Consider the following 115,343-nt stretch of genomic DNA (forward strand, 5'->3'; position numbering starts at 1 on the left):
CGATCCGGACTGCATCCACCTGCCCGGCGTCTACGTCCAGCGCATCGTTTCAGGCGCTCCTTACGACAAGAAGATCGAGTTCCGCACCACGCGCGAGCGAACCGCGCAAGAGGCCGCGAACGCTTGAAGTGCGCGCCACGCCTTGGCCTGGCGGCGTCGGCTCTCGCCGCATTGCCCGCCTTGTCAGGGTGCGTCGCAGCGGCGCTGCCGGCGATTGCCGCCACCGGCGTCATCGGCATGCGGCCAAGCGTTCACGGCGATGAAGGGGGCGGGAGCCGAGCTGCGGAAGAGGGCGGTCAATCCGGCAGCGCGATGCAGGATTCGACGGCTGGCAAATCAGTCGGTGCGGACCGTGCGGCACACTCTACCCCTGGCGATGCGCTACAAGGCAGGACGATCGAGCAGCTTGTCGCCGCCTTGCCTCCGCCCCCGGTCACCCCACCCGCTCCGTCCGCGGAATCTGGCGGATATACCAGCTTCCTCGACTTCGCGGCCCAGCAGGGGGCACTCCCGCCGGCGGGCAACGAGCGCCGCTCGGCGCTGCTCGCTACAAGAGGGTCGCTGGAGCCGGTCACCAGCGAATGTTCAATCCATCCCGCTGCGGTGGTTATCGATCTCGATCCCGGCTCGGCCCTGCTCGACCCCTCGGTCGCCATACGCGGCGACCGGGCATTGGCTTCGGGGCTGGCAGCCCTCCGCGCGCAAGGCGTTACGATCGGCTGGATCACCGGAAACTCCGCCGACCGGGCGGGCGACGTCCGCCAGGCGCTCGCCGCCTCTGGCCTCGATCCCGCAGGTCACGACGAACTGGTGCTGTTGCGCTATCCGCGGGAGCGCAAGCAGACCCGTCGCGAGGATCTGGCAAAGGTCTTCTGCATCGTCGCCATCGCCGGAGACGAGCGCAGCGATTTCGACGAGTTGTTCCAGTACCTTAAAGACCCGGCGCTTGCCGCGCCGCTCGAAAAGTTGATCGGGGCCGGCTGGTTCCTGATCCCTCAACCGCTGACCTGAAGGATAGATTCCCATGCCCTGGACCCGTGACGAAATGGCCGCCCGCGCCGCGCGCGAACTGAGGGACGGCTACTACGTCAACCTCGGCATCGGCATTCCGACCCTGGTCGCCAACCACATCCCGGAAGGAATGCAGGTCACGCTGCAGAGCGAGAATGGAATGCTCGGCATCGGACCGTTCCCTTACGACGACGAGGTGGACCCCGATCTCATCAACGCAGGCAAGCAGACCATCAGCGAGCTGCCGCACAGCGCCTATTTCGACAGCGCGCAGAGCTTCGCGATGATCCGCGGCGGGCATATCGACCTTACGGTGCTCGGCGCGATGGAAGTGAGCGAGCGGGGCGATATCGCCAACTGGATGATCCCCGGCAAGATGATCAAGGGCATGGGCGGGGCGATGGACCTCGTCGCCGGGGTCAAGAAGATCATCGTGGTGATGGAGCACACCGCCAAGGATGGCAGCCCCAAGTTCATCCCCGAATGCACCCTTCCGCTGACGGGCAGGAACGTGATCGACATGATCGTCACGGATCTCGCCGTGTTCCAGCGCCCCGATCATTCCAGCCCGTTCCGGCTGGTCGAACTGGCGCCCGGAGTCTCCGCTGAAGAGATCGCCGCCAAGACAACCGCTCGTTACGAGGAGGCCGTGACCGCATGAACAACGCAGTCTGCCGGATGACCGGGGCGGAATTCCCGCTGTTCGCATTCAGCCACTGCCGCGACGTGGTCGCCGCGGTCAGCAAGGCGGGCGGTTTCGGCGTCCTCGGCGCGACGCGCTTCTCGCCCGAGCAGCTCGAGGAAGAGCTGGCCTGGATCGACGCGCATGTCGACGGCGCTCCTTACGGCGTTGATGTGATCGTGCCCGAAACCATCGATCCGCGCGTCGCCGGGATGACCGACAACGCCACCCGGGCCGCTGCGATCGACCCGAAGTATGCCGAATTCGCCGCCGACCTGCTGGCGCAATTCGGCGTAGAGGCCAATCGCTCGGTTGCGCCATTGCGGGAACGGATGGGCATCACGCCCGAAAACGGCCTAGCGCTGATGGAAGTGGCCTTCCGGCACCCGATCAAGCTGATCGCCAATGCGCTGGGCATCGCGCCCGCGGCGATGATCGCCGAAGGCAAGAAGCGCGGTGTCCCGGTCGCCGCGCTGGTCGGGGCAAAGGAACACGCGATCCGCCAGGCGGAGGCGGGGGTGGACATCATCGTCGCGCAAGGCGGCGAGGCCGGCGGGCACTGCGGTGAGGTCTCCACCTTGGTGCTGATCCCCGAAGTCGTTCGGGCGCTGCGCGGCGCGGGTTACGACACTCCTGTCCTGGCCGCTGGCGGGATCATGACCGGGAGCCAGATGGCGGCGATGATGGCGGCGGGCGCGGATGGCGCATGGACCGGCAGCGTCTGGCTTGCGACGCCCGAGAGCGAAACGAGCGAGGCCTTCCGTGAAAAGATGGTCAGCGCGCGCAGCCGCGATACGGTCCGTTCGCGGAGCCGCACCGGCAAGCCCGCGCGCCAGCTCAAGACCGCCTGGCACGAAGCGTGGGACGCGCCGGACGGCCCTGGCGCCCTGCCGATGCCATTGATGGGCATGGTTTCTGAACCGGCCTTTGCGCGGATCGAGCGGGCCGCGGAAACCGGAAATGCCGAGGCACGGGCGCTCGTCAGCTACTTCGTCGGCCAGGGTGTCGGCCTCGTCGAGGAAGTCCGCCCCGCGCGCGCGGTCGTCCAGGCTTTCAGGGAAGAGTATGTCGAGGCGATCGAGCGGCTCAACGGATCATTGAGCTGAACGAGCCGCGCCTGCCCGCAAGGTCCCCCGGATGAGCCGCCTCCGCCGCCATTCTCCCGCGCTGGCGCTGACTATCCTCACGATGATCGGCACGATCGGGTTCATCGACCGGATCGTCGTCAACGCGCTGGTCGAGCCTCTCAAGGCCGAATTCGGCCTGAGCGACGCGCAGATCGGTCTGCTCGGGCTGGCCTACTCGGCGCTCAACATCGTCATCGGTGTGGGCATAGCGCGGCTGGCGGAGCATCGGCGGCGGCTGACGCTGACCACCATCGGCACGCTGCTGTGGTCGGCGGCGGCAACTGCCAGCGGCTTCGTCCAGGGATGGCACCAGCTTCTCGCCGCGCGGATCGCGGTTGGGGTCGGCGAGGCGGTTGGCCTGCCTGCGAACCAGTCGGTCATCTCGGACTATTACCCGCCCCACCGCCGCGCGAGCGCGATGTCCATTCTCCTGCTCGCGGCCCCGCTTGGGGCTTTCATCGGGCTTGGCCTCGGCGGGTTCGTCGCCCAGACCTGGGGTTGGCGCTGGGCATTCATCGTGACCGGCCTGCCTGGGATCGTGCTGGCACTGTTGGTCTGGCTGTTCGTCAAGGAGCCGCCGCGCGGTGCGCACGACGGGGAGATCGATCACGCGGTGCCGCCCGTTCGCGCAGTTCTCGGCCGCCTGCTCGCGCTGCGCAGCGCACGGCACCTCATCATGGGTTCGGCTCTTGCCTCACTCGTGGGCTTCGGCCTGATCGCGTTTCTCTCTGCCCTGATGACCAGGCGGTTCGGATTGCCGGTAGGGGAGGCCGGGCTGGTCACCGCACTGATCGCGAGCTTCCCCGCGGCGCTTTCCGTCGGCCTTGGCGGGACGATCGCCGACCGGCTCGCTCCACGCCTGAAGTCCGCCCATGCGCTGTTTCCCGGCATATGCCTGCTGGTGGCCGCCCCGCTTTACGTGATCGCGATGACCCGCGGGGACCTGGCCGTGTTCGTCGTGTTCACTGCGCTTTCGACACTCATGCAGTTCACCTTCCTCGGCCCCACGGCCGGATCCTTGCAGAACATGCTTCATCCGCGGATGCGCGCCACCGGGCACGCCTTCACGAACATCTTCGGCGGACTGGTCGGCGGCCTGGGGCCGGTGCTGGTGGGCTGGCTGAGCGACGAGCTGGCGAGCGCGGGCTACCCAAGCGACATCGCGCTCGGTTACGCGATGGCGGGCGCAGGGCTGATTTCACTCTGGGCGGCGGCGCATTACCTGCTCGCCGCCCGTACGATCGATAAGGATCTGGCGCGGGCGCGCGAAGGCCCGGCCTGAGGAGGCCGGATCAGGCCGCGGCGGCCTTCAGCGCGTCGACCAGGTCGGTCTTCTCCCACGGGAAGTCGTCGCCCGAGGCGGTCCGGCCGAAATGGCCGTAGGCGGCCGTCTTGCGATAGATCGGCTTGTTGAGGCTAAGGCCCTCGCGGATGCCGCGCGGCGTCAGGCCGCCGAGCCGGTCGGCTGCGACCTTGGCGATCGCCGCTTCCAGCTTCTCGTCGGCAACCGTGCCGGTGCCGTGGGTATCGACATAGAGCGAGAGGGGCTGCGACACGCCGATCGCATAGGCGATCTGGATCGTGCAGCGCCGTGCGAGGCCCGCCGCGACCACGTTCTTGGCGAGATAGCGGGTGACGTATGCGGCAGAGCGATCGACCTTGGTCGGGTCCTTGCCCGAGAACGCGCCGCCGCCGTGCGGAGCCGCGCCGCCGTAGGTATCGACGATGATCTTGCGGCCCGTCAGCCCGGCGTCGCCATCGGGCCCGCCGATCTCGAAGCTGCCGGTGGGATTGATGTGGTAGACGGTCTCGTTGGTCAGCAGCTCGCGCGGGATCACGTCGGCGATCACGCCCTTAACGTAATTGTGCAGCTCGGCTTCCTTCGCGCCTTCATCATAGCCGGGAGCATGCTGGGTCGAGACGACGATGGCGGTCGCCGCGGCGGGCTTGCCGTCGCGGAAGCGCAGGGTGACCTGGCTCTTGGTGTCGGGCTCGAGAAACGGCGCCTTGCCGCTGTGGCGGTCGGCGGCCATCCGCTCGAGGATCTTGTGGCTGTAATACAGCGTCGCCGGCATCAGGTCGGGCGTCTCGTCGCAGGCGAAGCCGAACATGATGCCCTGGTCGCCTGCGCCTTCGTCCTTGCTCTCGCCGGCGTCCACGCCTTGCGCGATGTGGGCCGACTGCGGGTGGAGGTTGTTCTGGAAATCGAGCGTCTTCCAGTGGAAACCGTCCTGCTCGTAACCGATGTCGCGAACCACGCCGCGCACGGTGTCCTCGATCTCCTGTTCGACGCCGGGGGCCCAGTTGCCTTCGGTGTCCATAATCCCTTCGCCGCGGATCTCGCCCGCGATGACGACCTTCTGCGTCGTGGTCAGCGTTTCGCACGCCACGCGCGCCTGCGGGTCCTTCGAAAGGAACAGGTCGACGATCGCGTCGGAAATCTGGTCCGAAACTTTGTCGGGGTGACCTTCGGAAACGCTCTCGGAGGTGAACAGGTAATCAGCGCGCATGGACTGGATATCCCGATATAAGGAAAGCTTTATATGTGAATTCGCCCGAGCCCTAGCCGCCGCGCCGACGCCTGACAAGGCCCGCGACGGCGAGGACGGCGAGCGCCCAGGCCAGTGAAAGCAGGTTGCCTGCCATCGCAAACAGGGTCGGCGGAAGAGCGCGGGGAACGAAGCCGTCGATGCGCCCGGGAAGGTGGCTCTGGCCCAGGTGAGCGCGCACCACGCCGTGCGCATCGATTACCGCGCTGATGCCGTTCACCGTCGCGCGCAGGACCGGCAATCCTTCCTCGATGGCCCGCATCCGCGCCTGGCCCAGGTGCTGGGGCGGCCCGAACCGGCCGAACCAGCCGTCGTTTGATGGATTGAAGATGTAGTCCGGCCGGTTGGAGCGATCGACCACCTGCCCGGCAAAGGTTATTTCGTAGCAGATCTGCATGCCTGCCCGTCCGTAGGAGCCCAGATCGATCGTGCGCGGGCCCGGACCGGGGAGGAAATCGATGCTTCCCGCCACCAGCCGCGTGGCGCCCAGGGGCTCGAGCAGCCAGCGCAAAGCGAGGTATTCGCCGTACGGGACGAGGTGCGCCTTGCGGTAACTGCCGACGATTTCACCCTGCGCGTCGAGCGCGGTGACGACGTTGTACGCGCCGACCGCGCGTCCGTCCCCGATCTGCAAGTCGACGGCCCCGGTAAGCAGCAGGCTTCCCGTCCCGATCGTCTGTCCGATGCGGGTGCGCGCGAACTTCGGATCGGCCCCGGCGGTGGTAGAGAGATAGTACGAGCGGGGGTACCCGTCCCGCAGGTAGTCCGGCAGGCCGGATTCAGGCCACAGTACCAGCCGCTCCCCGCTGTCCCGCCGCGGCGCGGTGGCAGCGGCGAGCTCGAGGAAATGCGCTTCATAGAGATCCGGCCGGTCGAGCTCGTCCTGGAGAAAGCCGGGCTGGATCAGCGTCAGCGCCAGCGCGCCGCGCCGTTCGGCGGGGGCGGGCAGGTACATCCCGGCGCCTACCAGCGCCAGCACCGCCAGGGCACGCCACCAGGCCCCCACGCTGAGCAGGGCCGCAAGCCCGCCGGCGATCAACACGGCCAATCCCGACAGCGCGTAAGTCCCCAGCCAGGGCAGGAGTGCGGCGAGGCCGGGCCGGTCGAACGGCCCCAGCAGCGTGAGCCCGAAGGGATCCCACGCGTATCCGGTGAACACCCAGCTCCTCAGCCATTCCGAGAGCGTCCATGCCGCGCCGAGCGCCAAGGCCAGGGGGACCGCGCGGGTTCCCCCGACCGCCCGCGCCATCGCCGCGCCGAGGGCCGGATAGACCGCGAGGTATACCGCCAGCAAAGGCACCGCGGCCCACCCGAGCGCGGCGGGCATGTTCGCCTGGAACGTGAACGCAGTCGCGATCCAGTTGTTGGCGAAAGTGAAGTGGGCAATGCCGAACAGCCAACCGAGCCACGCGGCCTGCCGCCAGCCCGTCGTGCGGGCAAGCAGCACTGCAAGGCCCGCCATTCCAAGGAGGGCAAGCGGCCACAGGCCGAGCGGGGGAAAGCCCAGCGCGGCAACCAGCCCCGCGCCAAGCGCGCCAAGCCGTGGATGGGCTACGAAGGCCCGACCGGAAGAAGCCAGTACCGTGCGCACTCCGGTGCGCGCTCGCCTGCGATCAGCCGACCGCGGTCAGGCTGTCGCCTTCGCCGGCGTCATCGGCCGGCTTGCGGCGGCGGCGCGGAGGAAGCTTGCGAGTGGTCGGTGCGGCTTCCATCTCGGGCTGTGCGTCTCCCTGCTCGACGTGAGCGGAAAGCGAAGGAGGAAGCGCCGCGGCATCGATCTCGCCGGTGTTGCCGGTCATTTCCTCGGTCTCGCCCTCGTTGCGCGGCCGGCGGGCGCGACCACCGTCGCGGGTGCGCGGGCGGCTGGGGCGGACGAAAGGATTGTCGGCCGGTTCGTAGGCGTTGCCGCCTTCGCTGTCGGCGCCTGCCGGCTCCCGCTCGACCTGCGGTTCACTCTCGTTGCTGCGCGGCTGGCGCTGCCGATCCGAACGGTTGCGATCGTTGTTCCGCGGACGGTCCTCGCGGGGGCGATCCTCGCGGGGACGCTCGTCCCGCCCACGCTCCTGGGAACGGTCATCGCGCTGGCGATCGTTGCGCGGGCCCTCGTCACGCCGCCTGTCCTGGTTGCGATCCTCGCGGGCACCGCGCTGGCCCTCGAAGTCGTCCTCGTCACCATCTTCTTCCGATGAGAAATCGCGCTCGTCACGCCGCTGTCCGCGCGCCTCTTCCTGGCGCGGGCGGCTGTCGGCGATGACGCGGAAGTAATGGTCCGCGAACTGCAGGTAATATTCGGCCTGCACGCGGTCGCCATTGTGCTGCGCGTCCTGCGCGAGCTTGCGATACTTGTCGAGCATCTGCGGCGCGTTGCCCCGTGCCCGGCTATCGATCCGGTTCTGGTTGCCGCCGCCCTGCTGGCGATTGCCACGGCCACGCCGGCGGTTATTGCCGCGATTGCTGTTGCTGTTGTTGTTCAAGGAAAAATTCTTCCTTCTCAGTACCGTTCTGACGATCCCATCGCCGATACGGCCACATGACCCCTCATCGCGCTCGCGTGAACGCGGTTCCCTATTTGCCCTGCTAACCGGGCTGACCACCCGCGAGATCATGCAAATGTTGGAGCTTGGCCCGAAGCGGGTGGCGAACGCGCCGCAATCCGCAAGGGTTGGCAACAGAGTTAGCTATCGCGAAGGCGTTTGCCAAGTGCTTATCGTCAGGAGTTGCGACTGAGCACCAGCGCGCGGGGTCGTCCGGCCAGGTCGCGATGCAGCGCGGCGGTGAAGCCCGCTTCCCGCGCGATGGCGGAGACTGCCTCGTGCTGGCGATGCCCGATCTCCAGCACGGCCACGCCGTGGGGCTCCAAAAGATCGGGCAGCCGAGGGATAAGCACCCGGTAATCCTCGAGCCCTTCAGGCCCGGCGAACAGCGCCCCGTGCGGTTCGTGATCGCGCACCGAGCGATCGAGGGGGGCGGTGTCCTCGACGTAAGGCGGGTTGGCGATGACGAGGTCGAACTTGCCCAACGGGTCTGTCCATCCCGGCGCGGTCCAGTCCGCCACGCGCAGATCGGCGCGATCCGCGAGGCCCAGGTTGAGCGCGTTCTGCGAAGCGATCGCGAGCGCCCCGGCGGAGCGGTCGATGCCAACTCCGCGCGCTGCGGGGAGCTCGGCGAGGAGAGTGAGCAGCAACGCCCCCGATCCGGTCCCGCAATCCAGCACCCTGCGCGCCTCGCCACGTGCCTCCAGCGCAGCGATGACCGGCGTCTCGCTGTCGCCCCGGGGGATGAGCACGGCGGGGGAGACCCGGAAACGGCGCCCGTAGAACTCCTGCTCGCCGGTGATGTAGGCGACCGGCTCGTGGCTGATCCGCCGGGCTACCAGCGCCTCGAACCCGGCCGGTGCCGGATCGCGCATGTGGCGCAGCAGCACTTCAGAGCGAGAGCAGCCCAGCGCATGGGCCATCAGAAGCTCGACATCCAGCCGGGCGGTGTCCGAGGTGCCTGCAAGCCGCTCGCTCGCCGCGCGGATCGCTTCCGCGACTGTCATTCGCCCAGGGCGGCAAGCCGCTTGGCCTCGTCCTCGGTCGTCAGCGCGTCGATCAGTTCGCCCAGGCCTGGCCCGGCAAGCACTTCGTCGAGCTTGTGCAGGGTGAGGCCGATCCGGTGGTCGGTGACGCGCCCCTGCGGGAAGTTGTAGGTGCGAATGCGCTCGGACCGATCACCGGAGCCGACCATGGCTTTTCGCGCCTCGGCCTCTGCCCCATGCGCTTCGGCACGCTTCAGGTCGTAAAGGCGAGTGCGCAAGACTTGCATCGCCTTGTCCTTGTTCTTGTGCTGGCTGCGCTGGTCCTGCTGGATAACCACCAGGCCGGTTGGCAGGTGAGTGAGCCTGACAGCCGAATCGGTGGTGTTGACATGCTGGCCGCCCGCACCGCTCGCGCGGTAGATATCGGTCTTGATGTCGTTGGGATCGAGCTGAACGTCGACTTCGTCCGGTTCGGGCAGGACGGCGACGGTGGCCGCGCTGGTATGGATGCGCCCGCCGCTCTCGGTCACCGGCACGCGCTGGACGCGGTGAACCCCGCTCTCGAACTTCAGTTTCGCGAACACACCGTTGCCGGCGATATTGGCGACGATTTCCTTGAAGCCGCCGATGTCGCTGGCGTTCATGCTGACCGGCTCCACCCGCCAGCCCTGTTCGGCCGCGTAGCGCTCGTACATCCGGTACAGGTCGGCCGCGAACAGCGCCGCTTCATCGCCGCCCGTGCCGGCGCGGATTTCCAGCATCGCGGGCCGCGCATCGGCACTGTCGCGTGGCAGCATGGCGATCGACAGCGCGCGCTCGGCGGAGGGAAGTTCACTTCGCAGCCGCGTGATCTCTTCTTCGGCGAGCGCCTTCATCTCCGGATCGCCGTCGTTTAGCGATTCCAGCTCGGCCAGCTCGGCGCGCATCGTCTGCACGGTTTCGGCGGCCCGCGCGACGGGCTCGAGTTCGGAATAGTCGCGACTGGCGGCCACAAACTCAGCGCCTTCGAGAGTGCCCGATGCCAGCCGCGCCTCGAGCTCGGCAAAGCGATGCGCGATCTGGCCGAGGCGTTCGGCGGGGATGGTCATCAGCCGTCGGTCTCGACGCGGTCTTCAGGTACGCCCGGCCCGCCGGCATCGCGCAACCACTGGGCATTCTGCGCCTTGGCCGCGATGTCGGCCACTTCATGCGGCGAAACGCGCGCCTGCTCGCCGGTGAAGAGGTCGCGCACGGTCACCTCGCCGGCGGCCAGCTCGTCCTCCCCGATAATGACCGCCAGCAGAGCGCCACCTTCGTTGGCGCGCGCCATGCGCTTCTTGACCTTGCCGGTGGAGAAAATCTCGACCGAGTTCGACATGTCCCGCAGCGACCGGGCAAGGCCGTTGGCTTGCGGGAGGCCCGCTTCGTCCATCGGAATGATGGCGACATCGAACCGCTCGCGCGGGGCATTGTCACCCACCAGCATCGCCAGCCGCTCGATCCCCGCCGCCCAGCCCACCGCCGGGGTAGGGGAGCCGCCGAGGCTGTCGATCAACCCATCGTAGCGACCCCCGCCAAGCACGGTGCCCTGCGCGCCGAGACGGTCGGTAACGAATTCGAACGCGGTGTGGCGATAGTAATCGAGGCCGCGCACCAGCGCCGGATCGCGTTCCCATGCCACGCCCGCCCCATCGAGGCCGCTGGTGACCTGCTCGAAGAAACGAAGCGCTTGATCGGACAGATAACTGTCGATTTTGGGCGCTTCATTCACATGTGCGCGATCGCGCGGGTCCTTGCTGTCGAGTATCCGCAGGGGGTTCTTCTCGAGCCGTTCCTGCGAATCTTCGCTCAGCTCGTTCTTGACGGCGCGGAAGTGCTCGACCAGCGCGGCCCGCCATGCCTCCCGGCTATCGCCGTCGCCAAGCGTGTTGAGGCGAAGGGTTACCCCGTCGGCGATGCCCAATTCCTTGAGCAACTGGTCGGCCATCGCGAGCAGTTCTACATCGGCCTGCGGCTCGGCAACACCGATGATCTCCGCGTCGAGCTGGTGGAACTGGCGATAGCGGCCCTTCTGCGGCCTTTCGTAACGGAACAGCGGCCCGTGCGTCGCGACCTTCAAGGGCGCGTGCTGCTGCCAGCCGTCGGTGATGAAGGCGCGCGCGATTCCGGCGGTGAACTCCGGCCTTAGGGTGAGCGATTCCCCGCCGCGGTCCTCGAACGAGTACATCTCCTTCGAGACTATGTCCGTCGTCTCGCCGATCGATCGGGCGAACACCTCGGTACGCTCGAACACGGGCATCTCGATCCGCCGGAAGCGGTATAGCTTGCGAACGCGTTCGAACGTCTCGACGACGTGCGCGAACGCCTCGGCCTCTGCGCCGAAGATGTCCTGGGTGCCGCGAATTGCCTGAGGGGTCTTGCCGGTCATTTCGCGGCGCGCACTAGCCTGTTCGTGCCGTACGTGAAAGACGCTCGTCGAACCGACTGTTGCGTGCGGCGGACGGTTCGCCCAAGGAGCGCCGCATGGTCGTTCGTCTCACGCTCCCCTTCGCCCTCCTTCTCACCGCCGTTGCAGCTCCTGCCCAGGTGCCGGGCAAGTCGGCCCCCGTCGCGGTGGCCGTGCCAACGGCGACGCCCGTTCCCGTGGACGCGCCCTGGCCGGGTGGCACGATCGATCTCGCGATCGACGCAAGCGACACCCGCCGCGGCCTTTACCATGTGACCGAGACGATTCCTCTGCCTGCCGGTATTTCGGAGCTGACGCTGCTTTATCCCGAATGGCTCCCGGGCAACCACGCCGCCCGCGGGCCGATCTCGCAGATTTCCGACATCCGCTTCCTGGTCGATGGCAAGCCGGTGCCGTGGAAGCGGGACCCACTAGACGTTTTCGCGTTCAATGTCTCGGTGCCCAAAGGCGCGCGCGAGGTGGTCGCGCGCTTCGTGCACACTTCGCCGCTGCAGTCCTCCGAAGGACGGATCACGATGACGCAGGAGATGCTCAACCTGCAGTGGGAAAAGATGAGCCTCTATCCGGCGGGCCACTATACCCGCAAAATCGCCGTTCGCCCTAAGGCCACGTTCCCGAAAGACTGGAAGGTGTACACCGCGCTCGACGGGCAGAAGAGGGCCGGCGATACGGTCACCTGGACCGTGACGGATTACGAAACCCTCGTCGATTCCCCGATTTTCGCGGGGATCAATGCGCAGAGCTGGGACATCGGCAAGGATGTCCGGCTCGACGTAGTGGCTGACAAGCCCGCCCAGCTCGCACTGGCGCCGCAGAATCTCAACGCGTTCCGGAACCTCATCACCGAAGCCGACGCTCTGTTCGGCGCGCGGCACTTCGATCACTACGACATGCTGCTCGCCCTGACCGACCGGATGGGAGGCATCGGGCTGGAGCACCATCGCTCGGCCGAAAACCAGTTCGAGCCGACTGCGTTCACCGATTGGGACGCAATGGATTGGGATCACAACGTCGTCGCGCACGAACTGGTGCACAGCTGGAACGGCAAGTTCCGTCGGCCTGCCGACTTGTGGACCCCGGACTACCGCACCCCGATGCAGGGCAGCTTGCTGTGGGTGTACGAAGGTCAGACCCAGTTCTGGGGTTACGTCCTGGCGGCCCGGTCGGGTATCCAGAGCAAGGAGACGATCCTCGGCACGCTGGCCCGCAACGCGGCGACCTATTCGGAAGGGCAGCCCGGACGCGCCTGGCGCGACGTGGGTGATACGACGAATGATCCTATCCTCTCGGGGCGCCGGCCCTTGCCGTACGGCTCGCTCCAGCGCAGCGAGGACTACTACACCGAAGGCGCGCTGACCTGGCTCGAGGCCGACCAGATCATCCGCCAGGGCACGGGCGGTGCGAAGGGCCTGGACGATTTTGCCAAGGCCTTCTTCGGCATGCGCGATGGCGACTGGGGCGAACTGACCTACACGTTCGCGGATGTCGTGAGCACGCTCAATGGCGTCTATCCCTATGATTGGGCGAGCTTCCTGACCGACCGCCTGCTGACTCCCGGTCGACCCCCGGCCACGCGCGGCCTGGAGATGGCGGGATACAAGCTGGCCTGGCGCGATGTGCCCAATTCGTTCGACAAGGGGCGGATGGACGCGTCCAAGGGGCTCGATCTCACCTATTCGCTCGGTGTCTCGCTCGACAAGGAAGGGACCGTGACTTCCACCTTGTGGGATGGACCGGCGTTCGACGCGGGGATCGTCAACGGTGCGCAGATCGTCGCGGTGGACGGCGAGGCCTACTCGGCCGACGTGATCAAGGCGGCGATTACCGCGGCTGCCACAAAGAAGGCGCCCGTGTCCTTGCTGGTCAAGCGCGGCAGCACGTACTCGACCATTCCTGTCGACTATCACGCCGGCCTGCGCTGGCCGTGGTTGGTTCCGACCGGAGCGGGTGAACAACCGCTCGATCGGCTGCTCGCGCCGCGCGTCGTGAAATAGGCGGGGCAGCCAGCGGGGGTAACGCTGCGGTTGGTCGCATCGCGTGTTGCGATGCAGCATCCCCGCCGCTAGGTGCGCCGCCATGCAGATCGACAAGATTCCCGTGGGCGATGATCCGCCCGAGAGCCTCAACGTCATCATCGAAGTGCCTACCGGCGGCGAGCCGGTAAAGTACGAGTTCGACAAGGCGAGCGGCGCTCTTTTCGTCGATCGCATCCTTCACACCCCGATGCGCTATCCGGCGAACTATGGCTTCGTGCCGCACACCCTGTCCGATGATGGCGATCCTATTGACGCGCTGGTGATTTCGCGGACGCCGTTCATTCCAGGTTGCGTAGTGCGCGCCCGGCCGATCGGAGTGCTGCACCTGGAAGACGAGCATGGCGGGGACGAGAAACTGGTCTGCGTGCCGGTCGATACGACCTTCCCATACTACTCTGACGTAGGCGAGCGGCAGGATCTTCCCTCGATCGTGCTCCAGCAAATCGAACACTTCTTTACTCACTACAAGGACCTCGAAGCCGAGAAGTGGGTGCGGGTCGGCAAGTGGGGCGACGCGGCGGAGGCCCGCCGCCTGGTCGTGGAGGCGATCGAACGCCACCGCGCCGCCGGGTAATCAGGCGGCGGCCACCGTCATCCCGTCGATCCGCAAGGTAGGCGCGTTGATCGCACGCCAGGTCTCCAGATCGTTGGCCGCGCGCATCGCCCCGAACATTTCGATCAGGTTGCCCGCGACAGTGAAGCCGGCGACCGGTCCTTCGATCCGGCCGTTCACGATCCGCCTGCCCGCCGCGCCGCGGCTGTAATTGCCAGTCACCAGGTTCACGCCCTGGCCGATCAGGTAGTCGACCAGCACACCTTCACGGACATCGGCGATGAGCTCCTCGACCGTCTGATTTCCTGCGAGAAGATCGACGTTGCTCGGCGCGACACCGGGCGCACCTCCGATGCCGCGGGATGCATGGCCCGTCAGCGGCAGGCCGAGCTGCGCGGCGGAGGCCACATTGGTGAGCCAGCCTCCGATCCGTCCCCGCTCCACGAGCTTGCGGGGAGAGCAGGCGACGCCCTCGCCGTCGAACGGGCGAGACCGTAGTCCGCGCGGACGGAGCGGATCCTCGACAATCGTAATGTCGCTGGCGAACAGTTCCGCCGCTTCCCATCCGACAAGGAAGCTGGCGCGCCGCGCTATCGCGGGGGCTGCCATCGCGGCGAGCAGGTGCCCGATCAGCGAGGAGGACACGCGCGGATCGAAAACGACCGGGACCGGTCCCACTGCGGGCGTCGCGGGTGCGAGCCGGCCGGCTGCGCGCTCTCCGGCCAGGCGGCCGATCTCGCCAGGGTTGAGCAGGTCCGCGCGATGGCGGGCGCTGCGCGCAGCGTAATCCCGCTGCATCCCGCTGCCTTCACCGGCGATCACGCTTGCCGACAACGAGTGGGAGGCTCCTTCGTAAGCGCCAGCAAAGCCGGTGCTGGTGGCGAGTATCGTGCTCGCGCGCGTGAAGCTGGCGCTGCCCCCTTCGGTGTTGCTTACCCCACTCACGGCGCGCGCGGCATCCTCCGTTTCGCGGGCGCGATCGCGCAATTCCTCCGGCGAGGGCGATGCGGGATCGAGTAGATCGAGCTCGGGGCAAGGCGCGTGCGCGAGAGCTTCGACGGGTGCTAGCGCGGCGAACGGATCCTCCGGCGCGCGCTTGGCCATATCCACCGCCCGCTCCGCCAGTTCGCTCAGCCCCGCGCGCGAGAGGTCGCTGGTGGAAACGCTGGCGGATGCGCCCCCCACGAAGGCGCGCAGGCCAATCTCGATGGTTTCGGAACGCTCGATGTCCTCGATCACCCCCAGCCTGACGGTTATCCCTTCCGCCGAGCCAAAGTGAGCCACGGTGTCCGCGGCATCGGCTCCCAGGCGGCGGGCCTCTGTAAGAAGGATATCGGCGGCGGCGAGAAGCTGATCGGTTTGCATCGCGCCGCAGCTAGGGTGCCGCTCGCGAAGGAACAAGGCTGCCGCTAGATCACCGAGGCGAGCAGCCGGAAAATCCCGGTCAGGACAAACGGAAGCCCGATCGCCAACAGCCACAGCAGCGCCTGGTCGCGGCGGTAGGCGGGCGCATAGGCCCGATCGGCGGCGGCTTCGTCGGAAATGCCCATCCACCGGCCTTCGAACGCGCGGCAGGCCGGTATGATCGCCGCGACGAGCACCACCAGGGCAAGGTACGGCAGGACGCTCGAGGAGCCTGATTTCAACGCGTGGACGGTGACGACGATTTGCAGCGCGGTATAGACCAGCAGGGCATAGGCGATGTTGTCGCTCATCCGCCGGCGCCAGTCGAGCTTGCGCCGATCGACCCTGGCCGCATCATGCGCCGCTGCTTCGGTGCGATCGACCGCCTTGACCATCGCGTTTCTCTCCCAGTGCTCTCTCCGCCGAAGACTGTCTCAAATTCGGCGCGGCAGCACAAGGGGCCAACGGAAGCACGGACCGGCGCGTGCCATGCACGAATCCTGCCAACTCGCCGCGAACAGGGTTTTCACAGCCTGCGCGAGTGCTAATGCTGCGCGTATGAGCATGCTCGACACGCCCCGCGACGCAGATCCGCTGCCTTCCGTCCCCGCTCCTGTCGTCGACGCCAATGCCCCCATGCCCAATGGCGGGCTTGAAGTGATCTCGATCGCCAAGAGCTATGACAAGCGCAGCGTGTTGACAGACATCTCGCTGACCGTCGGCAAGGGTGAGGTGCTGGGGCTGCTCGGGCCCAACGGCGCCGGGAAGACGACCTGCTTCTACTCGATCATGGGCCTCGTGCGGCCCGATTCGGGCCGCATCCTGATGGATGGCGAGGACGTGACGCGGCTGCCGATGTACCGCCGCGCCATTCTCGGACTGGGATACCTGCCGCAGGAGACCAGCATCTTCCGTGGTATGACGGTCGAGCAGAACATCAACTGCGTGCTCGAACTGGTGGAGCCGGACAAGGAAACCCGCGCGCGCGAACTCGACCGGCTGCTTGACGAATTCGGCCTTCAGCGGTTGCGGTCGAGCGCGGCGATGGCGTTGTCGGGCGGCGAGCGCAGGCGCTGCGAGATAGCGCGGGCGCTAGCGGCCAAGCCGTCGATCATGCTGCTCGACGAACCTTTCGCCGGGATCGACCCCCTCTCGATCAGCGATATCCGCGACCTGGTGAAGGATCTCAAGAACCGCGGGATCGGCGTGCTGATCACGGACCATAACGTGCGCGAGACGCTGGAGATCGTGGACCGCGCCTGCATCATCTATGGCGGCCAGGTGTTGTTCGCCGGCACGCCGGAAGCGCTGGTGGCGGACGAGAACGTGCGCCGGCTTTACTTGGGCGAGAGCTTCACGCTGTGATCCGCCCCCCTTCCAGGATCTGATCATGGCGCTGGGGCCGCGTCTCGATCTGCGTCAGTCGCAATCGCTGGTGATGACCCCCCAGTTGCAGCAGGCCATTCGCCTGCTCGCGCTGTCGAACCTCGAACTCGAAATGTTTATCGGCGAGGCACTCGAGGCCAACCCGCTGCTCGAGCTGGGCGAAGTGCGGCAGGACGACGCGCCTGCCGAGCCTTTCGAGGCCATGCCCTCGGAGCCTGCCGCAGACGCGGGCGAGGGTGAGGCGGCGCTGGACATCGACCCTGAGCGGCTCGACCGCGATCGCGATACGGGCGACGGAGAGTGGGGCGCCGCGAGCCCGGCTGGTGCCGGCGAGGAAGGTCTTTCAATCGACGAACGGGGTGCGGGGGAGGGGCCGACGCTGGCCGAGCATCTTCATGCCCAGATCGGTACCGCCGCGCGTGACGGGCGCGAGGAATTCATTGCCCGCGCGCTGATCGATCAGCTCGACGAGGCGGGATATCTCACCGTCACGCTTCCGGAAGTGGCCGACGCGCTCGACGTGCCGCGTGCCGAGGTCGAGCGTGCGCTGCTGCTGGTCCAGTCGCTCGATCCCACCGGCGTCGGAGCACGGAGCCTTGCCGAATGTCTTGCGCTCCAGGCAAAGGAGGCTGACCGCTACGATCCCTGCATGGCGCGCCTGATCGACAATCTCGACCTCGTTGCGCGCGGAGATGTTTCGCGTCTTAAACGGATGTGCGAGGTCGATGACGGCGACTTCGCGGACATGATGGCTGAACTGCGCGGCTACGACCCCCGCCCGGGCCTGCGTTTTGGCGCGGGAAGCGAGGCGGCGGTTGTGCCCGACATCCTGCTGTCTCCCGCCGGGTCCGGCTGGGACATTGCGCTGAACGAGGCGACGCTCCCGCGGCTGATCGTCAATCGCACCTACTATCTCGAACTTCGCCAGGGCGGGGACAAGGCCGCGCAAGGCTGGCTGAGGGAGCAGCTCGCCGAGGCCAACTGGCTTCTGAAAGCGCTCGACCAGCGTGCGAAGACCATCCTCCGGGTCGCGGCCGAGATAGTGAAGCGGCAGGACGGCTTCTTCCGGCGTGGCGTGTCCGAGCTCAAACCGCTCACGCTGCGTGCTGTCGCGGAGGCGATCGAGCTGCATGAAAGCACGGTCAGCCGAGTCACCAGCAACAAGTATCTTGCTTGCCCTCGCGGGACCTTCGAACTGAAGTACTTCTTCACCAGCGGCGTTGCCACCTCGGATGGCGCCGGAGCGGCCAGCGCAGAGGCGGTCAAGGCCGCGATCCGCGCCCTGATCGAGGGTGAAGACCCGAAAGACATCCTCTCCGACGACACCTTGGTGGACCTGCTCCGCGACAAGGGGTTCGACCTCGCCCGCCGCACGGTTGCCAAGTATCGCGAGGCAATGGGCATTGGCAGCTCGGTCCAGCGGCGGCGTCAGAAGAAGCTGTCCGGGGTGGGTTGAAGGGCTTGCCGGCGGTGAGTCCGTTGGGTCACACCGAAAAGTCTTAACGCGCTTTACTCCCCGTTAACCTTTTTCCTTCAGATGTTTTGTGGTTAACCGAGGTCAACACCCGTTGACGGGGCGTTACCGGGGTTTTGGGATTTCAGGGGGGACCTGGCGATGCGCGTGCTGCTGATCGAAGACGAGCCTACCACGGCCAAGGCGATCGAGCTGATGCTCACGACCGAGGGATTCAACGTCTACCAGACCGATCTCGGCGAGGAAGGCTTGGACCTTGGTAAGCTGTATGATTACGACATCATCCTGCTCGACCTGAACCTGCCTGACATGCATGGTTACGACGTGCTGAAAAAGCTGCGCGTCGCCAAGGTGCAGACGCCGGTCCTCATCCTTTCCGGCATCGCCGAGATGGATTCGAAGATCCGCAGCTTCGGCTTCGGCGCCGACGATTACGTGACCAAGCCGTTCCACCGCGAAGAGCTGGTCGCCCGCATCCACGCGGTGGTGCGCCGCTCGAAGGGTCACAGCCAGTCGGTAATCCGCACCGGAAAGCTGGCGGTCAATCTCGACGCCAAGACGGTCGAGGTGGATGGGGCCCGCGTTCACCTGACCGGCAAGGAATACGCGATGCTGGAGCTGCTCTCGCTCCGCAAGAGCACCACGCTGACCAAGGAAATGTTCCTCAACCACCTTTATGGCGGCATGGACGAGCCCGAATTGAAGATCATCGACGTCTTCATCTGCAAGCTGCGCAAGAAGCTGAGCCACGCGTGCGGCGGCGAGAACTACATCGAGACCGTCTGGGGCCGCGGCTACGTGCTGCGCGATCCGCACGACGAAGCCGAAGCGGCCTGACCGCGCGGCTTTACGACAAGTTCCTTTTGGACGGGGAAGAGCCGCCCGGAGCGTTCGCGTTTCCGGGCGGTTTTCGTTTTTAGTTCCGCTATTGCCCACCGGGCTACTTGAGCGTGGGAGATCATCCGCTAAGCCGCGTGGCGACATGACCGCGCACAAACCCGGCGATCCGACCACGCTCAACCGGCTCTATGGCCGCAGCCAGGGGCGCCCCTTGCGCGCGGGCCAGCAGGCACTGGTCGACGACCTGCTCCCGCAGATCGCGGTGCCGGCAGAAGGTGAAGTGACCTCCCAGCGTCTCTTCGGCGACGACCGCCCCCTGCACTTCGAGATCGGTTTCGGCGGCGGCGAGCACCTTGCTTACCGCGCGGACCTGCTGCCCGATCACGGGTTCATCGGCGCCGAGCCCTTCGTCAACGGCGTCGCGCAGGCGCTGATGCACGTGCGTGACGGCAACCTAGCGAACGTGCGCATCCAGCACGGCGATGCGCTCGATGCGCTCGCCCGCGTGCCCGACGGCGCGCTGACGATGCTCTACCTGCTTCATCCCGATCCGTGGCCCAAGGCCAAGCACGCCAAACGCCGGATGATGAACGACGGCCCGGTGCAGATGATCGCCGACAAATTGAGGCCCGGCGGCGAATTCCGCTTCGGCACCGATCACGCGGTATACCTGCGCCACGCGCTGACGGTGATGCGGCGGTTCACGGACGATTTCGAGTGGGTGGTGGAAGGTCGCTCGAGCTGGGAAAACCGCCCCTCAGGCTGGCCCGAGACCCGCTACGAGCACAAGGCCCGGAACGTGTACGAGCACGAGGTGTGGTATTTCCGGTTTCGGCGGCGGTAGGTGGCCGCGCGCGGCCTCCGGCCTAGGGCTTTACTATGCTGGCTTGCCGAGCGAGAAAACGCCACTTCCCTTCCTGCCAGAGGAAGACGTTGGTGTAGCGGCGGTTCAACGTCTCACCCGGGTGTAGCCGACCGAGATTGCTCGTCGGGCTAGGCGTCACCACTTCACTGCCCATGACGATGCCGACGTCGCCGGTAATCGCGACACCTTCGACCTTCCGTTCGAACTTTTCGCTGGCGATGTCACCGCGCGCGAGCATCGCGACTAGCTCCGGCTTCCTTTTCACCGCGTTCGCAGGGCCGTTCAGCATATAGTTGGGATGCATGAACTCCTGCTGCGCCTTGGCGTCCTCGTCGACGATAATGCGCATCTGTTCGGCGTCAGCCGCCCGGAGACTTGCTTCGTCAGGCGCGGGCGGGGGCGCCGCACCAACCAACCCGACCAATGCCACCAGCGCGAAACCCGTCCGCATAGGCTTTCTCCATCGGCAAGAAAGATCATCTTGTTGCGACGCGCCCAGCCTAGCCCGATGCGCGCCGCAAGTCCCTCGATTTTGAATGTTCAGGTTGTTGTCGGAATGGAGGCGACCACCGGCTCGTGCCCCCAATGGCGCAGAAGGCGCAGCACATCCGCTCCAACCAGCCCGAGCGTGCCCGTATTCCTGAGCGGATGGACATTGATCCGCTCGGCCGCCGCCAGCCCCTCTTCCAGAACCACCGTCACCCTCCCCCGCGCGGCGTTGATCATCGCGAGCGGGGTGACCGAGCCCGGCGTGATGCCGAGCAGGCGCTCCATGTCCTCGGGCTTGGCGAAGCTCACGCGCTTGCAGCCGATCGCTTGGGGCAGCGCCTTGAGATCGACCCGCGCTTCGGCGGGCACGGTGACGAGCCACAACGCGCCGGCGGCGTCTTTCAAGAACAGGTTCTTGGTATGCGCGCCGGGGAAGCCGGCGTCGAGCTTGCGACTCTCGGCGACGGTGAACACCGCCGCGTGCTCGTGCGCTGCGTATGGAATTTCGAGCGCGGCGAGATCCGCCATGAGTCCGGACTCGCCGCGCACAGTGTTGCTTACTGTTGGATCCGGTGCAGCGCGCACAGCTTGTTGCCGTCGGGATCGCGCAGGTAGGCGAGGTACATGCCCGAGCCCGGACGCTCGCCCGGCGGATCCTCGATCGCGGTGCCGCCGTTGGCGACGCCCGCCGCGTGCCATGCATCGGCTTGCTCGGGCGTCATCGAAAGACCGATGGTGCAGCCATTGCCCGCAGTCGCCGGCTGGCCGTCGATCGGCTTGGTGACGAGGAACGCGCCGTTGTTGTAGAGGTACATCAGGCGCCCTTTTTCGTCCTGGATGCCCTCGCGCCCGCCGATCGCCTTGAACGTCGCGTCGTAGAACTTCCTGGACCGCTCGATATCGTTCGAGCCGACCATCATGTGGCTATACATGCCAATCCTCTCCTGTCGTGATTGCGTTGCGACTTGCTACTCGTATCGGCGGCGCGGGCCGCGTCAATAGACCACGACGCTTCGGATCGATTCCCCGGCCCGCATCAGGTCGAAACCCTTGTTGATCTCGTCGAGCGAGAGGACGTGGGTAATCATCGGGTCGATGGCGATTTGGCCGTCCATGTACATGTCGACGATCTTGGGCACGTCGGTTCGCCCTTTCGCCCCGCCGAACGCGGTGCCGCGCCAGTTGCGCCCGGTAACGAGCTGGAAGGGGCGGGTGGCGATCTCCTTGCCCGCCTCGGCCACGCCGATGATGATCGAGGTCCCCCAGCCGCGGTGGCAGCATTCCAATGCGGTGCGCATGACCTCGGTGTTGCCGGTCGCGTCGAAGGAGTAGTCCGCGCCGCCGTCGGTCAGCGCTGCGATTGCGGCGATAGTGTCTTCACGGCTCATGCCCGCCGTGTTGACGAAGTCGGTCATGCCGAACTTGCGGCCCCATTCCTCGCGCGCCGGGTTGATGTCGATGCCGACGATCTTGCCTGCGCCTGCGAGCTTGGCGCCCTGGATCACGTTGAGCCCGATCCCGCCGAGGCCAAACACGACGACGTTGTCGCCGGGCTGGACCTTGGCGGTGTTGAGCACCGCGCCGACGCCGGTGGTTACTCCGCAGCCGATGTAGCAACTGGTCTTGAACGGCGCGTCCTCGCGGATCTTCGCCACTGCGATCTCGGGCAGGACGGTGAAGTTCGAGAACGTCGAGCAGCCCATGTAGTGGTAGATCGTCTCCCCCTTGTAGGAGAAGCGCGAGGTGCCGTCGGGCATCACGCCCTTGCCCTGCGTGGCGCGGATCGCGGTGCACAGGTTGGTCTTGCCGCTGAGGCAGCTTTTGCACTGCCCGCATTCGGGCGTGTAGAGCGGGATCACGTGGTCGCCCGGTTTCACGCTCGTCACGCCATGGCCGACCTCGCGCACGATCCCGGCGCCTTCGTGGCCCAGCACGCTGGGGAACAGGCCCTCGCTGTCTAGCCCGTCGAGTGTGTAGGCGTCGGTGTGGCAGATGCCGGTCGCCATGATCTCGACCAGGACTTCACCCGCCTTTGGTCCTTCAAGATCGAGTTCGACGATCTCGAGCGGCTGGTTGGGCGCAAAGGCGACTGCTGCGCGCGTTTTCATCGGTGCCCGCTCCTCAGCCTTCGTGGACCGTCTTGGGGACCATGCAGGCCATGACGCCCTCGCGGCCGTCCTCGCTGCCGTAGCCCGACCACTTCACGCCCCCGAACGGCGCATCGGCGGCCGAAACGCTGCCGGTGTCGAGGGCGAGCATCCCCGCTTCGACTTCGGCCGCCAGCCGGCGCTTGCGCGCAGAATCCTTGGTCCATGCGTAGGCGGCGAGGCCGTAGGGCAGGCGGTTCGCTTCTTCGATCATCGCGTCCTCGCCTGCCATCGGGTTCAAGAGCGCGATCGGACCGAAGGGCTCCTCGTTCATGATGGTGGCGTCGGTCGGCACTTCGGCCAGCACGGTCGGCTGGTGGAAGAACCCCTGGTTGCCGATCCGCTCTCCCCCGGCGAGCAGCTTCGCTCCGCGTTCCTTAGCGTCGCCAATCATCTGCTCCATCCGCTCGAGCCCGCGCGCCGAAGCCATCGGGCCCATCTGCGTGTCCTTGTCGAATCCGCTGCCCACCTTTATCGCCTTCGCGCGCTCGACGAACCCGTCGCGGAAGCGTTCGAACACCGGTTCCTCGATCAGGAAGCGCGTCGGGCTAACGCAGACCTGGCCCGCGTTGCGGTAGGCATTGGCGGTCATTGTATCGAGCGCGGCGTCGATGTCGGCATCGGCAAAGATCATCACCGGCGCATGGCCACCGAGTTCCATCGTCGCGATCTTGAGGTCTTCGGCCGCGAGCTTGGCGAGGTGCTTGCCGACCGCGGTCGAGCCGGTGAAGGTCACCTTGCGGATGATCGGCGAGGCCAGCAGGTGGCGGCTCACTTCGTCCGGCACGCCAAAGACGCATTGCACCGCATCACCCGGCACGCCCGCGTCTATGCACGCTTGTACCAGTGCAATGCCGGCAGAAGGGGTTTCCTCCGACGGCTTGACGATAGTCGAGCACCCGGCGGCGAGCGCGCCGCCGATCTTGCGCATGACGTTGAGCGAGGGGAAGTTCCACGCCGCGAAGCCTGCCACCGGGCCGACCGGATGGTACTGCACCTCGACCCGCTGGCCGACGGGGCGCACCAGCGTGCGGCCATAGATGCGCTTGATTTCCTGCGCGTAGAATTCGAGCAGCATCGCGCAATAGATCGTTTCTCCGATCGCTTCCTTGATCGGCTTGCCCTGTTCACGGGTCAGCGCCTCGCCGATCGACGCGGCGCGGTCCCGGATCAGCGCGGCGGCCTTGAGCAGGATTGCGGTCCGCTGGTCGGCGGAGGTGTTTCGCCAGGTCTTGAACCCGCGCTCCGCAGCTTCAAGTGCCCGATCGAGGTCGGCGGCGGTGGCGTGAGGGACGCTGCCGATCGTCTCGCCGGTGGCCGGATCGATCACCTCGTGGCTGTCACGTCCGCCTCCGGACAGCGCCTCGCCGGCGATGAGCAGGTTGAGTGCGGGGTGGTCGGCCATCGGTTATCTCCATGTATCTGCGGCTGCCGCGCTAAAGGGTGAGTGGGGCTTGGGCAATGTCTTGCGATTCACCGGAGAGTTTGTCGTTCATGCTGGCGACCGCGAGGGTGAACCGTGGACCACATGGACCACTGTCCTGAGAGAGGAGCCCCGTTCGCTTGAGGAGGCTGAAAGGGCGGGAGGAAACGGTACGAGTGAAAGGCATGTCACCTGCCTTGGCACGGCCGAGGCGAGTAGGAAAAAGGAACCACGAGGTGCGCGGCGATGGTGCGGTTCAGGTAGACCGCGCTAAGGATGGAGAATGATCATTCGCCTCGCGCCTTTCGCCCTTCTGCTGGCCGGTCCCGCCCTTGCGCAGGATGCCCCTCCCGAGCCCGCTCCGCTGACACTGCAACAGGCCGGCGCGCTGCGCTGCTCGGCCGCGTTCGCGCTCGGCGCCGCTGCGCAAGCGCGCGGGGAGGCGACCGGCTGGCCTCCTCTGGCCTCTCGCGGGCGCGAGTTCATGGTCCGCGCATCGGCGGCGGTGATGGACGAAACCGGACGCAGCCGGGACGCGGTCGCCAACACGATCACGCAAAATGCGCGTGCCCTGTCGGATGATCGGACGGCGCTCGCTGCGGCAATGCCGGCTTGCCTTGTGCTGCTCGACGCGTCGGGGCTTTAGCGCGGCGGGCTGCCGGCAACGTTCAGCGCCGGTCAAGCGCCCTCGACTACGTTTCCCGTAGGTTTCGCCGTCCAGGAGTGTGCTTTCATGCGTCCGATAATCGCCGGTATCGTCCTTGCCGCGCTGTTCGCGCCGCTGCCCTTGGCCGCGCAGGACGATCCCGAAGCGGCCGCGGCGCGCACCGCCGAGGCGCTCCGCGACCCGGTCTTGCAGCAGCAAATGGCCGACGGCATGGCCGCCGCTTCGGAGGCGCTTCTCGACTTGCCGCTCGCCCCGCTGGCGCGCGCGGTTGCCGAAGCGGCGGGCGAGGATCCGCGCGCGGTCGATCCCGACCTGACTTTGCGCAGGGCCTCTCCGGAAGCCCGGGACGTGCCGGCCGAGATCCATGACAAGCTGCCCCGCGCGATGGGCGCGATGGCAGGCATGGCGGGGGGCTTCTCGGCCATGATGCCTGCCTTGCGCGAGATGGCCGAAAGAATGCGCGACGCGGTCGAGCAGGCCGGTCTTCCCGACTGACTTTTCCGTCGTTTAATTGAAGCGCGAACGGTGGATTCCACCGCGTCGCTGGTGCATGACAGCGGGCGATGTGGCGCCTTTACCAGTTCCCGCTCTGCCCGTTCAGCCGCAAGGTGCGTCTGCTCATGTCCGAAAAGGGCATCGGCTACGAACTGTGGCGCGAGAACCCGTGGGAACCGTCGGAGGGGTTCTGGCGCCTCAACGCGGCGGGACGCACCCCGGTGCTGGAGGATAAGGCGAAGGGCGTGGTGCTCGCCGATAGCCGCGCGATCTGCGAATACTTCGAGGAAACGGTCGACCGCGCGGCGATGATCAACGGCACCGCCGCCAATCGCGCTGAGATACGCCGGCTGGTCGCCCTGTTCGACGAGAACTTCTATGGCGACGTCACCGCGCCGCTGCTTCACGAGCGAATGAAGAAGCGCCTTGTTCTGCGCCAGCCGCCCGACAGCCGCACCTTGCGCGAGGCGATGAAGCTGGCGCACGAGCACCTCGAATACATCGACTGGCTGGTCGATACGCGGGCCTGGCTGGCGGGCGCGACGATGAGCCTGGCCGATCTCGCCGCCGCCGCGCAGATCTCGGTCGCCGACTACCTCGGCGGGATCGACTGGACAGGCCATGAGCAGTCGCGCGCCTGGTACGCCGTGTTCAAGAGCCGCCCGAGCTTCCGGCCGTTGCTTACCGAGCGGATGGAAGTGATCCAGCCGCCAGTCCATTACGCGCAAGTCGACGGTTGAGAGCGCTCCGCCACCTTCCCATATCCGTCGCGAAGGAGCCTTCTGCGATGACCATCGATCTCAAGAACCTGTCCGCCGCCGAGTGGCGCGAAAAGCTCAGCCCCGAGCAGTTTCACATCCTGCGCGAGAAAGGCACCGAGCGCGCTTTCACCGGCAAGTACGACAAGAACAAGGCCGCGGGCGAGTACCGCTGCGCCGGTTGCGGCGAAACCCTGTTTGTCAGCGATGCCAAGTACGACAGCGGCTGCGGCTGGCCGGCCTTTACGGCGCCCGCAGACGGTTCGAAAATCGACGAGCATCGCGATCTCAGCCACGGCATGATCCGCACCGAAGTGACGTGCGCCAAATGCGCCGGACACCTCGGCCACGTGTTTCCGGACGGCCCGCGCGAAGCCGGCGGGCTGCGTTACTGCATCAATTCCGCCGCGCTCGAATTCGAACCTCGCGGCGAGGGCGCGGAATAATCGTTCACCGCCGGTTTCATCTCGCCTATGCACCTCGCGCCAGGAACATGAGGGTAGCGGGACGATAGATGGCGAAGCGGGGAAGCCGACGGGCTGCTGCCGAGGCGCAGCGCAGGCGGCAGTCGGCCAAGCCGCGCCGGCAAGATGCCGGATGGCGTCTCTGGCTCCGGCGGCTTCTGATCTGGGGCGGCGCGGTCGCGCTGCTGGGCGCGCTGTTTCTCGGCCTCGCGGTGGCCTTCGCGGCGCGGTCGCTGCCGAGTTACTCCGCGCTCAAGGCGACCCAACCGGGCCAGACCATCGTGGTTCGTGCCCGGGACGGCAGCGAGATCGTCGAACTTGGGCCGAGTTACGGCAGGTGGCTCGACAGCAGCCAAATACCCGAAGTGATGAAGGACGCGATGGTCTCGGTCGAGGACCGGCGCTTCTTCTCCCATTTCGGGGTCGATCCGATCGGCCTGACGCGCGCGGTCTACATCTGGATCACGGGTGACAGCCGGCTGCAGGCGACCTCGACGATTACCCAGCAGCTCGCGCGCAACCTGTTCCTGAACTCAAACCGCTCGGTGGACCGCAAGGCGCGCGAGGCGATCCTGGCGATGGCGTTGGAGGCCAAGTTCTCCAAGCAGCAGATCCTCGAGCTCTACCTCAACAAGGTCTACTTCGGCGGCGGCGCCTATGGCGTCGATTCCGCCAGCCGCAAGTTCTTCAGCCACCCGGCTACCCACCTGTCGACCGCCGAGGCGGCAATCATAGCGGGCCTCGTCAAGGCGCCGAGCCGTTTCTCGCCGACCGCGGACGTCGATGCGGCGGTCAACCGCGCCAACGTGGTGCTCGACCTGATGCGCCAACAGGGACGCATTTCCGCCAGCGAGGCGGCGGTCGATCCTTCGGCGGTGAAGTTGAAGAAGGACACCAGCCAGAACTCGGTGCGCTACTTCACCGACTGGGCGCTGCCGCAACTCGATATCCTGTTGCCCGAGACGTTCGAGCCGATCGAGGTATGGACGACGCTCGACGTCGGCATGCAGCAGGCCGCTGCGGCGGCGATAAAGTCCAACGTGCCGCGCGGCGCCCAGGGCGCGCTGGTCAGCCTCGACCGCGACGGCGCCGTGCTGGCGATGGTAGGGGGCACCGATTACGTCGCGACCAACTACAATCGGGCGACCGAGGCGCTGCGCCAACCGGGATCGGCGTGGAAGCTGTTCGTCTATCTTTCCGCACTGGAGGCCGGGTACACGCCGGAGGACCGGGTGAAGGACGTGCCGGTGACGATCGACGGATGGAGCCCGCGCAACTCCGGCGGGTCATATGCCGGCGAAATCGACCTGCGCACCGCCTTCGCCTACTCCAAGAACACCGTCGCGGCGCAACTCGGCAACGAGGTCGGGTTCGGTACCGTCGCGTCGATGGCGCGGCGGTTCGGCATCTCGACACCGATTTCGACTTACCCGGCGATGGTCCTGGGATCGAGCGAAGTCCGCGTGCTCGACATGACTCGCGCCTTCGCGGAAGTCGGGGCTGGCGGAAACAGCCTCGAACCCTTCGGCATCGTGAAGGTCACCACCAACGAAGGCGAAGTGCTCTATCGCCACGAAAAGAAAGAGCCGACGCGGCTGGTGCCCGACTACGTGGCCGCAGGCATGACGGACCTGCTGCAGACCGCGGTCAGCACCGGCACCGGACGCGCGGCACAGATCGGGCGCCCGGTTGCCGGCAAGACCGGGACCACGTCATCGAACAAGGATGGCTGGTTCCTCGGCTTCTCCAGCGGCATTACCACCGGCGTCTGGATGGGCCGCGACGATGCCAAGGCGGTCGCCGGACTGCAGGGCGGCACCGCGCCGGCTCGCGCCTTTGCCTCGTACATGCGGTACGCGGTGAAAGATCGTCCGGTGGAGCAGTTCAACACCGAACTGAAGCTTCCCGAATGGCAGCTCGAGCCTGACGACGAGTATTACCTCCAGGGCGACCCGGACGAATATTACTACGTCGATGAATCGGGCAACCTCGTCGAACCGCAGCGTTCGGGTGAGGGCCCCGGGCCGCCCCCGTTCCCGGTCGAAGGTGAGCAGGCCCTCCCCGGGCCCGCCGCCCCCCAGCCTCGCCGCCCGGCAGACGAGGGCACGCAGGCGGCGACCGACGATTTCCTTGACCGGGCGACCGGCAACACCCCTCCGCCCGCCGCACAGCCTGTCATCAGGCCGCGCACGCCCGCGCCGCAGCCGACCCCTGCCCAGCGTCCCCAGTTCTAGGGCAGGGTTCCAGGGCGGAGCGTGTGGCTCCGTTCCATTTCGGGGAGGGACAGAAAAAGCCCCGCCGCGGCCGGGCCGGGCGGGGCTTGATACCAGATAATCGGCGCGATCAGCGCAGGCGGATCGGCACGTAAGTCAGAGGCCGGCCGCGGCGCTGGATGCGCAGCAGGACGGTAGTGCGGTTGTCGGCCTTGGCCGAGGACACGATCGACTGGAGCTCCGCCGTCGTCTCCACGGCCTTGTAGTTGGCCGAGACCACGATATCGCCGGGCTGGATGCCTTTCTGTCCCGCGTCCGAGCCGGGATCGACTCCGAGGATCACCAAACCGCCCGTATCGGGCGAAACGCCCAGTTGCTGGGCGAAGCGCGGCGACATCGGCGCCACCTGCAGGCCGAGGTTCTGCGCCAGTGCGTCGTCGCCTGCGGCTCCCGGCGCCGCATCGTCGTCGGCCTGGGCATCGTTATTGAACATCTGCGACTGGGCGAGCTCTTCGTCGGTGGGACGCTTGCCGACCGTCAGCGTGACGGTTCGGCGCTGGCCTTCGCGATAAAGCTCGACCGGCACGCGCGTGCCCGGCGCAATGTTGGCCACCAGGAACGACAGCGTCTGGTCGCTCGTCACGTCCTTGCCGTTGACCTTGGTGACTACGTCGCCCGGTCTGATGCCCGCCTTGTCGGCCGGCTGGCCTGGCTCGACAGACTGGACGAACTCGCCCCGGTTCTGAGGAAGGTTGAGCGAATCCGCGAGATCGCCGGCGACCGGCTGGATCTGCACGCCGAGGTAGCCGCGTTCGATTTCCTGGCCGGACTTGAGCTTCTCGACGATCGGCGCGGCGATCTCGGCGGGAATGGCGAAGCCGATGCCCACGCTGCCACCCGAAGGCGAGAAGATCGCATTGTTGATGCCGATCACGTTGCCCTGCATGTCGAACAGCGGACCGCCCGAGTTGCCGCGGTTGATGCTCGCGTCGGTCTGGATGTAGCGATCGTATGCGCCGCCCGAGCCGGTGTTACGGTAGACCGCCGAGACGATCCCGCTGGTGACAGTGCCGCCCAGCGCGAAGGGATTACCGATTGCGATCACCCAGTCGCCCACCCGCGCCTGGCGGGAATCGCCGAACTTCACGAAAGGGAACGGCTTGGGGGCGGTGATCTTGAGCACCGCGAGGTCGGACGAGGAATCGTTGCCGATCAGCTTGGCGGGGTATTCGGTGCCATCGGCGGTGGTGACGGTGATTTCCTCAACCTCGCCGCGGCCTTGCGGAGCGATCACGTGGTTGTTGGTGACCACGTACCCGTCCGCCGAAATCAGGAAGCCCGAGCCGAGCGACTGCGCCTCGCGCGTCGTCGGTTGCCCGTTGCCGCCACGATTGCCGAACAGCCCTTCGAAAGGAGTGCCGGCGAAGGGGTTCTGCTGCGCCTGCACCTGGATGCGCTGGCGCGTCGAGATGTTGACCACCGCCGGCTGGAGCTGGGCGGTGAGATCGGCAAACCCTTCCGGCGCCCCGGCGCGGGGCACCACGCGCGCCATCTGGCTATCATCGTTCTGTGCCACCTGGGCGCCCGCCGGATTGCCGGTGATGAGCGAAACGGCTGCCCCTCCGACGAGGAGGGCCGAAGTCAGTCCATACGAATATCGCACGCGCATAACGTCCTTTGCTCTTGTATCCTGGCCTTGGCGCTCGTGCCGCTGGCCGAGTGTCCGCCGCGAGGGCGATTCACGCCTGTGGGGCTTAACCGCAATTGAATATCCGGCGTATCGATCACCGGTTTCCGCGGAACTGCTTCAGGTATTCGTTCTCGGGCGAAAGAATGATCGTGGTGGACGATTTGGAATCCGCCGCGAAGGTGGTGTCGTAGCTCTGCATGGCTCGGTAGAAATCGTAGAACTGCGGGTCCTTGCCATAGGCGGCGGCGTAGATCTTGGCTGCCTGGGCCTCGGCCTCGGCACGGATGATCTGGCCGTTCTTCTGCCCTTGCGCGCGCAAGGTGGCAGCTTCCTGCTGCCGCGCGCTCTGCATTCGCCGGAACGCGGATTCGAGCGGAGTGCCGTCAGGCAGGTCGGCGCGCTTGATCCGCACGTCGATCACCTGGGCTCCGTACTTGCGCGCCTGCGCATCAAGCTTGGTGCGGATATTGGCCATCGTGCTCCCCCGCTCGGCCGCGAGCAGGGCGGAGAAGCTACGCCGCCCGAGCTCCTGCCGGACGACCGATGACAGGATCTGCGCAAGCTGACTGTCGACCGTGGCGAGGGTGCCCGCGGTCTGCACCATCTTCACCGGGTCGATGATCCGGTAGCGCGCATAGGCATCGACGTTGAGGCGCAGCTGGTCGGTCGAGAGCACCGTCTGCGGTTCCATGTCCACGCTGAGCACGCGCTTGTCGATTCGCTCGACCCGCTCGTAAAACGGAACGCGGAAGACGATGCCCGCGCCGGTCTCGCCATAGGGGCGGTCCGGTGCGAAGCGGTTGGCGACCCGGTCGGGCCGGCCCGCCTGGATGATCACCGCCTGTTCGGTTTCCGGCACGACGACGATGCTCGACAGCACCGCGACGACCGCGACTGCGGCAGCGATCAGCGAGGTCTTGTGAGTTTCCCAGAAGGTTTCCATCACTGGCCCCCTGCCGGAGCAGCCTCGGCGCGCTTCTTGATCTCGGGCAACGGCAGGTATGTCTGCAAGCCTTGGGTCTCAACCACTGTCTTGTCGTTCTGACGCAATACCCGCTCCATGGTCTCGTAATAGAGGCGCCGCTTGGTCACCTCCGGCGCAAGCTTGTACTGCGCATAGATCTTGTCGAACGACGCCGCATCGCCTTGTGCGCGGGCTAGGATCTGCTGCGCATAGGCTTCGGCTCGGTTTATCTCGGCGTCGGCGTCCTGCTGCGCGGCGGATACGTCCTTGAAGGCTTCTTCCACTTCCTTGGGCGGGTCGGTCTTGCGGATCTGCACGCCCTGGATCGCGATGCCCGACTCATAGGCGTCGAGGATGGCCTGCATCCGGCTCATCACGCTCTGCTCGATGTCGGCGCGGCCCGATCCCGACAGGACTTGGTTGAGGCTCTTCTGGGCGACCGAGGCGCGCATCGCGGCTTCGGCCACTTCGCGCACGGTTTCGTCCGGCTGGGCGAGCTGGAAACGGTATTGCTTCAGGTCCTTGATGGTCCACCGCACGATGTAGCTCAGATCGACCAGGTTCTGGTCGCCCGTCAGCATCAGCTTTTGCGCCGATCCTTCGGGGATTTGCTCGATCCGGAATTCGCTGACCTGCTCGACGTCCACTTGCTGGATCGGCCAGGGCAGAGTGACGCTCAGGCCGGGCGTCAGAGTGCGCGAGTACTTGCCGAAGGTGGTGACGACGCCTTCTTCCTTGGGGCCGATCTGGTGCACCATCGAAAACGCCAGCCAGACCAGGAGGATTGCGCCGATGGCGAGCGGAAACCAGCTCCGGCCCCCGGGCAATTCCGGCAGCCGGAAACCGGGCCCATCGCCGCCCCCGCCGCTCCGGCGCGGTCCCTCAGGCCCACGGTGCTTGAAGATATCCTCGATACTGGCGGACCGGCGCGGTTCGTCAGTAGGCGGCAGCCACGGGTTGCGTGGGCCTTTCGGCTTGTCGGCAGAGGGCTCGTCAGCAGAAGGCGACGGTTCGTTACCGCTCGGTCCGTCGCCGGTCGGCTGTTTTCCGCTGCCCGCGCCCCACGGGCTCTTGCCCCCTGCCATGGGATGCGAGCTTCCCGTCCCGTCATTGATCTCCATGCGGGTCTTTATAGGTGGCCTATTGCCGAAAAACAGGGGCCGAACATCGGGGTGCCCGGAAAACAGGGATTGCCTCCCCGATTTTCCTGCTAGTGGCGCGAACGACATGGACCTGGAAGACCTGAAGGCGCGCCTGCCGCGCGAAGCCGCAGCGCGGGTGCGCTCGCTCAAGCAGTCGGGCGAAACGCTCACCGCGATACTGGACGCCTCGGGCCTCGATGCCGCTGCACGAAACGCTCTCGAGCGCGAGGCGCACTCCGCGCTCGCCGGCGCGCCGGGAGTGGGCGAGGTGCGGGTGGCGCTGATGGCTGACAAGGCGGAGCAGCCGGCGCGGACCGGTCCGGTCATCGTTGCCGTGGGATCGGGCAAGGGCGGCGTCGGCAAGTCCACGCTGACCGCCAACCTCGCGGTCGCCCTGGCGCGTGCCGGGCGCAAGGTCGGTCTCGTCGATGCCGACGTATATGGCCCGAGCCAGCCCACGTTGCTCGACACCGAAGGCCAGCGTCCCAGGGCCGAGGGCGACAAGCTGGTCCCGGTCATGAGCCGCTTTGGCGTGCCCATGCTGTCGATGGGTCACCTCGTCGAGCCGGGGAAGGCTCTCGCCTGGCGCGGGCCGATGGCGAGCGGGGCATTCGGCCAACTGGTCGATGCGATATGGGGCGATGTCGAGGTCATCCTGCTCGACCTTCCGCCGGGCACCGGGGACGTCCAGATCACCATGCTCCAGAAGCACAAGCCGGCAGGCGCGGTGATCGTGTCGACCCCGCAGGACCTGGCGCTGATCGACGCCCAGCGCGCGGCGCAGCTGTTTGAACAGGGCAAGGTGCCGATTATCGGCCTCGTCGAGAACATGGCCGGTTACGTCTGCCCGCACTGCGGCGAAACGAGCGATCCGTTCGGTCGCGGCGGCGCGCAGGCGGCAGCCGAGCAGGCGGGAATCCCGTTCCTCGGCCGCATTCCGCTGAGCCTTTCGGTCCGGCAGGCCAGCGATGCCGGTACGCCGCCAGCCGCCGGCGAAGGAGAGGATGCCGCCCCGTTCAGCGCGATTGCCGCGAGGGTTGGCGAATGGCTGGATCGAAGGACGGGCTAGCAGTGCAGATCAGCCGCCGGGGCCTGCTTGCGGGAGCCGCGGTCGGCGGCGGCCTGCTCGTCGCGTGGAGTCTCTGGCCGCGCGATTACGGCGTTCCATTGACACCGGGGCGCGGTGAGTGGGCATTCGGGGCCTGGCTCAAGCTTGGCCGCGATGGAGTGCTGACGGTAGCGGTGCCCCAACTGGAAATGGGGCAGGGGATTTCGACCCTTTTACCGCAGGTGGTCGCAGCCGAGATGGGTGCCGACTGGCGGCAGGTCGCGGTCGAGCCGGCGCCGGTTTCGGGTGCCTATCCGAACCTGCCGCTCGCGGCAAAATGGGCTCCCTTGTGGATGCCCCTCGCCTCCGGCCTCGCCGACCGGCCTGACGATCTGGTCGCGCGCCGTTGGGCGGGAGAGAAGGGCTTCATGGCGACTGCAGATGGCACTTCGCTAGCCGCCTACGAGCGGCCGGCACGCGAGGCGGCGGCCGCCGCACGGGCAATGCTGTGCATGGCGGCGGGGCAGCGTTGGGGAGTCGATTACGAGCAGTGCGAAGCGCAGGGCGGCCTCGTCATGCACGGAAGCAAACAACTCGCGTTCGCAGCCCTGGCGGAGGAAGCGGCGCGCTTCGATCCGCCAGATCCCCCGCCGTTGAGGTCGAATCCCTACCAAGAGACGGCCACTGTCGGCAATCCATCCCAGCCAGTCGCGTACCCGCGGCTCGATCTGCCCGCGAAGGTGGACGGTAGCTTCCTGTTCGGGGGCGATGTGCGGCTCCCCGGCATGCTCTACGCCGCGATCCGGCACGGCCCGGCGGGCGACACCGAACTGGCCGGCTACGACATCCGGGCAGGGGCCCGCGCGCTCGGACTGAAACAGGTGGTCAAGGCCAGGGGCTGGATCGCGGCGGTGGCTGACACCTGGTGGGCCGCCGAGCGCGCTCTCGATGCCCTGGCCCCCCGTTGGCGCACCGAGGGCCGCGCGGATAGCGGCACCATCGACCGGCAGCTCGAAGAAGCGCTGACCAAAGGAGAAGCGCGCCGTATCCTGACCCGCGGCGACGGCGACAGCAATCTGGGCGCTCCGACGGTTACCTATCGCTACGACCTTGCGCCTGCGACCCACGCGATGATCGAGACTGCCAGCGCGACCGCCCGGATGGCCGATGGACGGCTCGAACTGTGGTTGGCGAGCCAGGCTCCCGCGCAGGCTAGGGAAGCGGCCGCCAAGGCCGTGGGCCTCTCGCCGAACGATGTCGTCCTTTACCCGCTGGCAGCCGGCGGCAGCTTCGACCGGCGGCTGGAACACGACCATGCGATCGAAGCGGCGGTGATCGCGGCCGAAGTCGGCGCCCCCGTGCAACTCGTGTGGTCACGCTGGCAGGAGATGATCGCCGGCCGCCCGCGTGCGCCCCTTGCCTGTCTTGCCAGTGCCTGGACCGCGCGCGAGGACGGGACGCCGCAAGCCTTGCGCCTGCGGGTCGCCATGCCCGCCACGACGAAGGAGTTCGGCGCGCGGCTGTTCGGCAACAAGACTGCGGTCGCCGCGCGTGAAGTGGCGGCAACAGGACCGGACCCGCTCGCTTTCGAAGGGGCCGGAACGCCATATGGCATTCCCGCGCTGGCCATCGACCATGTGGCGGTGGACGTTGGCCTGTCCAGCGGCCGCTTTCGGGGAAACTCGCATGGCTATCTCGCTTTCATCGTCGAGAGCTTCATGGACGAGCTTGCCGGCCGCGTCGGGCGCGAGCCGCTCTCGTTCCGCATGGCGCTTCTCGGACATGATCCACGGCTGGCCGAATGCCTCCAGCGAGCGGCGAGGCTCGCCGAATGGGACGGCGGCGCCGGTCAGAGCGGACAGGGAATTGCCTGCTGGCGAATAGGAGATCCTGAGGGCGAAGGCCCGGTGGCGCGGATCGCGTGCGTCGCCACCGCGCGTGCCGGCGAGGGCGGGGTGCGGGTCGGAAAGCTGTCTGCCGCGGTCGACCTTGGCCGGGTCGTCAACCTCGGCATCGCGCGCCAGCAGATCGAGGGCGGGCTGATCTTCGGGACCAGCCTTGCCACGGGTTCGGCGGTGACATTCGCGGATGGCCTGCCGGCCGAGGCCGGCCTGGGCGCGCTGGCGCTGCCCCGGCTCGACGATTGCCCCGAAGTCGTCGTAGAGGTCATGCGTGGCGATGGACCACCGGCCGACCCCGGGGAAATCGGCGCGGTGGTGGCCGCCCCGGCCATCGCAAATGCTCTTAATTCAGCCGCCGGCCTGCGTCTGCGCCGCCTGCCTCTTCTGTCGGAGGGAATATGACCCGGCCCGCGTCCCCGACCCCGGAAAACCATCCGCCGGTCCGCACCGGCAGGATCGGCGTCCTGCTGGTCAACCTCGGCACGCCCGACGCACCCGATGCCCGTTCGGTGCGGCGTTATCTCGCGGAGTTCCTCTCCGATCGCCGCGTGGTGGAAATTCCGCCGCTGATCTGGCAGCCGATCCTGCGCGGCGCGATCCTCACCACCCGCCCGAAGAAAAGCGCGCACGCCTATTCGCAGGTCTGGACCGAGGCCGGCTCACCGCTCGCCGCGATCACTGCCGAGCAGGCTGCGCGCCTCCAGGAACGGCTGGGCGACGACGTGATGGTGGCGCATGCGATGCGCTATGGCCGGCCGAAGATCGGGGCGGCGATGCAGGAGCTGATGGACGCTGGCTGCGACCGTATCCTGCTGGCGCCGCTCTATCCCCAATATAGCGCAGCAACGACCGCAACCGTTGTGGACAAGGCTGCGGACAAGCTGCGAACGATGCGTTGGCAACCTGCCTTGCGTACCCTGCCGCCTTATCACGACGATCCGCACTATATCGAAGCGCTCGCGCGAGACATCGGCAGCCAGCTCGACGCGCTTCACTTCGCCCCGGAAGTGCTCCTTTTGAGCTTTCACGGAATGCCCGAGCGCACGCTTCACCTTGGCGATCCCTACCACTGCCATTCGCGCAAGACCGCGCGTTTGCTCGAAGGCGCGCTCGGCAGGCCGGACCTGCGCGTCGTGACCACGTTTCAGTCGCGCTTCGGCCGGGCCAAATGGCTGGAGCCGGCGACCGATGCGGTGCTGGCCGAAGAAGCGCGCCGGGGCACGCGGCGGCTGGCTGTCGCGGCGCCCGGATTCTCGGCTGATTGCCTGGAGACGCTGGAGGAACTGGCGATCCGCGGGCGCGAGCAATTCATCGGAGCGGGCGGCGAGGAGTTCGCGGCGCTTGCCTGCCTCAATGCCCGCCATCCCGGGATGGACATGCTCGAGGCGCTGGTGCGGCGCGAGCTTGCCGGCTGGCTCTAGCGCACTTACAACCGGCTCAACTTACACTGGGGTAAGTTGCCTGGAGCTACCGATGGCCACGCTCGCCGAACCCGCTTTCGCCCCTCATGTGCCCGCCGAGACACCGCCACGGCACTGGTCCGAAGGCTGGCTCACAGATGCCGACGTGGCGCACATTCCCGGCGAGGCGGGGCCGCCGGTGATCGGCAACCTGTTCAAGATGCTCGGGGATCCGCACGGTTTCGCATGGCGGATGTTTCGCGAGTATGGACCGGTCTACAAGAGCAAGGCCATGGGCCGGTGGCATGTCTCGCTGATCGGGGCCGAGGCGAACGAACTGCTGCTGTTCGATCGGGACAAGATTTTCTCCTCCGAACAGGGCTGGGGCCCGGCACTCCACCGCCTGTTCCCGCGCGGGCTGATGCTGCTCGATTTCGAGAAGCACCGGGCGGACCGGCGCGCGCTGTCGATCGCCTTCAAGCCCGAGCCGATGCGCCACTATGCCGACGCGCTCGATCGCGGGATCGCTGCGGAAGTCGGAAAGTGGCGCGGAGAGATGCTGTTCTACCCGGCGATCAAGCAGCTCACGCTGGCACTGGCGGCTGACAGCTTCATCGGCGTGCCATGGGGGCCGGAATCGAAGAAGATCAACCAGGCTTTCGTCGACATGGTGCAGGCCTCGATTACTCCGGTGAGGAAGCCGCTGCCGTTCACCCAGATGCGCAAGGGTGTGAAGGGCCGCGAATTTCTCATCGATTACTTCACGAAGCTCACGCTGCGCCGCCGGGCCGGGGAGGGCAACGGACAGGATATGTTCAGCCAGTTCGCCACCGCGACCAACGAGGACGGCAGCCTGCTCCCGGTCGACGAGGTCGTCGATCACATGAACTTCCTGATGATGGCCGCCCACGACACCATCACCTCCAGCGCCACCAGTCTCGTCTGGCTGCTGGCCAAGCATCCGGAATGGCAGGAAAAGGTCCGGCAGGAAGTGTTCGCGATCACCGGCGGGCCGGATGCGAAGGGCGCGCCCCGCGGCGCGACCTACGATGACCTGGGCAAGTTCGAACTGCTCGAGATGGCGTTCAAGGAATCGCTGCGGCTGATCGCGCCGGTTCCCTCGATCCCGCGCCGCGCGCTGAGGAGCTTCGAGTTCAAGGGCGTCCGCATCCCGGCGGGCGCGGCGTGCGGGTTCAACACCCATCTGACGCACCACATGGAGGAATACTGGGTCAGCCCCGAAACGTTCGATCCGATGCGCTTCACGCCAGACAAGGTAAAGGCGCGCCACAAGTATGCCTGGGTGCCCTTCGGCGGCGGCGCCCACATGTGCCTAGGCCTGCACTTCGCCTACATGCAGGTGAAGATACTGACGGCGCAGCTTCTCCAGCGCTACCGGATCGAGATCGCGGACGGGTACGAGCCCGCCTGGCAGCCGTGGCCGATTCCCAAGCCCAAGGACGGGCTGAAGGTAACGTTCGCGCCGCTCTAGAAATCGATGGCGATGCCGTCCTTTACCCAGTCGCCGTAGCGGGTCGGGCTGAGCGGTTCGTTCACTGCGCCTTCGCTCGGCTTGGGCGGCGGCGCACTCGTCCAGTGGGCGGGCTTCACGAATTCCCGCGGGCGTTTGGTCGCGCGTTCCATGCCCCCGAGATGGGCACGCTGGCGCCGCGATGCAATCGGCTTTAGGGGCATTGCGATGGCAAAAATCCAGGGATTGGCCGCGCGCACCGCGGCACTGCGCATGCTCGATGCCGTCTTGCGCCGCGGCGAGACGCTTGACCTGGCGGAAGGGCAGTTCGCCAAGGGGCTGACGCCGAGCGACCGCGGGCTGGCCCGTGCAATTGCCGGCGAGACTTTGCGCTGGCTGGTCGACCTTGATGCCCTCATCGACTCCGCGACGAAGGACGTGCTGCCCGACGATGCCAAGCCGCGCATGGTGCTGCGGATGATGCTCGCCCAGGTCTTCCGCCTGGCAACGCCGCCGCATGCAGTGATCGCGACCGGGCTGGAGCTGCTTTCGGGCGGCCCCCGCCGCCTCGCTCACGGGGTGTTCTCGACCCTGGTGAAGCGCGGGGCCGCGCTGCCGCCGGTGCCGACCTTGCCTGCCGCGGTCGCCTCGCGGTGGGGCGAGCGGGCCGGGCCGATCGCCGCCGCGCTGGCCGAGCCGCCGCCCCTCGACCTAGCGCTCAAGAACTGGAAAGAGACCCAGCGGTGGGTGGCAGAACTGGGCGGCGTCTCCCTCGCGCCCGGTCATGTCAGGCTTGCGCGCGGCACGGCGGTCGAACGCCTCGCCGGGTTCCAGCAAGGCGAATGGTGGGTGCAGGATTTCGCCGCCTCGCTGCCTGCGCGGCTGCTCGGGGAAGGCAATGGACGGCGCGTGCTCGACCTGTGCGCCGCGCCCGGCGGCAAGATGCTCCAACTCGCTGCAGCGGGCTGGCAGGTGACCGCGCTCGACAAGAGCGTCAAGCGGCTCGACCGGCTGGTGGAAAACCTGGACCGCACCGGCCTCGCTGCCGAAGTGGTGGCCGCAGACGCCCTCGCGTGGGAGCCAACGCGTCAATTCGAAGCGATCCTGCTCGACGCCCCGTGCACGGCGACCGGCACCTGCCGCCGTAATCCCGACGTGCTCCACCGCGTTCACGCGAGGCAGATCGCCGAGATGGCCGAGCTTCAGGAGCGACTGCTGGAGCGCGCCGCGCGCTGGCTCGCCCCCGGCGGGACGCTGGTTTACGCGGTCTGCTCGCTCGAGCCCGAGGAAGGCGAGCGGCATCCGAAGCCCGAAGGGCTGCTGCCGGCGCCCATTCGCGCTGAGGAGTTACCGGCCGGGCTGCTGCCAGATAGCGAAGGAGGCCTGCGCACCGACCCCGGCATGCTGCCGGATGCCGGCGGGCTCGACGGGTTCTTCGTCGCCCGCTGGCGTGCGCCCCCCGCTTAGCTCCCGGCCTTCACCTTGTTCTGGAAGCTCTTCCTGAGCTTCATCAATTTGGGCGGAATCGTCGCCAGGCAGTACGGATTTCGTTGGCCTTCACCTTCCCAGTATTCCTGATGATAGTCCTCGGCCGGATACCATTCTGCGGGACCCTCGATGGTCGTGACGGCAGACTGCCCGGCATGGTCGGCGTTCCAGCGATCGATCGCGGCCTTCGCCTCGGCCCGCTGCTTTCCGTCGAGTGGGAAGATTGCGCTGCGGTACTGTGTCCCGATGTCGTTGCCCTGTCGGTTTAGCTGGGTCGGGTCATGCGTCCCAAGGAACACGTCCAGTATTTCGGGCAGCGAGATGACTTCCGGATCGAACGTCACGCGGATCGCCTCGGCATGGCCGGTATCGCCGCTGCATACTTGCTTGTATGTCGGATGAGCGGTGGTGCCGCCGATATACCCGCTTTCTACCTCGCTTACCCCCACCACGTCGCGGAATACCGCCTCGGTGCACCAGAAGCACCCGCCTGCCAGGATCGCCTGCTCGCTCATGAAAGTCTCCTTCGCGCCGCCAGATAGGAAGCGGGGGCAGGGTTGTCATCTGCGGCCGGCGGCCTAGTTGTCGCGCATGACCGAAGTGACAGTCGCCGCGCTGCAGCTCGATCTTTCCTCGCACGACGAGCGAGAGAACATCGCTGCCGTCTCCGCCCTCGTGGAAGAAGCGGCGGGGGAGGGCGCAAAGATCGTCTGCCCGCCCGAGCTCTTCTCCGGGCGCTATTTCTGCCAGGTCGAGGACGAGGCGCTGTTCTCGCTCGCGCGGCCGGTGGCCGAGCATCCCTCGGTGATCGCCATGCGCGCGCTGGCGGCGAAGCTGAAGGTTGTCATCCCGACCAGCTTCTTTGAGCGCGACGGGCACCACTACTACAACACCTTGGCAATGGTGGACGAAGGCGGCGAGATCCTAGGCACCTATCGCAAGAGCCATATCCCCGATGGGCCGGGCTACGAGGAAAAGTACTATTTCCGCCCCGGCAACGACGGGTTCAAGGTTTGGGACGTTGCCGGCACGCGCATTGGCGTCGGCATCTGCTGGGACCAGTGGTACCCGGAATGCGCGCGGGTGATGGCGCTGATGGGGGCAGAAATGCTGTTCTACCCAACCGCGATCGGTTCCGAACCTTACGACGAGGGACTCGACACCAGTCGCATGTGGCGCCGCGCGATGCTGGGCCATGCGGTATCCAACTGCATGCCCGTGGTCGCGGCCAACCGCATCGGGGACGAGGACGGACAACAGTTCTACGGCCACAGTTTCATCAGCGACGAATGGGGCGATTACGTCCGCGAGATGGGCGCTGGCGAGAGCGGCGTGCTGCTCGCGAAGCTCGATCTGGCTCGAGCGGCGAAGCATCGCGCTGGGATGGGATTTTTCAGGGACCGCCGCCCGCAGCTTTACGGGCGGATTTGCCAGGATATCTGACCCCTTGGGGGAGTCTTCCCGGTACCTGATCGCGCTGGGGTCGAACATGCGCCACCCCCGCCATGGCGATCCGCGGCGGGTGCTCGCGGCCGCGCTTGAGGCGCTGGGAGCCGTCGGTCACGAGGTGCTTGCCGCTTCACCGGTCGTGTCGAGCGAGCCGCTCGGCCCATCGCGACGGCGCTACGCAAATGCCGCGGCAATCATTTCGAGCGCAATGGGACCCGATGCGCTGCTTGACAGCCTCCAGACGATCGAGCGAAGCTTTGGCCGCCGTCGGCGAGGGCAGCAATGGGGCGCCCGCGTGCTCGACCTCGATATCGTGCTGTGGAGTCAGGGCGCGTGGTCGAGCGGTCGTCTGTTGGTCCCTCATCCGCAGTTCCGCCGCAGGAGGTTCGTCCTTGGTCCTGCGGCGGCTATCGCCCCCTCGTGGATCGATCCCGTGACCGCGCTGACGGTGCGTCAATTCCACGCCCGCTTGACCCGCGCCAATCCAGTGCACTAGGGCGGCACCCGGTCGGGCCCTTAGCTCAGTCGGTAGAGCAACTGACTTTTAATCAGTAGGTCGCTGGTTCGAACCCAGCAGGGCTCACCACGCATCCGGTCGACCGGAAACTCTAGGGCGCATGCGCGCATTCCTGTGCAGCGTGCATTGCGTCGATCACCTCTGCGTCGGTGGTCTGGGTAAAGTCGACGTAGTGCGCCCCCACCGCGTGGAAGGGGGAGGGTGTTTCCAGACAGACCACGTGATCGCACAGGGGTGCCAGAGCCTCGATCGCATCGCGCGGTGAAACCGGCACGGCGAGGACGATCCTGCGAGCTTCCGACCGGTGAAGCGCTTCGAGCGCCGCGCGCACGGTTCCCCCGGTCGCGATACCGTCATCGACCACGATCACCGTTCGTCCGGCCAGGGCGACAGCGGGGCCAGTCCGGTAAAGGCTGCGGTGACGGGCGATTTCCTGCACCTCCCGGTCGACCTGGTGCCGTATATACTCGGACGATGCGCCGACTGAATGCGCAAGAGCTTCATTGATGACGACTTGTGGCGGGGTGCCATCGACGACTGCGCCGATGCCGTATTCGGCATGCCCGGGCGCCCCGATCTTGCGGACGAACAGCAGGTCCATCGGCGCGTGCAACAGTCTTGCGACTTCGAGCCCGACGGGCACGCCTCCCCGGGGCAGGGCGAGCACGACAGGTTCGGTCAGCCGGAGAGCGAGCAACTCCTCCGCGAGCAGGCGGCCGGCCTCCGCCCGATTGGCGAAGCGCCTGCTCATCCTGCGTCTCCCTCGCCCAGGTGGCCGAGGAACCAGTCACGCGCGTGCTCGACGACTTCGTCCAGCGTGCCTGGCTCCTCGAACAGGTGGCCCGCTCCGGGCACAATCGTCAGCTTGTGCTCGCACCCCATCGTGTCGGCCGCGGCCCGGTTGAGGCCGATGACCGGCCCGTCCAGGCTGCCCACGAGCAGCAGAGTGGGTGCGCGGACACGGGCAAGTGCCTGGCTTCCGGCGAGGTCCGGACGCCCACCGCGCGAAACCACCGCGGCGATCCGCCGATCTTCGGCCGCCGCCAGCAGAGCCGCGCCGCCGCCGGTGCTGGCGCCAAAGTAGCAGGGACGCAGCATCGCTGTCGGCGCGAAATCACCCGCCCAGTCGGTCGCGACCCGCAGGCGCGAGGCGAGCAGGCCGATGTCGAACACATTGGCGCGGTCCAGCTCCTCGCGTTCGGTTAGCAAGTCGAGCAGGAGGGTCGCCAGACCGGCCTCGCGCAGTTTGGTGGCGACGTAGTTATTGCGCGGGCTCATCCGGCCGCTGCCGCTGCCATGCGCGAAAATGACCAGGCCCTTGGCCTGGGCCGGTATTCCGAGAATGGCCTCGAGGCCCGGGCGCTGCCCGATGCGTACATGCTCGAGCCCCTCGATCGGCGAAGTACGCGGCGGGCGCTCGCTGGTGAATGTGACCATGACCGGTCTCCTCGTGCAAACCGGGGAAGTGGACACTTTGGGTTCCTGGTCCGCAATCGGGAAAGCTACGGAGAAGGCCGTTCCGCAAGTTCCCCGATTCCGCGAGCGAGGGTCCGCGGTCAGACTCGCGACCGCTCCGCCTCTCGTATGAAAGGCGTTGCAGACGAGGAGAGCTTGATCATGAACGAACAGACAACCCTGCCTGCGCGCACCCAGTCCGAAGCGCCGCTGCCCGCCATGTTCGGCCGGTTGCGGGATGAGATCGACCACTTGTTCGACGACTTCAGTTTCGCGCGACCGGCGCGGTCCTTCTTCAGCCTGCCCGCGGCCATGCGCTTTACCCCGGCAATGGACATTCACGATCGCGGCAACCGTTACGACGTCGCGCTCGAACTGCCGGGCATGGAAGAAAAGGACATCGACGTCGAAGTGGCCGACGGTGTGCTGACCGTTTCCGGTGAGAAGCGCAGCGACCGGGAAGAGAAGACCGACGGCTGCCTGGTGAGCGAGCGTTCCTATGGTTCCTTCCGGCGTCAATTCACGTTGCCGCGCGATGTCGATCCCGATGCGATCGAGGCCAAGTACAAAAGCGGCGTGCTTCACCTGAAGCTGGGCAAGGACAAGGCGGCGCAAAGCCGGACGCGCAAGATCGCGGTCGGTACCTGAGAGGCCTGACGGCGAGCGGCGGCAAGGGCACTCCGCTCGCCGGCCAGCCGGACAACCGGCAGCCCCCGTTTGAATAACGCGCGATCCGTTGTTAGGCGGCCCGACAAACGCAACGACCGATCGGGCAGGGCAACGACATGGCGAAGACGCAGGCGGCTGGCGGCTGCATGACCGGTGGACAGATACTCGTCCGCGAGCTGATCGCGCGGGGAGTGGACACCGTGTTCTGCGTGCCGGGGGAGAGCTATCTCGCTGCGCTCGACGCAATCTACGAGGCGGGAGACGCGATCCGGCTGGTGGTCTGTCGGCATGAGGCCGGGGCGGCCAACATGGCGGAGGCCTGGGGCAAGCTTACCGGTCGGCCGGGCATCTGCTTCGTGACGCGCGGGCCTGGCGCCTGCCACGCAAGTATCGGAATTCACACCGCAAAACACGATAGCACGCCGATGATCCTGTTCGTCGGCCAGGTTCCGCGCGACCAGATCGGACGGGGGGCATTCCAGGAAGTCGATTATCCCGCGACTTTCGGCGATCTTGCCAAGTGGGCCTGCCAGATCGACGACGCGGCCCGCATTCCGGAATTCGTTTCAAGGGCTTACGCGACCGCTCTGGGTGGGCGGCCAGGACCGGTCGTGATTGCCCTGCCGGAAGACATGCTGAGCGAGGAGGTCCAGGCGCCGGCCGCCGGGCGCGAAGCCGAGCACTGGACCGCCATACCCGATGACGCGTCAATGAAGCGCTTGATCGAGCTGCTGAACACCGCCGAACGCCCGCTGCTGGTGCTCGGCGGTTCGCAGTGGAGCGAGGCGGGGCTGGCCGACCTCACCCGCTTCGTCGAAGCGACCGGCCTGCCGGTCACCTGCGGCTTCCGCCGGCAGGACCTGTTCGACAACCGCCACCCGAACTACGTCGGCGAGTCGGCGCTCGGCATTAATCCGAAGCTCAAGGCGCGCTGGCGTGAAGCGGACCTGATCATCGCGGTCGGCACGCGACTGGGCGAGATCGTCACCGACGGTTACACCAACCTCGATGCGCCGGCGCCGGGGCCGAAGCTGGTGCACGTCCACCCCGAGGCGAGCGAGCTGGGCCGGGTCTATCAACCGACGCTGGCAATCGCGTGCGATCCCAAGGCCTTCGCGCGGGCAGCCGCTTCCGCCGTTGCCGGTGCCTCGCCCCGATGGGACCAGTGGCGCAAGTCCGCGCGTGGCGATTACGAGGCGTGGCAGCAGCCGCCCGCAAGCGTCGGGCCGGTCGACATGGCGAGCATTGTCGGCTGGCTAAGCGACAATCTCCCCGAAAACGCGATTCTCACCAACGGCGCGGGCAACTACGCGATCTGGCTGCACCGGTTCTTCCGCTACAAGCGCGCCGGAACGCAGCTCGCTCCGACCAGCGGGGCGATGGGCTATGGCCTGCCGGCGGCCATCGCCGCCGGGATCGCGCATCCCGACCGCCCGGTGGTATGCTTCGCCGGCGACGGCTGCTTCATGATGGCGAGCACCGAGCTTGCCACGATCGTCCGCCACCGGGTGCCGGTGATCGTGGTGGTAGTGAACAACGGCGCCTACGGCACCATCCGCATGCACCAGGAGCGGCGCTATCCCGGCCACGTGGTCGGCACCGAGCTGGTCAATCCGGACTTCGCCGCGCTGGCGCAGAGCTACGGCATCGCCGGCTGGCGGGTTGAGCAGACCGAGGACTTCACGCCGGCGTTCGAAGCGGCGCGGGCATCGGGCGAGGCGGCGCTGATCGAGATCGTGCTGCCGACCGCCGAGCTTTCGCCGACGATGAAGCTCAAGACCTAGAACGCCAGCGCGGACACCATCGTCCGCGCCGCCAGCGCGGGCTGGTGGGCGGGGCAGCGGATCAGCCAGTCGGCTTGGGTAAGCGGACTTTGCGCGCCGCTGTCCTGATTGCCGAGCGGAACTAGCCCCGCATCGTCCCACCGCGCCCGGACAAAGGTCTCGCGCTCGTCGGCCGCCGGCAGCGAGGCGGCGAGCGGAAGGGTGCGCCATTGGTGCGCGGCATCACCACCCTGCAGCCGCGCGAGCAGCGGGCGCAGGAACAGCGCGGCGGTGACCAGCGCCGAAGTCGGGTTGCCCGGCAGGCCGAGCACAAGGGCGTCTGCGCAGCGGCCGAACCACACCGGCCTGCCCGGCTTGATCGCGACCTTCTCGAACGCCAGCGCCAGCGCGTGCGCGGCGAAGCTGGCCTTGGCGAAATCGCGCTCGCCGACCGAGGCACCGCCGGTCACCACCACCAGGTTGCTTCTTTCCAGCAGCTCGCCCGCCAGCGCGGTCAGGCGCGCGAGGTCGTCGGGGCAGATCGCCCGCACGACGATTTCGGCCCCCGCGCTCTGCGCCAGCGCGGCCACGCCGAGGCCGATGGTCTCCGGGATCGCATCGGGCCAGGCATGCGCCTCGCCGGGCGCGGCGAGTTCGTCGCCGGTCGCAAGGATCGCGACGCGGGGAATCCGGCCGACGGTCACCTCCGCCCGGTCGGCCGCCCCCGCTGCGACCAGGATGCGCGGGGTCAGCCGCGTACCGGCGGGCAGCACCATCGCCTCGGCGGCGAAGTCGCTGCCCGCCGCGCGGATGTAGGTCGCCGGGCCGTAGGCGGGCGTGAAGCGCACCCGTGCGCCGTCCCGCTCCGCATGCTCCTGGATGATCACCCGCGTCGCGCCCTCCGGAACGCCCGCGCCGGTGAACACGCGCACCGCCTGTCCCGGCCCGACGGTACCGCGCCACCAGGCGCCGGCGCGCGATTCGCCGATCACTTCGAGCCATTCGCCCGGCTCGGTCGCGGCGTCGACCACGGCATATCCGTCCATCGTCGAAACTGCCGAGCGGGGCGCTTGGCCGCGTGCGATCAGGTCGGCAGCGAGCGTGCGCCCGGCAGCGTCGGCGAGCGGAACGGTCTCGCAGCCAAGCGGCGCGACTTCGCCGATCAGTGCCAGCGCCGCGTCGAAGGAAATCGGCGCGGCCAAGGCGGTCAGCTCAGGAGGGCGCGCGGTCGAGCCGGCGGGCGATGGCCACGCCAAGCGCGATCAGCGGCGGGACCAGCACGATCGACAGCGTCACCTTGGCCAGCATCTGTCCCACCAGCAGGTCGCGAATAGGGAACTCGCCATAGAACGCCAGCGTGATGAAGATCAGCGTATCGACCACCTGGCTCAGCGCCGAGGCAACCGCGCCGCGCACCAGCATGAACGCGCCGCCGCTATCCTCGCTCTTGCCGCGCAAGGCGGAGAACAGCCACACGTTGAGGAACAGCGACACGCCGTATGCCACCGGGCCCGCCGCCATGATCCGCGGGGTGCTGCCCATCATCAGCTGGAAGGCATTCAGCCGGTCGGGCGGCATGTCGGGCGAAGCGGGCAGTTGCAGCACGACGAAGATCAGTGCGATTGACAGCGCGAGGGGCAAGAAGCCCCAGAACACCAGCCGGTCGGCGGCCTTGCGCCCGTGGACCTGCGCCACCGTGCTCGACAGCACGACCAGCATCAGGAACGCGAAGATTCCCGCCTCCACCGCCAGCGGGCCGAGCGCGACCTGCTTGTTGCCGAGCATCCCGGCGAGCACGGTCATGCCGCCGTAGATAATCGCATAGACGAACAGGGAGCGGGGGACGGCCGGCGCGGCGGCGGTGATGGGGTCGTTCATGCGCGGGAGGATTGGCACCGCCGTGCGCAAAAGAAAAGCGGGCCTGTGAGCTTCACTGTTCTCATCACCGGCGGGGAAACCACTGTGCGGGGTCGGCCACCTTGTAATGAGCCTTGTAACACCCCACTTCAGGTGCATCGATGCGGCAACCCAGTTCGTGAGCGCCCTCGACTGAGAGACAAGAGAGCTCCCGCTTGCAGCAAGGGAGCAGTGCGATGTCTCAGGTTCAGCCGCGCCAAGGCGCAACCGGACTCACTTCCGAATCCTGGGAGAACGAAGGCGGCAGCCTCGTGGCGGAGACGCTTGCGGGGTCGCTCGGCGTCGTTCGCCATCTGACCGAAACCTATTCGGTCGGTGGGTTCCAATACACGAACTTGACCGATGCCATCGCGCAAGCTCGGCGAATGACGAAGCTCGAGCGCGAGGTCCTGTGAACCCGCGCCAGAACGCCGGTCCAAATTACGTCGGCCTGTTTGTTCCTCTCATCGCCATGGTGGTGATGATTTACTGGCTGGTCAGTTGAGCGGGCCCGCAAACTTTGAAGAAGGTTATCCCGCATGACTGAGGAAAAGATCAGTTCCCCCGCTTCGCATTGGCGCCGGCGCAAGTGGTCGTCACCCATTCCGAGCGATCAGGCAGCCCGACAGGGCAACATCACCCGTATGGCGTTCGAGCTGTTGGGCAAGGATGGCGCGATTTCGTTCTTGAACAGCGAGTTTGCCGATCTCGGCGGCCGCCCGCTGGCGATCGCGACCGCGAGCACAGCCGGCCAAGCCAGGGTGCTGACCGCAATGCAGGATCTGGCGTCCGGTGGCGCTCGGATCGACGATGTGGTCGCTGCGCAATGACGCATCTCGGGACCGTCATTTCGTACGATCGCGGCCGCCGTGCAGGGATGCTGAGGCCCGATCAAGGCGGCGAGGCCGTGGTTTTCAAATCCGCGGATCAGCCGGAGTTCTTTCCCGATCCGCGGCCATTTCAACGATACAGTTTCGGACTGCTGGTTGCCGTCGACGGGGGCCAGCCTAGAGCGATCAATCTCCGTCGCCAGCTCAGCCACCGCGAACAGGCCGAGGCGCAGGCAGGCTAGCGTGCCGCGGCGGGCCATCGAGCCCGCGCTAATGCAAATCAATGGAATCGAAGATGGACCTCAACGAACTGCTGTACGCTCATCAACTTGAAGTGATGAAGGCAAACGCGTCGAGCGACGACGATCACTTCGGCCGGATCGCGGAATACGCCGATAGAATCAGGCAGCTGCGAACGGTCTCGTATGCAGAGTCGATCGCCCAGAACCCTTCTGCACCACCAACAATCATTTACGGCAGCTATGCGGGAAGTTCGGCGTCCGAAGCCGGTGTCGGCCACGCCACTGACAATCTCAACGGGGTGGACAATGAAAATCCGGACCGCGGACACGCAGACGCCTGACCTGCGGCGTTGAGCCGCCGCCGCTCTTTTCAGCGGCGCCGCCTTTGTGACAGGAGAACGGACATGGCCAAGGGCCAGAAGAAATCCAATCGCGAGATTCGCAAGACGAAGGCGGAGAAGCCGAAAACGAACGCCTCGCAACCCACGCAGAAGTCGGGGTCGATCAAGGGCCTTGAAAGTTTGAAGAACTCCTGATCGGTCGCTTTTGATTGGCCGCAGGGTCCAATGTGATGCGCCTCAACTGGGAATTGTGATGATCCGCACTACGCGCTCCCAGGTAACTTTCTCCGGACCGCTCATGCTTCCGGAACTGGACGCTCCGCTTCCTCCCGGCACCTATGACGTCGACACCGACGAAGAGGTCATCGAAGGGAACGAGAGGACTGTCTATCTCAGGATCGCAACCGTGATTTACGTGCGCGGAGTAGGCAGCACACGCACGGTCACGATAAATCCATCCGTCCTCGCCGCCGCCTTACAACGGGACGCAGGCCACCGCGGGTAAGCAGTGGAGTTCACTTGCCCGCCGGAAGCGATGTGAATCCAGTTTCCTACAAAACCACATCCCGCTAACGGGGGGCGCGATGCCTCCAGTCCTCACCAGCCTCATCGGGATTGTAGCGATCCTCGGAATCGCCTTCGTCCTCTCGAACGCCAAGCGGCGCATCCGCCTGCGGGTGGTCGGCGCGGCGTTCGCGTTACAGGCGCTGATCGCGTTCATCGTCCTGCGCACGCCGTGGGGCGTGGCGGCGATCCATGGGATGTCGAATGGGGTCGCCGCGCTTCTGAGCTATGCCAACGAGGGCACCGCATTCCTGTTCGGGGCGGACAATCCGCTCAAGAACACCTTCGCGCTTGGCGCGCTGCCGGTGATCGTGTTCTTCGCCGCGCTGGTTTCGATCCTCTATCACCTCGGCATCATGCAGCGCGTGGTGCGCTGGGTGGGCGGGGCGATCGGCTGGGTGACCGGCATCAGCCGCGTCGAATCGCTGGGCGCGGCGGCCAACATCTTCGTCGGCCAGAGCGAAAGCCCGCTGGTCGTGCGGCCTTACCTCGCGAGCCTCAATCCGAGTCAGGTCTTCACCCTGATGACTGTCGGCATGGCGGGTGTCGCGGGAACCATCCTTGCCGCCTATGCCGGGCTGCTCGGGGAAAGGTATCTGCCGTTCCTGCTCGCCGCGGCGTTCATGTCGGCGCCGGGCGGCATCCTGATGGCCAAGATCATCATGCCCAATGTGGTGGAGCCCGTTCCCGACGCGGATGGGCGGATCGAGCTGCCGGACGCGCGGATCAGCGCCGAAGGGCCGGCCGCGCTGGTCGAGGGCGGCAAGCCGCACGAAGTCGAGCTCGCCGAGACCTTCGAGGAAGGGCAGAAGCCCGCCAACGTGATCGAGGCCGCGGCGCAGGGCGCGCAGACCGGGGTCAAGCTGGCGGTCGCGGTGGGCGCGATGGTGCTGGCGTTCGTCGCGCTGGTGGCGCTCGCCAACGGTATCCTCGGTTGGGTCGGCGGCCTGTTCGGATTCGAAAACTGGAGCTTCCAGGCCGCGCTCGGCGCGCTGTTCGCGCCGGTCATGTTCCTGATCGGCGTTCCGTGGGAGCAGGCGCCGGTCGCCGGGGGGCTGTTCGGCACCAAGATGGTGCTCAATGAATTCGTCGCTTTCATCGACCTTGGCCAGATGGACGCCGCGCACCTTTCCGACCGCAGCCGCGCGATCGTGACCTTTGCATTGTGCGGGTTCGCCAATTTCTCGTCGATCGCGATCCAGATGGCGGTGACGGGCGGGCTTGCGCCCAACCAGCGCCCGGTGATCGCCCGGCTGGGCATCAAGGCGCTGGCCGCCGGGTCGCTGTCCAACCTGATGAGCGCCGCGCTGGCCGGCCTGTTCCTTCCCTTCTGAGAGTCGCACCTCCCATGTCCGAGATCGCATCCGTTTCGATTGCCCGTCCGCTCGATGAAGTCGCCGACGAGCTGGGCCGCAGCTTCCGCGAATACGGCTTCGCCGTCATCCGCGACCACGGCATCCCGGCGGACCTGATCGCGCAGGCCGAGGCGCTGTCGAAGCGGTTCTTCGCGCTGCCGGAAGAAACCAAGAAGGCCTACAAGATCCAAGGCGGCGGGGGTGCGCGCGGCTACACCCCGTTCGGGGTCGAGCGGGCCAAGGACGCCGAGGTCCATGACCTGAAGGAATTCTGGCACGTCGGGCGAGAGCTGCCCGCCGGTCACCCGTTGGCCGAGTACATGGCCGACAACGTCTGGCCGACCGAAGTCCAAGGCTTCCGCGAGACCTTCACCGCTCTCTACGCCGCGTTCGAGAAGGCGGGCGAGCGGGTGCTGGAGGCGATCGCGCTGCACCTCGGGCTGGAGCGCGACTACTTCAAGGCGACGGTTGAGGACGGCAACTCGGTGATGCGGCTGCTGCATTACCCGCCGCTCGACGGGCCGCACGCCGAGGGCGCGATCCGCGCCGCCGCGCATGGCGATATCAACACGATCACGCTGCTGCTGGGAGCCGAAGAGGCGGGGCTCGAGCTGCTCAACGCGCAGGGGCAATGGCAGGCGATCGACGTGCCGGAAGGCGCGCTGGTGGTGAACATCGGCGACATGCTCGACCGGCTGACCAATCACCGGCTGCGCTCGACCCAGCACCGCGTGGTCAACCCGCGCGGGGAGGCGGCATACCGTTCACGCTATTCGATGCCGTTCTTCCTCCACTTCCGGCCCGACTTCATGATCGAGACGCTGCCGGGCTGCATCGACCCCGCGCATCCGGAAGATCACCCCGCTCCGATCTCAAGCCACGAGTTCCTCCAGCAGCGCCTGCGCGAGATCAATCTGGCCTGATTCGTTCCCGCTAAAGCGTCGCCCGGAGGGGCGAACAACACTTTTTGAAATAATGTTGCAATGCGGCAACATAAAAATACACTGGCAAATCAGTGCGTTAGCTCCGCCAAGCGTTGATTGGCCGCCTCGAGCGCGCGTTTGTCACAGCCGCCTAACAGAAGGCGCTTTTGGCGCAGCGGGGAAGTTCCTATCGGGCCCCCGCCTCCTTCGTCACGTCGAATCCAAGGGATCGCCATAACATGAAGATCAAGTATCTGCTGGCTGCCAGCGTCGTCAGCCTGTCCGCCGCCGCCATCTTGCCGGCACCCGCCGCCGCGCAGCAGATCACCACCGGTATCGAAGGCACGGTCACCGATGCCGACGGCAACCCGCTGCCCGGCGCGACGGTGACGATCACCGATACCCGCACCGGCGCGACCCGCACCATCACCACCGGCGCGAACGGCACGTTCTCGGCCACCGGCCTCGTCACCGGTGGTCCTTACACCGTGTCGGCCAACGCGGCGGGCTTCGAAGGCCAGACGGTCAGCGACATCCAGACGACCCTCCAGGGCAACACCGGCCTCACCTTCGCGCTGTCGTCGGGCGCGGGCGAGATCGTCGTCACCGGCAGCCGCGTGCAGGTCACCCAGCTGGCGGTCGGCCCCGGCACCAGCTTCACCACCGAAGTCCTGCAGAACGCACCGAGCTTCAACCGCGACGTGCGCGACATCATCCGCATCGACCCGCGCGTCAGCCTCGACCGCGACGATGGCGGCTCGGGCCAGGACCGCATCTCGTGCCTCGGCGGCAACGACCGCGGCAACGCCTTCACCGTCGACGGCATCGCCCAGGGCGACGTCTACGGCCTCAACGACACCGGCTTCTCGTCGCGTTCGTCGACCCCCATTCCCTACGACGCGGTGCGCGAGACACAGGTGCAGTTCGCGCCGTTCGACGTCGATTACGGCAACTTCACCGGCTGCGCGATCAACGTGGTGACCCGCTCGGGCACCAACGAGTACCACTTCGGCGGCTTCTTCGAATACTCCGACAACGGGATGCGCTCGAAGACCTTCCAGGGCGAGCCGGTCGCTCCGATCGAGCCCGAGAAGCGCTGGGGCGTGTGGGCCGGCGGGCCGGTCATCAAGGACCGCCTGTTCCTGTTCGGCGCCTACGAGCACCAGGAAGCGGGCCAGTCGCAGGACGACGGTCCGGTCGGCGCCGGTTACCCGAACGAGCAGACGGGCATCACTGTCCAGCAGTTCAACGAGATCAGCGAAGTCCTGAAGTCGGTCTACGGCATCGACACCGGCCCGCTGGTCACCAGCCGTCCGTTCTCGAACGATCGCTACTTCGCCCGTGCGGACCTGCAGATCACCGACAACCACCGCTTCGAGGCGACCTATCAGCGGCTCGAGGAAGGCTCGACCCGTCCGGACGATCTGTTCACCGGCACTTCGCCGCAGGCCGTGGGACGCAATACGTTCCTGACCAGCGGCACCAAGTCGGACTACTACTCGGGTCGTCTGTACTCGAACTGGACCGACAACTTCTCGACCGAGCTGCGTTACTCGCGCTCGAAGGTGCAGGACCTGCAGGACCCGATCGGCGGCGGTGAAGCGCAGTCGGACAACCCGATCCCGCGCATCATCGTCGGCATCGACAACCCGTCCGGCATCGACGGCACCGTGCTTGCCGGCCCGGGTAACTCGCGCTCGGCCAACGACCTGCGCTCGACCATCGACCAGTATCGTGCGGCCGCCACGCTTAACGCGGGCAACCACACCTTCAAGTTCGGCGGCGAGATGAACACCGCCGACCTGTTCAACCTGTTCGTCCAGAACGCGACTGGCACGCTGGTGTTCGAGAACGTCAATGACCTGCGCAACGGCCTGCTGTCGCGCGGGACGGGCAACAATCAGACCGACACGCGCCCGAACCGCGTCGTGAGTGGCGAAACCGAAGGCGCGTTCGGCAACTTCTCCGCCACCGGCGACGTCAACGACGCAGCCGCTGCGTTCACCCGCACGATTTACTCGGTGTTCGCTCAGGACGACTGGCAGGTCACCGACCAGCTCAGCGCCGTCATGGGCGTGCGCGTCGACTGGTACGACGGCGGCCACCCGGCGCATAACCCCGAGTTCGCGCGCCGGTACGGCTTCACCAATTCGATCGGCTTCAGCAATCTCGACCCGCTGGTCATGCCGCGTCTTGCGCTGACCTACGACGCAGACGACTTCGCGGTGTTCACCCGTCCCAAGCTGCGCGCCGGCGTGGGTGTGTTCTCGGGCGGCGACCCCGTTGTGTGGTTCGGCAACGCGTTCCAGAACGACGGCCGCGGCTTCGCGCAGGGGACGACGCAGGATGCCGCCTGCGGCACCGGCCGGATCGACGTGGTCGTGAACGGCCAGTTCACCGGCGTGCCAACCTGCTTCCAGCAGTCGGCCTCGGCTTCGGCCGCGCGCGGCCTGGGTGACACGCAGTCGGTCAGCCCGAACATCAAGCAACCGTCGGTGCTCCGCGCCAACGTCGGCTTCCAGTCGGGGCTCGATTTCGCGCCGAGCGGGTTCTTCAGCAACTGGAACCTCAACCTCGACTACATCTACAGCCGCTATCGCAACCCGCTGACGCTGGTCGACCTGGCGCAGATCCCCGATCCTACCAAGGGCGTGGGCGGCTACACCATCGACGGGCGGCCGATCTACCGCTCGATCGATCCGACCGCCGCGGGCTGCACGGCGACCCTGGTCGACCTGAATCCGGCACCGGTGTACCAGAACGTGACCGCGGCCTGCTTCAACACCAGCCGTGACGACGAACTGCAGTTGACCAATGCGAGGGGCTTCGACAGCCACGTCGCTTCGGTGATCCTGTCGAAGACGTTCGACGGCGGTGTATTCACCCAAGGCGGTAACGTCGATTTCAACATCGGCTATTCGTACACCGACGCCCATGACCGGCGGAACATGTACAACTCCACCGCGGGCTCGAACTACGACTACACGGCCGCATTCGACCGCCAGAACCCTGCTGAATCGCGTGGCTTCTACTCGACCAAGCACAACATCGCGGCGCGCCTGGCTTTCCGCGAGGAGTTCATCAGCGATCTGTCGACCCGTCTTGGCATCACGTTTGTGGCGCGTTCGGGCCGGCCGTACAGCCTGACCTTCGCCGGCGGCGGCGTGTTCAACGACAGCGTTTCGGGCAACGACAACGCGCTGGCCTACATCCCCACCGGCGTTGACGACGCGAACATCTCGCCGAGCTCGAACATGAACGCGGTGCGCGACCTGGCTGCGTGGGCTGCGTCCTACGGCTGTGCCAAGGATTTTGCGGGCCAGACGATCGCGCGCAACACCTGCTCGAACGACTGGTACTACGACATGGACCTGTCGTTCTCGCAGGAAATCCCGGGCCCGGGCCGGTTCTTCGGGCGCGAGGACAAGATCAAGCTCTACGCCACGATGGACAACTTCCTGAACTTCCTCGACGACGACTGGAACATCCAGCACCGCCGCAACTTCGCCGGCCTGCAGGATGTCGCCAGCACCAGCGGCGTGGACGCACAGGGCCGTTACATCATCACCGGTTTCAACGGAGCCGACAGCATCGCGGCGGACAACGGCATCAACGCCAGCTCGTCGATCTGGCGCCTGAAGGTCGGGATCAGCTACGACTTCTGATTCTTCCGACCGAAATAACAAACGGCGGCGGCGCTCCAACCGGAGTGCCGCCGTTCGTTTGTCTGGCGCCGGAACGCGTACCTGCCGCTCCTCGTTTCTGGGCGGCATGACGACGCAGGCCACATTCACCACCGCATCGCGCCGGCCGCGTCCGCTGGCGCTGGCGGCGATCGTCCTGCTGCACGCGATCGCCATCTACGCGCTCGCCAGGGCCTTTGCCCCGCAGGCGACCGCTTCGGTCGAACGCGCGGTCCTCTCCACTTTCACCGTCACGGTCGAGACGAAGCAGTTCACGCCGCCTCCCGAGCCCGAACCGGAGCCCGATAGCGGCGCGGCAGGGGAGGAAGGGCGCAAGGCCGTGCCCAGGGCGGTGGTCGCTCCCAAGCCCAAGGTCGTCGTCAAGCCCGCGCCGCCGGCCCCGCGGGCGAGCTCCACCGGCTCGGCCGACAATTCGGGCGCGAAGGACAGCGGCACTGGGACCGGGGCTGGCGGAACCGGCAGCGGCACCGGCAGCGGGAACGGCGGCAGCGGACAGGGAGGTGGGATCGCGACCCGGCCCGAGTGGATCGGCGGAGCCATCAACAACGCGCGCGACTACCCCACCCCTCCGGGCGGTCGAGAGGCGCGCATCGGCACGGAAGTGGTGGTCAAGGTAACCGTGGGCGTCGATGGACGGGCTTCGAACTGCATCGTGTTTCGCCCGAGCCCCGATCCCGAAGCGGACGCGATCACCTGCCGGCTGGTCGAACAGCGCCTGCGGTTCAAGCCCGCGACGGATTCGGCGGGCAACCCTGTCCCCGCGCCATTTTACTGGCGGCAGCGCTGGTTCTGAGCTTCGCAAGTGCAGCATAACTCTCGCACTGCGGAAAATACGTATATGTTAAGAACGGTTTGAGTCGTTCTATCCGGCCGACAATCCGCGCCGGTGTTGTGCGCCGCAGCGGAACTACATGCCTGCCCGGTCGTTAACCCCGCGTCTCATTCCAGTTTCATCAAGGGGATCGCCTCAGTGGACGCCAGACGTGCCGATGCCTTCGCTTTCTCCCAGGAACGGACGGCAGCCGAAAGCGAACTGATCAGTTTTGCTTCGACCCGCCCCGCGCGGCGGGTAGCGCTGGTGGGCAACTATGTCCCGCGCAAGTGCGGCATCGCGACCTTCACTGCCGACCTGACCGAGCAGCTTGCCCGGTTTCGCCCGGAAATCGGGGTGGAAGTTTGGGCGCTCGACGACGCTGACGACCGGTTGGACTACGAGGGCGTAACAGGCACGATCGACCGGGCGGACCCGGGCGACTACGCACGTGCCGCCGACGCGATCAATGCGAGCGCGGTCGATGCCGTATGGCTGCAGCACGAATTCGGCATCTTCGGGGGCGACGACGGCGCGATGGTGTGCGATTTCATAGACCGCATCGCCGCGCCGCTCATCGTCACGTGCCACACGGTTCTGACCGAACCGTCGGCCAACCAGCGCCGCATCCTCGAACACCTGGTCGAGCGTGCCTCGCGCATCATGGTCATGTCGCGCCGCTCGCGCGATTTGCTGATCGCCAACTACAATGCGCCCGCGCCGTCGGTCGAGGTGATCGAGCACGGCGCTCCGGACCGTCCGTTCGGGCGCGAGGAAGAATTCAAGGCGCGTCGCGGCCTGTCGGGGCGTGCCGTGCTGACGACGTTTGGCCTCCTTGGCCCCGGCAAGGGCATCGAGCGCGTGATCGAGGCGCTGCCGGCGATCCGCGAACGGCATCCGGAAGTGTTGTACCGCATCGTCGGCGCGACTCACCCCAAGCTCGTCGCCCGCGACGGTGAAAGCTACCGTGAAGGGCTCAAGGCCTGCGCCGAGCGCCTCGGGGTGGCGGATGCCATCGAGTGGGACGAAAGTTTCGTCGAGACGGACGAGCTGCTCGACCAGCTCGAAGCGTGCGATATCTATCTCACCCCGTATCCCGGCCTACAGCAATCGACCAGCGGCACGCTCAGCTACGCCGTGGCGTTGGGCAAGGCGGTCATCTCGACACCCTACGTCCATGCGCGCGAGTTGCTGGCGGACGGTGTCGGCATCCTGATCGAACCCGGCTCGACCGAGGCGATCGCCAATGCGGTGTGCCGCCTGCTCGACGACCCGATCGAACTCGCCGCGATGAAGGCCCGGGCCTATGCACGGGGGCGGGAGACGATCTGGCCCCGCTTCGCCGCGGCGTCGGCATCGCTGATAGATCACGCGGTCGCCCGCTCCGCCCAGCCCGCGCCGCGGGTACGCCCTTCGTTCCACGCGGTGCGAACGATGAGCGACCGGACCGGCATGTTCCAGCACTCGATCGGGATCGTTCCCGACCGCCAGCACGGCTATTGCCTGGACGACAACGTGCGCGCCCTGATGCTGGTCAACCTGGCCGAGGGACTCGACCCGCGGGAGCGCCAGTCCCTGTCGATGACCTACGCCTCGTTCATCCAGGACGCCTGGAACCCGGACGTGCAGGCGTTCCGCAATTTCATGCGGTTCGATCGCGGGTGGTGCGAGGAGCAAGGGTCGGAAGATTCCAACGGCCGCGCGATCTGGGCGCTGGGGCGCACGGCGCTGGACAGCCCCGATGCCGACATTCGGGCGTGGGCTAACCGGCTTTACGATACTGCACTGCCCTCGATCGCCCGTTCGGGAAGCCCGCGCACGATAGCTTTCGTCATGCTCGGCGCGGCGGCCATGCTCCGTGCCCGTCCGCATTCGCCTTCGGCCGATGCCCTGGCAGCCGGCGCCGACGTGCTGGAGCGGCTGCTGGGCGGGGCGCGACGCCCCGACTGGGCATGGTTCGAGGCGGTGCTGGGCTACGACAACCCGCGCTTGCCGCAGGCGCTGATCGAAGCGGGGCAAACGCTCGGCCGGCCGGAGTGGACCGCGCTCGGTCTTGAAACGCTGGCCTGGATCGCGGAACGCCAGACGGCCGCGCCCGGGCATTTCCGCCCGATCGGATCGGAAACCTTCGGACGAGAGTACGCGCAGATGCCGTTCGACCAGCAGCCGCTGGAGGCGCAGGCGGCAATCGAAGCGGCGCTCAGCGCGTGGCGAGCGACGGGTGACGAGCAGTGGCGCGTGCACGGAACCGCGGCCTGGCGCTGGTTCTTCGGCGCCAACGATCGCGGCGTGGTGCTGGCCGACCTTGCGACGGGGCGGTGCCGCGACGGGATCACTCCGCGCGGAGCCAACGAGAATTGCGGTGCAGAATCGATTCTGGCGTTTCAGTTGGGCCATTATTCCATGCTAGCGCTCGCGCCCGATATCGCCGCGGATTCGGCGAAGACACCTTCGGGGATGCGGGTTGAAGATCGAAACAGGGACGGCCAACGGCCCCTTGCATATACTTGATACGCGGCTGCACGCCGATCCTTCGCGGGTCGTGCTGCGTCCCTTCCACCTCGGCTGGCAAGCATCGCACGCGCAGAGCAGCCGCGCGGCGCGGCTGGTCGAGGACGTCGCCGCGATGAGCGAGAACCGCGTTCGCGAGGAGTACCGCAAGGTGCTCGCCGACTTCAAGGAACGCCACTGGCAGACCGAGGCGATGTTCAAGGAGCGCTACAGCGAGCTCGAGCATTCGCTGGGCCTGGGCGACCGCGATTTCTCGTCCACGCGGCGCAAGCTCATCGGCGCTTATTTTTGCCACGAGTATACCTACTCGGCGGCGGCGCTGATGAACCCGTCGATCGTGCCGCACCCGGACCAGTCGGGTTGCACCGGGGGCGCGGTCCGCTTCGTGATGAGCCTGCGCGCGGTGGGCGAAGGGCACATCAGCTCGATCGTCTTCCGCGAGGGCATCGCCCATCCCGAGGGACAGTTCGAATTGTGGCCCCAGAGCGCATTCGCCACCTCGGTCGAACTCGACGATGCCAGCATGTCGGATTCCGACAGCTCGGTAACGGTGCACCGGCACCACGAATCGTCGCTGTCGAACACGGTCATCTTCCCGATCACCGAACAGCAGCGCAACGGGCTGGAGGACTTGCGGCTGGTGCGTTTCGAGCACGGCCAGAACGGCCAGCGCGAATACGAATGGATCGGTACCTACACCGCTTATTCCGGCCAAACGATCCGGTCCGAATTGTTGCGCACGAAGGACTTCAGCCGCTTCCTGCTCGAACCGATCGAGGGGCGCGCCGCGCGCAACAAGGGGATGGCGCTGTTCCCGCGCAAGTGCGGCGGTTACTACACGATGGTCGGGCGGCAGGACGGGAAGAACCTCTACCTCCTGCGCTCGCGCCGGATCGACCGGTGGGACAGCGAGGGCGTCCTGCTGATGGAGCCCAAGTTCCCGTGGGAATTCATCCAGATCGGCAATTGCGGCAGCCCGATCCTGACCGAGCACGGGTGGCTGCTGATCACCCACGGGGTCGGCGCGATGCGCAAGTACGCGCTTGGCTGCGCGCTGCTCGACCTCGATGATCCGTCGAAGGTGATCGGCCGCACGAAGGAACCGATCCTCACCGCCGAGAACGCCGACCGGTCGGGATACGTCCCCAACGTGGTCTATACTTGCGGGGGACTGAAGGTGGAGGACCGGTTGTTCATCCCGTACGGCATCTCCGACAGCTCGGTCGGTTTCGCGACTGTAAAAATCGACGATCTGCTGCAACTGATGGTATGACACGCGCGTTGGAGGGGCAGTCATGACCGAACCCACCATTCACCCCGTCATCCTCTGCGGCGGCAGCGGTACGCGCCTGTGGCCGCGCAGCCGCAAGGCCAAGCCCAAGCCCTTCCTGCCGCTGGTCGGCGAGCGCACCCTGTTCGAGGCAACGCTCGACCGCTGGCTCGACCGCGAGGACTTCGCGGAGCCGGTGATCGTCGCCGGCGCCGTGCACCTGCCGCACATCGCCGAGCAGGCGGGGGAAACCGCCACCATCATCGTCGAGCCCGAAGCAAAGAACACCGCGCCCGCGATCGGCCTTGCCGCCGCGCTGCTGCCGGTGGACTCGATCATGCTGGTGTGCCCGAGCGATCATCATATCGCCGATCCGGGCAGCTTCACCGCCGCCGCGCGTGCCGCGGCGAAGCTCGCCGCGCAGGACTGGATGGTCGCTTTCGGCATTGCCGCCGACCGGCCCGAGACGGGCTACGGCTATATCCGCATCGGTGACGAGATACCCGGCGGCCATCGCGTCGCCCGCTTCGTCGAGAAGCCCGACCGCGCAACGGCGGAGCGCTTCCTCTCCGAAGGCGGCCACGCCTGGAACGGCGGGATCTTCGCCTTCCGGGCCGGCGCGTTCATGGACGAGCTCGAACGGCACCGGCCCGCGATGGCCGAAGCCGTGCGCAAGGCCGTCGCGGGCGGCCGCTACGTGGGCCAGGAGTTTCACCCGGCGGCGGAGCCTTTCTCCCGCATCGCGGGCGAGTCGGTCGATTACGCGGTGATGGAGAACACCGACCGCGCGGCGGTCGTGCCCGCAGACATGGGCTGGTCCGACATCGGCAACTGGGAAGCGCTGCGCGACGCGCGCCCCGCGGACGAGAACGGCAATCGCGTCTCCGGTCCCGCCGAACTGGTGGAATGCCGCAACGTCCTGGTCGAAACCGATGGCAAGCGCGTGTCGGTGATCGGGCTGGACGACGTGATCGTCGTGGTCGACGGCGATGACGTGCTCGTCACCAGTGCCGCCGGCGCGCAACTCGTCGGCAAGCTCTCGGCGGCAGCAAACCAATGAGCATCGCCCGGTGAGCCGCCTGCTGACCACGAAATCGGTCGCCAAGCCGTGGGGGCAGGATCGGCTCCCGCCGCCATTCACCGCGCCAGCGGGCGAGCGCATCGGTGAGATCTGGTTCGAGCCGCCTCCGGAACTGCCGCAGCTGCTCGTGAAATACCTTTTCACCAGCGAGAAGCTCTCGGTCCAGGTTCACCCGTCGGATGCGCAGGCGCCTGCCGGAAGCAGGGGCAAGGAGGAGTGCTGGCTGGTCCTCACCGCCGAACCCGGCGCACAGCTTGGGGTGGGCTTCCGGCACGAGGTTTCGCCCGGAGAAATGCGCAAGGCGGCGCTCGATGGGACGATCGAGCAGATGCTCGAATGGCGCGATGTGCAGCCGGGCGATTTCGTATACCTGACCGCCGGCACCGTCCACGCAATCGGAGCGGGGTTGTCGCTGATCGAAGTGCAGCAGAACTCCGACATCACTTATCGCCTCTACGATTACGGCCGCCCGCGTGAGCTGCACCTCGACGAGGCGGTGGCGGTCGCACACGGGCGCCCGCACGATGCCTCGCTGCGCCGGCACCTGCCGAAGCGGGGAGAGGTCTCGTTGGTGGAAGGACCACATTTCCGGCTCGATCGGCTCGACGGCGCGCCCGGCGATGCGGCCATGGCGCGCTACGATGACCGGCCATTGCTGGTGATCCCGGTCGATGCGCCGGTCACGCTTGGCGGCGAGACGGTTCCTCCCGGCGGCTGCGCGCTCGCCGATAATCTCGCGGCGGTCCGCTTCGGTGAAGGGGGCACCCTGATCGCCCAACCTGTCGAGCAGGCAGCTTGACGAAGCGCCCCTAGCAGGAGAGGTTGCCTATCGGTCGCGGCAAAGGGGAGGGAGGGCCCGCTTGCGATCCTATTGGAAATTGCTCGGCGCGGCAGCGCTGCTGACAAGCCTGTCGTCCTGCGACATGACCGTGAGCACCGGCGGCTCGAGCCCCGCGGCGAGCGGAGACGGTACCGGCACGGTCCCGGTCGCCGCTTACCCCGAACGAGTGTTCTGGGGCGACACGCACCTCCACACCGACAACTCCATCGACGCATTCGGTTTCGGAACCCGGCTCGGCCCCGAGGAAGCGCTGCGGTTCGCGCGTGGCGAGAGAGTCACCGCGACCACCGGCATCCCAGCGCAGCTCGACCGGCCGCTCGATTTCCTCGTCATCGCAGACCACTCGGACGGGATGGGCGCGACGCGGCGGCTCTACGACGCGCCACGCATGCTGATCCGCGACGAGACTCTGCGGCGCTGGCACGACATGATGCACGAGGGCCCGCGCGGATCGCAGCGCGCGGTCGCAGAGCTGATCACCGCCGCCGCCAATGGCAAGCTGCCTGCCGCGCTGCGCGATCCCCAGCGCCAGGCCGAAGCCACCGAGGAGATCTGGCAGAAGCACCTGCGCACGATCGACCGGTTCAACGAGCCGGGCAAGTTCACCGCTCTCGCCGGGTTCGAGTATACGCTCATGCCCGATGGCAACAACCTCCACCGGGTTGTCGTATTCCGCGATGGCAGCGCGAAGACCGGCAAGGTGCGCCCATTCCCCGGCCTCGGCGGCGAAGTCGACGAGCTATGGGACTACATGGACGCCTACGAGAAGAAGACTGGCGGACATGTGCTGGCGATCCCGCACAATTCGAACCTGTCGAACGGGCTGATGTTCGAGCTGACGATGCCGGGCGGAGGCCCGATGACCGCCGAGTACGCCCGTCGCCGCGCGAAGCACGAACCCGTGGTCGAGGCCACGCAAATCAAGGGCGACAGCGAGGCGCACAAATTCCTCTCGCCCAACGACGAGTTCGCCAGCTTCGGCGTGGCGGGGTGGGAAGTGGGCAACCTGCCGCTCACCCGCCGCACGACGCCCGACATGCTTGGCGGCAATTACGTGCGCGAGGCACTGAAGCGCGGACTGACGATCGAGGCGCGCACCGGGGCCAATCCCTATCGCTTCGGCCTGGTCGGCGGCACCGACAGCCACACCGGCCTGGCAACGGCCGACGAGAACAACTTCTTCGGCAAGCACACCGGCAACGAGCCGAGCCCGACCCGCGCCGCCAGCCCGCAGAACCTCGGCACCGACCAGGGCCGGTTCGGATACCACTACCTGGCCGGAGGTTACGCCGGGGTGTGGGCGAAGGCGAACACTCGCGCCGAGATCTTCGACGCGCTGCGCCGGCGCGAGGTCTATGCCACCACGGGCCCGCGGATGACGGTGCGGATGTTCGGAGGGTTCGACTTCACGTCCCAGGACTTCGCCGGACAAGGTTGGGTGAAAGCCGGCTACACCCGCGGCGTGCCGATGGGCGGCGAACTGGCCGATAGCGGGAAGGCCCCAGTGTTCATGATCGAGGCCCTGAAGGACCCGGTGGGCGCGAACCTCGACCGCGTGCAGGTGGTCAAGGGCTGGGTCGATGCTTCCGGAGCGGCGCGCGAGAAAGTATTCGATGTCGCCTGGTCCGATCCGGAAACCCGCCGCATGACAGGGGGACGCCTGCCGCTGGTGGGCAACACGGTCGATCGCGCGCGGGCGAGCTACACCAACACCATCGGCGCGCGGCAGCTGCGCACCTTGTGGCGCGATCCCGAATACGCGGCGGGCCAGTCGGCATTCTATTATGCGCGGGTAATCGAGATACCCACGCCGCGCTGGGTGCTGTTCGATGCGCTGCGTTATCGCATCAAGCTGCCGCCAGAGGCGATGAAGGATGCAGTGGCGCAGGAACGCGCCTATTCTTCGCCGATATGGCTGATCCCGCAGAAGCGCCCCGCGACGACGTGACCACGGACCACTCGCGCTCGAGCAGCGCGAAGCGCGCTAGCGCCCTGAGGTCGCTCCTGCGCGAGCCGCTGGTGCATTTCCTCTTCTTCGGGCTGGCGATTTTCGCGGTGCTCGCGTGGCGGGTGCCGCCCGATGATCCGGCAAGCCGCACGATCCATCTGACGCGGGAGGACCAGGCGCGCCTGTCGGTCAATTTCGCCGAAGTGATGGGCCGCCCGCCGACCGCCGCCGAGCTCGATGCGCTGGTGGCGCGGTGGGTGCGAGAGGAAGTTCTCTACCGCGAGGCGCTGCGCCTGGGCCTCGACGAAGGCGACGCTGTGATCCGCAAGCGGCTGGCGCAGAAGATGGACGTGATCGCCGCCAGCGCGGCGGATGCGCAGACGCCCGATGATGCCACGCTAGCCCGCTGGCTGCGGGCCCACCCCGACCGCTTCGCGCAGGACATGAAGCTCACCTTCGACCAGCTTTATTTCACCGGCCGCTCGCGCGCCGTGGTTGGGCGGACCCTGATCGATGGCGGAGCGGACTGGAAAAAAGTCGGCGATCCGGTGTCGTTGCCGGTGCACTTCGAAGAGGCGAGCCACACCACCGTGTCTTCCGAAATGGGCGAGGAATTCACGCGCGCGCTGGAGCGCCTGCGACCCGGAAAGGAATGGCAGGGTCCGGTGGAGAGCGCCCTTGGCTGGCACCTCGTTCGCCTGACGGCGCGGGAACCGGGTGTGGTGCCGCCGCTGTCCGCCATACGGGCCCGCGTGGAAGACGACTGGCGCGCCGAAACCGCCCGTCAGCGCGAGGATGTCGCTTACAAGACCCTTCGCGATGCCTACAAGGTGCGGATCGACAAGTGAGGCTGCTCGCCGCGCTGCTGTTCCTGCTGCTCGCCGCACCCGCATCGGCGGACGAACTGCGTCCCGGCTTCGTCGAGTTGCGCCAGCGGAACGCGGCAGAGTGGACGCTGGAGTGGAAGCAGCCTCTGACTACTCCGGGCGAGCCACGGCTGGTGGTCCCGCTGTTTCCCGGCAATTGCCGGATCGCGAGTGGCCCGCACCGGCGGGTGGCTGCCCTGGCGCTGGTGGGCAGCGCGGACCTCATCTGCCGGGGACCTCTCGCCGGGGGCCGCGCGGGATATGCCGAGATACTTGGGGGCGGCGATGTGGTCCTGCGCGTCGTCCCGCTGAACGCGCGGGTGCAGAGCTATCGCCTGACGCCGCAGGAGCCCGCGGTGGAGCTGGCGAGCAAGCCATCCGCGTGGCAGGTCTGGCGCACTTACGGAGTGCTGGGCTTCACCCACATCCTTGGCGGGTGGGATCACCTGCTGTTCGTCATCGCGCTCGTCCTGCTGGTGCGGCGCGGCTGGGCGGTGGCAAGGGCGGTGACGGCGTTTACCGTGGCCCACTCGCTGACCCTTGCGGGAGTGACCCTGGGACTGGTCGGCCTGCCCCAGGCGCCGGTGGAGGCGCTGATCGCGCTGTCGATCGTGTTCCTCGCCGCGGAACTTACGCGCGATGGCAAGGGCCTGACCCTGCGTTATCCGTGGGCGATCGCCTTCGCGTTCGGCCTCGTCCACGGCTTCGGCTTTGCCGGTGCGCTGCGCGAGATCGGCCTGCCCGATGGCGAAGTGCCCGCCGCGCTGCTGGCGTTCAATCTCGGCGTGGAGGCGGGACAGATCGGAGTCGTACTTGTCGTGCTGGGCCTCCTCGCTCTTCTCGAGCGAGCAAGGCGCCCGGCGGTCGCCCCCGCGGTGAGAATGGCGGCATACGGGATCGGGATCACCGCCTCGTACTGGCTGGTCGACCGGCTGTTCGCTTAACCGCACCGGACGAAGGGCGGTTATCTTGCCATTCACCCCCGCGCGCCTACATTCGCAGGCGAAAGGCGGATTGCGGCACATGAACGACGAAAAGGATCCCCAGGGACAAGGTCCGGGCGGACCCAACCCCTGGATCAAGAGCCTGATGGTGTGGGGCGGGATATTCCTCGCCCTCCTGCTGGTGGTCTCGATGTTCGGGCAGGCCGGACAGGCGCCGGGCGCCGGCATCGGCTATTCCGAGTTCAAGGACCGCGTGGCGGCCGGCACCGTCAAGAGCGTGTCGATCGCGCCGGACCGGATCACCGGCACGATGAAGAACGGCGACACGTTCTCGACGGTGCCCGTCTTTGGCGACACCGAGCTGACCAAGGTACTCGATGCGGGCGGCGTGTCCTATTCGGGCAAGGAAGCCGACCAGCCCAACGTATTCCTCTACCTGCTGATCCAGTCGCTGCCGTTCATCCTCATCCTCGGGATTGCATTCTTCGCGCTGCGCCAGGTGCAGAAGGGCGGCGGTGCGGGCGGCGCGATGGGCTTCGGTAAATCCAAGGCAAAGATGCTGACCGAAAAGCAGGGCCGCGTGACCTTTGCCGATGTCGCGGGCATCGACGAGGCGCGCGAGGAGCTTGAGGAAATCGTCGAGTTCCTGCGCGATCCGAGCCGCTTCTCCAAGCTCGGCGGGCAGATTCCGAAAGGCGCGCTGCTGGTCGGATCGCCCGGTACCGGCAAGACCCTGCTGGCCCGCGCCATCGCGGGTGAGGCCGGCGTGCCGTTCTTCACCATCTCGGGCTCCGACTTCGTCGAGATGTTCGTCGGCGTCGGCGCGAGCCGCGTGCGCGACATGTTCGAGCAGGCGAAGAAGAATGCGCCGTGCATCGTCTTCATCGACGAGATCGACGCGGTCGGCCGCCACCGCGGCCACGGCCTCGGCAACTCGAACGACGAGCGCGAGCAGACGCTGAACCAACTCCTCGTCGAGATGGACGGGTTCGAGGCGAACGAGGGCATCATCATCATCGCCGCGACCAACCGGCCCGACGTGCTCGACCCGGCGCTGCTGCGCCCGGGCCGCTTCGACCGCCAGGTCGTGGTGCCGATCCCCGACATCGAGGGCCGCGAGAAGATCCTCTCGGTTCACATGAAGAAGGTGCCGTTGGCGCCTGACGTCAACCCGCGCACGATCGCGCGCGGAACGCCGGGCTTCTCGGGCGCGGACCTTGCCAACCTCGTCAACGAGGCGGCGCTGCTGGCCGCGCGCCGCAACAAGCGCCTCGTCGCGATGCAGGAGTTCGAGGACGCCAAGGACAAGGTCATGATGGGCTCCGAGCGCCGGAGCATGGTCATGACCGACGACGAGAAGAAGATGACCGCCTATCACGAGGCGGGCCACGCGCTCGTGTCGATGCACGAACCGGCGTCCGATCCGATCCACAAGGCGACGATCATTCCGCGCGGCCGGGCGCTGGGCATGGTCATGCGCCTGCCCGAACGCGACAACTATTCGTACCACCGGGACAAGATGCATGCCGACCTCGCCGTCAGCATGGGCGGACGCGTCGCGGAAGAAATCATCTTCGGGCACGACAAGGTGTCGAGCGGCGCGAGCTCGGACATCCAGTACGCGACCAAGCTGGCGCGCAACATGGTCACCAAGTGGGGCATGAGCGACAAGCTCGGTCCGCTGCAGTACGAGGAAAGCCAGGAAGGCTATCTCGGCATGGGCCAGACGGCGCGCACGATGGGTTCGGCCGAGACCAACAAGCTGATCGATTCCGAGATCAAGGCGCTGGTCGAAGGCGCGCACGCCCGCGCGACGGAAATCCTAAAGACTCAGGAGGACAAGCTCCACCTGCTCGCCCAGGCGATGCTCGAGTACGAGACGCTCAATGGCGACGAGATCAAGCAGCTGCTGGAAACCGGTTCAATCGACCGGCCGGACCAGCCAGCCGCGCCCACGGTCAAGCCGGTGCGCGGTTCGGCGATCCCGAAGGCCGGACGTCGTTTCGGGGGCGAGGCTCCCCAGGGAGCCTGACGCCCGGATGGGCTAGCGCCGCACGCCCAGTTGGCTGGCGGCCTGCTCCAGCTCAGCCTTGCGCGCGGGGTTGGCGGCAACCGCTTTCTCGAGCGCGGCACTTGCTGCCGCGTCCTGGCCGAGCGTCTTGCGGCTGCGCATCAGCATTATCCAGCCATCGACGTTCGCCGGATCGGCGGCGAGCTTTGCGTCGAGCTTGGCGACCATGCCTTCGGCCATCGCCCGCTGCTCACCCGGCGGAATGCTGCCAGCCGCGGCAAGCTGCTCCTGGCTCGGGCCGGGAATTGCGTCGAAAGCGGGATGAGTCACAGCGGCGGGCCGCTTGGCGGTCGCTGCCGCGATGCGGTCCGCGACCTCGATATCGTTGATTTTGCCGACTTGTTCGATCGTGCGCTTGAGGTCGGCCTCCCACGGGGCGCCGGCAGGAGTGTCGGCCATCAGCGCGAGCCAGTCGGCGATCGCGCCCTGGTGGTCGCCGCCGATGTCACGGTTCACCGCGAGGAAGTAGCGCGCGCGCGGATCCTTCGGATCAAGCTCGGCAGCCTTGCGGAAGGCGGCCAGGGCCCGCGGCGGCATCGGGTTGTCCTCGCTTGCCATGACCAGCGCCTCGCCCAGGCTCGACCACAGCACGGCGTTCTTGGGTGCGGCCTGGGCGGCTTTGGAATAGGCCTCCGCCGCCTCGGCGAAGCGGCCCGCGTCGAAATAGGCGAAGCCGAGCCGCTGCCACCCGGCCGAACTGCGCGGATTCGCCTTCGCATCCGCTTCGAGCGCTGCCAGCGGATCGTTCGCCCCCTGTGCGGCGGGTTCGCTTGCATCGGGATCGTAAACCAGCCGCCAGCCGATCGTGCCGACCGCCAGCACCACCGCCGCGATCGCCACCCATGCACCCTTGCCCGCCGGTCTATTCACTGCCGTGCCCCTCTTCTGGCGAGATGAAGTAGCAGGGCTCACATCCGTGGCAAACCGCTGGATATCTGCGGCTGCCGGATTAATATGCCGCTAACCTGAGGGGGTGGGCGTGGCCGGTTCGGACGGCGCAGTTGTCGATGTCGCGATCGTGGGGTCCGGTCCCGCCGGGCTGAGCGCAGCCGCGCATGCAGCGGCCAGGGGCATGAGCCACGTGCTGCTGGAGAAGACCGACCACCTCTCGGACACGATCTACAAATATCAGAAGGGCAAGCATGTGATGGCCACCCCGGCCCATCTCGTGCTTCGTTCGGACCTCGATTTCGACGCCGGCAAGCGCGAGGCGATCCTGGAAACCTGGAACCGCCAGATCGCCGAAGGCAAGATCAGCGTCCTGTTGAACGCTGAGGTTACCGCCATCGACGGGGTGGCGGGCGATTTCACCGTCACGATCAAGGACGGCCAGCCGGTGCGGGCGAAGGCGGTGGTGCTGGCGATCGGCACGCAGGGCAATCCCAACCTCCTGCGCCTTCCAGGAGCGGACCTGCCGCACGTCCAGTATCAGCTCGACGATCCCACCGAGTATGTCGACGAGCATATCGTCGTCATCGGATCGGGCGACGCGGGGATCGAAAACGCGCTCGGCCTTGCCGCCGATGCGGCGCAGGGCAACGTTGTAACGCTGCTCAACCGCGGGACGGATTTCGCGCGCGCCAAGGCGGCCAACGTGAAGCTGCTGATGGAGGCCGAGAGCGAAGGCCGGCTGTTCATCCGCCGCGAGACATCCCCGGCGGAAGTACGCCCCGGCGAGATCGTGCTCGATACCCGTGACGGGCAGGAAACGATCCGTTGCGACCGGATCATCGCCCGGACAGGATCGAAGCCGCCGCGCGGATTCATCGAGAGTTGCGGAGTGAACTTCAGCGGGCCCGACCAGGGCGCGTTCCCCAGCCTGTCGCAGACTTTCGAATCGACCAAGCCGGGCCTTTACGTGATCGGCGCGCTCGCCGGTTACCCGCTGATCAAGCACTGCATGAACCAGGGCTACGACGTGATCGAGTTCCTGTCCGGGAACACCGATCTCAAGCCGGCCGACGAGCCCATTCTCGAGGAGAAGTTTGCCGACCTGCCCGGCAGGCGCTCGGTCGACGAATGGCTGCAATTGTTCGGCCGTAACGTCATCATCCTGCAGGAGCTGTCGGTGCTCCAGCTTCGCGAGCTGATGCTGGAAAGCGAAGCGCGCTACTTCAAGGCTGGCGAGGTGATCTTCACCCGCAACGACCCCGGTTCCTCGATGTTCGCGATTGCGCAGGGTTCGGTCGCGGTCGAGGTTGATCCGAACGACCCATCGATAACGGTGCCGATCGGCGAGGGCTCGATCTTCGGCGAGGTCGGCCTCATTTCCGGGCGCCGGCGCGGCGCCACCATCCGTGCGGCTGAGCCGACGATCGCTCTCGAATTCTCGCGCAACGCGGCGCTCAAGTTGCTCGCCACCACCCCAAGCGCTGCGCGCGCGGTCAACCGCATCTCGATAGAGCGCCAGCTGCTCCAGATGTTCGGATCGGGGCTGACCTCCGAAGACCTTGCACAGATCACCGAGGTGGCGGTCGTGGAGGACAAGCGGGCGGGCGAAGTGGTCGTGCAGGAAGGCGCTGACGACAAGGACGTGTTCCTCATCCGCCGCGGATCGATGGTGGTGGAAAAGGACATCGGCGGGCACCCGGTGTTCCTCTCCTACCTGCCGGCGGGTTCGTATTTCGGCGAGATGGCGGTGATCGACGGCTCGAGTCGGACCGCGACGGTGAAGGCGGCCATCAAGAGCCAGGTCGTCCGCTTCCCGGGCGAAGCGTTCATGGCGCTGCTCGATCGCAAGCCTGCGCTGCGCGAGAAGGCGCTGGCCGACATGGCAAACCGGCGCGAGGTCAATGCTTTCGTCGAAAGCCGCAAGGACAGCTTCGGCGACGCGGCGGACTATTACTCGCAGACCGCGCAGTTCCTGGTCGATAACGGCATCGGCGAAGCGACCGACGTGCTGCTGATCGACGAGACGCTCTGCATCGGCTGCGACAATTGCGAAAAAGCCTGCGCCGACAGCCACGACGGCCTCAGCCGGCTCGACCGCGAGGCGGGGCGTACGTACGCCCACCTGCACGTGCCCACTTCCTGCCGGCACTGCGAGCACCCGCACTGCATGGCCGACTGCCCGCCCAACGCGATCAAGCGCGGGACCGACGGAGAGGTCTTCATCGACGAGACCTGCATCGGTTGCGGCAATTGCCAGCGCAATTGCCCATATGGCGTGATCCGGATGGATGCGAAGCCGCCGAAGAAGCCGGGGCTGCTCTCATGGATGTTCCTCGGCCTCGGACCAGGCCCCGGTGAGGCGAGCTATTCCTGGCGCAAGAAGAAAGCGGAGAGCCAGGGCAAGGAAGTGCCCAAGGTCGCCATCAAATGCGACATGTGCTCGGGAATAGAAGGCGGCCCGGCCTGCGTGCGGGCCTGCCCGACCGGCGCGGCGATCCGCGTCGGACCCGAGAAGTTCCTCGCCGTGTCGCAACTGGACCGCGCCGGCTGATGGCAACGCTGGCGCCTGAAAAAGCGGGGCGGCCCACCGACCACGAAAGCTTTCTCGTCCACAAGCGTTTTCGCTGGCTGTGGATCGCGCTGCTCCTGTCGATCGCGGCGGCGGTCGGCTACGCTTATGCCGACGTAAAGCCGCGGCCCAACGGTGGATCGTGGTACGGCTACACTCTCGGCACGATCGGCGTGCTGCTCATTCTGTGGCTGTCGCTGCTGGGTGTGCGCAAACGGGCGATGACCGAAGGGCGCTGGTCGCTCAAGGCGTGGACCTCGGCCCACGTCTATCTCGGACTGTCGCTGATCGTCATCGCGACGCTGCACACGGGCTTCCAGCTCGGCTGGAACGTCCACACGCTGGCCTATGCGCTGATGATGCTGGTCATCACGTCGGGCATCTACGGCATCACCGTCTACGCCCGGCTTCCGGAGAAGCTCAGCAACAACCGCGGGGAGATGTCGAAGCGCCAGATGGTCGAGAGCCTGGCGGCCATCGACCGCCAGCTCGACGCCGCTGCACAGCCGCTCGCGCGCGGGGCATCGGACCTCGTCATCGCCGCGCTGGAGCAGGACGCATTTCGCGCCGGAGTGTTCGCGCGCCTCGCCAACAGCTATCCCGGCTGCCGGACCCGGCGGGCACTCAGGGCCTTCGCGCACGAGGGCAACCAAGACGCGGCAGAGGAGCGAGTGGTCGGCCTGCTCGAGCGGCGCGCCGCCCAGCTGGCCCAGATCCGGCGTCAGATGCAGCTGCGCGCGCAGCTCGATATCTGGCTTTACCTGCACATCCCGGCGACCGTGGCCTTGCTCGGGGCGCTGACCGCGCACGTCGTCAGCGTGTTTTTCTACTGGTAGCGCCGGACTTGGGCTTCCGCATCCGCCAGATCGACACCACCGCGACGGGGCGGGAGATCGTGCGCGAAAGGCGGGTCGAGGGCGATACGCTTACCATAGGCCGGTCGGCCGAGAACGACATCGCCATCCCCGATCTTGCGGTGGAGCAACATCACGTCAGGGTCGCGGCGGGAGAGGGCGACAGGTGGACGTTCGAGGCAGCCGGCACGCTCGGCTTCACGCTCGACGGTCGCACACGCGAGTCGGAGACGGTCGAGGATGGCGGGGCCGAGCTGGTGCTCGGCGCCTATCGGCTCGACTTCGCAGCGGGAGCGGATGGCGAGGTCGACGTCACCGTCCGCAAGCGGGAGGAGCGAGAGGGGGGGCGGAGCGAGGGTGTCCACGGCTTCACGCTTGCCAGTGTGTTGCCGGGCAAGCGACCGGTGGCGTGGGTCTTGCTGGCGGCCATCTTCCTCGCCTTCCTGGCCATCCCGATCTGGTCGTTCACGCATCGCGAGCGGGTAAAGCCCGATCCCGACAAGCCGGGCCAGGTTATCATGGACGCGAGCTGGACGAGCGGCGCTCTGAGCACCGCGCACCACAAGATGGAGAACAACTGCGAGGCCTGCCACGTCGATGCGTTCGTGGCGGTGCGCGACGAGACTTGCCTCACCTGTCATGAGGCTATCGGCGATCACGCTGCCCGACCCCGGCTCACTCTCGCGCGCGGTCCGATGTCGTGGGGCGACCGGATCCAGCGCGACGTGGCCGACGTGTTCCACAAGCCGGGCGCCGGAGCATGCACCGATTGTCACACCGAGCACGAGGGCGAGGGGCGGATGAAGCCGCCGGCCCAGAAGTTCTGCGCCGACTGTCATGGCTCGATGGACAAGCGCCTTGAGGATACGAAGCTGGCCAACGCATCGGATTTCGGGACCGAGCACCCTGGCTTCCAGGCGGCAGTGCTTACCGCTCCGGGCCAAACCGAGCCGCGACGCCTTCCGCTCGCCGCGCATCCAAAGACCTTCAACGGGATCAAATTTCCCCACGCGCTCCACCTGCGACCTGGCGGTGGACCGGCGCAGATGGCGATGCGCCTGGGCAAGGGGGCGGGTTACGGCGCGCGGCTCGAGTGCGCGTCCTGTCATAAGCCGAGCAGGGACGGGGTGCGTTTCCAGCCGGTGAAGATGGAATCGAGCTGCGGATCGTGTCACAGCCTCGTCTACGACCGGTCGGGCGGCAACTTCCGCACCCTGCCGCACGGCAACGTAGGCAAGATGCGCGCCGCGCTCGCGAGTGCCGACCGGGCACCGCGCCGCCCGATCGCCAGCGGACGACGCCGGCCCGGGGAATACGCGCCAGGGGGCATCTACTATGGCAACTTCGCTCCGCCGCAGCGCGCGTCTGTTCCCCTGGCTTCGCGGATGTTGTCGATCGGCGGGGTATGCAGCGAATGCCACTATCCGGGCGGCAAGGACGGCGTCCTACCTGTTATCCAGCCGGCGCGCTACATGGCTCATGGCTGGTTCGACCACGCGGACCACAAGAAGGAGAAGTGCGCGACCTGCCACGCCGCGACACAGTCGAACTCCGCTTCCGACTTGCTGCTGCCAGACATCAAGACGTGCCGCACCTGCCATCTCGGCGAGGACGCCGCCAAGCCCAAGGTCGCCTCGAGCTGTGCAATGTGTCACAGCTATCACCCGCGCGGCAGCCAGCCGCCGGTGCGGGTGCAGGATACGCAGCGCAAGGTCGCCATGCGCCAGACGGCAGGGGAACCGTAAGCGATGCTGATCGCCCAAATGACCGACATCCACATCGGGTTCGATCCCGAGGAGGAGCCCGAGGAACTCAACTTGCGCCGGTTCCGGGCTACCCTCGCGCGATTGCTGGGCGGGCCGAACAAGCCCGACATGCTCGTCCTCTCGGGCGACATCACTGACAATGGCGACATCGAAAGTTTCGAGGATGTCGCCGCGCTGCTTGAAGGCACGCCATTCGCCGTCTGGCCGATGGTGGGCAATCACGACAGCCGCGAAGGACTGTTTCGCGCCTTTCCGGCAATCAAGGGCGAGGCCGGGTTCGTCCAGTACACGGTCGACGTGGACGGGCTGCGGCTGATCATGCTCGATACGATGGAGCCGGGACGGCACGGCGGTGCGTTCTGCGAAGTGCGAGCCGGGTGGCTGGCGGCGCAGCTTGCGTCTAACCCCGAAACGCCGACCCTCATATTCATGCATCACCCTCCGGTCGTCAGCGGGATCGACTGGATGGATCCGGCCCCGGAAGAGGACTGGATCAGGCGGTTTGGTTCGGTGGTCGAGGGTCACCAGCAGATCATCGGCATCCATTGCGGTCACCTGCACCGGCCGATCACCACCATGTTCCGGGGCATCCCGCTCAGCGTCACCGGCTCGGTCGCGCCGCTGGTGGCGATGGACCTGCGGCCCGTGGACCTCGATCATCCCGACGGGCGTGATCTCATCACCACCGAGCCGCCAAGCTATGCGCTTCACCGGTGGGACGGAAAGGCCCTGGTCAGCCATTACGAGGACGTCAGCGGCTGGCACGCGCTGGCGCACTACACCGACAAGCTGCAGCCGATGATCCACGACATGTTCGGCGAGCGCGGCCCCCGCGACTAGCCCCGTTACTGCGCGGCGATCAGCGGTCCGCCTCCGGGCACCCAGCGGTCCATGTCGGGCGTGTCGGAAACTTTCCACGGCACGCCCTTGCTGGTGAGAAACAGCTTTTCCATCTCGGACCGGTTGAACGGGCGCGATCCCATGCGGCCGAATACCGCGATCTGGCCCCCGGTCTCGTCCACCGCGCGATCGCGGTCGAGCCCCTTGCTCATTGCGAGCGCCGGTGAAGGCGTCTTCGCCCACGCGATCAGTTCGGGCTTCGGGGCCGGGCTGAAACCGTAGAAGTTGGGCTGGCTTTCCGGGCTGGTGAGCTGGAGCACCTTCATGCCGTTACGTCCGTCAGCGACGTAAGCGAACAGCGATGCGTTGGTGGAGCCGACCACCACATCCTCTACGTCGTTCATGCGTCCATCGAAGGTTTCCTTGCGGTAGATGCCGGGTGCGCGAGGGTTGGTGATGTCCAGGATCACCAAGCCATCCGCCTTGGCGGCGACGTAGGCGTAAGTGCGGGCGAGATAGAGCCGGCGCGCGTTCGCCAGCGGCACGGTCGCCTCCGGCACCGCGACGGGGTTGCGAAGGTCTGTCACGTCGAGCAACTCCACACCGTTGCGTGTCGTCACCCACAGGTAGCGGAACTGGAGCGCGCTCGCCCGCGCATCGTCCAGGGGCACTACAGAGGCAAGCTGCGGGTGCAGCGGGTCCCTGAGGTCGACCGTAACCAGCCCCCTGGCCGCCGCGATATAGGCGACTTCGCCCGCCAGCACGATGTGCCGGGCCCCGTCTAGCACCCCGTCGGGGTTCCAGGTTACGGCGCGCTTGAGCTTGTTGTTGCGGAATTCGCCATCGGCCATCGTCGTAACATCGACGAGGATGAGACCCTCTTCCGCATCGGTCACCGCGGCGTAATTGTAGATCGGCAGGAAAGCCTGCTCCTGGTTCATCGCGCGCATCTCGGGCGTATTGCGCAAGGGATTGATCGGTTGGTTGGTGGGGAGCGCCATGCAGGTGGCGTTCTTCGATTTCACGCGCGTGTTATGGCCGAGCGGCGAGAATGGACCGGTGGTGATCCGTTCGGAGAAGCCCTTGTTGGCGATCGATGCCACGTCATAGACGCGGAAGCCGCCCTTTCCTTCGGCGACGTACATGTATTCGCCGCGCAATTGCAGGCAACCGACCTTGTCGCCCGTACCCTCGACTACGTTGGCGAAGCGTTCGAAACTTTGGGTTTCACCCGAAAGATTGGCATCGAACGTCTTGCCGCGCGTCCAGTCTTTCAGCTCGCGGCCCTGTCCATCGACAAACTCGCGGTAGAAATCGGGGTAGGCGTACTTGTGGAGGTATGAGCCGAGGACGGCCTGCGGCTCCTCCCATTCGGTCACCCGGGTGGCCTGGAAGCCGCCTTCCAGGCCTGTCCAGGCATTGAGGCCGACGAAGTTCACGTAGTTGGTCCCCAGCAGCATGAGCTGGGCCATGATCGCGTTGTTGTCGTCCTTGTCCGACAGGTGACAGTCGGAGCAGGTCTTCGTCTCGGTCGTGCGAACCGTGTGCGGGAAGTGGGGCGCGAATGCCTGGCTCGAGAACCCGATCGCGCTGATCGGCGGCTGCTGGATGTAGATCCGCTCGCGGTTGATGTTGGTGGAGGACAGCACCAGGGCCGAACTCGAGCGGACCGGAGCCACTTCGTTGCCCTTGGTCGTCATGTGCTTGCCGAGCTGGAACATGTCGTCGCGCGCGACCTGCGGGTTGTAGGTCGCGAAGTTGCGCGTCGTCTCGCCTTCGTAGTGATGGTTCTCGGTCTTCCAGTTGGCCTCGATCGGAAGGTGGCAGCCGCCGCAACTGGTGGTCCACGACAGGTGGCATGTGAAGCAGGCCATCTCGCCGTCCCGGTGCGCGCGGTTTTCCGGCGCAATGCCGGGACCGAAGGCGAATTGGCCGTCCTCCGCGCCGGTCTTGCTCATCAGCTTGGCGCGCGCCGCCTTGGCGTTGAAGTGCGGGTTGCCCGGATCGACGCTGTCCTTGACGAGGCTCACCCGCCATTCGAGCTTTGGGTCCACGATCGAGCGCTGGATCAGTTGCTGGCGGCCTAAGCTGTCGTAGGTCCACTCGAACCGCCGCTGACCGTCCGGATTGCGCAACAGCGAAAGGTTGTTGCCGCGCGGCGGCGCGGCGGGTCCGCTGGTGAACAGCGTCGGATAGGCATCGGCAGTGCCATGACAGTCCTTGCAGCCGATTTCGACCGCGTTCGCGACTTCGCCGTAGATCAGGCCGTTGCCGTGGCTGTCCTGCGCGAAGTGGCAGTCGGCGCACTGCATTCCCTTCTCGGCGTGAATGTCCATCAGGTGGACCGTCTTGCCCGGGTTGGTGCCCGGCGGGACGAACTTGCCTTCACCCTCCTTGCGCCACTTCTCCGGATCGTCCGGACTGACGATCCTGCCCTCGGCATCGAGCAGGTTGCCCGCCCGGTCGCGCTTGAAGACCCCGCGGAAGTTCCAGCCGTGGCCATGGTAGTCGGCGAACTGGGTGTCCTTGAGCGTCGGATTGAGGTCGTAGACGTTGCGCAGGAAATCGACGTCGGCCCACTTGCCGCGCGGGCTCGCTCCTTCGGGATTGCGCTTCTCGGTTTCGCGGATTTCGGCGGCGGTGGGATACTTCTGCTGCTCGGGCCACATCGAAGGCGCATCGGCCTCGTAGTCCCACATCGTGTAGCCGAGGTACGAATTCAGGAAGACGTTCGGCTGGTGCATGTGACAGCTCATGCACTGCGCCGTCGGGATCGACCGGGTGAACACGTGCTGCAGCGGGTGGCCTTTCTCGCGGTCGTCCTCGGCGTCTTCGTCCGGTTCGTCCTCGTCGCCTTCGTGCCCGGTCTTGAGCATCCCGTGCTCGCGCTTTTCGGCGATGGTCGGGTCGGCGGTGATCGATTGCCCGTCGCGGCCATAGGGTGCGTAAGTCAGCGAATGGCGCGGTTCGCGGTCGTTGGCATAAACCACGTGACAGGTGGAGCAGCCCGAATGGCGGTAATCGCCCGGCTGGTCGTTGGTGCCCATGAACCACGTCAGGGGATCGTTCAGCCGGGTCTTGTGGATGTTGAGGATCGGGATGGCGACGCGCAGGCCGGTGCCGGGACCGCGGTTCGACTGCTTGAGATCGGGCCGGCCAGGTTCGTCGAGCCGCTGGATCGATCCCGTCGGGTTGGGCAGACCGGTTTCGGCGAAGGTCGGATTGATGACCCGTCCGCCGCGCTCGAAAACGCGGAAGATATCGCCCGGCGGCGTCACCTGCCAGGTCGGAAGTGGATAGAGTTTGGCAAGCGCGCCGCGCTTCTTCTGCCGCTCGGTCAGCGTGCCGGGCGGATCCCCGGCGGAAACGATCTTCGCCGGCTCGCCCTCGCGGGTGTACGCTTCGCCGAAGATGTAGTTCTTATAGGGCACGATGCCGTTGTTGTAGGCCGCGCCGCCGAACAGCATCGCGCCGGTGCCCATGATCGAACGTTCGGCTGCCTCGATCACCGGCATATGGCACGCCCCGCACGCCTCACGGGCGACACGGTAGTCGCTCGGGTTGACGAAGCGGACGAACTCGGGCGCCTCCCGGTTCAGCAGCGCATAGCTCTGCTTGGGATTGGCGGATGAGGGGTAGTGCCAGCTCTCCGGATAGCGGGGCAGCACGTGGGCCTTTTCGCGCGCGGCGACATAGGCGGGGTCATCGCGTGCAAGTTGCGGGTTGCCGATTACCGCCGCATCGCCCCCATGGCAATCCACACAGCCGAGCCGTACCGCGCTCGAAACATGCATCGTCGGCGCGTCGCTCGCCACATGGCAGGAAGTGCATCCATCGGACTTGGCCGCCATGTCATCGATCGACTGGCTGGCCGGCGCCGGAGCGAACACAGGATAAATGCGCGTGACGGGCTTTTCACCCTCTGAAGCCTGCGTCGACCAGGCCATTCCCAGCGCGAGGAAAAGCGCCGCCAGCACCACGAGAAGGCGGTCGAGGCGCATCAGTAGCTCACGATCACGTTGGCCAGCACCGAGAAGTAATTCCGGTGGCGCTCCAGGTTGTCGAACAGGTCGCGGAAGCCCTCGCCGGGCAGCAACGCGGCGGCCGACAGACGGGCAACGATGTTCTGCGTCGCCTTGGGGCGCCAGATCGCCGCCAGCGACAGGTCCCACCCGATCGGGCGCGGGATCGAGCCTTCGTTCCGCAGTGCTTGCAACGTGGCCGTGTTCTCGAACCAGAGGTGATTTGCATTTGCCGACAGCCTGAACTCGGGGGTCAGGTCGAAATCGCCGCCAGCTCCCGCGAGCATCAGGCCCGGGTTGTTGAAGTTCGACTGGCCCTGTTCTTTCGAGGAGCGCAGCGAATTGAGGATCCCGTTGCGACCGTTCAGGAACACTGCGCGCCCACCGCCGGCGAACGGGATCGACTGACGGATCCAGTAGCTGGTGTCCGCTCCGGCGAAGACCGGGTTCTCGAACACCGCGTCGTAGCCGGTTTCGGTGTCGTCGTAGGGATCATTGTCGCCGCTCGCCCACGCACCCGACAGGCGCAGGCGCATCCAGTCATGATCGTAGCTCGCCTCCAGGGCAGCGAAGAATGCGCGGATTTCTGCCGTGCGGCTGGTGAAGAAGCTATAGCGGTCCTGACCGAACGCGCCGTAGGCGCTGCCGGTCAGGTTTATGCGCCCAATCCGCCCGTCGGCATTGTAGCCGACATAGACCACGTCGTAATTGCGCGGGCGCAGATCGCCGAGCAGCGCGGGCCGCGCGGGAAAGCCGTTATCGTCGATTTTGAACTCGTCGCCCTCGCGGTTCATGTTGTAGGCGACGGTCACCTGGCTCGTCAGCGCTGGGATCAGGAAATCCTGGCGATACACGTTCGCGATCAACAGGAAATCGTCCCGCGGGCGCTGAAGCACCGCATTGAGGCCCGAATTGGTATCCTTCTCCAGCCGCCAGAACGCCGCAAGGTTGTACTGGAACCGGTTGCCGTCGCGGTTGCCGAACAGCCGGATGCCGAGCTGCTGGTCGTTGAACAGGAAGCCGCGAAAATCGGCCTGGAATGGTTGGATGCCGACGCGGATGGAGTCGAAATCGTAGCGGTCGGAAACGTTGCGGATGTGATAGTCGATGAAGGCTTCCTGCACCCCGACAAAGTGATCGAACCGGTGGCTCGGTGCGCTCGGCTCCACCAGAAGTATGCGACGTTCGGGCACGTTGGCGTAGTTGAGGTTGAACGCCAGCGTGACGCGGTATTCGATCTCGGGCGGCTTGAACGCGGTCGACCCCTTGGTCAGCGCCGCGCCGAGCAGGAATGTCTGGGACAGGACGTAGCTTGCGTCCTTGCCGAATATATCGAGGCTGTCGGGACGCTCGGTGGTCTGGACGCCGACGGGAATGGGGAAGGTGCGCGGCTCAATCACCGTGTCGCTGACGAGGCTGCCCGAGAAGAACCAGTCGTCGCCAGTGATCAAGGGCCATTTGTCGGCCTTCAGTGGCCGGTCGCCCTTGAGCGTGTTCTGGTTGTAAGGATCGAACCACCGCTCCTTCACGACGCCCAGGGTTTCGATCAGGCGCCAGCGATCCGGCAGTGGGATCTGGTCGGTTGGAAAAGCCTCGGGCGGGGGCGCACGGACCGCGCCCGGATTGTTCTGCGTGACCCGGCCGGGCAGCGGACCCTCGTAGCCGGGGCGCCTGCGCCCTTCGATGGAATCGTTGTCGACCGGAGGTGGCCCCTGGTCGTCATCGTCAGCCGCTGGCGGGACGGATTGCGCGGGGCCAGGCTCGACCTGGGTGGCTGGCGGGTTCGCCTGCATCGCGAACGCCAGGGCGGGCAGAAACGTCAACGCTGCAGCCATGCCCGTTCTCCCCTCCCGATACGAAAAATGCGGAAGAATGGCGCCGAAAGCAATTGCCAACTTGCGTATTCCTCCGGTTGCGCAAGAATAGCCGAAAAGCAGGTCGCAGGTCGCAGGTCGGAGTCGTCGGGGGAGGCGATTGCATGCGAACTTTGATCGGTTGGTTGGTCGGAGCAGGCGTCCTTGCGATGCTCGCGGCGCTTGGACTGCTCGTGAGCGGGGCAGCGAACCATGCCGCCGACCACCTCGATCCACCGGGCCGCACCGATCCTGCGATAGATAGCACTCCCGACGTTCCAGCCGATATCGCCGACGTGTTCGCGTGGTACGGGCCTGACACTGTCAAACTGGCGCTGACCTTTGCCGGTCCCAGTGTGGGGAGCCAGCCGGCGGTTTACGATCGCGACGTGCTTTACAAGGTTCTGGTTTCCACCGCGCCGCCCGATGACACGCCGGAAATCGTCATCCGCACGCGCTTCGGTGCCGGCACCCGTCCCAACGAGTACGGAGTCCGCTTCGAAGGCGTTCCGGGAGTGACCGGATCGATCGAAGGGCCGGTCGAAACGACGCTGGAGAAAGACGGGGTCAAGGCACGCGCAGGGCTGTTCGACGACCCATTCTACTTCGATCTGCGCGGGTTTCGGGAGACCCGGTCGACCGGGTCCATCCGTTTCAACAACCAGCGCGATTTCTTCGCCGGGCAGAACGATACCGGATTCATCCTGGAGATCCCGCGCAGTCGTTTCGCTGGGGGCAATGGCACGATCAACGTCTGGGCCACTACCGCCCGGTTCGGGGGGCAGAAGTGATGCGCATGCTTCATCCCATGGCCGCCATCTCGGCTCTCTCGCTGCTCGCCTCCTGCGGAGGTGGCGGCAGTCCCGCTCCCACCGCGACCCCTTCGCCGACGCCCAGTCCGGGAAGCACCGGCGGGGGAGGGCAGACCGCCTTCAGCTACGACGTCGAGCCGTGCTACACCCAGGTCGTCCCGAACACGGGCGGGAAGACGGTGCGCCAGATGATCGTGCCCGATACTTTGAAGCTCAACATGGCGCTTCCATCCGGCTTTCCCAACGGCCGCGATCTGGATGATGCAGTGATCGACATCAGTCTGGCATTCCTTTTCCTCGACCTGACCGAAAGCGGACAAAGCCTGAGGACTTTCGCCAACCTGCCTCTCAATCCGGGCGGAAACGACAGGCCGCTCCTGGCCGATTTCCCATATTTCGCGCCTGCCAACGGCTCGCCTGTGCTCGCCGCGACCACTGGCACCAGCTTCAACTTCCGAAGCGATCCCGATACCGCTTACGTGCAGGTGGATCGCATGGGGATGCCGGCGATCGCCACTGCGCTGATCGGCTCTTCACTCAAAGATCCCTATAACGACGCGAACCCGACGGCCGATGTCGCTGGCACTTTCCGGGCCGACGAAACGGCCCAGCTCACCAACCTGATGAACGCCATCGGTGATGACCTGACCAGCATTCAGCTCGATATTTGCGCGAAGCGAATATGACCGGCGTCGCGCTGGAGCGGAGCACGGAGGCGCGTCGAACGACGGGCGCGGCGAGCGTTGTCCTGGCAGCTGTGCTTGCGGTCGGGGCGGTCGCCCTCGCCGACAGGCAGCAACGTTTTGCGACGGACCCCGTGGCTAGCGCGCTCAACCCGGCGACGCTGGTACCCGGCTATGGCCCAGCCAATTTTGACGCCGCGCTCGCCGCCGCCGAGCGCAAGGTCGCGGCCAAGCGCGAGTTGCTCGCACAAGAGCCCGATGACTGGCTGCGGATTGAAGGCGTCGCCCGCGCCCTGCTGCAGCGGGCCCGCCTGACCGCCAGCGCGCCGGACATGGCGGAGGCGAACCGCCTGCTCGAGCGGGGGATGGAGCTTGCGCCCTGGCCCGCGGGTCCCGTGCTGTCGCGCGCCGGCGCCGCGCTGACGGTGCACGATCTTGCCGAGGCGGAGCAAACGCTCGACCGTTTCGACGCGGCGGTGGTCCTCGCTGCGGCAAGCGAGGCGGCCGAGGAGCGGGGAATCCGGTGCGAGATCGCCTATGAACGAGGAGCTTTCGCGCAGGCGCGGGAGTTGTGTGGAACAGGGGGCGATCTCAGCGTCGGTCTTCGCCGTGCAAACCTGGCACTTGGCTCCGGCGATCCCGCGACGGCGGCGGCGATCGTCGAGGCCGCGTTGCGCCAGCCGCGGCAAACCCCGCTGCAGCTCGCCAACTTGATGCTCCAGCGCACGGCCATCGCGCTCGCGGCAGGTGAGTGGGAAAATGCGGGCCGCTGGGCGAGGGCGGCCGAACAGGTTTTTCCCGGCTATTGGCTGGCGCAAGCATATGTCGCGCAGAGCCGTGCGCTGGAGGGCGACACGGCCGGTGCGGAAGCCGCCTACCGCCAAATCGCCGGGCGCACCGGCAATCCCGATGTGCACGGAGCCCTGGTGGTGCTCGCCGAGGCACGCGGGGACGGGGCCGCCGCGCGGCATTATCTCCAGCAGGCGGGGAAGGGTTGGGCGGAGCGGGTCAGCCTCCTGCCGCAGACTTACGCCAACCACTACGCCGAGTACCAGGCGCTGACCGGAAATGTCGCGGGGGCACTGCGCACCGCTGAGGCCGACTATGCGCGGCGCCCGTTCCTGCCGGTGATGACCGACTACGTTTTCGTCCTCGGCAAGGCGGAGCAGTGGGGGCGGATTGTCGAGGTGGTCCGCCGGGGGGAGCTTGCCGGGTACCGTTCCGCTACCCTCAAGCTGGCCGCAGCGCATGCGCTGGCGCAGCTTGGGAGGCCCGGCGACGCCGCCCGGATGCGCGCGGCAGGGCTGCGGATGAACCCGCGGGTCGAGGACCCGCGACAGGCGTTCGTTCATTTTCGTCAGGATTGAGCGCTTAGTTGCCCTGACAGACGTTTTGCTCCCCGGAATCGAGGAACGGCGCGAACGGACAATTGACGTATCGCAGACGCACGCCAGCGCCGACCGGAATCACTATCCTGTCCGCCCGGATATCGACCGGGGCATTGCCGTTTGATCCGGCGCGTTCGCCGCCGTTGTGCGCGCCCAGGAAGCTGATCATGTCGTCCTGGTCGATCCCGTCGCCGGATACCCCGATTGCTCCGACGAGCGTGTTGCCCCGATAGATCGGCACCGCGCCGGAGAAGATCTGCATCCCGTTGGCCAGTCGCTTCTGTCCGTTCGGCGCAGCCGGGATCTGGGTGCATTGCTGCGGGGTGTCCGTGAAAGGCGCGCCCTGCACGAACAAGGCGTGCTGCAGAAGGTTCGACTTCACCAGTGCGATCTGCAGGCCGGTCGCAAACGGATTGAAGTCTTCGATGGGACGGGAGAACGGTCCTTCCGGCTGCGCCGCCTCGCCATCGGGGAAGTGCGGACGGGATATATTGCCGATCGAGCGGGCCGCAAACGCGGTCTTGCCCGTGAACGCCGCGGGATCGTTGAAGAACACCCGCGCGCGCTGGAGGAACTGCGGCACCTCCGCATCGGGATCGTCGAGCAGTTGCTGAGCCGCGACCGGATTGGAGAAGAACGCTACCGTGCGCGCCTTTTGCAGAGAGACGTCGGTGCCGAAGATCGGTGCATCGGGCGCGCGGACGATGCCGAGCACGGTGCCGTAAGTATCGACCATGCTGATGGTCACTTCCGCCCGGCTGTCGAGCGGACGGCGGATCTGCGCGCGCGCGCGGCTCATCACGCGGTAGGCTTCCTCCAGCACCGCGCGGGACTCGGCCGCAGAAAGGGCCTGGCCGACCGCGGCGCCGTCGGTTCCTCCGCGGATCGGGTAGCGGTTGGCGCCGCTTCCGTTGGAAAGAACGAATGCATCGGGGAACGGGAATTCTGTGCCGAGCGCCCGTCGATAACCGCTCGCCTCGCTGCCGTAGGGCGTGCCCGGAATGATCGATCCATTGGAGTAGCCGGTAACCGCCACCAGCAGGCCGATCGAACCGTTGATGGCGCCGAAATCGTTCTTCAGCGGCGACAGGTCCGCCGGGCGCATGTCGGAAAAGCGCAGGCTCGTGCCGTCGACGGTGATCTTGTCGGCGGTGATCGCATCGGGCGGTGCGAAGCCTTGGATACCCGCAAGCGCGATCGCTTCCTCGTCGTCCACCCCGAGGTCGGTGACGTTGCTGTCGAAGGCATAATCGCCGTCCGCCATCACGCCAATCCCGCCGACCAGCACGCCGTTTTTGTAGAGCGGGAAGCCGCCGGGATCGGCGGCGAGGCCCAGCGGGGAACGCTTGGGACCGATGAATGACCGGGCGCCACCGGCTCCAAAGCGCGTGTTGAGGTCCGAACACGGCAACTGGCTGAATTGCACGCCGGAAAGCGGACCGCTTTCCAGGCCAACGGTGCCGGGCGAGGGCGGGAAGTTGGCCTGCACGATCATGCTCGCCGTGCGGGTCGAGAATGCGTTGCCGCCGCTCGACAGGTATGCGCCTGTCAGTGCTTTGGAGATGGCGCCGATGGTCGACACGACCTCCAGCCCTTGCGCATCGACATCGGAATCGTTGAGTACGCCGGTCGCGGTCAGCCGGCTGGTGAGCATCTTGCCGCGCGCGCCGTTCATCACGAACACGCCGAGCACGTTGCCGACCCGGTCGGTAACCGCAACGACCGCGGGCAGCTTGCGCGCCTGCGCCTCGCCCACTGCCTGCGCTATCACGCGCTGGACATCGCCCGTGGTCAGTGCCTCCTGCGCGGGTATGGCATAGACCGCGCCGGGCGTCGGCGACGGGGACGGAGCCGGGGTGGGCGAGCCGCCGCCACCGGCTCCGCCGGAACTGGTGCCGCCCCCGCCGCCGCAAGAGGCAAGCAGAAGGGCGATGGTCAGCCCGGCGATCCGGGGATTCGCTCTCATCGCAGCGCGCCGATGCTGCGGGAAGCCTGGCCCAGCGCGGCCCGGAAGGCGGCCGGGTTATAGCTCTCGGGACTTTCGACCGCCGCATAGGCGCGGTTGATCGCGCCCCGAATGCCCGCTGCCGCGCCCACGGTGACCCGGTCTTCGCGCACCATTGCGTTGAGCAGCGTGTCGAGCGCCATGACCGCCTGCGCCGACCCAGCGTAGTCGGTGAAACGCGGGCTAGTGGCCCGGTCCGCGATCGCCGCGACCACCTGGAACGCCTCGTCCGAGCCGTAGCCGCGTCCATCCAACGCGTTTTCGAGTGCCCCCGCCGCCGCTTCGAGTTTTGCGGCCGCAGTCACCGCTTCGCCGCGTCCCTGGCCCATCGCCTGGTGGAAAGCCGCAACGGAAGCATCGAAGCCAGCCGCCTGCGCCGGCGCGAGCACGCGCGCTACCGCAGAGAGCATTATCATGTTCTCGTCGTTGTAAGGCGGGATGCCGAAAAGGATCGGGCGGCCCGGGTTGGTCTCGAACGTCAATGTGCGCTGAGGACCGTCGGTGATCCGCCGATGGCAGCTATGACAATCGAAGAAGTAGAACTCGGGGAACATCCCCTGGGTGCCGAAGTCCGGCTGGCGGAACAGCGACAGCGATCGGCGCACCGCCTCTGCCTGGCCGACCGCCCACAGGCGCACGCTGCTCGGCGTGCTCTTGCGCTGCGCGTAATCGGCGTCGGCATCGTGGTGCTGTTGCAGCGCCGAGAACAGGTCGAGCTCGAACGAGAGGCGCGGATGGCCCGCGGCCATGAGCCGGTGGCTGACGAACTGCCCCTGGTCGCTACTGCCGTAATGGCAATCGAGGCATACCTTCGCGCGCACGGCCGGACGCTCGAGCGGGGTCATGCCCGCCGAGACATTGGCCGCGTGGCTCCCCCCGACGGTAAAATGGGTTGGCAGCCAGCTCTCGGCAGCACCGTGGCAGGATTCGCAGCCGACCCCGTCCGAAAGCTGGAATTGAGGGCCGCGCGCGCCGCCGGTGGTCGCGTGGCAGCCGAGGCACTCGCCCGAAGCGGTCGGCTCGATGCCCAGTGTGGCGCCGATCTGGCGGCCTCGCAGGGTGCCCAGCACGGCATAGGCGCGGCTGTGCGCACCCGTTGGAGAACTGGGCTCCTGCCAGCTTGCGATCTCGTCCTGGCGAACGACGGCGCCGTTGCCTTCGGCGCGACCATGACAGGTCGATCCGGCGCAACTGGCGACTCCCATCAGGCGTCCGCCACCCGCCGCCCCCGTCGCCGAAAGGGCGGCGAAAAGCGTGATCAGCAACGCGCAGCGCGCGGCGATTCTACTAAGCGGCCCCTTCCGCCTGCTGCCCCTCACTCCGAGCCCTCCTCCGCCGGACAAGACTGCTTATCGTTTTCCGGGGAGCATTTCACCTGCCAAAGGTCGTCGTTGCCAACACCCGTGATCGGCTCGTCGACGAGCGGCGGGGTGATGAGCGGCTGATTGTCCTCCACCTGGACGAGTTGGGCGGCCGGCCCGTCGCCGGCTTCATCATTGGACGTCAGGAACAGTTCGAGATCGTCGTTCGATTGCCCGCCGAACACATACTCGGGTACGCCGCAATTCACGCCCACCGCGCAGCCGTTGATCGTAATCGTCATGCCGCGCGAAAGTTGCGAGGCTTGCTCTCCGTTGATCGAGACTGCCTGCGCCGTATCGAGGCCGGTCAGATCGCCCGACGAGCGCGAGATCACGCCGTTGATGGCGATCATCGGGTCGCTCGAGGAAGTTTCGATGTTGAGCTCGTTGGCGAGGAAGCCGCGGCGGGCGTCATATTCCGTCGACGTCCCGGCGTTCTGGACGAACAGGGCATCGCCAACGATCAGGTTGATCGTTCCTGCCTGGAGGTAGCCGCCTTCCGGTCCCGCCGGGGCGGGCTTGTCGAGCGCCGCGCTGATCGCCTGGAAGTCGGTCAGCGAGGCGATGGCATCGAGCGTATTGCGATCGGCGATCGCGATGGTGTCCGCCTCGAGCTCGAGAATGCCCTGTACCGCTCCTCTGGCATTGCGCATCACGATCGAGCCGCTTCCGGCAAGCACATCGATGCGCGACGGGTCGATCGAGAAAGTGTCCGCGTCCGACACCGTTGTCAGCTCGACCGCGCCGTTTACCTCCACCCGGCCGCCTGCGTCGACCTTGAGCAAGCCGCCGGCACCGATGTTTGCACCGTCGCCGAAAGCCATCGCCAGATCGCCGATGTTGACGTCGCCGCCGGCTCCCTCGCCGCCACGGCTGACCAAGGCGATCTGCCGGTCGGCAAACAGCCTGGTCGCCTCGTTCTTGTCGAGACTGTACTGTCCCTGCTGGCCGGTACCGCCGATGTTCATCGGGCTGGTGAGGGCAAGGTTGCGCAGCGTGATCGTCTCGGTGAGACCACGGATGCCGAGGCGCCCGGTCGTCCCGATCGCGATATCTCCGCTATCGACCGCGATGGTTTTGCCCGCCGCGGACCCGGTGAGGCTGAACAGTTGCCCGGCGATGATCGCGAGGTCACCGCTCGCGCGAACCTGACCGCCGATGGCGATGGTTGCGCCTTCCATCTGAACGCTGCCGGCATTGAGTTGGCCCGTGCTGCGCAGAGCGTCACCGGCCGAGAGCATGGCCGCGCCGCTGGCCGAGCCGTTCCCGAGCGTCAGGTCCTGCGCCGCCTGCAGCAAAAGGTCTCCCGAACTTGCGTTGGCTTCGAGGACTGTCAGCGACCCGGGCGAACGCAAATCGATCGCGCGCCCGCTCGCGGTCACTCCGCCCGCCGAGGACAGGGCCGCGACGCTGATGTTGCCGTTGGTGGCGATCAGGCTGGTAGTGCCGCCGCTGGTGAGAGCGCCAAGGCTGACCCCGGTCTGCCCTGACACGGAAACGTTGGAACCCGCGCTCAGCGCATTGGCGGCATTCACCGAGCCGCTCGTGCTGGTCAGGCTGAGCGATCCAGGAGTCGACAAGGCGGCATCAAGCTGCAGGCTGGCCAGCGAACTGAGCGCGATGCCATTCCCCTTGATCGCGCCGCCGACCTGCAGTGCTTCGCCGGTGCTGGTGAGGGCGACCGACCCCTCGGCATCGACGGTGTTCACCGAGAGGTTGCCGGCAGTCTGCACGAGGACGTCGCCCTGGGTCGCATCGAGATCGGCGAAGTCCAGCGCTCCGCTCGACCCGATGTTGATCGAGCGACCGCTCGCCGTGACCGGACCGGCCGACATCAGGTTCGTCACCAAGACAGCACCGCCGCTGCTGGTCAGCGAAGTGGTCCCCCCGCTCGTCGCTTTGCCCAGAGTGATCCCGCTGTTGCCGGACACCGTGAGGTCGCTGCCAGCTGCGATCGCAGCATCGGATGACACGGAGCCGCTCGTGCTCGTCAGGGAGATCGCGCCAACCGTTGCGAGATCGCCGGCGAGCATGAGATCGGCGAGCGAGCTGAGAGCAATCCCGTTCCCGTTGATCGCGCCGCCGATCTGCAGCGCTCCACCCGTGCTGGTAAGCGCGACCGCTCCAGTGGCGTCCACCGGCCCAACCGCCAGGTTGCCGGCGGTTTGCACTGCAATGTCGCCATCGTTCGCGTCCAGATCGGAGAAGCTGAGCGCCCCACTGGAGGCGATAGTGACCGAACGGCCATTGGCGGCGACCTGGCCGGTGGCGATCAACTCAGCCACGTCGACAGATCCGCCCGCGCTCGTCAGCGAGGTGGTGCCGCCGCTGGTCAGTCGCGCCACGGTCACGCCGCTCTGTCCGTCGATGACCGAGTTCCCGCCCGAACCCAGGGGCCCGGTGCCGATCACGCTGCCGCCGGTGCTGGTGAGGTTCAGCGCCCCGGACGCCTTGCCTTGCGCGAGAGACAGATCGCCGGCCGTCGTCACGGCCAGGTCGCCCGCTGTCGCCTGCGCATCCGCGAAGCTCAAGGCTCCTGGCGAGCCGATCATGACCGATCGGCCGCTTGCGGTGACGAGCCCGGAAGAGGTGAGGCTGGCGATAGCGAGCGCGCCATTCTCGGCGGCGAGGAAGGTGGTTCCGCCCGACTCCACGCTGGTCAGCGAGAGGCCCTCGTCCGCCGAGAGGCTCACGTTACCGGTCGCAGCGACGCCAGGCGCAGAGAAGATCCCTCCCGCGTCGACCCCGAGGTCCCCGGTCGAGGCAAGGGCCGCATCCGAAACGACGTCGCCCGCCGTGGTATAGAAAATGCCTTTGCCGTTGACCGCGCCGGTATTGTGGATCGACCCGCCGGTGCTGGTCAGCCTTACCGCTCCCGTCGCGTCGGCGGTCGCCAGAACCAGGTCGCCTGCCGTTTGCACGGCGATGTCACCGTCGGTAGCGTCGATGTCGGCGAAATCGAGGGCGCCACTGGATCCGATCGTGATCGAAAGACCCGTTGCCGTCACGAGGCCAAGCGAGCTTAGATCCGTGACCGAGATTGCCCCGTTTGCGCTGGTGAGCGCCGTGGTGCCCCCGCTGCTCGCCTGGCCCAGCGAAATTCCCGCCTTGCCAGAGACCGCAAGGTCACTGCCGGAATCGACCAGGCCCGATGCGCTTACCGAACCGCTCGTGCTTGTCAGGTTGATCGCGCCCGTCGCCGTCAGCGCGCCTGTCAGGTTCAGGTCGGCCAGCGAACTCAAGGTGATCGCGCTACCGTTTATTGCCCCGGTTCCCTGAAGGCCGCCATCCGTGCTCGTCAGCGACACAATGCCGCTGGCGGTGACCGTATCGACTGCCAGGTTGCCTGCGCTTTCGACCGTGATGTTGCTCGCGGTGGCATCGAGAGCCGCGAAGCTCAGCGCGCCGCTCGATCCAATGGTGATCGAACGGCCGCTCGCGGTGACCAGCCCTGCCGAATTGAGATCGTCGATTGCGACCGCGCCGCTGCTGCTCGCCAGCGAAGTCTCTCCTTCGCTGGTGAGCGCAGCCAGGGATATGCCGGTGTGACCATCGACCGTTGCGTCACCGCCCGCTGTGATCGCCCCGGTCCCGCTGACGCTGCCGCCCGTGCTGGTGATGACGAGCGCTCCGAATGCGCCCCCTTGCGCGAGCGAAAGATTTCCGGCCGTCGTCAGCCTGAGATCGCCGGCGGTCGCCTGTGCGTTGGCGAAACTCAGCGCGCCGGGCGAACCGATGGTGATCGAGCGGCCTCTCGCCGTGACAAGACCGGGCGAGGTCAGGCTCGCGATGCTCAGCGCGCCGTTGTCCGCTGCAAGGAACGTGGTTCCGCCCGAGACGACGCTGGTGAGCGTCATACCAAGATCGGCGGACAGGCTGACGTTGCCAGCCGCGCTGACACCGGGGGCGGAGAAAGTCCCGCCGGCATCAACGCCGAGAGCGCCGGTGGAGGCGAGCGCTTGATCCGAAACGACGTTACCGCCGGCGGCATAGAAGATGCCGTTCCCGTTGACCGCGCCCGTGTTGTGGATCGAACCGCCGGTGCTGGTCAGCTTGACGGCTCCCGTCGCATCGGCCGTGGAGAGGAGCAAGTCTCCAGCGGTCTTGATCTCCAGGTTGCCTGAGGTTGCATCGGCATCAGCGAAGGTCAGCGCACCGAGCGACACGAGATTCACGGACCGGCCGAGGACGGTGACAGGCCCGCCCGAGCGCAAGTCGTGGCTGACCACCACCGGACCATTGATCGCCTGCAGATTAGTGGAGCCCCCGACCGCCAGATCGGTCATGTCAATACCTGCGTGGGCTACGACCTCCGCATTGCCCGCTGCCGAAATTGGACCCGAGCTGGTGAAGGAGCCTCCTAGCGCCACCCCGAGGTCGCCGGCGATGTCGAGCGCACCACCGCCGGTTATCGTCAGGCTGCCGTCGCCGGGGCTACTGTGCAGCAAGACCGACCCTCCGACCTTGACCGGGGCACCGGAAATCACCCCGGAAACACCTGCTTCCGCCGGACCGGTCGACCCGTCCGCCAACAGCACCAGGTCGTTCGTGACGGTCAGTCCAGAAGTGGGCGAGCCTATCTTCGCGGTGAACGCCGCGGAGCCAGCTACCGACGGGTCTTCAGTCGCCAGGTATCCGGATCCGATTATCACCAGAGTGTCGATCGTTCGCGGACCGGCATTCGCGCTCGATGTGTCGGCGAGGCTGAACGACGCGTCGCCGCCCGTCCCCGTGCCGAGCGTCCCGCCGTACCCACCGTTTCCGGTAGCGGCGATGGAAACGAACGGGAAGGCGAAGGCAATGTCGGCCAACTCCATCGAGGCGATACCGCCATCGCCATCTCCGCCACTGCCGTAGAGTCCGCTGGCTGAGTATCCGGCAAGGCCGCCGTAGCCGACGCCTTCGAGCGAGATCGACGACGCAATGCCGAGGGAAGCCGTGCCGCTGGCACTGAACAAAGCCGTGCCGCCCGAACCAGTGGCGCCGTTGCCCCCGGCGCCCACAGCATTGGCGTTGTATGCGCCGTTGCCGCCTGTCCCCTGTGCTTCGACGAGCAGGGAGCCCGTGTCGGTCAGGACGCCTCCAGTGGCAGCAAACGAAGCCGTGCCGCCCCGACCGCTGCCCGCGAGCGAGCCGGTCGCGCCGGAGGTTTCGCCGATACCCGCCGCACCCGTGCCGTCGGCGACAATCTCGACCTGGGTCGTATCCACCGCGCCGCCGGAAAGGACGAAGCTCGCCGTGCCGCCAATGCCCTGGCCGGATGCGAAGGCGCCGCCTCCGCCGGGCCTTTCGCCCGCCTGGCCGCCCAAGCCGCTGGCAGAAACGTGAATCAGCCCGGTCCTGAGCGCGCCTTGCGCTACGTCGAGCGTGGCGGTGCCGCCAGCCCCATTTCCGCCTTCGCCCTGGACCGGCTGGATTCGGTCAGCTCGACCATCGGCGACCACACTCAGAGACGGTGCCCTGATCGCCCCGCCGCTGCCGCCGGTGCGCATCTCGACGCTCGCGGTGCCGCCCGTGGCATCGAAGCCGTTCGCCGAACTGCCGGATGCGAAGGCGTCCGCGAACTGGCCTTCTTCGGCGTTGGCGTTCACCGTGATGCCGGAGACCGACGAGATATCTCCCCCTGCCGTATAAAGCGTCGCGGTGCCGCCGAACGCATCGGCCGCGGACGGTCCTTCCGCCCCCAGGCCGCGCGCAGAGATGACCAGTTGGCCGATGGCTTCCACGCCGTTGATGATCTTGATCAGCCCGCCCGCTTCCGAGCCGACTTCGGCGGTGCCGCCTGTCGCCGTGCCTGCGCTGCTCAATGCGCCGCCGGTCATGCCGTTGGAGACGACTTCGAGATAAGGCGTGGTGATGGTCCCGCCATTGGCAATGACGCTCGCGGTGCCGCCCAGTACGGTCGGAGTGGAATCGTAGGTCGTCGGATCGCGCTCTTCGAACTGCATGAGGGCGCTTGCGTTGATCCCGATGCTGTCGGCGGTGAGGGAGGCGAGCTGGTCGACCAGCAGGTTGGCTTTGCCGCCGACCGCCTCATTCGCGCCGCCATCTCCGCCGGCACCGGATCCGGCGTCGAGGTCGAGATAGTACAGCGTCAGGTCTGCTCCGCCGCCGACGTGGAAATCGAGGCCCTCGACCGAACCGTATGCGGAGCCGGCGCGGGAGGTGGTTCCCGAAGACCGTGCGCCGGTCCCGCGCGCGCTGAGGTACGCTGCGTACCAGTCATGCGTGCCGCCCAGAATGTCGACTTGGGCGCTGCCGCCGCTGCCGTCACCGCCGGTCCCATCGAGAGCGTGGCCACCGATCCCGTTGCCATAAAAGGTGAGGCCGAAGTCGGTGAAAGTCCCGTCCGCGTCAGAGAGCAGGGTGAAACGCCCGCCTTTGCCATCGCCCCCGTCGCCTTTGACCAGCGAGGCTCCGCCGAAACCGTCGGTGCTGGCATAAAGCGAATTGACGAGCGTCCCGCCGAGCACGCGCACGTCGATGGTCCCGCCGGTGCCCGATCCCGCCTCGTTGTCGGCATCTCCGCCCTGCGCTCCCGCATCGGCGAAAATGCCGGTGGCGATCGTGCCGCCGAGCGCGTCGATCACGATACCTCCGCCCTGGGCAATGACGCCGGCAGCCTGCCCCCCCGGGGCGGTTCCGAACTCGCCGCGGGCATTGAGGTCGATCGTGCCGGCATCGGCGGAGATCGTGGCACCGCTTTCCGATGCCAGCGTGATATTGCCGCCGGTAGCGAGGTTGGCGAACGTGCCTCCCGTGCCATAGCCTTCGGCATCGACCCGCAGCGCGCCATTGTAACCTTCCGCGGAGGGCGACAGTACCGCCGAGATCGACCCACCATTCGCTGCGCGCACGGTGGCATTGCCGCCCTGCGCGATACCCGCGCTGGTGTCCGCTCCCACGTTGAAGGCGCTGACATCGACAAGGATATTGTTGGCCTGGAACGACCCGTTGTCGGCCAGCAGGGAGACAGTCCCGCCAGTGAGATCGGGTGAGCTGGTCGCCGCGCCGAAGAACGGCGAAATCTCGGCCAGCGAGTTGAGCTCGGCATCGTAGGCGACGGTGACCGATGCGCCATCGGTGACGCTGACGTCGATCGTGCCGCCCTTGCCGAATGCGCCGGCGGGGCTGTTGACGCTCGCCTCGGCCCCTGTGTCGAGATAGAGCGAGTCGAGGCTGAGGGCAGTGCCGCCGCCAACCGCCATCGTGATGTCGCCGCCGACGGGGTCCATCGCGCCGCCGTCACCATCGACCGCCCTCGCATACCCGGAGAGCGACCCGAACGACTGGTCTTGCCGATCGAGCGTGATGTCGATCGTGCCGCCGAATGCGTCGCCGCCGAGGCCCGAGCCCGAGGTAAGCGAATTGCCTCCCACCGCGTTGGCATTGAGATAGACGTACCCCAGGCCCAGGTGACCGCCGTCAGGGTCCGCTGTCACCGGCCCGCTGCTGTCTTTTAACGTAATGTCCCCGCCGTGCCCGACGCCGCCCTGACCGCCGAAGGCGCCAGCCTCGGTATATTCGTAGCTGCCGCCGCCGTGGCCCTGGGCATCAGCCCAGAGGTAGCCGGTCGTGAAGCTTCCGCCCAATCCGGCGCGGATATCGATCCGGCCGCCGTATCCGTCGCCGCCCGTCTTGCTGCCAAATCCGCCATAGCCGCCTGCATAGAGATAAGCGTCCTGGGCGCTTATCTGCCCGCCGTCAGCGGCGACCGTGATTGACCCACCGTGGGCATCCAGCCCTGTCGTGCCATCGCTGCTGGTATCGCCGTAGTCGCTCGCGTAGGCCGTGAGATAACCGGTGACAGCGATTGCTCCGTCCGGAATGAGACCTCCGCCAGCGAGCGCCTGGACGACGATGTCTCCGCCCCCCGCCACGCTTTCGGAGTTGAGGGACAGGCTGTTGCGCGCCTCGATGCGGGTGCCTCCCGCCGCCGTGAGGTGAACCGACTTGTCGCCGCTCAGGCTGGCGAGAGAGCGGTAGATCGTGTCGGACGTTCCCTCTGAGGACGCACCGGGAGGCGGGGGGGCAACCGTCAGGTCGCCGGTCGCGTGGGCATCGACCCCGTTGGTGAAGTCAGTCGCGCCGATCGAGATATTGCCGTCGGGAGAACCGTCAGCGCCCGCTGAGAGCACGATCGCGCCGCCGTCAAACGTAGCGGAGGTGGCTGGCATGTAGCCGATGCCACCCGAAAGCAGCATTGTCAGCGCCGTGTTCTTGGGAACCGCGACGAAGCGGATCGTCTTGCTGTAATCGGCCGCCGCGCTGCCAGTCGTGGTCCCGTCGTGGACAATACCGTTTGCGTCGGTCGTGCCCTGGCCAACCACGATGTCGAAATCGCCAGCGTTGATCTTGAGATCGGCCTGTTCGGCCGCGACGTAGGCGATCCCGCCTGCGGAATCGACATACCCGCTCTGCACGATACGCGGGGCGACAAGCGCGATGTACGAACCGGCGCTGACGTTGCCGTAGTTGACGATCGACCCCTTCGAGCCATCCGGTCCACGGAAATTGATGGCCCCGCTCGCGTCGAGGAAATCGGGAATGCCCGATGTCGGGTCGACCGAGTAGGTGATGTCGTTGGTGGTCATCACCAGTCCGCCGACCTGGATCACGGCGCTTGGTCCGATGACGAAGCCGTTCGGGGTATAGAACCACACATTGCCGCCAGGGCTCTGTCCGTCCCCGTTGCTGACGGTGCTGGTGATCGTGCCGTTGAGCCCGATCGTGGCCGTCCCGCCGGGCAGGATGCGGTTGAGCACGGTGTAATACGACTGGTTCGACGAACTGAAGGTTGCCGAGTAGCCGTTCGGCAGGAAATCGATTGTGCCGCTGGTCGCCGTATCGTCCGGCGTCCAGGTGATCACCGCATTCGGAGTGCTGACGTCGATACCGGTAAACTTGCCGCCGTCGAAGGTGAAGATGTCCGCGCCACCTGCGTCGACGTTTCCGCTTCCCTGGAAGCCCTTGTTGGCGTCCTGGGCCAAAGCAGCCTCCGGCATGGCCGCGAGCACCAGACCGAGCGCGCAGCCGGCCAGGAGCAAGGCATGGCGACGGCGGTTGCGCGAAACGTGGGTAGCTGTGCAGGTCATCAGCGGTCTCCCCAGGGCAGCAGGCGTGCGGCAATCGTGAACAGCAGACGCGGATCGCTCCGCTCGAGCTGGTAGCCGGCGCGTTTCAAAGGTGCTGCGAACGTCAATCCGATGTCGAAGTGCTCGCCCCAGCGGCCGCGCACTCCGGCGCCCGCGGTCAGCACGTCACGCGGGTCGGGATTGATGCGATTGTCGTGGATCCAGGTCCGGGCCCAGTCGACGAATGCGAACGGCTCGAAGGCGAACCCGCCGTTGGCGCCGGGATAGCGCGACCCCGCGCGCACCTCGAAAGATGCGCCGACTGCGTCATCGCCCACGACGACGCCAGGATCGAGCCCGCGGCCGATGGTGTAGTTGCCGAGGCTGGCTTGCTCGTAGGCCAGCAGCGCGTGATCGGCTACCTGGACCAGCGGCAACAGCGCCAGGGTGACGCGCGGGACAGGACGATATTCGATGGCACCGTCGAGCCGGGCGACGAGCGCGCGCGGATCGGCCAGCGCATTGCTGATCGGGATGTTGGGCGGCCGGCAGGTGGCGATCACCGAGCAGTCGTGGCTGGCGCCGAAGATGCCGAGCCCCTTGCGAAGCTCCAGCGACAGGGCGCTGCGCCACTTGGGCTCGCCCGGGGAAAACCCATCGCGGCCTGAGGCACTCGCCGCGTCGATCATTGCGTGATCGAGCCGCAGGAAAGCGATCGACAGGTCATCTTCGCTCAGTCTCGTTCCGGCGAAGGACAACTTCTGGTCGACCAGCTCGAGCCCGCCCGTGAGCGCGAGGGAACTCGTCCGCCGGCGTTGCAGCACGGCGCGCAGATGGCCCTCGGCCGCGAACGTCTTAGTCAGAAAGCCGCCGCCCGCCAGGCTCGGCTCGCTCCGGCCCCACAACACGCTCCCGCCCAGGCGCAGCCCGTTGGCGCCCAGCGCGATCTCCTCGCCCAGCCGGATGATGCGTTGCTCGTCCCAGTCGACGGTGTTGTAGATGCTCGCGGTGGTGCGGTCTCCCAACCCGAGCAGCCCGTTGAGGGCCAGTTCGGCGAACAGCCCTTCGCGCCCGGTCGCCTTCGCGCCGAGATTCTGGGCGCCGACGGTCAACTCGATCGGGGTGTAGTCGACGGTAATGTCGCCCACTACCTCGCCCGGCGCGCGGCCGGCGGATCGCAGGGTCAGCCGCGCGTCATAGCCGGGCAGGTCACGCAGAAGGAGCAGGTTGCGGGTGGCGTCATTGGTGTTGAACCACTCCTCGCGCGTAAGCGGCTCCAGATGCGAAGCGATAAGTCCCTCGGCGGCGCCTGCGTCGCCCCGGACCTGCAGTTCGGTAAGCTTGGCGGCCAGCACATCCATCCGCGCGACGCCGCCCTTCTCGATCCGTTGCGGCGGTATCTGGACTGCGGCTAGGAAGCCGCGCGCGCGGAGCATGGTCGCGGCCCGGTCGCGGACTTCGCACAGCGCCGTGATGGGCAGGTCGCGATTGGCAAACTCCGTCCACGAGGGGGCGAGGTCGGCCGCGGGGACGCCAGGCAGGCCGGTGAACTCGATCGCCGAGAACGTCACGCGGGCGTTCGCGAAGGCAGGCTCGGCAAGCGGGCAGGGCCCGCGCTCGATGTCATCCTTGACCGACAGCCGGGTAGGCGTCGGCAGAGCGGTGTCGCGTCCGACCGAAAGATCGTCGCGGGAGGGCACCGGGCCTGCCTGCGCATGGGCCGCCGCGGCCGGAATCAGCGCCAGCGCGCTGCCCAACGCCAATATGGTGCGCCCCCTGCGCAATGCAGGCGACGACGTGCCGGCACAAACGCCCATTCAGTCCTCCCTCGAATCCCCCTCACGGCCAATGTGGCCGTCCGAAGATTTCCCTGTTTTTCAAAACTGGCGGGGATCGTTGCCCCGGGAGCGACCTCGGCGCGAAAGTCTAGCCGTCGGCGGTGTTCATGGCCGCACTGAGCACATCCAGTTGCGCCGTGCAGCCCTTCTCGATCAGCTTGAGAGCAAGGTCTTCCGGCGCGGCCGGGACGCTATCGAGCAGTCGAAAGGTAATCTCGTGCGGCGCCCCGTCCTGTCCGGCGACAACATAGCGTGCGCCATCGGTGACCGGTGCCTGGGACAGGTCCCAGACTGTCAGCATCTCGCCATCGCTGAAGGCCGCCTTGCTGCTCGCTCTCGCGCCATCGGCGCCGATCACATAAAGCGCTTCTCCGGTGGTGGCGGGGCGCCACAGGCGCACTTCGGCAGGATTGGCGATGCACATCGGGCCTGCCTGACGGACATCCACATACCACAGGTTGGGCCGGGTAACCGGGCCCGCATCATCGCCGCGCACCGCGCCAGTCCGCACCCGCTGCGCGGAGCGTTGGCGGGTGAGCAGGGCGAAAGTGCTGCTGCGATCGGCCGCCGGCTTGTCGGCCAGCGAGAAAGTGCCGGCACCCTTGAGCACGCGGGTCCCACGCTGGTCGAGAACCGTTACGGTGTCGCCGGACTTGAGCACTACCTTGTCGGTGTCGGCCAGTTTCTTTCCGACAGGGTAGAGTTTTGCCGAAGGACCGCTAACCGAGACAACCACGCCTGCCTGGGCCTGTGAAAGCGGGACAAGTGCCGCGACAGCCAGGGCCGCTGCGATCAGCGGACGATGCAGGCGGCGGTCAGGAAACGACATATGCTCCCTCCTCGTTCAGGGATCGAGTCCTCTGTAGCAAATTTTTGAGGGCGTTGTCAGCGGGATAGCGCCTGGTCAGCGGAATTATTTTAGCTGCCGCTTCCTCCGGATCGGACATCGACACGGCCTGGGCGAGGGCCTCCCGATCGGCGGCAGGCCAGTCGGGCGCGACGTCGAACACGTCGACCGGTTTCGCCCGTCCGCGCAGGACCACGCGGCCCAGCGGTCGCCACCAGTCGAGCTCGCTCCGCTCGACCATCTCTCGGCTCGCCAGAACGTTGGAATCGAGAGCCTTGTTGGCGGATTCGAGCCGCGCGGCCGTGTTCATGCTATCCCCCAGCGCGGTGTACTGGATGCGGTTTTCACCGCCGAAATTGCCTACCACTGCCTCGCCCCAATGCATTCCGACACGGGTCTTGCCGATCTTCGGCAGCGAGGGATCGGACTTTGCCACCTCCTTGCGGAAAGCTTCTCCGGCCTGCCACAGCGCATAGCCCGCGCGTGCGGCTCGCTCGCCATCGTCGGGCCTGGCGATAGGTGCGCCCCAGAAGGCGACCACGGCGTCGCCGACGAACTTGTCGAGCACGCCGCCGTGGTCGAGCACGACCTTGCTCAGCATCGACAGGTAGCGATTCAGCAGGCGGGCAACCTGTTCCGGCTGGAGCGCGTGGCTCATTTTGGTAAAGCCCTCGAGATCGCTGAAGATCACGAAAAGCTCTTTCTTTTCGCCGTGCAGGGAGAGCAGCTCGGGCCGCTCGATGATCTCCCGGGCCATCTCGCGTGGCAGGTATTTGCCGAGCGCTCCCTGCGCGAAATTGCGCTGCACGGCGCCTGCTGTGCGGGCTGCCGAGGTGACCGCCGTAAAGGCGAGGATCCAGCCGAGAACCCAGCCGACTGCCGGCAACCCGTAGGTATCCACCCCGCCGTATTGGAAGGCCATGGGGATGCCGAGCATGAAGGCGAACTGGACCGCCAGCAGGACATAGATGCGCCAGCTGCCCCATTCGAGCAGTCCCGTCAGCACCGCCATCAACACGAACAGGATGGCGAATGCCCACAAGGTGACGGGCAGGAGCCGGGGAAGAGCCTTGCCATCCAGCATCTGCGCCAGCATCTCCGCATGCACCTGCAACCCCGGCGGCTGGGGGGAGTCTGCGCCCTCGCTCAAGGTGGTCGCGACCCGGTCTATATCGACTATGTCGCCGCCGATCAGCACGTAACGCCCCTTGATCGCGGGCGCGAGATAGGGGGCAACCGCGGGATCGAGGAATGTCTGGATGGGCAGCGACTGGAACAGGGGCGTGTCGCGGCTGTCCGAAAGCCGGTAGGCTATCGCGCCGGTATATCCCGGCAGCGTCTTGTTTGCCTGACCAGCCTCGGCCAGCATCCGGCGGGCAAGCAGCGGCGGCAGGTCTGCGCGGATTTCGGGCCATACCCGCGCGACCCCGTACCGGTCGTTGAGCCGAACGCTCGCCGGCTTGGCCTTGCTCCCCTCAAGGCGCGCGAGCAGGCTCTTGAGATAGCGGTCCTGGTCGTAACCGATGCTGTTCGCATTGGTCGCCCGGTCCGCGTACGCCACGGCGACCGGGGTGCTCATCGACCGCAATTGGGCGACGAGAGCGTCGTCTTCGTCCTGCGGCTGATCGAACAGGATATCGATCCCGATCGCTTTCGCGCCCATGGTGTCGAGGTTGGCCAGGACTTTGGCCAGGAGGCCGCGGTCAAGGGGCGATCGCTTGCGGAGTTCCGCGAGCGTCTGATCATTATAGACCACCAGCACGATGCGCGGGTCCTGCGAGACGCGGTGCCGTTCGGCATCGTCCGTGACGCGAAAATCGTAGAGTGCCCGTTCGGCGGAACTAACGACAGGAATATCCTGCGTCTCGGAGAAGCCCCAACCGTACCGGGCGATGAAAAGCGCCAGCAGCACGAGCACTCCGGTAAGGGCGAGCCGCCTTGGACCCGCCTCGCGCACGTTGCGCCAGCCGCGCCGGACCAGCCCCTTTCCGATCATCGATACGTGCCTGCGCTCAGTTTCCGTGGAACAACGGACGCTCGCCATCGCCGATCAGCGCGAAGCCCGACCAGTAGAACGGGTGCGAGGTTTCCGCGTCGTCCATCAGGCGGGTTTGCGCGGCGAGCAGCGCCTCGCCGGTCCCGAGTGACTGGGGCGCAGCGAAAAAACTTTCGAACAGGCGCCTGGTCGCTTGATATTCGTCGGGGGCAGGCCAGTGGCTGGCGATTACCTGTCGTCCGCCCGCTCCGATAAAAGCCCGCACCAGGCCATCCAGCGCCTGCTGGCCGCCGCCTTCGACGCCGGCTGCCTGGGTTGCCTCGAGCCCGGCGAGGCTGGCAGTATTGCAGGCGGAGAGGATCACGAGATCCGCATCGAGATCGAGGTCGAATATCTCTCCAAACTGAAGCAGCCCGTCCGAGCCGGGCCCGCCGAATGAGGTCAACAGCGCGGGGTTCGCCGGGCACGATGGCTTCGGCGGGGTGACGAGACCGTGGGTGGCGAAATGGACGATGCGGTAATTTCCGAGATCGGGCCGGCTTGCGATGGCAGTGTCGGTGAAGGCGGCACCGGTCACCAGCGCCGATCGGCCCGTGCCCAGTTCCTGGCTGGCGAACACCAGCTCCTCTGCCGAGATCGGCCGGTTCCACGCCGCAAGGGGGATCTGGCAACCCGGCTCGTCTGACTGCACGCCGCGCACGAGCGATGCGTTCTGCAGCGGACCCACCGGCTCGTTCTGTCCCAGGCCGAGGTAGAGCGAGCCGGCGTTCGATGAAGGCGCCTTGCGCGCATCGCGGAAGCTTGCCGGCGACAGGGCGGTGCTGATCGCCCGTCCCCGTCCCAGCCAGGCCAGCCCCCGGAAATCGTACTCGTCGCCGCCTGACTTCACGCGGGCGTGGTAGGCGTCCACCCCGGACTGTTCGGCCACCAGCAGGTTAGGCGGCAACTCCATCAGCGCGCCATCCGGTTCGAACACCAGGTGCTTGACGTTCGCAAGGTCCCCGGAGACCGGTCCCATGAGTGCGTCGAACAGCTTGCGCGCGGCATCGACGTCGAACGGGTACGTCGCGTTGATCCCCCCAACCGAGACGGAGATGGATTCGCGCAGTTGCCGGACCAACTTGTCCACTTCGCTCGCGCTGGCGCCCACCTTCCAGCCTGCCGACCGTTCGGGAGACAGGTACACCGCGTACATCGCGTCACCGATCTCGACCAGTTCGAGATAGGCTTCCTGCGGAGCCAGCAGGGCGCGCATCTCGTCCGCGGACATGTAGTCGCGGGCGAGCGACCGGTAAGCCGGGTATCCGGACAGCGCCGTCAGCAATTCGAGCTGGGAGACTGCCAGCCGCTCCCGTCGGGCGGTCAGCTCTGCGAGGCTCCCTGCGGCGGGAGCGGTCGCTCCGGGCGCCTGCATCTGGGCCAGTGTCAGGTCGAGCCGATTAAGCTCACGGCGGACTGCGCTTTCGCGGCGGAACAGTTCGGACGCCTGCCCGTCACCCGCTGCCAGGCGCCGCGCCAGCTGGCCAAGCGTTCGCGCCGCACCCGGCCTTTCGATCAGCTGTGCGGCAGCGAACATGTCGGACACCAGCGCCGGATCCCGCGAGGATCCTGCCACGAGCATGTCGAAGTACGGGGCAAGCTGGTTCTCGAGGCCCACCAAGGCGCTCTTGTCCGATTGCGTGTTCGCGACGATCTCGCGGTACAATGTCATCGCCTGCCCCGGTCCTCCATGCCGGGTGAGATAGGCCGCCAGCCGCGCCTTGGCCGCGCTGACCGAAGCGGTTTCGGGATAGCGCAGCTCGGTCAGGGCGAGAGACTGGCGCAGCAGCGAAAGCGCCTCGTCATCGCGCCCGAGTGCCTCGTTGGATAGCGCCATCTCGCTCATGAGCTGCGCTTCGAGCCGGGCGGCGGAGACAACGCGTCCCTGGCGGATCGCGGCGATCTGCTGGCGTGCCCTGGTCAGCGCGGCCAGCGCCTCGGCCGGCTTGCCCTCCAGCCTGTCCGCGGTTGCGCCGAGCTGGAGCGCTTGCGCATCGATAATCGCCGCCCGTTCGAGTGATGTCAGGCGCGTTTCCTGCGCCACCGCATCGCTCAGGCTTGCCGCGAGGCCCGCGTTGAGACCATTGGAAATGGTCCGGTCGATCTCCACCGAGCCATCGGCAGAGGCGACCGGATCGACCAGTTCGGGAACCGGCCGCGCGAGGATGGCCCGCGCCTCGTCCAGCCGGCCCCGATTGATGGCGTCGATCGCTTCGAAGTTGCGCAGCAGGCGCGACTGTATCGGGTCTCGCAGTCCCATCGCCCTCGCTTCGCCAAACACCCTCTCGGCTTCCTGGTAACGGCCCATGTTGGACAACTGGAGCGCACGGTTGACGATCACCTCGTGCTGGCTGGTCGCGAGCTGCGCCGGATCGCCGCCTCCCACTGCGGTGGTGACAAGGTCGGGACGAAAGTATTCCTCCGCGCCAGAGAAATCGCCGGCGTTGTTCTGGCGATATCCCTGGCCGATCAGCAGGTCCGCTTCGCCCAGGCTGGCGCGCGCCTGGGCCAGCGAGCCAGTGCCGCCAGTGGTGACAATGTCCACCGTTCCGGGGACCAGGTGGTCAGCGACGATGCTGGCAAGCGCCAGGCGGAGCGCGCTGTCATACGCGGCGATTCCTTCGACGACCGTCGTGCGCTCCTTGCCCGGAGCGGTGTATACCACCCATTCGAGTGGCCCTGAACGTTCGCGGCAGCGGCTGACCGTCACCCCTGCCGAAAAGCCCTGCGCTGGTGTGGCGGCATCGCAATCGAGTGGCTGGGCGCGGTCCTGCGCGATCCGCTCCATGACGCCTGCGGGCGTTCGCAAACTGTAGGCAGAGCCGACCGGCCGGTTCACGTCGCGGCAGATCAGCGCCCACTTCCGATCGAACAGCGAAGCGCGGGCCGCGCCCAGGCGAACACCCTGCGCTTCGCATACAGCTCCCGCGTTGCCGATGGCGAAGCGTTCCGCGGCGAGCGGCGACGGCCCTTCCGCGGTGGCGGGCGCAGCGGCCCCGAGGACCGTAACAACGACGGCGAGCCTTATGAATATGGACCGCACGGTTTCCCTCCCCAGAACGCGACTCCGAAGGGGCGCGGCCCAATCTGCCCCAACGCGCACAGCGCGGCAAGAAGTCACTCGACTGGAAGATCGGGGTAACGCTTTGCCACTTTCGCCGGTTGTGAGACTAGATTGCGAAAACAGAAAGCCCGGCGAGTCGCGAAACACAGCAGGGGGAATACCGATGGCCGTTTCCGATCACGTCGATTTCGCGACATTCATGGAAGGCGTGAAGCGCCGCAATCCTGGGCAGCCGGAATTCGTTCAGGCGGTGCAGGAGGTGGCGCAGGACATCTTCGATTTCATCGGCGACAAGGAAGAATACCACGAGCAGCAGATCCTCCGCCGGATCGCGGAACCGGACCGCATCGTCAGCTTTCGCGTGTGCTGGGAGGACGACAACGGCTGCATTCGCGTCCAGCGGGGCTACCGCGTCCAGAACAACAACGCGATCGGACCGTACAAGGGCGGCATCCGCTTCCACCCGAGCGTGACCGAGAGCGTGCTGAAGTTCCTTGCCTTCGAGCAGACCTTCAAGAACGCGCTGACCGGTCTGCCGATGGGCGGCGGCAAGGGCGGATCCAACTTCAATCCCAAGGGCAAGAGCGTGCGCGAGATCATGCGCTTCTGCCAATCGTTCATGACCGAACTCTACCGCCACATCGGGGCCGACATCGACGTGCCCGCCGGCGACATCGGCGTGGGCGGGCGCGAGATCGGCTACATGTTCGGCCAGTACAAGCGGATCACCAACCAGTTCACCGGCGTGCTGACCGGCAAGGGTCTCGAATACGGCGGCTCCATGATCCGGCCCGAGGCGACCGGGTACGGCGCGGTCTATTTCCTCGAGAACATGCTCAAGCACAAAGGGCAGGGGCTCGAAGGTCGGGTCGCGGTCGTCTCCGGCTCGGGCAACGTCGCCACCCACGCCGCCGAAAAGCTCGTCCAGCTCGGCGCCAAGCCTGTGACGCTGTCGGATTCAGGCGGCTTCATTCACGATCCCGACGGCCTGACCCAGGAGAAGATCGATTGGGTCAAGGTGCACAAGACGCACCGCAGAGGACGGATCGAGGAATATTGCGACCACTTCACGGGCGCGACCTTTCACCCCGGCAAGACCCCGTGGAACGTACCGTGCGATGTCGCGCTGCCTTGTGCGACCCAGAACGAGCTTTCCGTGGAGGACGCGCGGGCGATGATCGCGAACGGGGTCGTCGCGGTATCGGAAGGTGCAAACATGCCCACGACGCTCGAAGGAGTGCATGCCTTCAAGGACGCCAGGATCCTGTTCGCTCCCGGGAAGGCTGCCAACGCCGGGGGTGTGGCTGTTTCGGGCCTGGAGATGAGTCAGAATTCCGAACGGCGCAGCTGGAAGGTGGAAGAGCTGCAGACGATGCTGCGCGACATAATGGACGGCATCCACAACCGCTGCCTCGAGTATGGCGAGCGTGACGGCCACGTCGATTATGTGAAGGGCGCCAACATCGCGGGCTTCAAGAAGGTCGCCGATGCGATGCTGGCCTTCGGGGTGGTCTGAAATCGGTAACCTGCCGGCCTAGTGTCCGGCCGCCATCCAGCCGATCAGCGCCGCGAAAAGCCCGATCGCGATCCATGCGAACAGGCTGAGCGCCAGCATCCGCCAGATGCCGCCCAGTCGGCTCACGCCGTAAGTGCCGCGAAGGTGGCGGTACATATGGTATGGCGCGTAGAGCAGTAGCAGGCCGCCGGCCGCTGCTGCGCCGAAATAGATCAGCAGGCTGGCCAAGGCGGCGAGCGCGATCATGAAAGTGATCGAATAGGTCACGAACACGGTATGATCGTAGCCTCTGAAGCGGCGGCTGAAGGGGAACAGCAGCCATACGAACGGCACGCTGAGGGGAATGAGCATCCAGCTGTATTTGTAGGCGCTGGTCTGCGCCTTGTAGATCATCAGTTGCGGATTCTCGCGGACATGCTCGATCGCCTGCGCAAGCTGGCTGTCCTTGGGGAGCGGGTTCTTTTTGAAACCGTCGGAGAAGTCCCGGCTGAAATCCGTCTTCACCTCTCCAAGGACAAGACCGAGGTTGCGCTGATCCTCTTTCAGCTTGTCGATCTTGCCCTGGATGCCGGGGCGTTCCTCGGGTTTTGCCTTGTCGAGGGATGCTTCCAGCTTCGCGATCTGCCGGCCATTTTCAACATAGGCCGTGTTGAGCTCTTCCGTCCTGATGTTCGGTTTCAGGCTATCGGGTCCTCCGAGCATCGAAAACAACGCAAAGCTCAGGAACACGACGAACAGGAAGAGCGCGATCGGGCTGACGTAACGGGCGCGCCTGCCCTCGATGTACTCCCGGGTGAGCTTGCCGGGCTGCCACGCGAGCATCGGGATCGTGCGCCAGGTCTTGCCCTCGAAATGCAGCACCCCGTGGAGCAGGTCGTGGAAGAATGCCCCCAGCGTACGGTGAACGTGCGCGCGCTGGCCGCAAGCATGGCAGTGCGGCCCGAGCAGGGGAGTGCCGCAATTGAGGCACGCGCCTTCGTGCGTATGACCGTCGGCCAGGTTCGTGGTCGATCCGCGCTCGCGTTCGATCGCACCAGCCACGGCCGCCCCGGTGCCCAGGTCGGCAAGGCCGCCGGCAATTCCCTCGATGTCCCCCGTCATCTCCATATCTTGCCCGACCCGGTGCAGCGAAGCCAGTGGGAACAAAGGCAGAACTTCAAGAGTCCTGAAGGGTCACAGGAGAATATTCGATGACCGTCCAGAAACCGAGCGAACATCCCAAGAGCGAGCCCGTCTCCAATGCAGTCAAGGACCCGGGCGACTGGGTGACTGGCGACGAGCCGATGACCGGCGCGCAGGCCAGCTATTTGAAAACCCTGAGCGAAGAGGCGCAGAGGCCAGAAGAGTACGACAACGAACTGACCAAGGCCGAGGCGTCCCAACGGATCGACGCGCTGCAGGAGGAGACCGGGCGTGGAAGCTAGCCGTCAACGAAAAGGGCCGCCCTTCGCAGGGCGGCCCTTTTCTTTCGTATCGGCCGGACGTCAGCCGTCGTAATCGCCGCCGACGCTCGTCGAACGGACCGGCGCGGCAGCCGTGATACGCAGCGCTTCGGCCGACTGGCTGAGCGAGCCGACCTCATCTGCTTCGTCCTCGTCGTCGGGGAGGATCTTCTGCAGGCCGACGACCACCGATTCGCGCAGTTCCTTCGGCTTGATCGTCTCTTCGGCGATCTCACGCAGCGCGACGACCGGGTTCTTGTCGCGATCGCGATCGATCGTAAGTTCGGAGCCACCCGAGATTTCGCGTGCACGCTGGGCGGCGAGCAGGACGAGGTCGAAACGGTTGGGAATCTTGTCGACGCAATCTTCGACGGTAACGCGCGCCATCGGGCACTCCGATAAAACAGGGGTGTCGGAAAGGCGCGGCACTTAGGCCGCAGCGGTCGCCAAGTCAAGAATTTGCGACTAGGCCCCGCGGGGATGGACTATGCCGACCCCCCGCCCTTCACCGTTGAGGCACATGGCCAGAAGCTGACATTCTACGCCTCGGGAAAGGATCGGCTCGACGCCCTGATCGCATTGATCGAAGCGGCGCGGCGATCGCTTCGGATGTGCTTCTATATATTCGCGGAAGACGCCTCCGGCACCATGGTGCGCGACGCGCTCACCGCCGCGGCCCGGCGCGGGGTCCGGGTGAGCGTCATGGTCGACCAGTTCGGGGCCGCGGTCCGTCCGTCCTTTTTTGCGGCGATGTGCGAGGCGGGAGGAACATTCTGCTGCTTCTCCCCACGCTGGTCCCAGCGGTACCTGATCCGCAACCACCAGAAAATCGTCATCGCCGACGGGGAGGTTGCCATCATCGGCGGCTTCAACGTGGAGGATGATTATTTCGCGCCGCCAGCCGAAAACGGCTGGAACGACCTTGGCATTACCATCGAAGGGTCGGCTGTCGGCCGGTTGTCTGACTGGTTTGATCAGCTGGAGGCCTGGACTGCAAACCCGCGGGCGCAATGGCGCACGATCCGGCGCATGATACGGCGATGGGATCCCGGTGACGGACCGGTGCGCGTCCTCATTGGCGGGCCGACGCGCAACCTCTCCGGCTGGGCACGTAGCTTGCGCGCCGACCTTCTCGGCGCGCGCAGGCTTGACATGCTTATGGCCTATTTTTCACCTTCCAATCGGGCGATGCGCGCGATTGGCCGGGTTGCACGCCGCGACGGCGCGCGCCTGGTCTTTGCCGGCAAGAGCGACAACGGAGCCACCATCGGCGCCACCCGTTCTCTTTACGATTATCTGCTCAAGCGGCGCGCGCATATCTACGAATTCGAGGCCTGCAAGCTGCACACCAAGCTCATCGTCATCGATGACAAGAGCTACTTTGGCAGCGCCAACTTCGACATGCGCAGCCTTTACCTCAACCTGGAGGTCATGCTGCGGATAGAGGACGCCGCGCTCGCCGAGAGGCTCTCGGACTACATCGCGCGGCACGTTCCGGCATCACGGCACATCACGCCGAGCTTGCACAAGAAGCGGGGCACGCTGCTGAACCGGATCCGATGGAACCTGTCGTGGTTCCTTGTCGCCGTGGTGGACTACACCGTGACGCGCCGCCTGAACCTGGGTCTGTAGCCTAGTCGTAGCCGTAGCTGCGCTCCTCGTGGGCAAGGTCGCTGAAGCGGGTGATCTTTGCCTCGAACTTCAGCCGCACCTTGCCGGTCGAACCGTGCCTCTGCTTGGCGATGATGAGTTCGGCCAGTCCGAAGACCGGGTCCATCTTGCGAGCCCACGCCTCGTGCGCGTCGTGGATTTCCTGCGAATCCTCGGGCCCCGGACGCTTGGGCTCGGATGCGGCGATGTAGTAGTCCTCGCGGAAGATGAACCAGACCATGTCGGCGTCCTGCTCGATCGAGCCGGATTCGCGCAGGTCGGACAGGATCGGGCGCTTGTCTTCGCGGCTCTCGACCGCGCGGCTGAGCTGCGACAGGGCGATCACCGGCACGTCCAGTTCCTTGGCCAGCGTCTTCAGGCCGCGGCTGATTTCGGAAATCTCGTTGACGCGGTTGTCGTTGGCCCGGCCGGACCCCTGGAGGAGCTGCAGGTAGTCGACGATGATCACGCCGATGTCGTGCTTGCGCTTCAAGCGGCGCGCCCGGGTGCGCAGCGCGGCAATGGTGAGCGCCGGGGTATCGTCGATGTATAGCGGCAGTTCGGCAAGGCGCTGGCTGGCGAACGACAGCTTCTGGAACTCGTCTCGGGAAAGTTTGCCCATGCGCAGGGCCTCGCTGGAGATCTCCGCCTGTTCCGCGAGAATACGGGTAGCCAGCTGGTCCGCGCTCATTTCGAGACTGAACAATGCCACCCCGCCACCGACGGATTCCTTGTCGGCGATGCCATCCCGCCGGTCGCGCAGCAGGCGCTCGGCGCAGTTGAAGGCTATGTTGGTCGCGAGCGAGGACTTGCCCATGCCCGGGCGTCCCGCGAGGATGATGAGGTCCGAGTTGTGCAGGCCGCCGCACTTGTCGTTGATCGACGCAAACCCGGTGGTCTTGCCCGAAACGTGACCACCCGAGCTGATCGCCTTCTCGATCATGCCCAGCGCCTTCTTGGTCGCCGTGCCGAAGCTCGCCGCCTCGGTCGCGCTCGCGGCGCCCTCCGCCACTTCGAACAGCGCGGCTTCGGCCTGCTCGATCTGCTGCAGCGGAGCGACGCTCTCGCTGGTGTCGAGCGCGCCTTCGACCAGATTGCGCCCGACGCTGACGAGTTCGCGCAGCAGCGCGAGGTCGTAGATCTGCTCGGCCAGCTCGCGCGGAGCAAGCAGGCCCTGGCCGTCCGCCGTTAGGCGGGCGAGATAGTTGATACCGCCCAGTTCCTTGAACGCCTCGTCGGCCTCGAAATACGGCTTGAGCGTTACCGGAGTGACGACCGCATTGCGGTCGAGCAGCGTGAGAATGCGCTCGTAGACCCGCTGGTGCACCGGCTCGAAAAAATGCTGCGGGCGCAGAGGAGTGGGCAGCTCCTCCAGCACCCGGTTGTCGATAAGCACCGCGCCCAGGAACGCGGCCTCGGCCTCGATATTCGCGGGCAGGGCGCGAACAGCGGGCGAGTCGTTGGCAGGCAGCGGCGCACGCTGCAGGAGTTCCGTCTGGGGCATCTGCGCTTAATGCGCGATGCTGCCCGTTCGTGAAAGCCGCATTGCGAACGGGCTGGCGGACAGCCCTGTGCAAAAAGGCCCTTTCACCGTAACCCCTTGCCGCATCCCCTTCGCTTCTGCGAAAGCATCGCGGCAATGGCCGACTACCGGATCGCCAAGATAACGCTCGATGAGGATACCATCCTCTGGCGCAACGCCGACGTCGAGCAGGAGCGGCGGGTGGCGATCTACGATCTGATCGAGGACAATACATTCAAGCCGCTCCGAGCCGTCGAAGCTGGAAATCATGGACCGTACGAGCTGGCGCTGGCTGTGCACGAAGGCCGCCTGGTCCTGACCGTGTCGGCCCAATCGGGAGAGCCGCTGGAAACGCTGGTCCTCGGGCTTGCCCGGTTCCGCCGTCCGATTCGGGACTACTTCGCGATCTGCGACAGCTATTATCAGGCAATCCGCAAGGCGACCCCGGCCGAAATCGAGACGATCGACATGGCCCGCCGCGCGATCCACAACGATGCGGCTGACCTCTTGCTCGAGCGGTTCGAGGGCAAGATCGAAACCGATCATCTCACCGCACGGCGCTTGTTCACGCTCATCTGCGTGCTCCATATCCGCGGCTGATTCGGAAGTATCGGGGCGGGGCGCAGGAAGTGGCAGGCAGGAAAAGGGGCATCGGCTGGCGCGCGCGTGCGCTCGGCGCGATGCTGCTGGCGATAATCCTGGGCGGGGCGTGGAGCTGGTGGAAGCTCCAGCAGTGGACACCCGACCCGGCCCATTATCCCGACCAGGGCGCCGAAGTGTCCGCGGGGGACGGGCCGGTGCGGTTCGGCACGTTGCGGGCGATCGGCGCGCGCTTCGTGTATCTCGACGCGAGTGTTGGTGCTGGCGAGCAGGATCCGCGCTTTGCCGAGAACCTTGGCGCCGCGCGCAAGGCCGGGCTGCGGGTGGGCGCGGTACACCGGTTCGATCCATGCGTTATGGCCGATGGCCAGTCCGCCAACTTCGTGGTCCTCGTCCCCCGCGGGCGCGACCTTCTCTCTCCGGTAATCGCGCTCGACAAAACTGCCGACGATTGCCCTGGCCATGTTGGCGAGGCGGCGATCGAGAGCGAACTCATGACGCTCATCAACCAGATCGAAGCGCACTCGGGTCGCCCCGCGATCCTCCAGGTCTCCAGGAAGTTCGAGAACCGTTACCACCTTGCCAGCCGGCTGGAGCGGAACCTGTGGGTGATCGGAACATGGCGACGGCCGACTTATACCGATCGGCCGTGGCTGCTGTGGACCGCCAACACCGGCCTTTCCACCGAGGCATCGGATCAACCGCTGCGCTGGGTGGTGGTGCGGCCCTAGCCTTTCGCGCTAGGGGCGCAGAATGACCGACGAAGATCTGATCGCCGCCGCGCGCGAAGCGGCCACACGCTCCTATTCGCCATATTCGCGCTTTCCGGTCGGTGCTGCGCTGCTGTTCGAGGACGGTAGCGTGGTGACCGGTACCAATATCGAGAATGCCAGCTACGGTCTGGCGCTCTGCGCGGAGACCGTCGCTGTGGGCAGGGCGATGGCCGACGGCGCGCGTGGCGGCCTGGTGCGCGTTGCGGTGACCGGACCGTCGGCCGATCCCATCACTCCCTGTGGCCGTTGCCGGCAAGTGCTGAACGAGCTGGCGCAGCTCGGCGGGACCGATCCCGAAGTGCTTTGTGTCGGCCCGGGGGAGGTGCAGCGCGTTTCCCTGAGCGCCCTGCTGCCGCACGCGTTCGGGCCCGCGAGCCTGGGATGATCGACCGGCGCGCGGCCCTTGGCATGGCTGGCGCGCTGGTGCTCGCGGGCTCTTTTCCTGCAATCGCCCGTCCGAAGCCGCGCCGATTGCCTCCATTCCTCAATCCGGGGGACACCGTAGGGCTCGTCGCGCCATCGAGCGCTGTCAGTTCCGAGGATGGTCTGGACCGGGCGGAATGGTGGATCAGAGGCATGGGCCTGGTCCCCAGGTTCGGCGCGCATGTTACGGACAGCTACGGCTATCTGGCGGGTACCGATAGCGACCGGGCGGGGGACCTCAACGCGATGTATGCCGATCCGCAGATCCGCGCCGTCTTTGCCGTGCGCGGGGGCTGGGGCGCAGCGCGCATCCTGCCGCTGCTCGATTGGGACATCATTCGCGACAATCCCAAGCTGCTGATCGGGTTCAGCGACACCACCGCGCTGCACCTCGCATTCGCCAGGCGCGCCGGTTACGCGACGATCCACGGCGGCAGCGCCTCCAACAGCTGGCCTCGGCCGGGCTGGGAGAGCCTGTGGCGGTTGGCATTTTCGGGAGAGCGGACAGTGCTCGGGGGAGCGGAGGCCGAGGCGGGGTCTGGCCGCCCCGCGCGGACGATTCGCGGCGGCGTCGCAGTCGGTCGGCTTCTCGGAGGCAACCTGACGATCCTGTCGACCATGATGGGCACCGGCTGGCTGCCCGAATTCAGGGGCGCCATCCTGTTTGCCGAGGATACTGGCGAGGCGGAATACCGCATCGACCGAATGCTCCAGCAGCTGCGGTTAGCGGGCGTGCTGCAAGAGCTCGCAGGTATCGTTTTCGGACAGTGCACCCGCTGCGCCACGAGGGACGCCGGCTACAACGGTTTCACTCTGGACGAAGTGATCGACCAGTACCTCGCGCCGCTCGGCATTCCGGCGTTCACCGGCGCGAACATCGGCCATGTCGCGGGCCAGCTTTGCCTGCCTTCGGGTGCTATGGTCGAGCTGGATGCCGATGCCCGGACCATCCGGCTGCTGGAGCCGATCGTCGGCTGACGGTCAGGCGGATTCCGGCTCCAGCCATTCGAGCAGGCTGGCGAGGCAGTCGCGCGCGAGGAGCTTGCACCGTTCCGGGCTCCAGCCTTGCGCCGCGTCAGGCAGATCGTCGTTATCCTTGAACGGCATCTCCAGCGTCATCGAGCAGGCACCGAAGCGCTCGGCGAGCTGGTTTGTGCTCATCGAGAGGTTTGCGGTCCCCGGCTGCGACACCGCATAGCCCTTGGCGGTCTGGAAATCGGGCGTGCGGCGGGCAAGGATCGACTGATAGCGGGTGTACTGGGCGCCCAGCTCGTCCGTCCACGAAGGAATCCCCTCGAACCCGGCGAGGAACACCGCCGCGATCGCCTCGTCGCCGTGCACGTCCATCGCGAAATCGACGCCGGTTTCGTCCATCGCATTGCGGATGGCCAGAACCTCGGGCGATTTTTCCTCCGTGGGCTCATGCCATTCGCGGTTGAGATTGGTGCCGACCGCATTGGTGCGCAGGTGGCCGCGGCGGCTGCCGTCGGGGTTGCAGTTGGGCACCACGTGGATGCGGCACTGGGCGCGCAGGGCGCGGGCTACCGGGTCGGCGGGATCGGTCAGGCACTCGAGCGCGCCTTCCATCCACCATTCAGCCATCGATTCGCCCGGGTGCTGGCGCGCGTAGAGCCACACTTCGGTGCCGCCTTCGCCCATCTCCAGGCAATCGATCGATTGCCCGTCCAGCGTGATGCCAAGGTGGCGATAGGATACGCCCTCGCTCGCCGCGGCCTCGGCGACGAGATCGTGGTGCCGCTCCATCGAATAGGGCGCGAAATAAGCGAACCAGGCGATGTCGCTGGCCGGCGTGTATGTGATGATCAGCGTGCCGCCGTCGGCATCCTTGTCATAGGTCGTGTCGGCGCGGCCCCAGAAATCGCGGTCCTCGCTCACGCATGCGCGGTAGCCGGGCCAGCCCTCGGGATAGGCCGATGTGGCAAGGTTCACGATCTTCAACGTGACCTCGCGCCCTGCCGCACCGCTCACGCGGAAGTGGAACCACTGGCGAAATTCGCTCATGTGGTCTGCCGGGATCGCGAGGCGGGCGGTAGCGCCGTCGATTCCGAGTACTTCGATGTTTCCGCTGTCGAATTCAGCGTCGATGCGGATCGGGGAGACTGTCTGGGGAGCGTTCATCGCGCCCCGATAGTCGCTCCCGATTCGCCTGGGAAGCCGGAGAACAGCGCGGCGGCCATTTCATTCGCAAGGCGGCGCGGTTCGGCGTCCTTCGAATGGTTCCGCGGCGCAGCCTCGGCCCGGCCTTCCCACAAGTGGGTGCCCGCCGCATCACGGATCGTCACGCCGAGCGTGCTGTCGAACGTTTCGCCCGCGTGCTTGCCGCCGAGCAGGAATCCGAGCCCGAGTCCAAGGTTCACGCCGCTGTGCCGACCGTAGTAGCCACCGCCCGATCCGACGCCGACCCCAACGCTCACGCCGGAGCCGGAACGCGCGCGGCCGCTCTGGACGACTTCCTGGCCGAGCGTGACTTCCGCCACCCGCGGCGCCTCACCCACGACCGTGAATCCCTGGCGCGAAAGAGCCGCCGACACCGCGTCAAGCCAGACCTGCGTCTCGAGCGTGCCGCCGACCATGCCCGGCCCCGCACGAACCGCGATCGGTCCCGGCGCTGCGGTGGCCACCGTTTCGGCGGTATGGAAGCGAGTCACCTCGACATCCGTAGCGGCGGAGGCGGGCGCTGCCGCCAGCACCAGCGCGAGCGGCAGGATGACCTTCTTCATAATCGAGCTTTCCATGAGAATTGCCCTGAGCAATCATGCGCTTGATAGCGCAAACGGGATGGCCGGGCGATGAACGCCGAGGTGGCTTGCCACGCCTCTTCGCGTTAGGAAGCGGTGATGCCGACCGAGACCGATCCGCGCTACTGCCCCGTCCTCGTCACCGGAGGGGCCGGCTACATCGGCAGTCATGCCGTGCTGGCGCTTCGTGACGCGGGTTATCCGGTCGCAGTGATCGATAACCTCACCACCGGCTTTCGCTTCGCGGTGCCGCCGGAGGTACCCTTCTACGAAGGCGACATCGAGGATGGAGAGCTGCTCGCCCATATTTTCTCCGACCACGGGATTCGGGCGATCATGCATTTCGCGGGATCGGTCGTGGTTCCGGAATCGGTCGCGAACCCGCTCAAGTACTATCACAACAACACCGTGAAGAGCCGTGCGCTGATCGCGGCGGCGGTCGCCGCGGCCGTGCCGCACTTCATCTTTTCGAGCACCGCGGCGACTTACGGCATTCCCGGCGTCGAGCGGGTCGCCGAGGATTGCCCGCAGGTGCCGATCAATCCTTACGGCTGGTCCAAGCTGATGACCGAGCAGATGCTGGCCGACACCGCGGCGGCGGAAGCGATCAACTACTGCGCGCTCCGGTATTTCAACGTCGCCGGCGCCGATCCGCAGGGCCGCACGGGGCAATCGACCGCCGGGGCCACTCACCTGATCAAGGTCGCGGTGGAGGCGGCGTTGGGAAAGCGCGATTCGGTGAGCGTGTTCGGAACCGACTACGACACACCCGACGGCACGGGTGTGCGGGACTATATCCATGTATCCGATCTTGCCGCCGCGCACGTTGCCGCGCTTGAAGCGCTGATCGCCGATCCTGACGCATCGATGCGATTGAATTGCGGCTACGGACGTGGTTTTTCAGTTCTCCAGGTACTCGATGCCGTGGACCGGCTCACCAACCGGCCCGTCGAGCGGCGTATGGAAGCGCGCCGCGTCGGCGATCCGGCAAGCCTGGTGTCCGACAATGCCCGGATCCTCACGACATTGGGCTGGCGGCCACGCTACGACGA

95 protein-coding genes and 1 tRNA gene (2 of these 96 only partly in view) are annotated in these 115,343 nt (G+C 66.5%); 59 read left to right on the top strand and 37 right to left on the bottom strand.

The features are described from left to right. The 5 genes in view from IEW58_RS00995 to IEW58_RS01015 are tightly spaced (at most 31 nt apart) and all read left to right on the top strand, a layout consistent with a single transcriptional unit that may run on beyond the window. Positions 1-127, top strand: the final stretch of a protein-coding gene (locus IEW58_RS00995) for a CoA transferase subunit A (RefSeq protein ID WP_188643430.1). 596 nt of this gene lie to the left of the window's left edge; 127 of the gene's 723 nt are visible here — the last part of the coding sequence; its start codon lies off the left edge, out of view; the stop codon is at positions 125-127. After that, on the top strand, positions 124-1,011 hold the full coding sequence (locus IEW58_RS01000; RefSeq protein ID WP_188643431.1) for an HAD family hydrolase: 888 nt from the start codon (positions 124-126) through the stop codon (positions 1,009-1,011). The genes IEW58_RS00995 and IEW58_RS01000 overlap by 4 nt, the downstream gene beginning before the upstream one ends. Before the next feature lie 13 nt (positions 1,012-1,024). After that, positions 1,025-1,672, top strand: coding sequence for a CoA transferase subunit B (locus tag IEW58_RS01005; protein WP_188643432.1), 648 nt, complete (start codon positions 1,025-1,027; stop codon positions 1,670-1,672). Beyond that, positions 1,669-2,799, top strand: a complete 1,131-nt coding sequence (locus IEW58_RS01010; RefSeq protein WP_188643433.1) for an NAD(P)H-dependent flavin oxidoreductase — start codon at positions 1,669-1,671, stop codon at positions 2,797-2,799. Before IEW58_RS01005 ends, IEW58_RS01010 begins: the two co-directional genes overlap by 4 nt. 31 nt (positions 2,800-2,830) lie before the next feature. Next, on the top strand, positions 2,831-4,102 hold the full coding sequence (locus IEW58_RS01015) for a spinster family MFS transporter (RefSeq protein WP_188643434.1): 1,272 nt from the start codon (positions 2,831-2,833) through the stop codon (positions 4,100-4,102). 10 nt (positions 4,103-4,112) lie between these two features. On the opposite strand, the gene metK is transcribed toward IEW58_RS01015, so the two are convergent. The 6 genes from metK to hisS form a co-directional block, all read right to left on the bottom strand. Next, complete coding sequence (gene metK / locus IEW58_RS01020) at positions 4,113-5,330, bottom strand: methionine adenosyltransferase (RefSeq protein ID WP_188643435.1); 1,218 nt, start codon at positions 5,328-5,330, stop codon at positions 4,113-4,115. A gap of 52 nt (positions 5,331-5,382) precedes the next feature. Continuing rightward, positions 5,383-6,960 (bottom strand): apolipoprotein N-acyltransferase, encoded by a 1,578-nt coding sequence (gene lnt, locus IEW58_RS01025; RefSeq protein WP_229658363.1) that lies wholly within the window; start codon positions 6,958-6,960, stop codon positions 5,383-5,385. A 22-nt stretch (positions 6,961-6,982) separates the two neighbouring features. Beyond that, positions 6,983-7,843, bottom strand: coding sequence for a DUF4167 domain-containing protein (locus IEW58_RS01030; RefSeq protein WP_229658364.1), 861 nt, complete (start codon positions 7,841-7,843; stop codon positions 6,983-6,985). 236 nt (positions 7,844-8,079) lie between these two features. Next, positions 8,080-8,910 carry a peptide chain release factor N(5)-glutamine methyltransferase gene (gene prmC, locus IEW58_RS01035; protein WP_188643437.1) on the bottom strand — a complete coding sequence of 277 codons (831 nt, stop codon included), beginning with the start codon at positions 8,908-8,910 and terminating at the stop codon, positions 8,080-8,082. After that, a complete protein-coding gene (gene prfA / locus IEW58_RS01040; RefSeq protein WP_188643438.1) occupies positions 8,907-9,977 on the bottom strand; it encodes a peptide chain release factor 1 in 1,071 nt (356 codons plus the stop codon). Before prfA ends, prmC begins: the two co-directional genes overlap by 4 nt. Further along, positions 9,977-11,296: a histidine--tRNA ligase gene (hisS, locus tag IEW58_RS01045; protein WP_188643439.1), complete on the bottom strand. Its 1,320-nt coding sequence runs from the start codon at positions 11,294-11,296 to the stop codon at positions 9,977-9,979. The genes prfA and hisS overlap by 1 nt, the downstream gene beginning before the upstream one ends. Before the next feature lie 95 nt (positions 11,297-11,391). On the opposite strand from hisS, the gene IEW58_RS01050 reads away from it, so the two are divergent. Both IEW58_RS01050 and ppa read left to right on the top strand, forming a co-directional pair. Beyond that, a complete protein-coding gene (locus IEW58_RS01050) occupies positions 11,392-13,329 on the top strand; it encodes a M61 family metallopeptidase (RefSeq protein ID WP_188643440.1) in 1,938 nt (645 codons plus the stop codon). Positions 13,330-13,411: 82 nt separating this feature from the next. Next, on the top strand, positions 13,412-13,945 hold the full coding sequence (gene ppa, locus IEW58_RS01055) for an inorganic diphosphatase (RefSeq protein WP_188643441.1): 534 nt from the start codon (positions 13,412-13,414) through the stop codon (positions 13,943-13,945). Here ppa and IEW58_RS01060 read toward each other — a convergent pair whose 3' ends face one another. Together IEW58_RS01060 and IEW58_RS01065 are read right to left on the bottom strand one after the other, a co-directional pair. Further along, positions 13,946-15,289 carry a TldD/PmbA family protein gene (locus IEW58_RS01060; RefSeq protein ID WP_188643442.1) on the bottom strand — a complete coding sequence of 448 codons (1,344 nt, stop codon included), beginning with the start codon at positions 15,287-15,289 and terminating at the stop codon, positions 13,946-13,948. A 44-nt stretch (positions 15,290-15,333) separates the two neighbouring features. Then, positions 15,334-15,723 (bottom strand): hypothetical protein, encoded by a 390-nt coding sequence (locus IEW58_RS01065; protein ID WP_188643443.1) that lies wholly within the window; start codon positions 15,721-15,723, stop codon positions 15,334-15,336. Between the two features lie 241 nt (positions 15,724-15,964). Between IEW58_RS01065 and lptB the strand changes: the two genes are divergently transcribed. The 4 genes from lptB to trmB all read left to right on the top strand — a co-directional run bounded on the left by lptB (position 15,965) and on the right by trmB (position 19,872). Beyond that, positions 15,965-16,693: an LPS export ABC transporter ATP-binding protein gene (gene lptB / locus IEW58_RS01070; RefSeq protein ID WP_229658605.1), complete on the top strand. Its 729-nt coding sequence runs from the start codon at positions 15,965-15,967 to the stop codon at positions 16,691-16,693. 25 nt (positions 16,694-16,718) lie between these two features. Continuing rightward, on the top strand, positions 16,719-18,170 hold the full coding sequence (gene rpoN, locus IEW58_RS01075) for an RNA polymerase factor sigma-54 (RefSeq protein WP_188643444.1): 1,452 nt from the start codon (positions 16,719-16,721) through the stop codon (positions 18,168-18,170). 159 nt (positions 18,171-18,329) lie between these two features. Further along, on the top strand, positions 18,330-19,025 hold the full coding sequence (ctrA, locus tag IEW58_RS01080) for a response regulator transcription factor CtrA (RefSeq protein ID WP_188643445.1): 696 nt from the start codon (positions 18,330-18,332) through the stop codon (positions 19,023-19,025). A 145-nt stretch (positions 19,026-19,170) separates the two neighbouring features. Next, positions 19,171-19,872: a tRNA (guanine(46)-N(7))-methyltransferase TrmB gene (gene trmB / locus IEW58_RS01085; protein WP_188643446.1), complete on the top strand. Its 702-nt coding sequence runs from the start codon at positions 19,171-19,173 to the stop codon at positions 19,870-19,872. 22 nt (positions 19,873-19,894) lie between these two features. Here the strand turns inward: trmB and IEW58_RS01090 are convergent, their stop codons facing one another. The 5 genes from IEW58_RS01090 to IEW58_RS01110 form a co-directional block, all read right to left on the bottom strand. Beyond that, on the bottom strand, positions 19,895-20,344 hold the full coding sequence (locus tag IEW58_RS01090) for a nuclear transport factor 2 family protein (protein WP_188643447.1): 450 nt from the start codon (positions 20,342-20,344) through the stop codon (positions 19,895-19,897). 89 nt (positions 20,345-20,433) lie between these two features. Then, positions 20,434-20,910, bottom strand: a complete 477-nt coding sequence (locus IEW58_RS01095) for a prolyl-tRNA synthetase associated domain-containing protein (protein ID WP_229658365.1) — start codon at positions 20,908-20,910, stop codon at positions 20,434-20,436. 29 nt (positions 20,911-20,939) lie between these two features. Continuing rightward, complete coding sequence (locus IEW58_RS01100) at positions 20,940-21,314, bottom strand: VOC family protein (RefSeq protein WP_188643449.1); 375 nt, start codon at positions 21,312-21,314, stop codon at positions 20,940-20,942. Between the two features lie 63 nt (positions 21,315-21,377). Then, positions 21,378-22,490 carry an S-(hydroxymethyl)glutathione dehydrogenase/class III alcohol dehydrogenase gene (locus IEW58_RS01105; RefSeq protein ID WP_188643450.1) on the bottom strand — a complete coding sequence of 371 codons (1,113 nt, stop codon included), beginning with the start codon at positions 22,488-22,490 and terminating at the stop codon, positions 21,378-21,380. 13 nt (positions 22,491-22,503) lie between these two features. After that, positions 22,504-23,934, bottom strand: a complete 1,431-nt coding sequence (locus IEW58_RS01110) for an NAD-dependent succinate-semialdehyde dehydrogenase (protein WP_188643451.1) — start codon at positions 23,932-23,934, stop codon at positions 22,504-22,506. Positions 23,935-24,235: 301 nt separating this feature from the next. Here IEW58_RS01110 and IEW58_RS01115 point away from each other — a divergent pair, with 301 nt between their 5' ends. The 5 genes from IEW58_RS01115 (at position 24,236) to IEW58_RS01135 (ending at position 28,570) form a co-directional block, all read left to right on the top strand. Then, a complete protein-coding gene (locus IEW58_RS01115; protein WP_188643452.1) occupies positions 24,236-24,598 on the top strand; it encodes a hypothetical protein in 363 nt (120 codons plus the stop codon). A gap of 87 nt (positions 24,599-24,685) precedes the next feature. Continuing rightward, positions 24,686-25,114: a hypothetical protein gene (locus IEW58_RS01120; protein ID WP_188643453.1), complete on the top strand. Its 429-nt coding sequence runs from the start codon at positions 24,686-24,688 to the stop codon at positions 25,112-25,114. A gap of 68 nt (positions 25,115-25,182) precedes the next feature. Further along, complete coding sequence (locus IEW58_RS01125) at positions 25,183-25,854, top strand: glutathione S-transferase family protein (protein ID WP_188643454.1); 672 nt, start codon at positions 25,183-25,185, stop codon at positions 25,852-25,854. A gap of 47 nt (positions 25,855-25,901) precedes the next feature. Further along, positions 25,902-26,318: a peptide-methionine (R)-S-oxide reductase MsrB gene (gene msrB, locus IEW58_RS01130; RefSeq protein ID WP_188643455.1), complete on the top strand. Its 417-nt coding sequence runs from the start codon at positions 25,902-25,904 to the stop codon at positions 26,316-26,318. 68 nt (positions 26,319-26,386) lie between these two features. Then, positions 26,387-28,570, top strand: a complete 2,184-nt coding sequence (locus IEW58_RS01135) for a transglycosylase domain-containing protein (protein ID WP_188643456.1) — start codon at positions 26,387-26,389, stop codon at positions 28,568-28,570. A gap of 109 nt (positions 28,571-28,679) precedes the next feature. Here IEW58_RS01135 and IEW58_RS01140 read toward each other — a convergent pair whose 3' ends face one another. The 3 genes from IEW58_RS01140 to hflK all read right to left on the bottom strand — a co-directional run bounded on the left by IEW58_RS01140 (position 28,680) and on the right by hflK (position 32,324). Further along, positions 28,680-30,218 carry a Do family serine endopeptidase gene (locus tag IEW58_RS01140; RefSeq protein WP_229658366.1) on the bottom strand — a complete coding sequence of 513 codons (1,539 nt, stop codon included), beginning with the start codon at positions 30,216-30,218 and terminating at the stop codon, positions 28,680-28,682. Positions 30,219-30,333: 115 nt separating this feature from the next. Then, positions 30,334-31,182 carry a protease modulator HflC gene (hflC, locus tag IEW58_RS01145; protein ID WP_188643458.1) on the bottom strand — a complete coding sequence of 283 codons (849 nt, stop codon included), beginning with the start codon at positions 31,180-31,182 and terminating at the stop codon, positions 30,334-30,336. Then, positions 31,182-32,324, bottom strand: a complete 1,143-nt coding sequence (gene hflK, locus IEW58_RS01150) for an FtsH protease activity modulator HflK (protein ID WP_229658367.1) — start codon at positions 32,322-32,324, stop codon at positions 31,182-31,184. Before hflK ends, hflC begins: the two co-directional genes overlap by 1 nt. Before the next feature lie 106 nt (positions 32,325-32,430). Between hflK and IEW58_RS01155 the strand changes: the two genes are divergently transcribed. From IEW58_RS01155 to IEW58_RS01170, 4 genes are read left to right on the top strand one after another with little or no spacing between them, the layout of a single operon-like run. Continuing rightward, positions 32,431-33,414: an Mrp/NBP35 family ATP-binding protein gene (locus IEW58_RS01155; protein ID WP_188643459.1), complete on the top strand. Its 984-nt coding sequence runs from the start codon at positions 32,431-32,433 to the stop codon at positions 33,412-33,414. Then, positions 33,390-35,696, top strand: coding sequence for a molybdopterin cofactor-binding domain-containing protein (locus tag IEW58_RS01160; protein WP_229658368.1), 2,307 nt, complete (start codon positions 33,390-33,392; stop codon positions 35,694-35,696). Before IEW58_RS01155 ends, IEW58_RS01160 begins: the two co-directional genes overlap by 25 nt. Continuing rightward, positions 35,693-36,715 (top strand): ferrochelatase, encoded by a 1,023-nt coding sequence (gene hemH / locus IEW58_RS01165; protein WP_188643460.1) that lies wholly within the window; start codon positions 35,693-35,695, stop codon positions 36,713-36,715. Before IEW58_RS01160 ends, hemH begins: the two co-directional genes overlap by 4 nt. 52 nt (positions 36,716-36,767) lie before the next feature. Beyond that, on the top strand, positions 36,768-38,186 hold the full coding sequence (locus IEW58_RS01170; RefSeq protein WP_188643461.1) for a cytochrome P450: 1,419 nt from the start codon (positions 36,768-36,770) through the stop codon (positions 38,184-38,186). Here the strand turns inward: IEW58_RS01170 and IEW58_RS01175 are convergent. Next, a complete protein-coding gene (locus IEW58_RS01175) occupies positions 38,183-38,338 on the bottom strand; it encodes a DUF1674 domain-containing protein (protein ID WP_188643462.1) in 156 nt (51 codons plus the stop codon). The genes IEW58_RS01170 and IEW58_RS01175 overlap by 4 nt on opposite strands. 55 nt (positions 38,339-38,393) lie before the next feature. Between IEW58_RS01175 and IEW58_RS01180 the strand changes: the two genes are divergently transcribed. Next, positions 38,394-39,632 carry an RsmB/NOP family class I SAM-dependent RNA methyltransferase gene (locus IEW58_RS01180; protein WP_188643463.1) on the top strand — a complete coding sequence of 413 codons (1,239 nt, stop codon included), beginning with the start codon at positions 38,394-38,396 and terminating at the stop codon, positions 39,630-39,632. Here IEW58_RS01180 and msrA read toward each other — a convergent pair. Then, on the bottom strand, positions 39,629-40,168 hold the full coding sequence (gene msrA, locus IEW58_RS01185; protein WP_188643464.1) for a peptide-methionine (S)-S-oxide reductase MsrA: 540 nt from the start codon (positions 40,166-40,168) through the stop codon (positions 39,629-39,631). The genes IEW58_RS01180 and msrA overlap by 4 nt on opposite strands. A gap of 76 nt (positions 40,169-40,244) precedes the next feature. Between msrA and aguB the strand changes: the two genes are divergently transcribed. From aguB to IEW58_RS01200, 3 genes are all read left to right on the top strand, one after another. After that, positions 40,245-41,096 (top strand): N-carbamoylputrescine amidase, encoded by an 852-nt coding sequence (gene aguB, locus IEW58_RS01190; RefSeq protein ID WP_188643465.1) that lies wholly within the window; start codon positions 40,245-40,247, stop codon positions 41,094-41,096. Positions 41,097-41,142: 46 nt separating this feature from the next. Beyond that, positions 41,143-41,598, top strand: a complete 456-nt coding sequence (gene folK / locus IEW58_RS01195) for a 2-amino-4-hydroxy-6-hydroxymethyldihydropteridine diphosphokinase (protein ID WP_229658607.1) — start codon at positions 41,143-41,145, stop codon at positions 41,596-41,598. A 14-nt stretch (positions 41,599-41,612) separates the two neighbouring features. Then, a tRNA-Lys gene (locus IEW58_RS01200) sits at positions 41,613-41,688 on the top strand. 22 nt (positions 41,689-41,710) lie between these two features. Here the strand turns inward: IEW58_RS01200 and IEW58_RS01205 are convergent. Beyond that, on the bottom strand, positions 41,711-42,370 hold the full coding sequence (locus IEW58_RS01205) for a phosphoribosyltransferase (RefSeq protein ID WP_188643467.1): 660 nt from the start codon (positions 42,368-42,370) through the stop codon (positions 41,711-41,713). Further along, positions 42,367-43,056 carry a dienelactone hydrolase family protein gene (locus IEW58_RS01210; protein WP_188643468.1) on the bottom strand — a complete coding sequence of 230 codons (690 nt, stop codon included), beginning with the start codon at positions 43,054-43,056 and terminating at the stop codon, positions 42,367-42,369. Before IEW58_RS01210 ends, IEW58_RS01205 begins: the two co-directional genes overlap by 4 nt. Positions 43,057-43,236: 180 nt before the next feature. Between IEW58_RS01210 and IEW58_RS01215 the strand changes: the two genes are divergently transcribed. Together IEW58_RS01215 and IEW58_RS01220 are read left to right on the top strand one after the other, a co-directional pair. Next, on the top strand, positions 43,237-43,722 hold the full coding sequence (locus tag IEW58_RS01215; RefSeq protein WP_188643469.1) for an Hsp20/alpha crystallin family protein: 486 nt from the start codon (positions 43,237-43,239) through the stop codon (positions 43,720-43,722). Positions 43,723-43,859: 137 nt separating this feature from the next. Further along, positions 43,860-45,527 carry a thiamine pyrophosphate-binding protein gene (locus tag IEW58_RS01220; protein ID WP_229658369.1) on the top strand — a complete coding sequence of 556 codons (1,668 nt, stop codon included), beginning with the start codon at positions 43,860-43,862 and terminating at the stop codon, positions 45,525-45,527. Here the strand turns inward: IEW58_RS01220 and IEW58_RS01225 are convergent. Together IEW58_RS01225 and IEW58_RS01230 are read right to left on the bottom strand one after the other, a co-directional pair. After that, positions 45,524-46,708 (bottom strand): molybdopterin molybdotransferase MoeA, encoded by a 1,185-nt coding sequence (locus IEW58_RS01225; protein ID WP_229658370.1) that lies wholly within the window; start codon positions 46,706-46,708, stop codon positions 45,524-45,526. The genes IEW58_RS01220 and IEW58_RS01225 overlap by 4 nt on opposite strands. A 10-nt stretch (positions 46,709-46,718) precedes the next feature. Next, positions 46,719-47,384: a queuosine precursor transporter gene (locus tag IEW58_RS01230; protein WP_188643470.1), complete on the bottom strand. Its 666-nt coding sequence runs from the start codon at positions 47,382-47,384 to the stop codon at positions 46,719-46,721. Between the two features lie 215 nt (positions 47,385-47,599). Here IEW58_RS01230 and IEW58_RS01235 point away from each other — a divergent pair, with 215 nt between their 5' ends. From IEW58_RS01235 to ftsH, 18 genes are all read left to right on the top strand, one after another. Continuing rightward, entirely contained in the window at positions 47,600-47,818 is a 219-nt protein-coding gene (locus IEW58_RS01235; RefSeq protein WP_188643471.1) for a hypothetical protein, read from the top strand. A 123-nt stretch (positions 47,819-47,941) separates the two neighbouring features. After that, the gene (locus IEW58_RS01240) at positions 47,942-48,232 is read left to right on the top strand and encodes a hypothetical protein (protein WP_188643472.1); all 291 of its coding nucleotides are present in this window, start codon (positions 47,942-47,944) and stop codon (positions 48,230-48,232) included. A gap of 77 nt (positions 48,233-48,309) precedes the next feature. Next, a complete protein-coding gene (locus tag IEW58_RS01245) occupies positions 48,310-48,474 on the top strand; it encodes a hypothetical protein (protein ID WP_188643473.1) in 165 nt (54 codons plus the stop codon). 53 nt (positions 48,475-48,527) lie between these two features. Beyond that, positions 48,528-48,815: a hypothetical protein gene (locus IEW58_RS01250; protein ID WP_188643474.1), complete on the top strand. Its 288-nt coding sequence runs from the start codon at positions 48,528-48,530 to the stop codon at positions 48,813-48,815. A 63-nt stretch (positions 48,816-48,878) separates the two neighbouring features. Further along, positions 48,879-49,010 carry a hypothetical protein gene (locus tag IEW58_RS13920; protein WP_268237093.1) on the top strand — a complete coding sequence of 44 codons (132 nt, stop codon included), beginning with the start codon at positions 48,879-48,881 and terminating at the stop codon, positions 49,008-49,010. A gap of 58 nt (positions 49,011-49,068) precedes the next feature. Beyond that, a complete protein-coding gene (locus tag IEW58_RS01255) occupies positions 49,069-49,320 on the top strand; it encodes a hypothetical protein (protein ID WP_188643475.1) in 252 nt (83 codons plus the stop codon). A gap of 79 nt (positions 49,321-49,399) precedes the next feature. Beyond that, positions 49,400-50,713 (top strand): NupC/NupG family nucleoside CNT transporter, encoded by a 1,314-nt coding sequence (locus tag IEW58_RS01260; protein WP_188643476.1) that lies wholly within the window; start codon positions 49,400-49,402, stop codon positions 50,711-50,713. 14 nt (positions 50,714-50,727) lie between these two features. Further along, a complete protein-coding gene (locus IEW58_RS01265) occupies positions 50,728-51,657 on the top strand; it encodes an isopenicillin N synthase family dioxygenase (protein WP_188643477.1) in 930 nt (309 codons plus the stop codon). 239 nt (positions 51,658-51,896) lie between these two features. Further along, a complete protein-coding gene (locus IEW58_RS01270) occupies positions 51,897-55,322 on the top strand; it encodes a TonB-dependent receptor (protein WP_188643478.1) in 3,426 nt (1,141 codons plus the stop codon). 106 nt (positions 55,323-55,428) lie between these two features. Continuing rightward, positions 55,429-56,154: an energy transducer TonB gene (locus IEW58_RS01275; RefSeq protein WP_188643479.1), complete on the top strand. Its 726-nt coding sequence runs from the start codon at positions 55,429-55,431 to the stop codon at positions 56,152-56,154. A 177-nt stretch (positions 56,155-56,331) separates the two neighbouring features. After that, complete coding sequence (locus tag IEW58_RS01280) at positions 56,332-58,683, top strand: glycosyltransferase family 4 protein (protein WP_188643480.1); 2,352 nt, start codon at positions 56,332-56,334, stop codon at positions 58,681-58,683. A gap of 31 nt (positions 58,684-58,714) precedes the next feature. Continuing rightward, the gene (locus tag IEW58_RS01285; RefSeq protein WP_308419244.1) at positions 58,715-59,956 is read left to right on the top strand and encodes a glycoside hydrolase family 130 protein; all 1,242 of its coding nucleotides are present in this window, start codon (positions 58,715-58,717) and stop codon (positions 59,954-59,956) included. A gap of 22 nt (positions 59,957-59,978) precedes the next feature. After that, entirely contained in the window at positions 59,979-61,013 is a 1,035-nt protein-coding gene (locus tag IEW58_RS01290; RefSeq protein ID WP_188643481.1) for a mannose-1-phosphate guanylyltransferase, read from the top strand. Between the two features lie 10 nt (positions 61,014-61,023). Beyond that, positions 61,024-61,833 carry a class I mannose-6-phosphate isomerase gene (locus IEW58_RS01295; RefSeq protein WP_188643482.1) on the top strand — a complete coding sequence of 270 codons (810 nt, stop codon included), beginning with the start codon at positions 61,024-61,026 and terminating at the stop codon, positions 61,831-61,833. A 61-nt stretch (positions 61,834-61,894) separates the two neighbouring features. Next, positions 61,895-63,823 (top strand): DUF3604 domain-containing protein, encoded by a 1,929-nt coding sequence (locus tag IEW58_RS01300; protein ID WP_229658371.1) that lies wholly within the window; start codon positions 61,895-61,897, stop codon positions 63,821-63,823. After that, the gene (locus IEW58_RS13785) at positions 63,787-64,671 is read left to right on the top strand and encodes a peptidylprolyl isomerase (RefSeq protein WP_229658372.1); all 885 of its coding nucleotides are present in this window, start codon (positions 63,787-63,789) and stop codon (positions 64,669-64,671) included. The genes IEW58_RS01300 and IEW58_RS13785 overlap by 37 nt, the downstream gene beginning before the upstream one ends. Next, a complete protein-coding gene (locus IEW58_RS01305) occupies positions 64,668-65,633 on the top strand; it encodes a HupE/UreJ family protein (protein ID WP_229658373.1) in 966 nt (321 codons plus the stop codon). The genes IEW58_RS13785 and IEW58_RS01305 overlap by 4 nt, the downstream gene beginning before the upstream one ends. 79 nt (positions 65,634-65,712) lie before the next feature. Then, positions 65,713-67,665: an ATP-dependent zinc metalloprotease FtsH gene (gene ftsH / locus IEW58_RS01310; protein ID WP_188643484.1), complete on the top strand. Its 1,953-nt coding sequence runs from the start codon at positions 65,713-65,715 to the stop codon at positions 67,663-67,665. A 12-nt stretch (positions 67,666-67,677) separates the two neighbouring features. Here ftsH and IEW58_RS01315 read toward each other — a convergent pair whose 3' ends face one another. Beyond that, complete coding sequence (locus IEW58_RS01315) at positions 67,678-68,574, bottom strand: tetratricopeptide repeat protein (protein WP_229658374.1); 897 nt, start codon at positions 68,572-68,574, stop codon at positions 67,678-67,680. 109 nt (positions 68,575-68,683) lie between these two features. Between IEW58_RS01315 and IEW58_RS01320 the strand changes: the two genes are divergently transcribed. The 4 genes from IEW58_RS01320 to IEW58_RS01335 are packed head-to-tail and all read left to right on the top strand — an operon-like array spanning position 68,684 to position 74,624. Continuing rightward, a complete protein-coding gene (locus IEW58_RS01320; protein ID WP_229658375.1) occupies positions 68,684-71,146 on the top strand; it encodes a cyclic nucleotide-binding domain-containing protein in 2,463 nt (820 codons plus the stop codon). Further along, positions 71,146-72,000, top strand: coding sequence for a hypothetical protein (locus IEW58_RS01325; protein ID WP_188643485.1), 855 nt, complete (start codon positions 71,146-71,148; stop codon positions 71,998-72,000). Before IEW58_RS01320 ends, IEW58_RS01325 begins: the two co-directional genes overlap by 1 nt. An 8-nt stretch (positions 72,001-72,008) precedes the next feature. Next, positions 72,009-73,763: a cytochrome c3 family protein gene (locus IEW58_RS01330; RefSeq protein WP_188643486.1), complete on the top strand. Its 1,755-nt coding sequence runs from the start codon at positions 72,009-72,011 to the stop codon at positions 73,761-73,763. A 3-nt stretch (positions 73,764-73,766) separates the two neighbouring features. Continuing rightward, a complete protein-coding gene (locus tag IEW58_RS01335) occupies positions 73,767-74,624 on the top strand; it encodes a phosphodiesterase (RefSeq protein WP_188643487.1) in 858 nt (285 codons plus the stop codon). Positions 74,625-74,629: 5 nt separating this feature from the next. Here IEW58_RS01335 and IEW58_RS01340 read toward each other — a convergent pair whose 3' ends face one another. Both IEW58_RS01340 and IEW58_RS01345 read right to left on the bottom strand, forming a co-directional pair. After that, entirely contained in the window at positions 74,630-78,625 is a 3,996-nt protein-coding gene (locus tag IEW58_RS01340; RefSeq protein ID WP_188643488.1) for a hypothetical protein, read from the bottom strand. Then, positions 78,625-80,439, bottom strand: coding sequence for a hypothetical protein (locus IEW58_RS01345; protein WP_373284769.1), 1,815 nt, complete (start codon positions 80,437-80,439; stop codon positions 78,625-78,627). The genes IEW58_RS01340 and IEW58_RS01345 overlap by 1 nt, the downstream gene beginning before the upstream one ends. A 185-nt stretch (positions 80,440-80,624) precedes the next feature. Here IEW58_RS01345 and IEW58_RS01350 point away from each other — a divergent pair, with 185 nt between their 5' ends. The 3 genes from IEW58_RS01350 (at position 80,625) to IEW58_RS01360 (ending at position 83,361) form a co-directional block, all read left to right on the top strand. Then, positions 80,625-81,290, top strand: coding sequence for a DUF4331 family protein (locus IEW58_RS01350; RefSeq protein ID WP_188643490.1), 666 nt, complete (start codon positions 80,625-80,627; stop codon positions 81,288-81,290). Further along, the gene (locus IEW58_RS01355) at positions 81,290-81,997 is read left to right on the top strand and encodes a DUF4331 family protein (RefSeq protein ID WP_188643491.1); all 708 of its coding nucleotides are present in this window, start codon (positions 81,290-81,292) and stop codon (positions 81,995-81,997) included. Before IEW58_RS01350 ends, IEW58_RS01355 begins: the two co-directional genes overlap by 1 nt. Before the next feature lie 131 nt (positions 81,998-82,128). Further along, a complete protein-coding gene (locus IEW58_RS01360) occupies positions 82,129-83,361 on the top strand; it encodes a tetratricopeptide repeat protein (protein WP_188643492.1) in 1,233 nt (410 codons plus the stop codon). Between the two features lie 4 nt (positions 83,362-83,365). Here the strand turns inward: IEW58_RS01360 and IEW58_RS01365 are convergent, their stop codons facing one another. The 7 genes from IEW58_RS01365 to IEW58_RS01395 all read right to left on the bottom strand — a co-directional run bounded on the left by IEW58_RS01365 (position 83,366) and on the right by IEW58_RS01395 (position 103,585). Next, positions 83,366-85,348 (bottom strand): heme-binding protein, encoded by a 1,983-nt coding sequence (locus IEW58_RS01365; protein ID WP_188643493.1) that lies wholly within the window; start codon positions 85,346-85,348, stop codon positions 83,366-83,368. Then, the gene (locus IEW58_RS01370) at positions 85,345-86,652 is read right to left on the bottom strand and encodes a multiheme c-type cytochrome (protein ID WP_373284693.1); all 1,308 of its coding nucleotides are present in this window, start codon (positions 86,650-86,652) and stop codon (positions 85,345-85,347) included. The genes IEW58_RS01365 and IEW58_RS01370 overlap by 4 nt, the downstream gene beginning before the upstream one ends. A 50-nt stretch (positions 86,653-86,702) precedes the next feature. Beyond that, entirely contained in the window at positions 86,703-95,843 is a 9,141-nt protein-coding gene (locus tag IEW58_RS01375) for a hypothetical protein (RefSeq protein ID WP_188643494.1), read from the bottom strand. After that, positions 95,843-97,585: a ShlB/FhaC/HecB family hemolysin secretion/activation protein gene (locus IEW58_RS01380; protein ID WP_188643495.1), complete on the bottom strand. Its 1,743-nt coding sequence runs from the start codon at positions 97,583-97,585 to the stop codon at positions 95,843-95,845. Before IEW58_RS01380 ends, IEW58_RS01375 begins: the two co-directional genes overlap by 1 nt. 163 nt (positions 97,586-97,748) lie before the next feature. Beyond that, on the bottom strand, positions 97,749-98,489 hold the full coding sequence (locus IEW58_RS01385; RefSeq protein ID WP_188643496.1) for a hypothetical protein: 741 nt from the start codon (positions 98,487-98,489) through the stop codon (positions 97,749-97,751). After that, entirely contained in the window at positions 98,476-100,503 is a 2,028-nt protein-coding gene (locus tag IEW58_RS01390) for an adenylate/guanylate cyclase domain-containing protein (protein ID WP_188643497.1), read from the bottom strand. Before IEW58_RS01390 ends, IEW58_RS01385 begins: the two co-directional genes overlap by 14 nt. Before the next feature lie 16 nt (positions 100,504-100,519). Then, entirely contained in the window at positions 100,520-103,585 is a 3,066-nt protein-coding gene (locus IEW58_RS01395) for a CHAT domain-containing protein (protein ID WP_229658376.1), read from the bottom strand. Between the two features lie 184 nt (positions 103,586-103,769). Here IEW58_RS01395 and gdhA point away from each other — a divergent pair, with 184 nt between their 5' ends. Next, positions 103,770-105,122, top strand: a complete 1,353-nt coding sequence (gdhA, locus tag IEW58_RS01400) for an NADP-specific glutamate dehydrogenase (protein ID WP_188643498.1) — start codon at positions 103,770-103,772, stop codon at positions 105,120-105,122. Positions 105,123-105,140: 18 nt separating this feature from the next. Here the strand turns inward: gdhA and IEW58_RS01405 are convergent, their stop codons facing one another. Beyond that, a complete protein-coding gene (locus IEW58_RS01405; RefSeq protein ID WP_229658377.1) occupies positions 105,141-106,229 on the bottom strand; it encodes a DUF3667 domain-containing protein in 1,089 nt (362 codons plus the stop codon). 83 nt (positions 106,230-106,312) lie between these two features. Between IEW58_RS01405 and IEW58_RS01410 the strand changes: the two genes are divergently transcribed. Then, entirely contained in the window at positions 106,313-106,546 is a 234-nt protein-coding gene (locus IEW58_RS01410) for a DUF3072 domain-containing protein (protein ID WP_188643499.1), read from the top strand. Positions 106,547-106,606: 60 nt separating this feature from the next. Here the strand turns inward: IEW58_RS01410 and rpoZ are convergent, their stop codons facing one another. Further along, entirely contained in the window at positions 106,607-106,951 is a 345-nt protein-coding gene (gene rpoZ / locus IEW58_RS01415) for a DNA-directed RNA polymerase subunit omega (RefSeq protein WP_188643500.1), read from the bottom strand. Positions 106,952-107,044: 93 nt separating this feature from the next. Here rpoZ and IEW58_RS01420 point away from each other — a divergent pair, with 93 nt between their 5' ends. Next, complete coding sequence (locus IEW58_RS01420) at positions 107,045-108,196, top strand: phospholipase D-like domain-containing protein (protein ID WP_188643501.1); 1,152 nt, start codon at positions 107,045-107,047, stop codon at positions 108,194-108,196. 1 nt (position 108,197) lies between these two features. On the opposite strand, the gene IEW58_RS01425 is transcribed toward IEW58_RS01420, so the two are convergent. Beyond that, positions 108,198-109,718 (bottom strand): replicative DNA helicase, encoded by a 1,521-nt coding sequence (locus IEW58_RS01425; protein WP_188643502.1) that lies wholly within the window; start codon positions 109,716-109,718, stop codon positions 108,198-108,200. A 135-nt stretch (positions 109,719-109,853) separates the two neighbouring features. On the opposite strand from IEW58_RS01425, the gene IEW58_RS01430 reads away from it, so the two are divergent. The 4 genes from IEW58_RS01430 to IEW58_RS01445 are packed head-to-tail and all read left to right on the top strand — an operon-like array spanning position 109,854 to position 112,510. After that, entirely contained in the window at positions 109,854-110,336 is a 483-nt protein-coding gene (locus tag IEW58_RS01430; protein ID WP_188643503.1) for a UPF0262 family protein, read from the top strand. 29 nt (positions 110,337-110,365) lie between these two features. After that, entirely contained in the window at positions 110,366-111,067 is a 702-nt protein-coding gene (locus IEW58_RS01435) for a glycoside hydrolase family 25 protein (RefSeq protein WP_229658378.1), read from the top strand. 22 nt (positions 111,068-111,089) lie between these two features. Further along, complete coding sequence (locus IEW58_RS01440; protein WP_188643504.1) at positions 111,090-111,494, top strand: cytidine deaminase; 405 nt, start codon at positions 111,090-111,092, stop codon at positions 111,492-111,494. Then, a complete protein-coding gene (locus tag IEW58_RS01445) occupies positions 111,491-112,510 on the top strand; it encodes a S66 peptidase family protein (protein WP_188643505.1) in 1,020 nt (339 codons plus the stop codon). Before IEW58_RS01440 ends, IEW58_RS01445 begins: the two co-directional genes overlap by 4 nt. 3 nt (positions 112,511-112,513) lie before the next feature. On the opposite strand, the gene IEW58_RS01450 is transcribed toward IEW58_RS01445, so the two are convergent. Both IEW58_RS01450 and IEW58_RS01455 read right to left on the bottom strand, forming a co-directional pair. Continuing rightward, a complete protein-coding gene (locus IEW58_RS01450) occupies positions 112,514-113,671 on the bottom strand; it encodes a M14 family metallopeptidase (protein WP_188643506.1) in 1,158 nt (385 codons plus the stop codon). Continuing rightward, positions 113,668-114,288 carry a DUF4136 domain-containing protein gene (locus IEW58_RS01455; RefSeq protein WP_188643507.1) on the bottom strand — a complete coding sequence of 207 codons (621 nt, stop codon included), beginning with the start codon at positions 114,286-114,288 and terminating at the stop codon, positions 113,668-113,670. Before IEW58_RS01455 ends, IEW58_RS01450 begins: the two co-directional genes overlap by 4 nt. Positions 114,289-114,390: 102 nt before the next feature. Between IEW58_RS01455 and galE the strand changes: the two genes are divergently transcribed. Beyond that, on the top strand, positions 114,391-115,343 hold the 5' portion of the coding sequence (gene galE, locus IEW58_RS01460) for a UDP-glucose 4-epimerase GalE (protein WP_188643508.1). 85 nt of this gene lie beyond the right edge of the window; the window shows 953 of its 1,038 coding nt (coding positions 1-953); the start codon lies at positions 114,391-114,393; the stop codon falls past the right edge of the window.

Source organism: Tsuneonella deserti (assembly GCF_014644315.1).
In the GTDB taxonomy this organism is placed as follows: domain Bacteria; phylum Pseudomonadota; class Alphaproteobacteria; order Sphingomonadales; family Sphingomonadaceae; genus Tsuneonella; species Tsuneonella deserti.

Excerpts from the sequence above, each read along its gene's own strand:
- IEW58_RS01255 (WP_188643475.1), top strand. The coding sequence starts at position 49,069 with ATGATCCGCACTACGCGCTCCCAGGTAACTTTCTCCGGACCGCTCATG.
- IEW58_RS01160 (WP_229658368.1), top strand. The coding sequence starts at position 33,390 with ATGGCTGGATCGAAGGACGGGCTAGCAGTGCAGATCAGCCGCCGGGGC.
- IEW58_RS01375 (WP_188643494.1), bottom strand. The coding sequence starts at position 95,843 with ATGACCTGCACAGCTACCCACGTTTCGCGCAACCGCCGTCGCCATGCC.
- IEW58_RS01355 (WP_188643491.1), top strand. The coding sequence starts at position 81,290 with ATGCGCATGCTTCATCCCATGGCCGCCATCTCGGCTCTCTCGCTGCTC.
- IEW58_RS01260 (WP_188643476.1), top strand. The coding sequence starts at position 49,400 with ATGCCTCCAGTCCTCACCAGCCTCATCGGGATTGTAGCGATCCTCGGA.
- lptB (WP_229658605.1), top strand. The coding sequence starts at position 15,965 with ATGCCCAATGGCGGGCTTGAAGTGATCTCGATCGCCAAGAGCTATGAC.
- IEW58_RS01065 (WP_188643443.1), bottom strand. The coding sequence starts at position 15,723 with ATGGTCAAGGCGGTCGATCGCACCGAAGCAGCGGCGCATGATGCGGCC.
- IEW58_RS01215 (WP_188643469.1), top strand. The coding sequence starts at position 43,237 with ATGAACGAACAGACAACCCTGCCTGCGCGCACCCAGTCCGAAGCGCCG.
- IEW58_RS01205 (WP_188643467.1), bottom strand. The coding sequence starts at position 42,370 with ATGAGCAGGCGCTTCGCCAATCGGGCGGAGGCCGGCCGCCTGCTCGCG.
- IEW58_RS01135 (WP_188643456.1), top strand. The coding sequence starts at position 26,387 with ATGGCGAAGCGGGGAAGCCGACGGGCTGCTGCCGAGGCGCAGCGCAGG.
- IEW58_RS01235 (WP_188643471.1), top strand. The coding sequence starts at position 47,600 with ATGTCTCAGGTTCAGCCGCGCCAAGGCGCAACCGGACTCACTTCCGAA.
- IEW58_RS01240 (WP_188643472.1), top strand. The coding sequence starts at position 47,942 with ATGACTGAGGAAAAGATCAGTTCCCCCGCTTCGCATTGGCGCCGGCGC.
- IEW58_RS01385 (WP_188643496.1), bottom strand. The coding sequence starts at position 98,489 with ATGTCGTTTCCTGACCGCCGCCTGCATCGTCCGCTGATCGCAGCGGCC.
- ctrA (WP_188643445.1), top strand. The coding sequence starts at position 18,330 with ATGCGCGTGCTGCTGATCGAAGACGAGCCTACCACGGCCAAGGCGATC.
- IEW58_RS01095 (WP_229658365.1), bottom strand. The coding sequence starts at position 20,910 with ATGGCGGATCTCGCCGCGCTCGAAATTCCATACGCAGCGCACGAGCAC.
- prfA (WP_188643438.1), bottom strand. The coding sequence starts at position 9,977 with ATGACCATCCCCGCCGAACGCCTCGGCCAGATCGCGCATCGCTTTGCC.
- IEW58_RS01180 (WP_188643463.1), top strand. The coding sequence starts at position 38,394 with ATGGCAAAAATCCAGGGATTGGCCGCGCGCACCGCGGCACTGCGCATG.
- IEW58_RS01410 (WP_188643499.1), top strand. The coding sequence starts at position 106,313 with ATGACCGTCCAGAAACCGAGCGAACATCCCAAGAGCGAGCCCGTCTCC.
- IEW58_RS01230 (WP_188643470.1), bottom strand. The coding sequence starts at position 47,384 with ATGAACGACCCCATCACCGCCGCCGCGCCGGCCGTCCCCCGCTCCCTG.
- IEW58_RS01405 (WP_229658377.1), bottom strand. The coding sequence starts at position 106,229 with ATGGAGATGACGGGGGACATCGAGGGAATTGCCGGCGGCCTTGCCGAC.
- IEW58_RS01125 (WP_188643454.1), top strand. The coding sequence starts at position 25,183 with ATGTGGCGCCTTTACCAGTTCCCGCTCTGCCCGTTCAGCCGCAAGGTG.
- IEW58_RS01100 (WP_188643449.1), bottom strand. The coding sequence starts at position 21,314 with ATGTATAGCCACATGATGGTCGGCTCGAACGATATCGAGCGGTCCAGG.
- hflC (WP_188643458.1), bottom strand. The coding sequence starts at position 31,182 with ATGGAAACCTTCTGGGAAACTCACAAGACCTCGCTGATCGCTGCCGCA.
- IEW58_RS01420 (WP_188643501.1), top strand. The coding sequence starts at position 107,045 with ATGGACTATGCCGACCCCCCGCCCTTCACCGTTGAGGCACATGGCCAG.
- IEW58_RS01430 (WP_188643503.1), top strand. The coding sequence starts at position 109,854 with ATGGCCGACTACCGGATCGCCAAGATAACGCTCGATGAGGATACCATC.
- trmB (WP_188643446.1), top strand. The coding sequence starts at position 19,171 with ATGACCGCGCACAAACCCGGCGATCCGACCACGCTCAACCGGCTCTAT.
- IEW58_RS01010 (WP_188643433.1), top strand. The coding sequence starts at position 1,669 with ATGAACAACGCAGTCTGCCGGATGACCGGGGCGGAATTCCCGCTGTTC.
- IEW58_RS13920 (WP_268237093.1), top strand. The coding sequence starts at position 48,879 with ATGGCCAAGGGCCAGAAGAAATCCAATCGCGAGATTCGCAAGACGAAG.
- IEW58_RS01340 (WP_188643488.1), bottom strand. The coding sequence starts at position 78,625 with ATGCGCCTCGACCGCCTTCTCGTGGTGCTGGCGGCGCTTTTCCTCGCG.
- IEW58_RS01110 (WP_188643451.1), bottom strand. The coding sequence starts at position 23,934 with ATGGCCGACCACCCCGCACTCAACCTGCTCATCGCCGGCGAGGCGCTG.
- IEW58_RS01115 (WP_188643452.1), top strand. The coding sequence starts at position 24,236 with ATGATCATTCGCCTCGCGCCTTTCGCCCTTCTGCTGGCCGGTCCCGCC.
- IEW58_RS01335 (WP_188643487.1), top strand. The coding sequence starts at position 73,767 with ATGCTGATCGCCCAAATGACCGACATCCACATCGGGTTCGATCCCGAG.
- ftsH (WP_188643484.1), top strand. The coding sequence starts at position 65,713 with ATGAACGACGAAAAGGATCCCCAGGGACAAGGTCCGGGCGGACCCAAC.
- hflK (WP_229658367.1), bottom strand. The coding sequence starts at position 32,324 with ATGGAGATCAATGACGGGACGGGAAGCTCGCATCCCATGGCAGGGGGC.
- IEW58_RS01210 (WP_188643468.1), bottom strand. The coding sequence starts at position 43,056 with ATGGTCACATTCACCAGCGAGCGCCCGCCGCGTACTTCGCCGATCGAG.
- prmC (WP_188643437.1), bottom strand. The coding sequence starts at position 8,910 with ATGACAGTCGCGGAAGCGATCCGCGCGGCGAGCGAGCGGCTTGCAGGC.
- IEW58_RS01090 (WP_188643447.1), bottom strand. The coding sequence starts at position 20,344 with ATGCGGACGGGTTTCGCGCTGGTGGCATTGGTCGGGTTGGTTGGTGCG.
- IEW58_RS01170 (WP_188643461.1), top strand. The coding sequence starts at position 36,768 with ATGGCCACGCTCGCCGAACCCGCTTTCGCCCCTCATGTGCCCGCCGAG.
- hisS (WP_188643439.1), bottom strand. The coding sequence starts at position 11,296 with ATGACCGGCAAGACCCCTCAGGCAATTCGCGGCACCCAGGACATCTTC.
- metK (WP_188643435.1), bottom strand. The coding sequence starts at position 5,330 with ATGCGCGCTGATTACCTGTTCACCTCCGAGAGCGTTTCCGAAGGTCAC.
- hemH (WP_188643460.1), top strand. The coding sequence starts at position 35,693 with ATGACCCGGCCCGCGTCCCCGACCCCGGAAAACCATCCGCCGGTCCGC.
- IEW58_RS01050 (WP_188643440.1), top strand. The coding sequence starts at position 11,392 with ATGGTCGTTCGTCTCACGCTCCCCTTCGCCCTCCTTCTCACCGCCGTT.
- IEW58_RS01155 (WP_188643459.1), top strand. The coding sequence starts at position 32,431 with ATGGACCTGGAAGACCTGAAGGCGCGCCTGCCGCGCGAAGCCGCAGCG.
- rpoN (WP_188643444.1), top strand. The coding sequence starts at position 16,719 with ATGGCGCTGGGGCCGCGTCTCGATCTGCGTCAGTCGCAATCGCTGGTG.
- IEW58_RS01060 (WP_188643442.1), bottom strand. The coding sequence starts at position 15,289 with ATGCAAACCGATCAGCTTCTCGCCGCCGCCGATATCCTTCTTACAGAG.
- IEW58_RS13785 (WP_229658372.1), top strand. The coding sequence starts at position 63,787 with ATGGCTGATCCCGCAGAAGCGCCCCGCGACGACGTGACCACGGACCAC.
- ppa (WP_188643441.1), top strand. The coding sequence starts at position 13,412 with ATGCAGATCGACAAGATTCCCGTGGGCGATGATCCGCCCGAGAGCCTC.
- IEW58_RS01365 (WP_188643493.1), bottom strand. The coding sequence starts at position 85,348 with ATGAGAGCGAATCCCCGGATCGCCGGGCTGACCATCGCCCTTCTGCTT.
- IEW58_RS01450 (WP_188643506.1), bottom strand. The coding sequence starts at position 113,671 with ATGAACGCTCCCCAGACAGTCTCCCCGATCCGCATCGACGCTGAATTC.
- IEW58_RS01290 (WP_188643481.1), top strand. The coding sequence starts at position 59,979 with ATGACCGAACCCACCATTCACCCCGTCATCCTCTGCGGCGGCAGCGGT.
- IEW58_RS01350 (WP_188643490.1), top strand. The coding sequence starts at position 80,625 with ATGCGAACTTTGATCGGTTGGTTGGTCGGAGCAGGCGTCCTTGCGATG.
- IEW58_RS01220 (WP_229658369.1), top strand. The coding sequence starts at position 43,860 with ATGGCGAAGACGCAGGCGGCTGGCGGCTGCATGACCGGTGGACAGATA.
- IEW58_RS01015 (WP_188643434.1), top strand. The coding sequence starts at position 2,831 with ATGAGCCGCCTCCGCCGCCATTCTCCCGCGCTGGCGCTGACTATCCTC.
- msrA (WP_188643464.1), bottom strand. The coding sequence starts at position 40,168 with ATGAGCGAGCAGGCGATCCTGGCAGGCGGGTGCTTCTGGTGCACCGAG.
- IEW58_RS01390 (WP_188643497.1), bottom strand. The coding sequence starts at position 100,503 with ATGATCGGAAAGGGGCTGGTCCGGCGCGGCTGGCGCAACGTGCGCGAG.
- IEW58_RS01120 (WP_188643453.1), top strand. The coding sequence starts at position 24,686 with ATGCGTCCGATAATCGCCGGTATCGTCCTTGCCGCGCTGTTCGCGCCG.
- aguB (WP_188643465.1), top strand. The coding sequence starts at position 40,245 with ATGACCGAAGTGACAGTCGCCGCGCTGCAGCTCGATCTTTCCTCGCAC.
- gdhA (WP_188643498.1), top strand. The coding sequence starts at position 103,770 with ATGGCCGTTTCCGATCACGTCGATTTCGCGACATTCATGGAAGGCGTG.
- IEW58_RS01345 (WP_373284769.1), bottom strand. The coding sequence starts at position 80,439 with ATGCAGGCGAACCCGCCAGCCACCCAGGTCGAGCCTGGCCCCGCGCAA.
- IEW58_RS01325 (WP_188643485.1), top strand. The coding sequence starts at position 71,146 with ATGGCAACGCTGGCGCCTGAAAAAGCGGGGCGGCCCACCGACCACGAA.
- IEW58_RS01140 (WP_229658366.1), bottom strand. The coding sequence starts at position 30,218 with ATGCGCGTGCGATATTCGTATGGACTGACTTCGGCCCTCCTCGTCGGA.
- IEW58_RS01440 (WP_188643504.1), top strand. The coding sequence starts at position 111,090 with ATGACCGACGAAGATCTGATCGCCGCCGCGCGCGAAGCGGCCACACGC.
- IEW58_RS01270 (WP_188643478.1), top strand. The coding sequence starts at position 51,897 with ATGAAGATCAAGTATCTGCTGGCTGCCAGCGTCGTCAGCCTGTCCGCC.
- IEW58_RS01265 (WP_188643477.1), top strand. The coding sequence starts at position 50,728 with ATGTCCGAGATCGCATCCGTTTCGATTGCCCGTCCGCTCGATGAAGTC.
- IEW58_RS01445 (WP_188643505.1), top strand. The coding sequence starts at position 111,491 with ATGATCGACCGGCGCGCGGCCCTTGGCATGGCTGGCGCGCTGGTGCTC.
- rpoZ (WP_188643500.1), bottom strand. The coding sequence starts at position 106,951 with ATGGCGCGCGTTACCGTCGAAGATTGCGTCGACAAGATTCCCAACCGT.
- IEW58_RS01175 (WP_188643462.1), bottom strand. The coding sequence starts at position 38,338 with ATGGAACGCGCGACCAAACGCCCGCGGGAATTCGTGAAGCCCGCCCAC.
- IEW58_RS01105 (WP_188643450.1), bottom strand. The coding sequence starts at position 22,490 with ATGAAAACGCGCGCAGCAGTCGCCTTTGCGCCCAACCAGCCGCTCGAG.
- IEW58_RS01425 (WP_188643502.1), bottom strand. The coding sequence starts at position 109,718 with ATGCCCCAGACGGAACTCCTGCAGCGTGCGCCGCTGCCTGCCAACGAC.
- IEW58_RS01250 (WP_188643474.1), top strand. The coding sequence starts at position 48,528 with ATGGACCTCAACGAACTGCTGTACGCTCATCAACTTGAAGTGATGAAG.
- IEW58_RS01275 (WP_188643479.1), top strand. The coding sequence starts at position 55,429 with ATGACGACGCAGGCCACATTCACCACCGCATCGCGCCGGCCGCGTCCG.
- folK (WP_229658607.1), top strand. The coding sequence starts at position 41,143 with ATGCGCCACCCCCGCCATGGCGATCCGCGGCGGGTGCTCGCGGCCGCG.
- msrB (WP_188643455.1), top strand. The coding sequence starts at position 25,902 with ATGACCATCGATCTCAAGAACCTGTCCGCCGCCGAGTGGCGCGAAAAG.
- IEW58_RS01005 (WP_188643432.1), top strand. The coding sequence starts at position 1,025 with ATGCCCTGGACCCGTGACGAAATGGCCGCCCGCGCCGCGCGCGAACTG.
- IEW58_RS01455 (WP_188643507.1), bottom strand. The coding sequence starts at position 114,288 with ATGGAAAGCTCGATTATGAAGAAGGTCATCCTGCCGCTCGCGCTGGTG.